This window comes from Kaistella antarctica (assembly GCF_900109615.1).
GTDB classification, from domain to species: Bacteria; Bacteroidota; Bacteroidia; order Flavobacteriales; family Weeksellaceae; genus Kaistella; species Kaistella antarctica.
Map to the genome: position 1 here is coordinate 115343 of NZ_FOIX01000001.1, position 115343 is coordinate 230685.

Annotated in this window: 117 protein-coding genes (2 of these 117 running past the window's edge); 44 read left to right on the forward strand and 73 right to left on the reverse strand. The window is 35.6% G+C overall.

Features of this window, described 5'->3' with window-relative positions; genetic code table 11:
• On the forward strand, nt 1-51 hold the final stretch of the coding sequence (locus tag BMX49_RS00510; RefSeq protein WP_034717686.1) for an aspartate-semialdehyde dehydrogenase. The gene continues 942 nt to the left of window position 1, outside the view; 51 of the gene's 993 nt are visible here — the last part of the coding sequence; its start codon lies off the left edge, out of view; it ends in the stop codon at nt 49-51.
• 78 nt (nt 52-129) lie between these two features.
• Nucleotides 130-1170 carry a cation diffusion facilitator family transporter gene (locus BMX49_RS00515; RefSeq protein ID WP_051803619.1) on the forward strand — a complete coding sequence of 347 codons (1041 nt, stop codon included), beginning with the start codon at nt 130-132 and terminating at the stop codon, nt 1168-1170.
• On the opposite strand, the gene BMX49_RS00520 is transcribed toward BMX49_RS00515, so the two are convergent.
• Both BMX49_RS00520 and xrtF read right to left on the reverse strand, forming a co-directional pair.
• A complete protein-coding gene (locus BMX49_RS00520) occupies nt 1121-1558 on the reverse strand; it encodes an exosortase F system-associated membrane protein (protein ID WP_034717689.1) in 438 nt (145 codons plus the stop codon). The two genes, BMX49_RS00515 and BMX49_RS00520, sit on opposite strands and share 50 nt — an antisense overlap.
• Nucleotides 1545-2087: an exosortase family protein XrtF gene (gene xrtF, locus BMX49_RS00525; RefSeq protein ID WP_034717691.1), complete on the reverse strand. Its 543-nt coding sequence runs from the start codon at nt 2085-2087 to the stop codon at nt 1545-1547. Before xrtF ends, BMX49_RS00520 begins: the two co-directional genes overlap by 14 nt.
• Before the next feature lie 53 nt (nt 2088-2140).
• On the opposite strand from xrtF, the gene BMX49_RS00530 reads away from it, so the two are divergent.
• The 7 genes from BMX49_RS00530 (at nt 2141) to BMX49_RS00555 (ending at nt 6140) form a co-directional block, all read left to right on the forward strand.
• Nucleotides 2141-3175: an aminoglycoside phosphotransferase family protein gene (locus BMX49_RS00530; protein ID WP_034717694.1), complete on the forward strand. Its 1035-nt coding sequence runs from the start codon at nt 2141-2143 to the stop codon at nt 3173-3175.
• 45 nt (nt 3176-3220) lie between these two features.
• On the forward strand, nt 3221-3370 hold the full coding sequence (locus BMX49_RS14825) for a hypothetical protein (protein ID WP_260242600.1): 150 nt from the start codon (nt 3221-3223) through the stop codon (nt 3368-3370).
• A gap of 41 nt (nt 3371-3411) precedes the next feature.
• Nucleotides 3412-3630 carry a GxxExxY protein gene (locus BMX49_RS14830; protein ID WP_246005096.1) on the forward strand — a complete coding sequence of 73 codons (219 nt, stop codon included), beginning with the start codon at nt 3412-3414 and terminating at the stop codon, nt 3628-3630.
• A 46-nt stretch (nt 3631-3676) separates the two neighbouring features.
• On the forward strand, nt 3677-4084 hold the full coding sequence (locus BMX49_RS00540) for a RapZ C-terminal domain-containing protein (protein WP_034717697.1): 408 nt from the start codon (nt 3677-3679) through the stop codon (nt 4082-4084).
• Between the two features lie 68 nt (nt 4085-4152).
• On the forward strand, nt 4153-4866 hold the full coding sequence (locus BMX49_RS00545) for a nucleotidyltransferase family protein (RefSeq protein WP_034717698.1): 714 nt from the start codon (nt 4153-4155) through the stop codon (nt 4864-4866).
• A 4-nt stretch (nt 4867-4870) separates the two neighbouring features.
• Nucleotides 4871-5629 carry an LOG family protein gene (locus BMX49_RS00550; protein WP_081864340.1) on the forward strand — a complete coding sequence of 253 codons (759 nt, stop codon included), beginning with the start codon at nt 4871-4873 and terminating at the stop codon, nt 5627-5629.
• A gap of 40 nt (nt 5630-5669) precedes the next feature.
• Entirely contained in the window at nt 5670-6140 is a 471-nt protein-coding gene (locus BMX49_RS00555) for a DUF6702 family protein (protein WP_034717700.1), read from the forward strand.
• A 99-nt stretch (nt 6141-6239) separates the two neighbouring features.
• On the opposite strand, the gene BMX49_RS00560 is transcribed toward BMX49_RS00555, so the two are convergent.
• The 7 genes from BMX49_RS00560 to BMX49_RS00595 form a co-directional block, all read right to left on the reverse strand.
• Entirely contained in the window at nt 6240-6569 is a 330-nt protein-coding gene (locus BMX49_RS00560) for a metal-sulfur cluster assembly factor (protein WP_034717703.1), read from the reverse strand.
• Nucleotides 6566-7831, reverse strand: a complete 1266-nt coding sequence (locus tag BMX49_RS00565; RefSeq protein ID WP_034717704.1) for a hypothetical protein — start codon at nt 7829-7831, stop codon at nt 6566-6568. Before BMX49_RS00565 ends, BMX49_RS00560 begins: the two co-directional genes overlap by 4 nt.
• Nucleotides 7832-8665, reverse strand: a complete 834-nt coding sequence (locus BMX49_RS00570; protein ID WP_170166242.1) for a DUF2249 domain-containing protein — start codon at nt 8663-8665, stop codon at nt 7832-7834. It lies immediately after the preceding gene.
• Nucleotides 8666-8758: 93 nt separating this feature from the next.
• Nucleotides 8759-9919: a DUF2249 domain-containing protein gene (locus BMX49_RS00575; protein WP_081864341.1), complete on the reverse strand. Its 1161-nt coding sequence runs from the start codon at nt 9917-9919 to the stop codon at nt 8759-8761.
• A 67-nt stretch (nt 9920-9986) separates the two neighbouring features.
• Nucleotides 9987-10421 (reverse strand): RrF2 family transcriptional regulator, encoded by a 435-nt coding sequence (locus tag BMX49_RS00585; RefSeq protein WP_034717708.1) that lies wholly within the window; start codon nt 10419-10421, stop codon nt 9987-9989.
• 199 nt (nt 10422-10620) lie between these two features.
• The gene (locus tag BMX49_RS00590; RefSeq protein ID WP_034717710.1) at nt 10621-12012 is read right to left on the reverse strand and encodes a M949_1556 family lipoprotein; all 1392 of its coding nucleotides are present in this window, start codon (nt 12010-12012) and stop codon (nt 10621-10623) included.
• 30 nt (nt 12013-12042) lie between these two features.
• Complete coding sequence (locus tag BMX49_RS00595; RefSeq protein ID WP_034717711.1) at nt 12043-14907, reverse strand: TonB-dependent receptor; 2865 nt, start codon at nt 14905-14907, stop codon at nt 12043-12045.
• A 202-nt stretch (nt 14908-15109) separates the two neighbouring features.
• Between BMX49_RS00595 and BMX49_RS00600 the strand changes: the two genes are divergently transcribed.
• Both BMX49_RS00600 and BMX49_RS00605 read left to right on the forward strand, forming a co-directional pair.
• Nucleotides 15110-16306: an endonuclease/exonuclease/phosphatase family protein gene (locus BMX49_RS00600; protein ID WP_034717713.1), complete on the forward strand. Its 1197-nt coding sequence runs from the start codon at nt 15110-15112 to the stop codon at nt 16304-16306.
• Nucleotides 16307-16388: 82 nt separating this feature from the next.
• Nucleotides 16389-16808: a DUF6146 family protein gene (locus tag BMX49_RS00605; protein WP_034717715.1), complete on the forward strand. Its 420-nt coding sequence runs from the start codon at nt 16389-16391 to the stop codon at nt 16806-16808.
• Between the two features lie 115 nt (nt 16809-16923).
• On the opposite strand, the gene BMX49_RS00610 is transcribed toward BMX49_RS00605, so the two are convergent.
• Both BMX49_RS00610 and rho read right to left on the reverse strand, forming a co-directional pair.
• Nucleotides 16924-17520, reverse strand: a complete 597-nt coding sequence (locus BMX49_RS00610) for a superoxide dismutase (RefSeq protein ID WP_034717716.1) — start codon at nt 17518-17520, stop codon at nt 16924-16926.
• A gap of 171 nt (nt 17521-17691) precedes the next feature.
• Nucleotides 17692-19674: a transcription termination factor Rho gene (rho, locus tag BMX49_RS00615; RefSeq protein WP_034717717.1), complete on the reverse strand. Its 1983-nt coding sequence runs from the start codon at nt 19672-19674 to the stop codon at nt 17692-17694.
• A gap of 153 nt (nt 19675-19827) precedes the next feature.
• On the opposite strand from rho, the gene BMX49_RS00620 reads away from it, so the two are divergent.
• The 4 genes from BMX49_RS00620 to BMX49_RS00635 all read left to right on the forward strand — a co-directional run bounded on the left by BMX49_RS00620 (nt 19828) and on the right by BMX49_RS00635 (nt 23580).
• Complete coding sequence (locus BMX49_RS00620; protein ID WP_034717719.1) at nt 19828-20217, forward strand: DUF4293 family protein; 390 nt, start codon at nt 19828-19830, stop codon at nt 20215-20217.
• A 101-nt stretch (nt 20218-20318) separates the two neighbouring features.
• Nucleotides 20319-21242, forward strand: coding sequence for a M28 family metallopeptidase (locus tag BMX49_RS00625; RefSeq protein ID WP_051803621.1), 924 nt, complete (start codon nt 20319-20321; stop codon nt 21240-21242).
• A 49-nt stretch (nt 21243-21291) separates the two neighbouring features.
• Nucleotides 21292-23130, forward strand: coding sequence for an ABC transporter ATP-binding protein (locus BMX49_RS00630; RefSeq protein ID WP_034717721.1), 1839 nt, complete (start codon nt 21292-21294; stop codon nt 23128-23130).
• Between the two features lie 9 nt (nt 23131-23139).
• Nucleotides 23140-23580 (forward strand): energy transducer TonB, encoded by a 441-nt coding sequence (locus tag BMX49_RS00635; RefSeq protein ID WP_051803622.1) that lies wholly within the window; start codon nt 23140-23142, stop codon nt 23578-23580.
• Nucleotides 23581-23769: 189 nt separating this feature from the next.
• Here BMX49_RS00635 and mutS read toward each other — a convergent pair whose 3' ends face one another.
• On the reverse strand, nt 23770-26325 hold the full coding sequence (mutS, locus tag BMX49_RS00640) for a DNA mismatch repair protein MutS (RefSeq protein ID WP_034721007.1): 2556 nt from the start codon (nt 26323-26325) through the stop codon (nt 23770-23772).
• A gap of 91 nt (nt 26326-26416) precedes the next feature.
• On the opposite strand from mutS, the gene BMX49_RS00645 reads away from it, so the two are divergent.
• A complete protein-coding gene (locus tag BMX49_RS00645; RefSeq protein WP_034717724.1) occupies nt 26417-26950 on the forward strand; it encodes an RNA methyltransferase in 534 nt (177 codons plus the stop codon).
• Nucleotides 26951-27102: 152 nt separating this feature from the next.
• On the opposite strand, the gene BMX49_RS00650 is transcribed toward BMX49_RS00645, so the two are convergent.
• The 4 genes from BMX49_RS00650 to BMX49_RS00665 are packed head-to-tail and all read right to left on the reverse strand — an operon-like array spanning nt 27103 to nt 33430.
• Nucleotides 27103-28527, reverse strand: coding sequence for an efflux transporter outer membrane subunit (locus BMX49_RS00650; protein ID WP_375600463.1), 1425 nt, complete (start codon nt 28525-28527; stop codon nt 27103-27105).
• A gap of 19 nt (nt 28528-28546) precedes the next feature.
• Nucleotides 28547-31699: an efflux RND transporter permease subunit gene (locus BMX49_RS00655; protein WP_034717725.1), complete on the reverse strand. Its 3153-nt coding sequence runs from the start codon at nt 31697-31699 to the stop codon at nt 28547-28549.
• 3 nt (nt 31700-31702) lie between these two features.
• Nucleotides 31703-32932, reverse strand: a complete 1230-nt coding sequence (locus BMX49_RS00660) for an efflux RND transporter periplasmic adaptor subunit (protein ID WP_034717727.1) — start codon at nt 32930-32932, stop codon at nt 31703-31705.
• Between the two features lie 51 nt (nt 32933-32983).
• The gene (locus BMX49_RS00665) at nt 32984-33430 is read right to left on the reverse strand and encodes a hypothetical protein (RefSeq protein WP_034717728.1); all 447 of its coding nucleotides are present in this window, start codon (nt 33428-33430) and stop codon (nt 32984-32986) included.
• 189 nt (nt 33431-33619) lie between these two features.
• Here BMX49_RS00665 and BMX49_RS00670 point away from each other — a divergent pair, with 189 nt between their 5' ends.
• Both BMX49_RS00670 and BMX49_RS00675 read left to right on the forward strand, forming a co-directional pair.
• Entirely contained in the window at nt 33620-33943 is a 324-nt protein-coding gene (locus BMX49_RS00670) for a translation initiation factor (RefSeq protein WP_034717730.1), read from the forward strand.
• A gap of 180 nt (nt 33944-34123) precedes the next feature.
• A complete protein-coding gene (locus BMX49_RS00675; protein WP_034717732.1) occupies nt 34124-34978 on the forward strand; it encodes a nucleoside phosphorylase in 855 nt (284 codons plus the stop codon).
• Nucleotides 34979-35025: 47 nt separating this feature from the next.
• On the opposite strand, the gene BMX49_RS00680 is transcribed toward BMX49_RS00675, so the two are convergent.
• On the reverse strand, nt 35026-35580 hold the full coding sequence (locus BMX49_RS00680; RefSeq protein WP_034717734.1) for a DNA-3-methyladenine glycosylase I: 555 nt from the start codon (nt 35578-35580) through the stop codon (nt 35026-35028).
• Nucleotides 35581-35760: 180 nt separating this feature from the next.
• Here BMX49_RS00680 and BMX49_RS00685 point away from each other — a divergent pair, with 180 nt between their 5' ends.
• Together BMX49_RS00685 and BMX49_RS00690 are read left to right on the forward strand one after the other, a co-directional pair.
• The gene (locus BMX49_RS00685) at nt 35761-36027 is read left to right on the forward strand and encodes a hypothetical protein (RefSeq protein WP_034717736.1); all 267 of its coding nucleotides are present in this window, start codon (nt 35761-35763) and stop codon (nt 36025-36027) included.
• 96 nt (nt 36028-36123) lie between these two features.
• Nucleotides 36124-36936, forward strand: coding sequence for an enoyl-ACP reductase FabI (locus BMX49_RS00690; RefSeq protein WP_034717737.1), 813 nt, complete (start codon nt 36124-36126; stop codon nt 36934-36936).
• A 55-nt stretch (nt 36937-36991) separates the two neighbouring features.
• Here the strand turns inward: BMX49_RS00690 and BMX49_RS00695 are convergent, their stop codons facing one another.
• Nucleotides 36992-38335, reverse strand: coding sequence for a M20/M25/M40 family metallo-hydrolase (locus BMX49_RS00695; protein WP_034717739.1), 1344 nt, complete (start codon nt 38333-38335; stop codon nt 36992-36994).
• A complete protein-coding gene (locus tag BMX49_RS00700; protein ID WP_034717740.1) occupies nt 38332-39363 on the reverse strand; it encodes a threonine aldolase family protein in 1032 nt (343 codons plus the stop codon). Before BMX49_RS00700 ends, BMX49_RS00695 begins: the two co-directional genes overlap by 4 nt.
• A gap of 270 nt (nt 39364-39633) precedes the next feature.
• Between BMX49_RS00700 and BMX49_RS00705 the strand changes: the two genes are divergently transcribed.
• The 3 genes from BMX49_RS00705 to BMX49_RS00715 all read left to right on the forward strand — a co-directional run bounded on the left by BMX49_RS00705 (nt 39634) and on the right by BMX49_RS00715 (nt 42412).
• Complete coding sequence (locus BMX49_RS00705) at nt 39634-40287, forward strand: metal-dependent transcriptional regulator (RefSeq protein ID WP_034717743.1); 654 nt, start codon at nt 39634-39636, stop codon at nt 40285-40287.
• Between the two features lie 83 nt (nt 40288-40370).
• A complete protein-coding gene (gene pruA / locus BMX49_RS00710; RefSeq protein WP_034717744.1) occupies nt 40371-41996 on the forward strand; it encodes an L-glutamate gamma-semialdehyde dehydrogenase in 1626 nt (541 codons plus the stop codon).
• Nucleotides 41997-42169: 173 nt separating this feature from the next.
• Nucleotides 42170-42412: a YtxH domain-containing protein gene (locus tag BMX49_RS00715; protein WP_034717746.1), complete on the forward strand. Its 243-nt coding sequence runs from the start codon at nt 42170-42172 to the stop codon at nt 42410-42412.
• Between the two features lie 135 nt (nt 42413-42547).
• On the opposite strand, the gene ypfJ is transcribed toward BMX49_RS00715, so the two are convergent.
• The 12 genes from ypfJ to BMX49_RS00775 form a co-directional block, all read right to left on the reverse strand.
• Nucleotides 42548-43402 (reverse strand): KPN_02809 family neutral zinc metallopeptidase, encoded by an 855-nt coding sequence (ypfJ, locus tag BMX49_RS00720; RefSeq protein ID WP_034717747.1) that lies wholly within the window; start codon nt 43400-43402, stop codon nt 42548-42550.
• Between the two features lie 32 nt (nt 43403-43434).
• Entirely contained in the window at nt 43435-45519 is a 2085-nt protein-coding gene (locus BMX49_RS00725) for an LTA synthase family protein (RefSeq protein WP_034717750.1), read from the reverse strand.
• Nucleotides 45520-45574: 55 nt separating this feature from the next.
• Nucleotides 45575-46057: a 6,7-dimethyl-8-ribityllumazine synthase gene (gene ribH, locus BMX49_RS00730; protein ID WP_034717751.1), complete on the reverse strand. Its 483-nt coding sequence runs from the start codon at nt 46055-46057 to the stop codon at nt 45575-45577.
• Between the two features lie 17 nt (nt 46058-46074).
• The gene (locus tag BMX49_RS00735) at nt 46075-46785 is read right to left on the reverse strand and encodes a YfgM family protein (protein ID WP_034717753.1); all 711 of its coding nucleotides are present in this window, start codon (nt 46783-46785) and stop codon (nt 46075-46077) included.
• 121 nt (nt 46786-46906) lie between these two features.
• Complete coding sequence (locus BMX49_RS00740) at nt 46907-47440, reverse strand: adenine phosphoribosyltransferase (protein ID WP_034717755.1); 534 nt, start codon at nt 47438-47440, stop codon at nt 46907-46909.
• A 2-nt stretch (nt 47441-47442) separates the two neighbouring features.
• Nucleotides 47443-48651 carry an NTF2-like N-terminal transpeptidase gene (locus BMX49_RS00745; RefSeq protein WP_074726696.1) on the reverse strand — a complete coding sequence of 403 codons (1209 nt, stop codon included), beginning with the start codon at nt 48649-48651 and terminating at the stop codon, nt 47443-47445.
• 79 nt (nt 48652-48730) lie between these two features.
• Nucleotides 48731-50062: a hypothetical protein gene (locus BMX49_RS00750; protein ID WP_034717756.1), complete on the reverse strand. Its 1332-nt coding sequence runs from the start codon at nt 50060-50062 to the stop codon at nt 48731-48733.
• Nucleotides 50063-50077: 15 nt separating this feature from the next.
• Nucleotides 50078-50797 (reverse strand): c-type cytochrome, encoded by a 720-nt coding sequence (locus BMX49_RS00755; protein ID WP_034717758.1) that lies wholly within the window; start codon nt 50795-50797, stop codon nt 50078-50080.
• Nucleotides 50790-51311 (reverse strand): DUF3341 domain-containing protein, encoded by a 522-nt coding sequence (locus BMX49_RS00760; RefSeq protein WP_034717759.1) that lies wholly within the window; start codon nt 51309-51311, stop codon nt 50790-50792. The genes BMX49_RS00755 and BMX49_RS00760 overlap by 8 nt, the downstream gene beginning before the upstream one ends.
• Nucleotides 51298-52698 carry an NrfD/PsrC family molybdoenzyme membrane anchor subunit gene (gene nrfD / locus BMX49_RS00765; protein WP_034717761.1) on the reverse strand — a complete coding sequence of 467 codons (1401 nt, stop codon included), beginning with the start codon at nt 52696-52698 and terminating at the stop codon, nt 51298-51300. Before nrfD ends, BMX49_RS00760 begins: the two co-directional genes overlap by 14 nt.
• Before the next feature lie 18 nt (nt 52699-52716).
• The gene (locus BMX49_RS00770; RefSeq protein ID WP_034717762.1) at nt 52717-55812 is read right to left on the reverse strand and encodes a TAT-variant-translocated molybdopterin oxidoreductase; all 3096 of its coding nucleotides are present in this window, start codon (nt 55810-55812) and stop codon (nt 52717-52719) included.
• Nucleotides 55813-55833: 21 nt separating this feature from the next.
• A complete protein-coding gene (locus BMX49_RS00775) occupies nt 55834-57195 on the reverse strand; it encodes a c-type cytochrome (RefSeq protein ID WP_034717764.1) in 1362 nt (453 codons plus the stop codon).
• A gap of 185 nt (nt 57196-57380) precedes the next feature.
• Here BMX49_RS00775 and BMX49_RS00780 point away from each other — a divergent pair, with 185 nt between their 5' ends.
• Nucleotides 57381-57929 carry an SPOR domain-containing protein gene (locus BMX49_RS00780; protein ID WP_034717766.1) on the forward strand — a complete coding sequence of 183 codons (549 nt, stop codon included), beginning with the start codon at nt 57381-57383 and terminating at the stop codon, nt 57927-57929.
• Nucleotides 57930-58033: 104 nt separating this feature from the next.
• On the opposite strand, the gene BMX49_RS00785 is transcribed toward BMX49_RS00780, so the two are convergent.
• Both BMX49_RS00785 and BMX49_RS00790 read right to left on the reverse strand, forming a co-directional pair.
• The gene (locus BMX49_RS00785; RefSeq protein ID WP_034717767.1) at nt 58034-58720 is read right to left on the reverse strand and encodes a response regulator transcription factor; all 687 of its coding nucleotides are present in this window, start codon (nt 58718-58720) and stop codon (nt 58034-58036) included.
• An 80-nt stretch (nt 58721-58800) separates the two neighbouring features.
• Nucleotides 58801-60351, reverse strand: a complete 1551-nt coding sequence (locus tag BMX49_RS00790; protein ID WP_034717769.1) for a sensor histidine kinase — start codon at nt 60349-60351, stop codon at nt 58801-58803.
• A 188-nt stretch (nt 60352-60539) separates the two neighbouring features.
• Between BMX49_RS00790 and BMX49_RS00795 the strand changes: the two genes are divergently transcribed.
• Entirely contained in the window at nt 60540-61034 is a 495-nt protein-coding gene (locus BMX49_RS00795; protein WP_034717772.1) for an SRPBCC family protein, read from the forward strand.
• Between the two features lie 24 nt (nt 61035-61058).
• On the opposite strand, the gene BMX49_RS00800 is transcribed toward BMX49_RS00795, so the two are convergent.
• The 4 genes from BMX49_RS00800 to BMX49_RS00815 form a co-directional block, all read right to left on the reverse strand.
• Nucleotides 61059-61409, reverse strand: a complete 351-nt coding sequence (locus BMX49_RS00800) for a hypothetical protein (RefSeq protein ID WP_034717774.1) — start codon at nt 61407-61409, stop codon at nt 61059-61061.
• Nucleotides 61399-63465 carry a S9 family peptidase gene (locus BMX49_RS00805; RefSeq protein ID WP_034721013.1) on the reverse strand — a complete coding sequence of 689 codons (2067 nt, stop codon included), beginning with the start codon at nt 63463-63465 and terminating at the stop codon, nt 61399-61401. The genes BMX49_RS00800 and BMX49_RS00805 overlap by 11 nt, the downstream gene beginning before the upstream one ends.
• An 84-nt stretch (nt 63466-63549) precedes the next feature.
• Nucleotides 63550-64290, reverse strand: a complete 741-nt coding sequence (locus tag BMX49_RS00810) for a uroporphyrinogen-III synthase (RefSeq protein ID WP_034717775.1) — start codon at nt 64288-64290, stop codon at nt 63550-63552.
• A gap of 13 nt (nt 64291-64303) precedes the next feature.
• Nucleotides 64304-64993: a DUF4271 domain-containing protein gene (locus tag BMX49_RS00815; protein WP_051803623.1), complete on the reverse strand. Its 690-nt coding sequence runs from the start codon at nt 64991-64993 to the stop codon at nt 64304-64306.
• A gap of 98 nt (nt 64994-65091) precedes the next feature.
• Here BMX49_RS00815 and BMX49_RS00820 point away from each other — a divergent pair, with 98 nt between their 5' ends.
• The 4 genes from BMX49_RS00820 to BMX49_RS00835 are packed head-to-tail and all read left to right on the forward strand — an operon-like array spanning nt 65092 to nt 68424.
• On the forward strand, nt 65092-65808 hold the full coding sequence (locus tag BMX49_RS00820; RefSeq protein ID WP_034717777.1) for a polyprenol monophosphomannose synthase: 717 nt from the start codon (nt 65092-65094) through the stop codon (nt 65806-65808).
• Nucleotides 65805-66173, forward strand: a complete 369-nt coding sequence (locus BMX49_RS00825; RefSeq protein WP_034717779.1) for a DUF4296 domain-containing protein — start codon at nt 65805-65807, stop codon at nt 66171-66173. Before BMX49_RS00820 ends, BMX49_RS00825 begins: the two co-directional genes overlap by 4 nt.
• A gap of 1 nt (nt 66174) precedes the next feature.
• The gene (gene tgt, locus BMX49_RS00830) at nt 66175-67311 is read left to right on the forward strand and encodes a tRNA guanosine(34) transglycosylase Tgt (protein ID WP_034717781.1); all 1137 of its coding nucleotides are present in this window, start codon (nt 66175-66177) and stop codon (nt 67309-67311) included.
• A gap of 18 nt (nt 67312-67329) precedes the next feature.
• A complete protein-coding gene (locus BMX49_RS00835) occupies nt 67330-68424 on the forward strand; it encodes an LptF/LptG family permease (RefSeq protein ID WP_034717782.1) in 1095 nt (364 codons plus the stop codon).
• Here the strand turns inward: BMX49_RS00835 and BMX49_RS00840 are convergent.
• Nucleotides 68418-69134 (reverse strand): biotin--[acetyl-CoA-carboxylase] ligase, encoded by a 717-nt coding sequence (locus BMX49_RS00840; RefSeq protein WP_034717784.1) that lies wholly within the window; start codon nt 69132-69134, stop codon nt 68418-68420. The two genes, BMX49_RS00835 and BMX49_RS00840, sit on opposite strands and share 7 nt — an antisense overlap.
• An 87-nt stretch (nt 69135-69221) precedes the next feature.
• Here BMX49_RS00840 and rsfS point away from each other — a divergent pair, with 87 nt between their 5' ends.
• The 7 genes from rsfS to BMX49_RS00875 all read left to right on the forward strand — a co-directional run bounded on the left by rsfS (nt 69222) and on the right by BMX49_RS00875 (nt 76692).
• Complete coding sequence (gene rsfS / locus BMX49_RS00845; protein ID WP_034717785.1) at nt 69222-69584, forward strand: ribosome silencing factor; 363 nt, start codon at nt 69222-69224, stop codon at nt 69582-69584.
• A gap of 51 nt (nt 69585-69635) precedes the next feature.
• Nucleotides 69636-71633, forward strand: coding sequence for an ATP-dependent zinc metalloprotease FtsH (ftsH, locus tag BMX49_RS00850; protein WP_034717787.1), 1998 nt, complete (start codon nt 69636-69638; stop codon nt 71631-71633).
• 116 nt (nt 71634-71749) lie between these two features.
• A complete protein-coding gene (locus BMX49_RS00855; protein ID WP_034717788.1) occupies nt 71750-72331 on the forward strand; it encodes an LUD domain-containing protein in 582 nt (193 codons plus the stop codon).
• A 59-nt stretch (nt 72332-72390) separates the two neighbouring features.
• Nucleotides 72391-73266 (forward strand): phosphatidate cytidylyltransferase, encoded by an 876-nt coding sequence (locus BMX49_RS00860; RefSeq protein WP_034717791.1) that lies wholly within the window; start codon nt 72391-72393, stop codon nt 73264-73266.
• Between the two features lie 2 nt (nt 73267-73268).
• The gene (locus tag BMX49_RS00865) at nt 73269-73922 is read left to right on the forward strand and encodes a phosphatidylserine decarboxylase family protein (RefSeq protein WP_034717792.1); all 654 of its coding nucleotides are present in this window, start codon (nt 73269-73271) and stop codon (nt 73920-73922) included.
• Nucleotides 73923-74010: 88 nt separating this feature from the next.
• A complete protein-coding gene (locus BMX49_RS00870; protein WP_051803625.1) occupies nt 74011-74559 on the forward strand; it encodes a hypothetical protein in 549 nt (182 codons plus the stop codon).
• A gap of 3 nt (nt 74560-74562) precedes the next feature.
• Nucleotides 74563-76692: a cation:proton antiporter gene (locus tag BMX49_RS00875; protein ID WP_034717793.1), complete on the forward strand. Its 2130-nt coding sequence runs from the start codon at nt 74563-74565 to the stop codon at nt 76690-76692.
• 50 nt (nt 76693-76742) lie between these two features.
• Here the strand turns inward: BMX49_RS00875 and BMX49_RS00880 are convergent, their stop codons facing one another.
• The 4 genes from BMX49_RS00880 to BMX49_RS00895 all read right to left on the reverse strand — a co-directional run bounded on the left by BMX49_RS00880 (nt 76743) and on the right by BMX49_RS00895 (nt 79717).
• Entirely contained in the window at nt 76743-77009 is a 267-nt protein-coding gene (locus BMX49_RS00880) for a DUF3820 family protein (RefSeq protein ID WP_034717796.1), read from the reverse strand.
• 25 nt (nt 77010-77034) lie between these two features.
• Nucleotides 77035-78117, reverse strand: a complete 1083-nt coding sequence (locus BMX49_RS00885) for an AI-2E family transporter (RefSeq protein WP_034717798.1) — start codon at nt 78115-78117, stop codon at nt 77035-77037.
• Between the two features lie 80 nt (nt 78118-78197).
• Entirely contained in the window at nt 78198-78926 is a 729-nt protein-coding gene (locus BMX49_RS00890; RefSeq protein ID WP_034717799.1) for a hypothetical protein, read from the reverse strand.
• Between the two features lie 68 nt (nt 78927-78994).
• The gene (locus tag BMX49_RS00895; RefSeq protein ID WP_034717801.1) at nt 78995-79717 is read right to left on the reverse strand and encodes a hypothetical protein; all 723 of its coding nucleotides are present in this window, start codon (nt 79715-79717) and stop codon (nt 78995-78997) included.
• An 89-nt stretch (nt 79718-79806) separates the two neighbouring features.
• On the opposite strand from BMX49_RS00895, the gene BMX49_RS00900 reads away from it, so the two are divergent.
• Nucleotides 79807-80751, forward strand: coding sequence for an aminodeoxychorismate synthase component I (locus tag BMX49_RS00900; protein WP_375600464.1), 945 nt, complete (start codon nt 79807-79809; stop codon nt 80749-80751).
• Nucleotides 80735-81361, forward strand: coding sequence for an aminotransferase class IV (locus BMX49_RS00905; RefSeq protein ID WP_034717804.1), 627 nt, complete (start codon nt 80735-80737; stop codon nt 81359-81361). The genes BMX49_RS00900 and BMX49_RS00905 overlap by 17 nt, the downstream gene beginning before the upstream one ends.
• Nucleotides 81362-81370: 9 nt before the next feature.
• On the opposite strand, the gene menD is transcribed toward BMX49_RS00905, so the two are convergent.
• The 26 genes from menD to BMX49_RS01035 form a co-directional block, all read right to left on the reverse strand.
• Complete coding sequence (menD, locus tag BMX49_RS00910; protein ID WP_034717806.1) at nt 81371-83038, reverse strand: 2-succinyl-5-enolpyruvyl-6-hydroxy-3-cyclohexene-1-carboxylic-acid synthase; 1668 nt, start codon at nt 83036-83038, stop codon at nt 81371-81373.
• Between the two features lie 648 nt (nt 83039-83686).
• Entirely contained in the window at nt 83687-83878 is a 192-nt protein-coding gene (locus tag BMX49_RS00915; RefSeq protein ID WP_034717807.1) for a hypothetical protein, read from the reverse strand.
• 411 nt (nt 83879-84289) lie between these two features.
• Nucleotides 84290-85099 (reverse strand): SH3 domain-containing protein, encoded by an 810-nt coding sequence (locus tag BMX49_RS00920; RefSeq protein WP_034717810.1) that lies wholly within the window; start codon nt 85097-85099, stop codon nt 84290-84292.
• Nucleotides 85100-85286: 187 nt separating this feature from the next.
• On the reverse strand, nt 85287-86366 hold the full coding sequence (locus BMX49_RS00925; RefSeq protein WP_034717811.1) for a hypothetical protein: 1080 nt from the start codon (nt 86364-86366) through the stop codon (nt 85287-85289).
• Complete coding sequence (locus BMX49_RS14555) at nt 86341-86583, reverse strand: hypothetical protein (RefSeq protein ID WP_126337165.1); 243 nt, start codon at nt 86581-86583, stop codon at nt 86341-86343. The genes BMX49_RS00925 and BMX49_RS14555 overlap by 26 nt, the downstream gene beginning before the upstream one ends.
• Nucleotides 86555-87265, reverse strand: a complete 711-nt coding sequence (locus BMX49_RS00930; protein ID WP_074726697.1) for a DKNYY domain-containing protein — start codon at nt 87263-87265, stop codon at nt 86555-86557. Before BMX49_RS00930 ends, BMX49_RS14555 begins: the two co-directional genes overlap by 29 nt.
• A 185-nt stretch (nt 87266-87450) precedes the next feature.
• The gene (locus BMX49_RS00935; RefSeq protein WP_074726698.1) at nt 87451-88236 is read right to left on the reverse strand and encodes a GLPGLI family protein; all 786 of its coding nucleotides are present in this window, start codon (nt 88234-88236) and stop codon (nt 87451-87453) included.
• Between the two features lie 401 nt (nt 88237-88637).
• Nucleotides 88638-89369 (reverse strand): hypothetical protein, encoded by a 732-nt coding sequence (locus BMX49_RS00940; protein ID WP_034721624.1) that lies wholly within the window; start codon nt 89367-89369, stop codon nt 88638-88640.
• Between the two features lie 214 nt (nt 89370-89583).
• Nucleotides 89584-90201 carry a hypothetical protein gene (locus tag BMX49_RS00945; protein WP_126337166.1) on the reverse strand — a complete coding sequence of 206 codons (618 nt, stop codon included), beginning with the start codon at nt 90199-90201 and terminating at the stop codon, nt 89584-89586.
• A gap of 155 nt (nt 90202-90356) precedes the next feature.
• Nucleotides 90357-90905: a hypothetical protein gene (locus BMX49_RS00950; RefSeq protein ID WP_126337167.1), complete on the reverse strand. Its 549-nt coding sequence runs from the start codon at nt 90903-90905 to the stop codon at nt 90357-90359.
• A gap of 170 nt (nt 90906-91075) precedes the next feature.
• Nucleotides 91076-91945 carry a hypothetical protein gene (locus BMX49_RS00955; protein WP_034721630.1) on the reverse strand — a complete coding sequence of 290 codons (870 nt, stop codon included), beginning with the start codon at nt 91943-91945 and terminating at the stop codon, nt 91076-91078.
• Between the two features lie 194 nt (nt 91946-92139).
• Nucleotides 92140-92526 carry a hypothetical protein gene (locus BMX49_RS14755; RefSeq protein WP_034721632.1) on the reverse strand — a complete coding sequence of 129 codons (387 nt, stop codon included), beginning with the start codon at nt 92524-92526 and terminating at the stop codon, nt 92140-92142.
• A gap of 168 nt (nt 92527-92694) precedes the next feature.
• Nucleotides 92695-93657: a hypothetical protein gene (locus BMX49_RS00965; RefSeq protein WP_034721633.1), complete on the reverse strand. Its 963-nt coding sequence runs from the start codon at nt 93655-93657 to the stop codon at nt 92695-92697.
• Between the two features lie 411 nt (nt 93658-94068).
• On the reverse strand, nt 94069-94530 hold the full coding sequence (locus tag BMX49_RS00970; RefSeq protein ID WP_034721635.1) for a hypothetical protein: 462 nt from the start codon (nt 94528-94530) through the stop codon (nt 94069-94071).
• A gap of 237 nt (nt 94531-94767) precedes the next feature.
• The gene (locus BMX49_RS00975) at nt 94768-95478 is read right to left on the reverse strand and encodes a DKNYY domain-containing protein (protein ID WP_074726699.1); all 711 of its coding nucleotides are present in this window, start codon (nt 95476-95478) and stop codon (nt 94768-94770) included.
• Between the two features lie 189 nt (nt 95479-95667).
• Nucleotides 95668-95925: a hypothetical protein gene (locus BMX49_RS00980; protein ID WP_034717815.1), complete on the reverse strand. Its 258-nt coding sequence runs from the start codon at nt 95923-95925 to the stop codon at nt 95668-95670.
• The gene (locus BMX49_RS00985) at nt 95925-96233 is read right to left on the reverse strand and encodes a hypothetical protein (RefSeq protein ID WP_034717817.1); all 309 of its coding nucleotides are present in this window, start codon (nt 96231-96233) and stop codon (nt 95925-95927) included. The genes BMX49_RS00980 and BMX49_RS00985 overlap by 1 nt, the downstream gene beginning before the upstream one ends.
• Nucleotides 96234-96395: 162 nt before the next feature.
• Nucleotides 96396-97229, reverse strand: a complete 834-nt coding sequence (locus BMX49_RS00990; RefSeq protein ID WP_051803626.1) for a carboxypeptidase-like regulatory domain-containing protein — start codon at nt 97227-97229, stop codon at nt 96396-96398.
• 171 nt (nt 97230-97400) lie between these two features.
• Complete coding sequence (locus BMX49_RS14560) at nt 97401-97772, reverse strand: hypothetical protein (RefSeq protein ID WP_126337168.1); 372 nt, start codon at nt 97770-97772, stop codon at nt 97401-97403.
• A 417-nt stretch (nt 97773-98189) separates the two neighbouring features.
• Nucleotides 98190-98909, reverse strand: coding sequence for a DUF4240 domain-containing protein (locus tag BMX49_RS01000; RefSeq protein ID WP_083380557.1), 720 nt, complete (start codon nt 98907-98909; stop codon nt 98190-98192).
• Between the two features lie 175 nt (nt 98910-99084).
• Nucleotides 99085-99450, reverse strand: a complete 366-nt coding sequence (locus BMX49_RS01010; protein WP_083380558.1) for a DUF4240 domain-containing protein — start codon at nt 99448-99450, stop codon at nt 99085-99087.
• A gap of 6 nt (nt 99451-99456) precedes the next feature.
• Nucleotides 99457-99804: a WGR domain-containing protein gene (locus BMX49_RS14495; RefSeq protein ID WP_083380559.1), complete on the reverse strand. Its 348-nt coding sequence runs from the start codon at nt 99802-99804 to the stop codon at nt 99457-99459.
• Between the two features lie 223 nt (nt 99805-100027).
• Nucleotides 100028-100507, reverse strand: coding sequence for a tetratricopeptide repeat protein (locus BMX49_RS01020; protein WP_034717822.1), 480 nt, complete (start codon nt 100505-100507; stop codon nt 100028-100030).
• A gap of 757 nt (nt 100508-101264) precedes the next feature.
• On the reverse strand, nt 101265-101495 hold the full coding sequence (locus tag BMX49_RS01025) for a hypothetical protein (protein ID WP_034717823.1): 231 nt from the start codon (nt 101493-101495) through the stop codon (nt 101265-101267).
• A gap of 192 nt (nt 101496-101687) precedes the next feature.
• On the reverse strand, nt 101688-102032 hold the full coding sequence (bamE, locus tag BMX49_RS01030) for an outer membrane protein assembly factor BamE domain-containing protein (RefSeq protein ID WP_034717824.1): 345 nt from the start codon (nt 102030-102032) through the stop codon (nt 101688-101690).
• 177 nt (nt 102033-102209) lie between these two features.
• A complete protein-coding gene (locus BMX49_RS01035; RefSeq protein WP_034717825.1) occupies nt 102210-102779 on the reverse strand; it encodes a hypothetical protein in 570 nt (189 codons plus the stop codon).
• 177 nt (nt 102780-102956) lie between these two features.
• Here BMX49_RS01035 and BMX49_RS01040 point away from each other — a divergent pair, with 177 nt between their 5' ends.
• Nucleotides 102957-104057, forward strand: coding sequence for a tyrosine-type recombinase/integrase (locus tag BMX49_RS01040; protein WP_246005098.1), 1101 nt, complete (start codon nt 102957-102959; stop codon nt 104055-104057).
• Between the two features lie 402 nt (nt 104058-104459).
• Entirely contained in the window at nt 104460-106583 is a 2124-nt protein-coding gene (locus tag BMX49_RS01045) for an elongation factor G (protein ID WP_034717826.1), read from the forward strand.
• Between the two features lie 107 nt (nt 106584-106690).
• Here BMX49_RS01045 and BMX49_RS01050 read toward each other — a convergent pair whose 3' ends face one another.
• Together BMX49_RS01050 and BMX49_RS01055 are read right to left on the reverse strand one after the other, a co-directional pair.
• Complete coding sequence (locus BMX49_RS01050) at nt 106691-107200, reverse strand: DUF6646 family protein (RefSeq protein WP_034717828.1); 510 nt, start codon at nt 107198-107200, stop codon at nt 106691-106693.
• A gap of 52 nt (nt 107201-107252) precedes the next feature.
• A complete protein-coding gene (locus BMX49_RS01055; protein ID WP_034717829.1) occupies nt 107253-108494 on the reverse strand; it encodes a PQQ-dependent sugar dehydrogenase in 1242 nt (413 codons plus the stop codon).
• Between the two features lie 87 nt (nt 108495-108581).
• Here BMX49_RS01055 and BMX49_RS01060 point away from each other — a divergent pair, with 87 nt between their 5' ends.
• Complete coding sequence (locus BMX49_RS01060) at nt 108582-109400, forward strand: GLPGLI family protein (RefSeq protein WP_051803628.1); 819 nt, start codon at nt 108582-108584, stop codon at nt 109398-109400.
• A gap of 87 nt (nt 109401-109487) precedes the next feature.
• Nucleotides 109488-111479, forward strand: coding sequence for an excinuclease ABC subunit UvrB (uvrB, locus tag BMX49_RS01065; protein ID WP_034717831.1), 1992 nt, complete (start codon nt 109488-109490; stop codon nt 111477-111479).
• A 65-nt stretch (nt 111480-111544) separates the two neighbouring features.
• Here the strand turns inward: uvrB and BMX49_RS01070 are convergent, their stop codons facing one another.
• Together BMX49_RS01070 and BMX49_RS01075 are read right to left on the reverse strand one after the other, a co-directional pair.
• On the reverse strand, nt 111545-111862 hold the full coding sequence (locus BMX49_RS01070; protein ID WP_126337169.1) for a bacteriophage spanin2 family protein: 318 nt from the start codon (nt 111860-111862) through the stop codon (nt 111545-111547).
• Nucleotides 111863-111924: 62 nt separating this feature from the next.
• The gene (locus tag BMX49_RS01075; protein WP_034717834.1) at nt 111925-113139 is read right to left on the reverse strand and encodes an aminoacetone oxidase family FAD-binding enzyme; all 1215 of its coding nucleotides are present in this window, start codon (nt 113137-113139) and stop codon (nt 111925-111927) included.
• 237 nt (nt 113140-113376) lie between these two features.
• On the opposite strand from BMX49_RS01075, the gene BMX49_RS01080 reads away from it, so the two are divergent.
• Together BMX49_RS01080 and thiL are read left to right on the forward strand one after the other, a co-directional pair.
• Entirely contained in the window at nt 113377-113916 is a 540-nt protein-coding gene (locus tag BMX49_RS01080; RefSeq protein WP_034717836.1) for an acyl-CoA thioesterase, read from the forward strand.
• Nucleotides 113917-113940: 24 nt separating this feature from the next.
• Nucleotides 113941-115011, forward strand: coding sequence for a thiamine-phosphate kinase (thiL, locus tag BMX49_RS01085; protein WP_034717838.1), 1071 nt, complete (start codon nt 113941-113943; stop codon nt 115009-115011).
• A 218-nt stretch (nt 115012-115229) separates the two neighbouring features.
• Here thiL and BMX49_RS01090 read toward each other — a convergent pair whose 3' ends face one another.
• Nucleotides 115230-115343: the end of a BspA family leucine-rich repeat surface protein gene (locus BMX49_RS01090; RefSeq protein WP_051803629.1), read on the reverse strand. Its footprint extends 1329 nt past the window's final position; the window shows 114 of its 1443 coding nt (coding positions 1330-1443); its start codon lies beyond the right edge, outside the window; the stop codon is at nt 115230-115232.

The following is a 115343-nucleotide window of genomic DNA, read 5'->3' on the forward strand; positions in this document are numbered from 1 at the left end:
ACCAATGCGGTGCAGATTGCAGAATATCTCTACCAAAACAAATTAATCTAAAAAAAATGCTCACCTCAAGTGGGCATTTTTTATGGATTAGATTCATCAAACATATTCTATAAGTTTAATAAAACTCAAATGTCAGACCTTAAAAATAGCCCTAAAACTAATTTCGCTTTTCAAAGAAATGTTGCCCTGGTGGGAATCTTTCTTTTCGTCGCCAAATTATTGGCTTGGCATTTCACCAATTCCGATGCGGTATTTTCTGACGCCATGGAAAGTATTGTGAATATCATCGCAGCTTTCATGGGTTTGTACTCGCTTTATCTCGCTGCAAAACCGAAAGATGTTGAACATCCTTACGGCCACGGAAAAGTGGAGTTTGTAACATCTGGCGTTGAAGGCGCTTTAATTATTTTCGCTGGAATTATAATTATCGTCCAATCTGTTAATTCTCTTCTACTCGGAAATATTCCGAAACAATTGGATTGGGGAATTTGGATTGTCGCGGCTACTGCCGTTATCAATTATTTAATGGGACATATTTCTTATGAGAAAGGACTCAAAGAAAATTCGCTTGTTTTACAAAGTTCCGGCAAACATTTGAAAAGCGACACTTTTACAACAATCGGAGTTGTGGTCAGTTTGGTTTTGGTTCAATGGACAAAGCTATATTGGATCGATGCGGTGGTCGCCCTACTCTTTGGTAGCTACATTATGTTTATCGGATATAAGATCATCAGAAAATCCTTGAGCGGCATTATGGATGAAGCCGATTTGGGAATGTTGAAAAGCTTATCTCAGTTTTTGAATGAACACCGGAAACCCGACTGGGTCGATCTTCACAATATGCGAATCCAGCAACATGGAAGCGGTCTGCATATCGATGCTCATTTCACCTTGCCTTGGTACTATGAATTGAGAAAAGCGCACAATGAAATGGAAGATTTATACAAACTCATTGGTGAAAACACCGACCGCACGATTGAATTTAATTTTCATCTGGATGATTGTAAATCTTTTTCTTGTGAAATCTGTGAATTACAGCAATGTCCGGCCAGACAGAAGCCATTTGTAAAGAAAATAGAATGGAATGAAGAGACAATCGCTCAGGTTGCGAAACATTCCCTTAAAGATTGCCCTTCTGAACGTGTTTTCGATAGTAAAACAAAGGAATAATCAGCAACAAAATCAACGGTTGAATCACGAATCTCCTCATGTAAAAAGAGAAAAGATAGCCAACTTCAAATTGGGTATGAATACAGTAAAGATAGATTGGGAAAGTGATGGCGAAAACAATCACCATTAAAACTACCGCTTGCAAAGTCCATTGTTTATTTTTAAAAATAAAATAAACTACCGCGGCTGATAGCAATAAATTTAAAGTAAACCGAAAGAGATAATTCAGTGTTAAAGGCAGCCAGTTGAAATCTGGAAAGGACGCCTGTTTATTTGCTAAATGAAAAAATTCTTGAAATGGATCGTAAAACAATTCACCTTCCACCATTCTTACAGCGATCAAACCAAAAATAGCGACTGCTACTAAAATCCATCTAAGCGGGTTCATCTTCTACATTCTTTAAGGCATAAAACTTAATCCAGACTAACCAAAGCGCCACCACGGTACCATAAATAATCGCGGGAAAGAGATAATCATGGCCAATTTTAGAGTACTGCGGATATTCAACCAATAAGATATTCAACCCGACAATTCGCAAAACATTCATAATATGAAGAATTACTAAACCAACAGCCGCGAAAACAAAAGTTTTAAAACCTTCATAAAAAGCAAAGATAAACGCTAAGAATAAAATGATTACCGAAATTGCATTGCAACCTTCTACCATTCGGGAAACGTATTTCCCACTTACATAAAACCAAGTGGTTTCATCCTGCGGTTTTCCCGCAACCATTTGCGAGGTATATCCAAACAGATTTTGAATAAAATCTACTTGAGTCATTACCCAAGTTGAAAACGGATCAAGGCCGGCATTTTTAAATCCATTCAGATAAAATTGATAACCTAAAACCATCACTACATATAAAATGATGAAACGAAGAAGTATTTTCAGTACAGGCTTGAAATCATTGAACATAACTGCAAATATACTGTTTTCTAAAATACGTTTTTCGCTATCTTTGTAAAAGTATGATTGACCAAAAAGCAAAAGAATTTTTCGAAAAGTACATCGGAGAAACTGCGCAAGATTTTTTCACCTTGGCTCAAAGTGGTTCTGCCAGAATCAATTTTGTAGGCAAAAGTTCTGAGGACAAATACATCATCACCTACAACGAAAACAGCCGCGAGAACGAAAGCTTTTATTATTTCTCAGCCTTATTTTCTGATTTAAAAGTTAAGGCACCAAAAGTTTTAAATATTTCTGAAGAACGAACTCTGTATATTCAAGAATTTCTGGGAGAGCAAACTTTATCGGAAATTATTGAAGCAGAAGGCTTGACCAATCGAGTAAAAAGTTTAGTTAAAAAAGCCCTTCAACAATTGGCAGCGGTTCAAATCAAAACAGAAAAAAAAATCGATTATTCAAAGACTTTCGAATACGAAAAGTATGACGAGTTGCCCATTACGAGCGATTTGTTTTATTTCAAAAGTTTTATCGCTGATGTTTTAGAAATTCCATATCACAAATCCTCTCTTCTATTAGAATTTAAAAAATTGGTTTCCAAAATAGAAAGCTTGGAGCCAAAAGGAATTATGATGCGCGACTTTCAAGCTCGTAATATTATGGTCAATAAAAAAGAGGAAGTTTTCTTTATCGATTACCAAGCTGCGATGAAAGGACCTTTGATGTACGATGTAATTTCATTTCTCTATCAAGCAAAAGCTAATTTCCCAAAAGACTATAAAGAGGAAATGCTGGATTACTACTTCTCTTTCTGGATGCAAGAAAAGGCAGCGGAATTAAAGAACTCGGTGAAGCCGATTCAGCTAATACGTTTTCTGCAAGTGTTGGGCGCCTACGGTTTCAGAGGATTGATTCAAAGAAAACAACATTTTATTTCGAGCCTTGATAAAGGAATCGAAAACCTTTATGAATTTTCAAATTCGTGGGAAGAAATGGAAGAGTATCCTGAGTTGAAAAATTTAATTAATCAATTAAAAACGGATGATATTAAATGTAAAATTGAAAAAATGATTGCGAAGGATCAGATAAATAAAAATTAATACGTCATCTTTAACCATTAAGAAATTAAGTAAAATTAAGGACGAATGTTAGTAACCAAAAAACAAGTAACCCAATTGTCATATGATATTACAGGTTTTGCAATAAAGTTCACAAGAATCTCGGGCCTGGTTTATTGGAAAGCATCTAAGAAACCTGCCTTAAATTTGAGTTGGAAAGAAACGGTTATTCTGTAAAACAGTAAGTAACGGCAGATGTCGTTTATGACGGTCTATTAATGGCAACAACCTTGAAACTTGATTTATTGGTTAATGATTTAGTTGTTGTAGAATTAAAAACGGTAGAGGAATTAAAACCTGTCCATCAAGCACAATTATTAACGTATATGAAATTGCTACAGAAACCTCAAGGATTATTAATTAATTTTTTCACTGATAATATTATAAAGTCAATGAAGCCTTTTGTAAATGAATACTTTACCTCTCTTCCAGATTAATCTTAATAATTCTTAATACCTTAATGGTTAAATAATGAAATAAATAATGAGTTTAAAAATAGAAATACATAGTTTTTCCTATAAAAAAGGAGGCATCCCAAAGGACAATTCCGGCAATGGTGGCGGTTTTGCTTTTGATTGCCGCGGAATTTTAAATCCAGGCAGAGTTGAAGAATATAAAATTCAAACAGGTTGCGATATCGGCGTACAGGATTATTTAGAAACGAAAACCGAAATGCCTAATTTCCTGGAGTTGGTCAAAAACATCGTCTCCATTAATATTGATAATTATATCGGTCGAGATTTCGATCATCTTCAAATTAATTTTGGCTGTACGGGCGGACAACACCGTTCAGTCTACGCAGCAGAAAAAATAGCTAAGTTTATTCGAGAAAAATATCCTCAAACAATGGTCACCCTTAATCACGACGAACAACCACAACTAAATTCATAATTGATGAATGATCGTTGATGAATCATTGTACTCATCAATTATTAATCATCAATTATCATTGATAAATTATGAAAGCACTTATCTTCGCGGCGGGAAAAGGAACCCGGCTGAAACCTTTTACTGATCATCATCCGAAAGCTTTGGCCTTGGTTAATGAAGTTCCGTTGTTAGAGAGGAACATCAAATATTTACAAAGTTTCGGCATCAATGATTTCGTGATTAATATTCATCATTTTGGTCAGCAGATTTCAGACTTTCTGAAAAAGAATAATAACTTTCATGCTCACATTGAACTTTCAGATGAGAAAGATCAGCTTTTAGAAACTGGTGGCGGATTGGTTTTTGCTAAAAAGTTCTTGGATCACGGGGAAGATTTTTTGATTATGAATGCTGATATTCTGACCGATTTAGATTTGAACTATTTTATAGAATACCATCAGGAAAAAAAAGATTTTGCTACATTAGCAGTATCTGACCGCAAAAGTTCTCGCAAACTTCTTTTCAATCCAGAAATGATTCTGAAAGGTTGGATGAATGTAGAATCTGGCGAACAGCGACTCGCAGAATTTAACAAAGCTTTTAAACCGCTGGCTTTTAGCGGTATTCATTGTGTAAACCCAGAGATTTTTAACAAAATAAAAAGAACCGGAAAGTTTTCCATTATGGAAGAGTATTTGGATTTGATGACCAACGAAAGTATCAGCGGTTACGAACATTCAGCCACAATTATTGATGTGGGCAGACCAGAATCAGTAATAGAAGCAGAAAAATTTTTTAAATAAGAAAATGAGTAAAATAAACAGAGGAAAAGGAACGATTAAAGCAGTACAAGACAATCCGTTTGAGATTGACCAAAAAGTACAGAATTCCTTTAAAGAAAAAACCTGGGATGAGACCATTACCAAAGACAGCTGGATGGTTTTTAAAATCATGGCAGAATTTGTAGATGGCTACGAAAGAATGGCGAAGATTGGCCCTTGCGTTTCCCTCTTCGGGTCCGCTAGAATGAAACCAGAAGATCCTCGCTACGAATTAGCGGTTGATATAGCCGAAAAAATTACAGAGATTGGGTTCGGTGTCATTACCGGCGGCGGTCCTGGAATTATGGAAGCTGGAAACAAAGGCGCGCGTAAAGGAGGTGGAAAATCCATCGGTCTTAATATTGATTTGCCTTTTGAACAACATTTCAATCCCTATATTGATAAAGGTCTCAGCATTGATTTTGATTATTTCTTTATTCGAAAAGTTATTTTTGTAAAATATTCTCAAGGATTTATCGTGATGCCAGGCGGTTTCGGAACGCTGGATGAATTAATGGAAGCCATCACTTTAATTCAAACTCATAAAATTGGCAGATTCCCAATAGTTTTAGTCGGCACCAAATTTTGGGCGGGCTTACTCGACTGGTTCAAAAACACCTTATTAGAAAGCGGAATGATTTCCGAAGAAGATCTCAGTTTATACCGCGTGGTAGATACAGCAGAAGACGCGGTTGCCCATATAAAGGCGTTTTACGATAAATATCAGGTCAACGTAAACTTCTAGTTGGCACTATATTTGAGATTATTTAATATAAAATAGAGAGATGAAAAAATATATACATGTTACCTGGATATTTGCCTTGATGATTTTCATGAGTTTCGCTGACGCAGACTTTTATTCATCAATGACAAAAGTAGATTATCTGGAAGGTAGTAAGACATTGAAATTTACGACGAAACTCAACACCGCTCACATTTCCGACGCTATCAAAATCAATCCGAACACGGCTAGTTTCGAAGCAGAAGTTAAAAAATATGTGAACAATAATTTCGATTTGTATGTGAATGGAAGCACGAAAAATTTAACTTTTACAGGAAGCCAAGTCAACGGAGAATCAGTTTGGGTTTATTTTGAAGCAAGCGGTATAGGTGAAATTAGCACCATCCGCATCAAAAACACAATTTTATTAAGTGCTTTTCCGAAACAATTTAATCTGGTGAATATTGCGTACAAAGGCAATCAGAAAACCATGAATTTCCAACGAGGAAAAGAGGTGAATGAAGTCAGTTTTTAAAAACAAGACAAAATAAGAATAAAATCCGTCTCATCACATGAGGCGGATTTTTCTTTGAAATACAATTAGTATTTCGGTAACAATTATAAAAACTAAGAATTATCTATTATTGAGCTGCTGCATTCCTTCAGACGAAACCATATCGTAATTCCAGGCAGGTTCAAAAACGAGATCGATTTCAACTTCATGTCCGGGAAGTTCTTTTTCTAAAGAATTTTTAACTCCAGTTTGTATGGCTTCACCCATCGGGCAATGTGGAGTTGTTAAAGTCATCGTGACCTTGATAATATTTTCTTCTTTTATTTCAACATCATACACCAAACCTAAATCGACGATGTTCACCATCAGTTCAGGATCGATTACTTCATAGAGCGCCATTTCAGCACGACTTATTTTATCGTAATTTTTATCGGTAGAATCGAGTATCATGATATTTTATTTCTTTTGTGGAACATTAATTTAAAAACATTGATATTGTATAAAACGGCGACTATAACCCATAATATCGCACCTATTCTAATTACGATTACTTGTTGCAGGATTATTCCCAAAGCAAAAACCAAAAAGGCTGCAATAAAAGTTCTGAATTGCCAAATGGTGAGTTTCTCGCTGTATAAATCTTTTGGCAACGGCACTTTTACTTTACCGGAAAGATTTTTATAATGGTCATTCCAGATAATGAAAGGCAGCGTTTTAAAGGTTTTCCCTAAAATAATACTGGTAATCCAACCCATAAATAGAAGTGTTCCGTAAAGCATGGTCCAGCGATAACCACTGCTAAAATATACAGCTGGTAAAAGTAAGATGGAAAGTACTAACGCTAAAAAGGAAAGGAAAGCGTGTTTCATCAACAACTCAATTCTCTTTCTTAAACGGTTTTTAAAAGTATCGTATAAATAAAGCAACCAAAGTATAATTCCCATTAAAACAATCGCGGTGTAAATTAAAACCCGGGAACTCACTCCAATAAAATATCCATCTGCGAGGAAAAGAATCAATCCTACGTTTTGAAAAATAAAAGCCCATTTCAACAAATAGTCTTTGCTTGATTTCCCCAATAAAAACATCGGAACTAATTTGGTGCTTACTCCAGTAATGAGTTGTAAAAACCAACCAGTAAATCCAGCGTGAGCATGGAGTTTTAATATTTCTAAATGACTTTGTTTAAAGAAAGGAAACTTTAAATTAATGGCCAGTAATAAACCAACAATGACGGTAAACAAAAGCCAGATTGCAGAACTCGTTAAAAAGAGTTTTTGAATCGAATATTTCTTACATATCCTACTCGTTTTCAAAACATTAAGCAAATAAAGACTTGCTGAAATCACAATCAACGATCCACCAGAAATCATCACCCAACCCACCGTTAAATTCCAGAAATTGGTGGTCAGTAAAATCATTCCCAAAGTCAAAGTGTACCAAACGAAAGAAGCCATCTTCTCGCTGTACAAGTCTTGTTCGCAAATAACAGGCAACAGCTGATGTGCGGCGCCAAAAATAATCATCGTTCCCCAACCTAAAGCCGCGACATGAACCATAGTGAGCAAATGGGGCGTAAAATAATGTTGTGTAAATGATTGCGGACTAAAAACCATCAAAACGCAAAGCACGAAAAACATCACTGCTCCGGTCGCATAAAACGGAAGGACCGCACTATTTCCTGGAGCTTTTCCTATACTAACTTGTGCCATTTATTTTTTAAAGATGAGCATTTTTACATTTCCTTCTTCTCTATTATTGATGTGAACCTGATAATTTTTATCAGCAAGTTCCTCCAATAAATAAACCGGGACTCGTTTATGATTGATGTACAAAGCATTTCCAGCTGGAAGTTCTTGCAATTCGGAAAGAATCATTTCCATGGGACCCGGCATTTCGAGTTCTCGAACATCGATTTCTTTGGTTTGTTCTTGGATAAACTGGTTGCAAATTGCTGCGAAACTTTCTTCATCATCCATATTCAGTTTTTCTTCTGCAGTTGCTGAAGAAGCAGCTGATTCATTTTCCTTTTTCAAAAAATACGTATTGAACTCCTTATCACTAATAGTTTCTACGAAAGTTGCTTCAGCTTTCTCTTGTTTTAAAAGATGAATTAAAGGCGTGGGCACAAAATTATTAATAATACAAAGAATTTTACCTGGCTCCGTAGTTTTGAAACGTCCAAGAATTTCCTTTAAAGGATCTGCACCATTATCGATAATCGGCCGAACGTCGTAGAAGTCAATATCAGCTTTATTTGCTTGTTGTAGCCACGTTGGTTTCTGTTCTGAAACCGTTTCTTCTTTAGCAGAAGATTCTTGCTCAAAAGTAAAACCCAATGGAAGAAGGACACGTTTGAATTCTTCAACAGTCGTTCCACCCATTTTCGCAGCCTCGCCAATGGTCACTCGGTAAGCCATTATTTTTCTTAAGATTGGATTTTTTAGTTTCTCCAAAGGTTTAGCCAAAGAAGCGATCGCATCTACACTTTTCGGATTGAATTTTATCAATTCAGAAATCTTTGTTTTGGCTGTTATATTTTCCATAGTCCTTATTTCATCAATATTTTTAAAGAGAAAAACTGCAGACGGTGTGTAATTTTCAAATTTAAACATCTAGGTCGTCTGCAGTAATTTCTTTTAATTCAATTTTGCCAATTCTGCATCTAGCTGAATTGCTTTCTGGAAAAGAATATTATTTTCTAGCTGTATGTGCGTTTTTAAATCAGTTTCAAATTCTTTTATTTTTTGAAAAAGATACTGGTAAGAACTGCATGCATCTGCGGGAAGCGTATAATCATTGGTTAATGTTCTAAAAAATGATAAATCCGCAGCCGCGATTTCGTGGTCTTTTTTAAGAAGATCGATTGGTTCTTGCAGAGAGCCAATTTTGTAAGTAATTTCGGTATCGGCATTTCTTTTCTTTGCTACAATCTGCTTTATCACGGGGAATAAAACCTCTTCCTCTCTGGCCGTATTGTCTAACAGGTCCTGTAAGAAATGATACATCAAAGTGGAAAGTCGGTTTAATTCGCCATGACTGTCACCGTGATGTTCTGCAACTTTTATGGTTAAATCATTCAGGTTCTCTGCATTATCTTTGATGTATTGATGATGCGTATTGACAATATAATCAATCAGGAAATCGAGTTCCCATTTATCAGAATCGTACGTTGGTGCTTTTGTTACTTTACCTGCATTCGGATCGTCTGCTAAATTATATTTTTCTGTCCTGCAATTAAATTGAACGCCTTTGTCTTTCAACATTTCTGCCTTTTTAATATCTTTGATAGAGATGGTTCCCGCGACTTCTCCACCATTTTGATTGGTAGGATTTTTAGCAATTTGAACTTCAAATAGTTCAGGACCTTTTAATAAATATTCCCAGGTAAAAATATCGCCACGCTCCGCGATCAATTCATAATACAACGGTTTTGGATCATGGTCATTTTCAATAATAAAACTTTCACCAGCTTTCAATGCATCGAAATATTGAAAAATAGTTGGATGTTTAAACTTCGGTTCAATGGCCGTTACATTTAATCGCTCCACTTCCTTTTGCTCTTCCACAGGATTTTTACAAATTTTCACAATGAACCATTCTGGACCTTTTTCCAGATATTCCCACGTGAAAATATTTCCGCGCTCCCCAATTAATTCATAGTACAATGGTTTTGGATCGTGATCATTTTCGATAACGAATTCTTCACCAGGTTGCAAAGCATCAAAATATTTAAAAATAGTAGGATGTTTCATTCTAGGTTCTAGTTTAGTTACATCCAAAGTTTCTATTGTTGCCATCTTTAATAAGTTTTTTTAGTTAGGTAAGTTGTTGTTTATTGTATCAAATCTATTTTTAAGGACTTAATTATTCTCTTCTTAATTGTAGTTTCTCCATCGAATTTTCTATTCTAAACTGGCTTAAAGTGGTCTTGCCATAAATCTCCTGCAATTGATCTCTTGCTTCCTTATACGTATTGTGAATAGGGCAAGGATTTGTTTCTGAGCAGAAGGCCAAACCAAGTCCACAACCTTGAAACATTTTATCGCCATCGATCGCAGTGATAATATCTGCCAGTGAATGTCTGGCATCGTCATCGGAGATATAAAAGCCTCCGTATCTTCCTTTTGAGGATTGGAGAAATCCTTGTTTGCTTAATCCTTGAAGGATTTTTCCAATAAAAAGCTCGGGTGAATTTATTTTCCCAGCGACTTCTTTAATGTTAATCATACTTCCATCGCGAGACTGCTGTGCGATATAAATCATCGCTCTTAAGGCATATTCACAGGTTTTTGATAACATATTATTTGATTTCGATCAGACAAAGATATAAAATATTATTATATCGGACTAATTTGTCTTATTTAAATTTAGACTGAAATATTTTTCGCCATCAACTTTAAATATGAAAACAATTGGGACGAAATAACCTTTGACGTCAATAAAAAAATCCGCCCCTTTGCAGAGGCGGATTTAGTTTTAGTGATAAGAACGTAAATTCTTATTGAACTTTAATATTATCTAACTGAATTGTTGTAGTAACACCAGAACCATTACCAGCATATTTGAACATTACAAATCCTTTTCCAGTTAACGATGCCGGGATCGTATAGCTTCCTGCCGGACCAAAGTTACCATAATTTTGTGCCGGAGCTTTTGGAATGGTAAAACTAGAAGTAATATCTGTTAGTGTAGCAGAAGTAATATCTCCTAAAGGAACATAGTTAGTAGAGGTAAATACCTTCAAAGCATCACCAGTATAGAAACCAACATTCACATCGAAAGTTATTTTGTTACCAGGTGTAAATGTTACCGGAACAACGAAGAAAGCTTCGAATGGACCTGTACCTGCGTTTGCACCAATCTGGATATAATTGTTTCCACTAAAGTTTCTTAACTGCCAATATCTGTTACCCAAAACTGGATCGTTGATATATGGAGGGAAAACTTCTAACAAGTTTCCTGAGAAACTTTCAAATGTTTCAGCTAAAGTTGTAGGATAAGTAAGAGCAGTACCTCCTTTTGGTGGAGTTGGGTCGAATCTTGTTCCTGTTGGTGGAATTTGAACATCTGCCAAACCTCTGATTAGCATCTGAAAGTTCGCGTTATACTTACTTACTACGAAAGTTAATTTACCACTTCCTTTTGGTAGAAGCGTTGCACCATAAGTTGCAAATCCTGAGCTTCTAAGGTTAGTAGAACCACCTACTGCATCTTCTATTTTACGATCTGTATCAACTGGAGCACCTGCTAAATAATTAACGTAAGCTTTGTTCTCAGGATATAATTCCGCAATATTAAACTGCACATTTGGTACAGTTACCAAAGTATTGATATACTTATCTTGCATTGAAGCAGCAAGACTTGGTAATTCTGTTGGTTTAATAGGAACAATGTCAACATTATTACCATTACAAACTGCAGAAATATATCTACCAAATAAAACTCCCGGAATTCTACCGATAGCGAACGTAGGATCTACCGCACCGATTTTCACCGAACCACGATCTAAACCTAATCTTAATCCTTTAGCATTAATTCTAACGTGAGTTCCTACTGGGAAATCTGCGTAATTATTTGCTCGGTCAAGTTCCATTTGCAGACCCGCAGTTGGGTTCTCTGCCTTGTCTTGAAAAGAAATCGTTTTGTAGAAGTTACTACTTTCATCAGATGAAATGATGTATGCATCGAAAATCTGATCAGTCGTGATTAAGACATACCCAGTTGCAGGAGCTAGTGCTTTAAAGTCAGCCATAGAAATGGTTGGAGCATCAAACTTATTATTGCAATTAATTGGCGGCGTATCCCAATCATCCTTATTTACACAAGAGCTTACTGCAAATGCTGAAATAGCAAGTACAAAAGCGGTTTTAAAATATTGTTTGAAATTCATTTTATTGTTTTTTAAAATTCTGATTACTATTTAAAATCTAACTTGAAGGTTTACGAAATAAGATCTACCCTGCGTGTACCAGTATTTTGGACCGAACAACGGATATTCTCTGCTTTTATCTTCAACATAACCTGGGAAGGTAACTCGTCTGGTTTGTTCAAAACCACCCGTAATATATTTAGTATTATCTAAAATATTATTTACAGATGCAGTCACCAACACATAGTATGCTCCTAATCTCCATGATTTACCAACGTTGGCATTCAAGAAAGAAGATGAAGGAAGTTTATTCGGTTGCAAAGCGCTTCTCAAAGTAGATTCATCAAGACCTGCGTACGGTGTTCCTGTTACTGGATTCTGTACAAATCTTTCTGTTCTTAATAACGGAGAAGGATCTAGATAATTATCATCTAAATAATTCCAGTTAGCTCCAAACCACCAAAACTTGGTAGAGTTATATCTGAACCCTAGGGAATATCCCTGCTGTGGTGTTCCACCTTGTTTTGAATTTTTCAAATAGGCTTTTCCTAAATCTTGGTAAGCTTTACCGTCGGCAAAAGTTCCTGCAGCATCTGATGCGAAATAAACATTCGGATCATTTTTGTAAGTAAACTGACCATAACTTGCTAAACCTTGTACAGATAATGTAGGTAAGATTTTAACATCTACGCCTAATTCAGCACCCATATTTCGTTTATCAACGTTAGACATGATCTGCGTTACGAAAGCACTCTGTACATTAGTAACTTCTCCGTCAGTACTTGCAGATGCTAACTGAATACCATCGGCAAAGAATCTCTGCACATTGGTGTCATGTTGTGTATCTACTAAATAACCAGTCAATCTCATTTTAAAGAATGGGCTATTAATCACGTAACTCAAGTCATTTGCATTGATGATTGTATTATCAATATCTGGTGCAGTCGATGAGTTCACTCTTGGATTGATGAATAAATCTTCTAAGAAAGGCGCTTGATTAAAGTAAGCTCCGTTATATACTAAGAAGTTTCTACCATCAATTCTATAAGTAACCTGTCCTTTTAAACCAAAATTCCAGAAGTCGTAATTAGGACTTTTCCCGAAAGAATCTTTGTATAAGTAATGGTTGTAGTGACCTTCTCTGGAAGAAGTAGAATATCCAGCTAAACCAGAAACAAAAACATCAAAGTTACCTGTTTGGAATTTCAAACCTGGATTTACTTTAACTTCCTGTCTTGCAAAACTGTAATTGTAATTAATTTTATCTCCTACTCTTTTTGCAACATCGGTTTCGCCGTCATTATAAAGACCGCTTTTACCTGGTTGGTTCGTAGCAGAGAATGGATCCCTGTTCAACGCAAAGTCTGCCCCTAAAAGATCTTTTACTTCTCGGTATAATTCAGACTTATAGTTTTCGTAAGATAGATTCAATAAGAACTTGGTGGTATTATTAATGTCATATACATAATGAGTACCTGCGTTGAAAATTTTATCATCGCTTACATCAGCAACTTGAAAATACAAAGCACGTTTCCCAGTTTGACCATAATATTCACCTGCTGCCTGATTCATATTTCTTTTATACAAAGCATCCCAGTTCAATTGAGTGAAAGCTGGATCTCCATTTTGCCATCCGTTCAATGATTCTTGGTAGGCCTGCTGCGCTGTTGTAGCAACACCACCTTCTGGAACTGCAACTGAGGCATTAGGATCTAATGAATCATAGTAACTTGGCAAGTATCGGTAATAAGTTGGCGATGGGTTTTGCACACTTTGCCAATCTAATCTCGCTCCTTTATCTTTTCCAAATTGGTAAGATACGGCGGTACGTAAACTTGATTTATCATTAATCTTCCAGAAGTCTTGAATTTGGAAAATCGGCTGGAAACCAGATTTTACTCTTTCACTTCTTTTCTTACCATCTTGATAACCCCAATAAGAGTTGTAATGAATACCTCTGTAATCATAAACCTCTTGCGTGCTTGGGCTAGAAGTTGATCTTCTATACGGTGCCGCAAATGCATTTACAGTTACAGTATGAGAATCATTGAATTTCTTCTCAATTCCTAAGAATCCACCCCAAGCATCATAGAAAGTTCCTTCTTGGATTCCTTCTTGTGCCCATCGTCTAGCTCCCATGGCAGTAAATGCCCAACCAGACTTGCTCATTCCTGAGGTGTAACGGAGCGATGCTCTGTTTCTGTAATTCCTGTTGGTTAGGGAGTAAGTTGCTTGAAAACCCTTACGGTATTCACTCGCATTGGTATTTTTGTAAATAACAGAACTTGCCCCACCGAACGCATATTCAGAAGGAGCATGATTCGCAGCGATTTCAGGATATCTGGTGATTTCATTTAAACCTCCCCAGTTTCCGTAATCTACGTTTCCGTTATCAGACTTCACCATAGAAACACCATTCATCATGGTTTCTCCGGATCTACCGTCAATACCTCTTGGTCGGAACCAATAAGCCCCCAAATCGTAGGCAGCAATTCTACTGAAGACATCTTGCGATGATTGCAGTAAACCTACTGTTGTACCCTGACTCGAGTTTTCTTCATCACCACTACTTTCAATAATGGCAAGACCTTGATCTACTCCAGTTAAACTGGAATACAGCGTTACCACGCCCAAGTCTTTTTTCTTCTCGTCATTGATGTCGAATTCCATTACTTTCGTCTCGTAATTCGGTTTCGTAATGACAATTTGGTAATGTCCTGTTTTCAGATCGACGAACTGGAAATATCCAATTTTATCGGCCTTCACCTCATTACCTGATCCTTTTAAATCAATCGCTGCATTTTCCACTACTTTACCGTCTGCATCTTTTAAATAAGCATAAACCGTAGTTTGTGCAAAATAAAAGGATGCTGGTAGCAGCGTAAACAGAGAGATTAAAGATAACTTTTTAATCATGTTATAATTTATTTTTCGCTTTTTGAATTAAAAATCAATTCAGTAAATTAATTAGGGCGAATTTAGGCATAATTATATTAATTTAGTTTTAATTAACATATTTTCAACGCAAAAGCTGATACTTATTAGTATAATATGAAAAGATGCACGGTCGAAATTATATTTTACTAACTTTGCGTTATAAATATAATTAAAAATTATAATGAGAAAAATTGTAAGTTTTGTATTCTTAATGACTTTCTGTTTTATTTTTGGTCAGCAGAAGGGTCAACTAAGAAAAGTGGCGACCATAGGATTTATGAATGTAGAAAATCTTTGGGACACTATTGCGTCTGCTGATTACATCGATGGAACTAAGGATGTAAGCAACCCCGCTTTCCACCGAAGTGTTCCCCTAGATTCATTAAAATATTTAGAAACAACTGAAGAGTATTATGGTGAATGGAGAGATGACCTATTAAAAGGAAAAAAAGTAGTGCGCAAGCAAATCCTTGCTGATGATTTTACATACAACAGTCCTAAAAACTGGAACACCAAAAACTACAACATCAAAATCGCCAATCAAGCGAAAGTAATCGCAGAAATGGGTGCGCAATATACTAAGACCGCTCCTGTAATTGTAGGATTAATTGAGGTTGAGAACAGACAGGTAATTGAAGATCTCATCAAGCATCCACTTTTAGTAAAATATGACTATGGAATTATTCATTACAACTCGTATGATGCCAGAGGAATTGATGTAGCAATTATTTACCAGAAAAGAAGATTTACGCCAAGTAACTCTTTGAAGAAAGAAATTAAAATCTACAACGACGATGGTAAAAGAGCTTATACTCGTGACATTATCGTGGCTACCGGATTTTTAGATAATGAAAAAGTAGCTTTCTTCATGAATCACTGGCCAGCGAGAAGTGGTGGTGAAGCCCGTTCATTACCTAGAAGAAATGCAGCAGCCAAAGTTTTGAAACAACAGATGGACAGTGTGCGATTGCAAGATCCAACTGCAAAATTGTTCGCCATGGGTGACTTTAATGATGACCCAGTGAACACCAGTTTGAAAAATATTTTAGGCGCCGTAGCAACTCCAAAAGATCTTAGCGCTGAAAATCCTTACTTGAATTTAATGTATCCTTTGTTTAAAAGAGGGGTAGCTTCTCTTGCTTATCAAGATGCGCCAAACCTCTTTGATCAAATCGTCGTATCTGGAAATTTAATTTCTAATGAAGTAGGAAAAGAATACTCTGTTTATAAAACGGAAGTCTTCGCGCCACCTTACCTTATCAATAGAGAGGGCAACTGGAAGGGTTATCCGCTTCGTTCTTGGAATGGTGACCAATTTACAGGCGGCTACAGTGACCACTTCCCAGCCTTTGTGGTTGTACAGCGAGAAGTTCAATAAGCAAAACATGACCAAATTAAAAACCGTTTTTCGAAGCGGTTTTTTTTGGCTGTAGATTTGATTCATTATTAAAAAGTTCACAATGAAAAAATTACTATTTCTTCTTAGTCTATTTTTACTAACGGTAAACTGCTCCACTCAAAAAACGGCTACCAATCCAACGAAAGATAAGCAGCCGATGCAGGCACAAAAAGACGATGACGGCGAATATGATTTGGTTGTTTTTGATACGGAGTACAATTACTATTTAGCTGCGATCGCCCGACCAATGATGACTTATTCTGAAGAGTATTTAAAATCCAGAAATCGTTTTTTAGCGACAGAATGGAACAACTATTATAGTGCTAACAGATATCCTAATATTATAGAATCTTCGATTGATTACGACCCAAACATTAATTACGGCTTGAAGTACGAGTACAAATTATTTCAAGTGTTTAATTATGTACGATGGAAATACGGTTTGAGAATGAGCGGTATCAGCCAGGCAGATATGAGGTAAAACCGATCAAACCACATAAAACAAGAAAAGTTCAGAATCATCTGAACTTTATTTTTTTTCTAATTTGTCGAGTTGTAAAACTCTTCTCCTCATAATAAGGATTTAGAAGCGATAATTATTTATTAAATTTCTCTTCTACTTTGTCCCAGTTTACAACATCGAAAAATGCTGCTACGTAATCTGGTCTTCTGTTTTGATAATTCAAATAATAAGCGTGTTCCCAAACATCAAGTCCTAATAATGGAGTTCCTTGACAATCTGCAACTGGCATTAATGGGTTATCTTGATTTGGACTTGAGCAAACCGCCACAGATCCATCTTCTTTTTTACATAACCAAGCCCAACCTGAACCGAATCTTGTTTTGGCTGCTTCGGAGAAATCAGTTTTGAATTTATCAAACCCACCATAAGATTCAATGGCTGCTTTTACATTTCCTACTGGCTCTTTGCTTCCTCCTGGAGTTAAAATTTCCCAGAAAAGAGAGTGGTTAAAATGACCACCTCCGTTATTTCTAACAGCCGCTTTATCTGTTCCTGTTTTGCAAACCTCTTCAATCGATTTTCCTTCTAAATCAGTTCCTGCTATTGCTTTATTCAAATTATCTACATAACCTTGATGGTGTTTCGTGTAATGGATTTCCATTGTTTTCGCATCAATAGTTGGTTCCAGTGCGTCGTACGCATATCCTAATTTTGGTAATTCAAATGACATAATGTTATTTTATTAAAGTGTTATTAGTCAAATTTAATCATTATTTAGTCCAATTCCAAAAAGGTCGGATTACTTTAATAAATCTTTAACATTGACGAAAACAAAAAAACCGCTTCGAAAAACGGTTTTATATCTAGGCAAAATTTACTTTAAACGTAAACTTTCAAATGTCTATCTATTCATTGACATCAAAAACTCTTCATTGTTTAAAGTGTTTTTAATGCTTTTGTTTACAAATTCCATTGCTTCAACTGGATTCATATCAGCGAGATACTTTCTTAAAATCCACATTCTTTGTTGAACGGTATCTTCAAGAAGCAAATCATCTCTTCTCGTACTAGACGATGTAAGATCAATCGCTGGGAAAATTCTTTTGTTGGCGATTTTACGGTCGAGTTGTAATTCCATATTTCCAGTTCCTTTGAACTCTTCGAAAATCACTTCGTCCATTTTAGAACCTGTATCAATTAAAGCTGTGGCGATAATTGTTAAAGATCCACCGCCTTCAATATTTCTGGCGGCACCGAAGAATCGTTTGGGTTTGTGTAATGCGTTGGCATCAACTCCACCTGATAAAATTTTGCCAGAAGCTGGCGTTACCGTGTTATAAGCTCTTGCCAAACGCGTAATTGAATCTAAAAGAATAACCACATCATGTCCACATTCGACCATTCTCTGCGCCTTCGATAGAACCAAGTTCGCCACTTTTACGTGCTTTTCAGCTGGCTCATCAAATGTAGAAGCAATTACTTCTGCATTCACGCTCCGTTCCATATCAGTTACCTCTTCCGGTCTTTCATCGATGAGTAAAATCATCATGTACGCTTCTGGATGGTTGGCGGAAATTGAATTCGCAATCTCTTTCAACAACATCGTTTTACCCGTTTTCGGTTGAGCCACAATCATGGCGCGCTGACCTTTACCAATCGGTGTAAATAAATCGACAATTCTGGTGGAAGGTGTTGCGTTTTTTCCCGTCAAATTAAATTTCTCTTCTGGGAAAAGCGGCGTTAAGAATTCGAAGGCTACTCTATCTTTTATAAAATCAAGATCTCTTCCGTTTACTTCTGTTGGCTTCATTAAAGAGAAATACTTTTCTCCTTCTTTTGGCAACCTTACAATTCCTCTTACGGTATCTCCAGTTTTTAAAGCATAATTTCTAATCTGGTTGGTCGAAACGTAAACATCGTCGGGAGAAGAAATATAGGAAAAATCTGACGAACGCAAAAATCCGTAATTATCTGGTAGGATTTCTAAAACGCCTTCAATGGTTACCAGACCGTCAAAATTAAATTCTTTTTTAGCCGGTTCTTCGTGGGAATCACCGCTTTGTTGATTTTTATTTTGGTTCGGGTTTTTATGCTGATTTTGGTTCTTGTGCTGATGTTGCGGCTGTTTATTTTGGTTTCCGTTTTGATTCGGATTATCTTTCCCGCTTTGATTTGGGTTATCCTTTACATCTTGATTTGGATTTTCCCTATTGCTTTGATTAGGATTCTCCCGACCGCTTTGAGTGGGATTTTCCTTTACACCATGATTCGCATTTTCCTTTCCACCTTGATTCGGATTTTGATTTCCGGTTCCTGATTGATTGGGATTGGAATTTTGTTTTCGTGGTTGTTCTGGTTTGGCGTCGGATTGAACTTCAGCTTCCGCAACAACTTCTGTTTCAGTAGTTTCAGCATCAGTTTTTGGCGGAGCAACACGTTGTCTTTTTTTCTTTTGCTGATTCAGCGCCGATGCATTTGAGGGTGCAGTTTCTGAGTTTTCACTAGAAGTTTCGGTTTCAACTTTGGCAGAAATTTCTTTTGTTTCCTCAGATTCGGTTTTCGAAATCTCTTTGGGAGTTTCTTTCACCATTTCTTTTGGAGTTTCCGCAGAATCATCAACCGGCTTTTCCACTTTTTTTCGCGGAGCAGGTTTTTTGGCTACTGGCTTTTTAGCTACGGCAGCTTTCGGTTCTTCTGTATTTGTAGGAGTTTCTGTGGCGTTGTAATAATCTTTTGCTACTTTCGTATTGGATGCTTGAAAATCCAGAATAGCAAAAACTTTATCGTTGTCGGTGCTGTTTTTAGCAAGTTTAACGCCCAGATCGTTTGTGATTTTAGTCAAATCTGTATCGGATTTTGACCTTAATGTTTCAATGTTGAACATAAATGTTACGCAAAAAGTAATTTATAAGTGATTGTATGTAAGAAAGTTAAGTCAGGTGACTTTTCTCTTTTCGGTCGTTTGTATTGCAAATCTACGTTTATTTTTTAATTATGCAAAAAATTATTGGTATTTTTGTAGTCACAATCGAATCATATGTTGCAGAGAATACAGACGGTATGGATATTTTTGGCGATTTTAGGCGCCGTGTTTTTATTTGTTACAGGTCAGGATTTTTCCTTATTTGGACCAGTCCCTTTTATATCGGTAGCCTGTGTGATGCTCGTACTTTTTGGATTCATCAGTATCTTAAGTTATAAAGACCGCAAAAGACAAATCCAGCTGAATAACATCAGTATGATTATAAACGCTTTGTTGCTCGGTTTATTGGCGTATTGGTTACTCACTTTACCCGGAGGAATAGATTTTCCTGAGAAGGGTATTGAGCCTGTTTTCCCGTTATTAGCTATAATATGTTTGCTGATTGCAAATGTTTATATACGGAAAGACGAAAGGCTCGTAAAATCTGTAGACCGTCTCCGATAAGCGTACAACGATTTTTTTTGAGTGAAACAGTTCCAAATTTGGGACTGTTTTTTTCTTAAATCTTTCTGTTTAAATTTTTATCTTTATCAAAATAAGTAGGTATGTCTAAATTTTTCTTTCTGTGGTTATTGGGCAATTCGTCCCTATTATTTTCCCAAGAGGTTTCGAAAAAAAGAGTAGTCGAAGTTTTGTCTCATTTAGCTTCCGACGAAATGAAAGGTCGCGAAATCGGAACTCCTGAAAATGAAACGGCCGCACTTTATATCGCTCAAAAATTTGCGGAGAACAAACTCGATTATTGCGTCGGCCACTCTTACCTAGTTCCGTTTAATTACAGAGGAAAAATAGTGTATAATGTTTGTGCTATTAAAAAAGGAAAGTCCGAAAAAACCTTGGCTTTCTCTGCTCATTTCGATCATATAGGTATAAGTGATAATCCAAGAGATCAAGTTTTTAATGGCGCTGACGATAATGCTAGCGGGGTAACTGCAATGATCGGCTTAGCAGACTATTTCAAAACCAAAGAACCTGATTTCTCCTTAATGTTTATCGCCTTTAATGGAGAAGAAAAAGGAATGAAAGGATCAAAAGCGATTGTAGAGATTCCAGATTTACAGACAAAACACCAGAATATTGCGGCGCTGTTTAATTTTGAAATGGTCGCTACGGTCTCCCAATTCGGACCCAACGCTTTATACATGACTGGTGATGAATTCTCTGACGTTGATGAACTTTTCAACGCTCAATCTATTAACAATTTAAAGATCCAGCCAGATCCTCATATAGGACAGCAGCTTTTTTACCGTTCAGACAATGTAAGCTTCGTGAAAAAGAAAATCATAGCGCACTCCTTATCAACGGTCGATATGACTAAAGCAAAACATTACCATCAATTAAATGACGATTTAGAAATCGTCGATTTCGATAACTTAACTGAGATCATTAATAATTTTGGGAAAACGATTGAAAAATTAAACCCACAAAACTTCGCACCGAAATACACAGATAAGGTTAGTTTCGAGTAACAAAATGCACAATTGAAAATTCCGTAAATTCGCGACTTAATTTCACTTAATGAAACCTTTCCAAAGAATTCTTTTTTTCGCAAAACCTCATCAAAAATATTTGTTCGCCAGCATGTTTTGCAACCTCATGTACTCGGTTTTAAATATTTTCTCCGTGGCGACGATGTTGCCTATTTTAGGATTGATGTTCGGAACCGTCGAAAAAGTAGATACGTCAAAACCACCCATAAACTCTGGAAGACTAGTTGATTTTTTCGGATATGCAAAGGATTGGGCTTACTACACGATTCAAAGTGAGATCGATCAACATGGTGCAGTCAAAGTTCTTGCAATTCTTTGTTCCATTACCGCTGCGGCCTTTTTACTGAGGAATGCTTTCCGCTATTTAGGTTCTTATATCCTCGTCAATTATCGCGTTGGAATTACCAAAGATTTAAGAACGGCGATGTATGATAAATTTTTAAAATTGCCTGTTTCCTTTTTTACGGAGAAACGAAAAGGCGATATGATGTCGAGAATATCCAATGATATTGGTGGCGTAGAAGGTGGCATCATGGGAAGTTTGGTCGATATCATCAACTCACCATTTATGATTATCACTTCACTCATCACTTTATTCATCCTTTCGCCCAAATTGACTCTATTCTCTTTGTTGGTTTTCCCGGTGATGGGTTGGTTAATTTCATGGGTCGGAAAAAGTTTAAAAAAGCAAGCCACCGCCGCACAAGAAGAATTAGGGAATTTATTTTCCTTAGTGGATGAAACCTTGAAATCATCGAAGGTCATTAAAATTTTTAATGCAGATAAAATCCTCAAAAACAGATTCAACACCACCACCGACAATTGGCAAAAATATTCCATCGGAATGAGTCGTCGACGCGAACTTGCTTCGCCAATGAGTGAGTTTTTAGGTTCAGTTACGATTTTAATAATCACGTGGTATGCAGGCGTACAAATCCTTACTGAACAAACCATGGAGCCAGAAACCTTCTTGGTTTTCATCGCTATGTTTTTTCAAATTTTGGATCCAGCCAAGAAGTTATCGAGTGCCATTTCTAATATTCAGGGTGGAATGGCGAGTTTAGATCGTGTTTCAGAAGTTTTAGATTACGATTTGAAAATTGACGAAATTGCTAATCCGGTGCCGATTTCTACATTAAAAAATCAAATTGAATTTAAAAATATTGGTTTCTTTTATGATAAAGACAATGTTATCTTAAAGAATTTTAATCTGATTCTGCCAAAAGGAAAAACCATTGCTTTGGTGGGTCAATCTGGTTCTGGCAAAACGACCATCGCGAATTTGTTAGCTAGATTTTATGATGTTTCGGAAGGTGAAATTTTGGTGGATGGAGAAAATGTGAAAAACTTGAAGGTCACCGATTACCGTAATCTTTTGGGAATGGTTACGCAGGAATCTGTATTATTTAATGATTCCATCTTTAATAATATTTTGATGGGAAAACCCGACGCTACCGAAGAGGAAGTAATAACTGCGGCGAGAATCGCCAACGCTCACGAGTTTATCGATCATCTTCCAGAAAAATATTACACCAATATCGGCGATGATGGAAATAAACTTTCTGGTGGACAAAAACAAAGAGTTTCCATTGCCAGAGCCGTTCTGAAGAATCCGCCGATTATGATTTTGGATGAAGCAACCTCTGCTTTAGATACAGAAAGCGAAAGATTCGTACAAGATGCTTTAGAAAAAATGATGGAAAACCGAACTTCTCTTGTCATCGCTCACCGACTTTCAACCATTCAAAAAGCAGACTGGATTGTCGTCATGGAGCGAGGAATTATTGTTGAACAAGGAACTCATCAGGAATTATTCGACAACAAAGGAATGTATCGTAAATTAGTTGATTTGCAGACTTTTGGTTAGATTTATAGTATGAAAAAAATTATTTTACTCTTTGCCGTATTTTTGGGGTCCTTCTCCTTTGCTCAGGAAAACAGTCCTGAAAAATTTGATATTACAAAATCTGAAGATTATTCTTATTTAAAAACAAAAATCGATTTAACAGATATTCATTCTGAGGCAGATGTGCTACCTCAATACCCAGGCGGTATTGATGCTTTTAGAAAAAATTTTGCAGAAATTTTTGATCCTTCAATTTTGGAAGAAAGAAGCGGCACTACTTTAAAAACAACAGCATATTTCATTATCGAAAAAGATGGTTCAGTGAATAATCTCATCACAGTTGGTGATAAGCAGTATTCCAAACTGGTGGAAAAAGCACTGAAGAAAATAAAAACCACCTGGAAACCAGCCATCATAAATGGCGAACCTGTACGTTATCTTTTCAGATTTCCTTTGACCATGAGTTTTTAAGAACAGGAGAAATTTTTCAGACGTTTCCATTTCTGATGCAAAAGCAATCGGATTCAATGAAAGCTTCAATAAAGAAGCACTTCGCGCAATTTCTAAAATAAAAAGGAATTGGATTCCAGCGAAAATTGATGTTGATAACTTTGATATCGTTTTCTTATTCCTTTAAAGTTAAATTTTAATTAAATATAACTATCTACCAATCATTTTCTTAATCGAATTCAACTTCATCAAGGCTTCAATAGGTGTTAAAGTATTGATATCAATCTTCAATAATTCTTCCCGAATATTTTCTAAAACAGGATCATCCAATTGAAAGAAAGACAGTTGCAGACTTTCATCCGTAATCGCTTTTGCTGAATCTTTAGAACCACTGTGTGAACGGCTTTTTTCTAAAGTTTTCAGAACTTCATTCGCGCGATTGACTACTTTCGCCGGCATTCCTGCCAACTTTGCCACGTGGATTCCGAAACTGTGTTCACTTCCGCCTGATAACAATTTTCTTAGAAAAATGATTGTTCCTTTGTGTTCCTGAATAGAAACGTGGAAGTTTTTAATTCTTTCAAAATTCACGGTCATTTCATTGAGTTCATGATAATGCGTGGCAAATAAAGTTTTCGCTTGCGTCGGATGTTGATGCAGATATTCCGCAATCGCCCACGCAATCGAGACTCCGTCGTAGGTTGAAGTTCCTCGTCCGATTTCATCCAAAAGAATTAAACTTCGTTCAGAAATATTATTCAAAATATTCGCAGCTTCATTCATTTCCACCATGAATGTTGATTCACCAGAAGAGATATTATCGGTCGCTCCAACTCTGGTAAATATTTTATCTAATACACCGATCTCCGCGTGTTTCGCGGGAACGAAACTTCCTATTTGCGCCAGTAAACAGATGATGGCTGTTTGTCTCAGAATCGCAGATTTCCCCGCCATATTCGGACCCGTGACCATAATAATTTGCTGCGAATCTTTGGACAAAAACAAATCATTCGGAATATATTTTTCACCCAAAGGCAAAGCATTTTCGATAATTGGATGTCGGGCTTCTTTTAAATCAATCTCAAAACCATCATTGAGAACCGGTTTCGTATAACTTTCAGAAACAGCCAGTTCTGACAATCCAACACCACAATCCAATTCAGCAATAATTTTTGAGTTATCCTGAATTTGATCAATATAAATCATCACATTTTCACAAACTTTTCGGTACAGCAGATGTTCAATCTTTGAGATTTTTTCTTCCGCACCAAGAATTTGTTCTTCGTATTCCTTCAGTTCTTCAGTAATATAACGTTCCGCATTCACTAAGGTTTGCTTGCGAATCCAATCTTCCGGAACTTTATCTTTGTGAGAATTTCTAACTTCAATGAAATAGCCGAATACGTTATTAAAACTGATTTTCAAACTCGTGATTCCAGTTCGTTTTACTTCACGGTCACACATTTCATCCAAAAAGTTTTTTCCTTTCTTTTGCAGGCCACGCAGATAATCGAGTTCTTCTGAAATACCCGTTTTGATTACATTCCCTTTCGAAATATTTACCGGAAGTTCTTCATTGAGATAATTAGTCAGATAATCAATCAATTCATCCAGCGGAATTAGTGGTGAAATCCACGCTAGAATTTGATCGTGAGCATGAAGCAATTCTTTAATTTCTTTAATATTCACTAAGCTCTGGCGAAGGTAACCAAGCTCTTTCGGTGAAATCTTTTCTGAGGCCAATTTCCCCATCAAACGGTCCAAATCAGAAATCGTTTTTAACAATTGCAAAATCTCATATTTTAGATTTTCTTCTTTATTAAAAAATTCAATTAAATCTAAACGCCTGTTGATTTCACTCACTGATTTTAGAGGCAGAATCAAGCGTCGTCGCAACAATCTTCCTCCCATCGGAGTAGAAGTTTTATCTACAATATCGAGTAACGATTTCCCTTGCGGATGACTTGAATAAACGATTTCTAAATTCCGCAAAGTAAAATGATCCATCATCAGATAATCATCTTTCGGAATTAGTTTTATTTTGGTAATATGCTGTAAAAGCGCATGATGCGTATCTTCGACTAAATAAGCGAAAATTGCTCCGGCTGCAGTAATTCCTAATTTCAGATCTTCAATTCCAAAACCTTTTAATGAATTTGTTTTGAAATGGTTGGTTAGTTTTTCATAACCGTAATTGTATTGAAACGCCCAATCTTCTAATTTAAAAGAATTTCGATTTTTTAACTGAGACGGAAGTTCGGTCGTTCGCTGGTAAATGATTTCACTCGGATCAAAAGTTCCCACGATATGAAGCAATTGCTCCAGATTTCCTTCTGAAGTTAGAAACTCGCCAGTTGAAACATCGACCAAAGCCAATCCGTATTTTTCTTTTTGTTTATGAATAGAAAGTAGAAAGTTATTTTTCTTGGAAGTTAAAACTTGTTCATTAAACGTTACGCCGGGAGTGACTAATTCGGTCACGCCACGTTTTACAATTCCTTTTACGCCTTTCGGATCTTCTAACTGATCGCAAATTGCAACACGAAGTCCAGCTCGCACAAGCTTTGGCAAATAAGTATCAACCGAATGGTGTGGGAATCCAGCCAATTCGATGTGACCTTCGCCATTGGCTCTTTTGGTCAAAACGATTCCTAAAATCTGCGATGTTCGGATCGCATCCGTCCCGAAAGTTTCGTAGAAATCTCCGACTCGAAACAATAAAAGCGCATCAGGATATTTCGCCTTGATGGTATTGTACTGCGTCATTAAGGGAGTTTCTTTTTTAGCCACGGGATTTTTGATTTTGAGGAATTTATAAAAAGGTTTTAAAAACCTTACTTTTGCCAAAAATACGAAAATGTCATCCACAAAGAAACTGAAACTCGAAGAATTAGGGAGAATCGATGTTGAAACCTTTAAACAAACCAAAAAAACACAGTTGGTTGTTGTCTTAGACAATGTTCGAAGCATGCACAATGTGGGCGCGATTTTCAGAACGGCAGACGCTTTCTTAATTGAAAAAGTCGTACTGTGTGGAATTACGCCTCAACCGCCGCATCGGGAAATTCATAAAGCGGCTTTGGGTGCCACGGAAAGTGTGGATTGGATTTATGAAAAAGACATCGCTGAAGCGCTTCAAAATTTAAAGAAAGAGAACTTCAAAATTATTGGCATTGAACAGACAAGCAATTCTGAAGTGATCACCGATTATAGCATTAATAAAGAAGAAAAATACGCTTTGGTTTTAGGAAATGAAGTCGATGGTTTGAGCGATGAAGCACTTTCATTTTATGATACTTTTCTGGAGATTCCGCAATTAGGAACAAAACATTCTTTGAACGTTTCGGTATGTGGTGGGATTGTGATGTGGGAATTTTTTAAATCGCTGTAGATTTAAACATAAATTGCACAAATGTTTTCACAAATTTCACAAATAATTGCGTCACAAATTAGTGTGATTCGTGGTTAAAGAAATCTGATCATAAAAAAATCTCTTCCAATAAATTGAAAGAGATTTTTTTAATGAATATTGGAAGATACTTATTATTTCCAACCGCCACCAAGAGCGCGGTACAATTCAATTCCGGCATCTAACTTAGAATATTCTGCATTAGAGATATTCAACTCAGCATTCAATTGATTGACGCTGGCGTTGATGACTTCTAAGTAGGTTGCCAAACCGTAATTCACCAATTCCTGAGAATATTCAACAGAGTTTTTGTAAGCCTCCATTTCTTTTCTTTTTAAGCCGATGAAACTGTCTTGTGACTGATAGATTTTCAAGGCATCAGAAACTTCTTTTCCAGCCGTTAAAACTGATCTTCTAAAGTTGAGATAAGCGATTTCTTTGTTCGCCAAGCTTACTTCATATTGCGTTTTGATTTGTCTCTTATTTAAAATCGGCTGAGCTAAACCAGCAACCACATTGGCGAAAAGGGAATTCACACTGAATAACTGATCTAAATCTCCAGAGACAATTCCACCGCTTCCAGTCAATCTTAAAGTTGGGTAAAAATTGGCTTTCGCAGCGTTGGTCATTTCGAAAGCATTCATCAAACGGTATTCTGCAACTTTCACATCAGGGCGATTAGCCAATAAATTCGCAGGATAACCGAGATCTAAACTGACTGGCATTTTTTGCGCATCAATCGTCGTGCGCTCAATCGCGTGAGAAGGCTCACCCATCAATAAACTGATGGTATTTTCAAGCAACCCGATTTGAACATCAATACTTATTAATAAAGATTCTGCATTGAAAACCAAGGCTTCACTTTGTTGAACTGCAACTTCGGTCACTGTTCCAGCATCTTTCAAAGCCGATGTCGTTTCCAAATTTTTCTTTCTTAAAGCAATCGTTTCATTAATGATTTTCTTTTGATCATCAAAAGTCAACAACTGATAATAAGCGGACGCAACACTGGCGACCAAATCGCTTTTCACAGCTTGGTGCGCAGAAACTGTTCCTAAATAGTTTGCAAATTCTGCTTTCTCCTGCGCTCTTAATTTTCCCCAGATATCTGCTTCCCAACCAATATTGGCAGAAACATCAAATTGATTTCCATATTTTCTGGCCGACATTAATTGTCCAGACTGCGTATTCAAAGACTGTGTTTGAAACGTATAATTCGGACCTGCAGACAACGTTGGCAAATAGGCCGCTTTACTTTGTTTTAAATAAGAATCTGCTGCACTGATGTTTTGCAGCGCCACTCTTACATCTAAATTATTATCCAAAGCTTTCGCAATGTGTTTTTGTAAAACCGGATCTGTGAAAATTTCCCTCCACGAAATGGTGGCCATACTTGTAGAATCTTTCGGCAACAAATCGGTACGGAAAAGATTTTCATTAATCGCTTCGGTCGGTCTTTCGTACTTTTCGCGCGTCATACATGAAGTAAGAACGAACGCTGAAAAGACAATCGAAAGTATTTTTATATTGAAATATTTATTCATTTTTTTAATTTTCATAAAAGTTTTTAACTTTCAATTATTCAGAAAGATTGATTTCCTTTTCTTTTAAAGGCACTACTTTTTCCTGTAAAAATTGGAAAATAACATACAGAACTGGAATGGCAATCAACCCGAAGAAGGTTCCAATTAACAATCCAGAAGCTGCTCCAGTTGCAATGGAACGGTTACCGACAGATCCAATCCCAGTTGCAAAGACCAACGGAACCATACCGAAGATAAAGGCAAACGAAGTCATCAAAATCGGACGCAACCTCGCTTTCGCAGCATTAATTGCCGACATGGCAATTGATTCCCCATGATGACGCCGCTGAACGGCAAACTCCACAATTAGAATCGCATTCTTGGCGAGTAATCCAATCAACATAATAATCGCAATCTGGAAATAAATATTATTCTCTAATCCAAATATCCGCTGACCGAAAAAGGCTCCGATAACTCCCAGTGGAAGCGAAAGGATTACCGAGAAGGGCAATAAATAACTTTCATACTGTGCCGCCAAAATAAAGTAGATGAAAAGGAAACTTAATAAGAAAACCACGTAGGTTTGAGAACCCGCTTTCATTTCTTCTTTCGTTAAACCTGTAAACTCAACATCGTAGTTGGCTGGTAAATTTTCCGCAGCCACTTCCTGAATTGCTTTAATCGCATCACCCGTCGAAAACCCCGGATTACTCGATCCATTGATTCCCACTGAGGTAAATAAGTTATATCGTTCTAAAGATTGTGGTCCAAAACTTTTCTCCAAGCTCACAAACTGTGAGATCGGCGCCATGGCTCCTGAAGCAGTTTTGACAAATATGGAATTTAAACTTTCTGGCGCTGTTCTGTCTGATGGTAATGCTTGGATCATCACTCGGAACTGCTTTCCATATTTGGTAAAATCTGAAGAATAAATTCCTCCGATATATCCTTGCATGGTGCTCAGAATAGCATTTAACGAAACTCCACTTTCTTTTGCACGAGGCACATTAACCACCATTTCAAACTGTGGATAATTGGTATTAAAGGAGGTTGAAGCAAACTGAATTTCGGGTCTCTGCATTAAAGCTCCAACAAAACTCTGGGTTACTTGATCTAATTTTGCAATGTCTCCGCCTGATTTATCTAATAAAACACTCGAGAATCCATCACTTGATCCAAACCCAGGTACACTCGGTGGCGAGAAGAAAATAATTTTCGCATCTGGATATTTTCCGGTAATTCCGAATAATCTTCCCGTAATCTCATCAATACTTTGTCCATCTGCTTTTCCACGTTCATCGAAAGGTTTTAATTTAATAAAGGCTTGACCAACATTCGATCCTGAACCTGACATAAATCCACGACTCGCCGTATACGTTACGTTTTGAACGCCTGGAATTTTTCGAGCTTCCTTTTGAAGATCATTTAGAACATTATAAGTTCTTTCCAATGACGCTCCCGGTGGAAGTTGGATGTCTGTAAACAAAATTCCACGGTCTTCTTTCGGAATAAATCCGGTCGGCATCGTTGAACTTGCCCACCAGAACGTTACTGCTCCCGCTGCAAAAATGACCAATAAACTCACCCATTTATTTCTTAATATAAAATTGAATGATTGTCCATATTTTTTAGTTCCTGCATTAAATCCTGCATTAAATTTGGCAAAGAATTTCTGCATGAAATTCATGCTTGCAAACTCTTTAGTATGATGCGCGGGAGGTTTCAAGAACATCGCACAAAGCACTGGACTCAGCGTTAACGCATTTACCGCTGAAATTAAAATCGCAATAATTAAGGTAATTCCAAACTGTTGATAGAAAACTCCCGTTGGTCCAGTTAAGAAAGTTACCGGAATAAATACAGCCGCCATTACTAACGTAATCGAGATAATTGCTCCTGTAATTTCGTCCATCGCTTCTACGGTTGCCTTCTTGGCATCAGTGATGCCACCTTCCATTTTAGCGTGAACCGCTTCCACCACAACAATCGCATCATCGACCACAATCCCGATGGCAAGAACCAAAGCAAATAGCGTCAATAAGTTAATAGAATATCCAAATAAATTCAGGAAGAAAAAGGTTCCAATAATCGAAACCGGTACTGCAATCGCAGGAATTAAAGTTGATCTAAAATCCTGAAGGAATATAAATACCACTAAGAATACCAAAACGAAGGCTTCTAATAAAGTAACAATTACTTTAGAAATAGAAGCATCTAAGAATTCATTGGTATCAAAGTTAATATTGTAACCAACTCCTTCGGGCAATGTTTTTTCTGTCTCTTTAAGTAAAGTCTTGATATTGGTAATAATCTCTTGTGCGTTCGATCCTGGAGTTTGGAAAATCCCCATCGAGATGGAACGGTTCCCATTACTCTCACCGATTCCGGCGTAAGATTGAGAATCCAGTTTAATTTCGGCAACATCTTTTAAACGAAGATATTCTCCATTTCCAAGGGCTCGCAGGACAATATTTTCGAATTCATCAACTTCATTATATTTTCCTTTGTAGGTAATAATGTATTGGAAAGAGCTTCCACTATTTTCACCTAAGGCTCCCGCAGCTGCTTCTCTGGACTGTTCATTAATCGCGGCAGAAACTTCTGAAGGTTCTAAACCATAAGCAGCCATTTTCGCAGGATCAACCCAAATTCTCATCGAGTAATTTTTCCCACCAAATACTTGCGCATCACCCACACCATTCACCCTTTTCAATTCCGGGATGATATTAATGTTCATGTAATTCTGCAACCAAACCTCATCTAAATTAGGGTTAGCGGTAAAGAAACTCAAGAACATCAAGGCACTTGTTTGCTGCTTGTTCACCTGAACTCCAGATCTTGTAACCTCCGAAGGCAGCAATGGAATCGCACGCTGAACTTGATTCTGAACGTTTACTGCAGCGATATCTGGATCGACTCCTTGTTTAAAGAAAATCGTAATTGAGGCAGAACCGTTGTTGCCTGCAGAAGAGGAAATATAGTCCATTCCTTCTACTCCATTCACTTGTTCTTCAATCGGAATAATTACACTGTTCATGACCGTTTGCGCATTAGCTCCGGTATAGTTTGCTGAGATACGCACCGTTGGCGGCGCAATATCTGGATACTGGGTGACCGGCAAAGAGATTAATCCCAGGATTCCCAACACCACAATCATGATGGAAATTACCGTAGATAAAACCGGTCTGTTTATAAATTTTTTAATCATCTTTTAGAAAAGTGGTTTTATAGCATTAATGATATCGTCAAACTTCTTAGGTTGTGGCTTCACTGGTGTTCCAGTTTTTAAAGTCCCTACACCTTCTACAACAACGATTTCTCCTTTTGTAGCGCCATCTTTAATAACAACCATATTGTTCACACGGTCGATGACAGTAATTACAGCACTTTTCGCCGTGTCTTGTTTTACTTTATAGATGTACACCAAACCTTGCTGTTCGATCGTAGCACTTTCTGGCACGACCAAAGCATTGTCATAAGTAATCGGAATTCTAACAGTTCCGCTGTTTCCATTGCTCAACAATTTCTTCGGATTCGGGAAAGAAACTCTAAACTGAATACTTCCGGTGGCTGCATCGATTTGACCAGTTACTGCTTTCACATATCCTTTCTCTTCATAAACATCACCGTTTGCCAATACTAATTCGATGGCCGGCATGTTTTTTATTTTTTCTGGAACGGTTGCTCCTGTAGAATTTTTTAGAAAATCTAAATACTCTTTTTCGTTCATTGAGAAATAAGCGTACAACTCACTCGTATCTGACACCGTTGAAATTGGCATTGGATCACCAGGACCAACTAAACTACCTGTTCGGAAATTAATTTTTCCAATCGTTCCAGATATTGGCGCGCGGATCACAGAATAATCGATGTTTGCCTGAACTCCTTGAAAATTTGCTTGGGCTTGTGCAACGCCCGCACTTGCTTGCTGTTTGCCTGCTTGGGCTTGAGCAACTTGTGCCTGAGCTCGCGCTAAATTCGCCTGAGCCGTTTGTAACTGAACATTACTAATAATATTTTTCTCCACTAAAGGACGAAGTTTATTTACTTCAACCTGAGCAGCATTTACAGCGGCCTGAGCTGCTTTTACACTTGCTTCAGACGCAGAAACGTTGGAACGTGCTGCTCCAACTCCAGCTTTTGCGGCGTTGGCTGATTGATTTAAGGAATTAGTCTCTAAGCGGAAAAGCGGTTGACCTTTGCTCACATACTGACCCTCATCTACCAAAACCTGGGTAACATAACCTTGCATTTTTGCACGTACATCATTATTAACACGTCCTTCAATACTCGCTGGAAAAGTGGAATAGCCGATAACATTTCTAGCTTCGATTGCTACAGTTGAAACCGCCTTTGGACCTTGCGGCGGTCTTTGATCTCCTTTTTTGCAGGACAAAACCGACAAAGCAGAAAATGTGAGGAGAATAATTTTATTTTTCATGAATTTAATTTTATAGTTGAGCTTCCTTAAATGAAGTTTATAGGTCTTGTTTTATAACTGATCAAGTGTTTCTTTTATGTTGGAAATGTTTTTATTGAAAAGATCAGTGTAGATATCAAATTTCTGAAGGGCAACTTCACATTTGGTATTCCTGAATTTTTTTAGATTTTCTAAAATCAATAATTCTCGGTCCATTTTTTCAATAATTTCCTGAAAACGAATTTTCATATACTTTTCATTCATGACAAAAAATCGTTTTCTTTCATCGATTTTATTGAAGTCTTTAATAATATTCAGATTTAAAAGTAAATTAAGATTAGAGGAAACAGAACTTTTACTGGCTGCAAAAATATCTACGAACTCATCAAATGAGACGCCTTTCCGATCAAAATCAAATATCAGATAAGCATAAATCTTGGCAGCAAGTGGCGGCAAATGGAAGGCTTCTCCATAAAACTTAACCATTTCGCGAAAGATTTCTTTATCTATTTCAATCATTATTTAAAAAGTAATTTGCAAAAATAGGTTTTAGTTCTGAACTAAACGAACCAAAGTTCGACTTTAAGAATACTTTATGATTTCGGTATTAAATTGAGGGTTGAGATGAATTAGTCTTAAAAACTGATTTTAATCTTAAAATTGATTTGTCTTAAAGCAATTCAAAATTAAATTCATTAATTTTGGTAGATGGATTTAAGAGATCAACTTAAAAATATATTCCCTGAGCATGAAGAGCAGGATTTTGAAATGCCTGTTGAAAAATTTGTGCAGAAAGAACCACTCGTCTGTAAATTTGAAAAAAAGGGAAGACATGGAAAACCCGTTACCTTGGTGGAAGGTTATGAAGGAACAGATGAAGACTTGAAAAAAATCTCAAAGAAAATCAAAACAACGTTGGGTATTGGTGGGTCTGAAAAAGATGGTGTCATCATTATACAAGGAGATAACCGTAACAAGATTATGGTGATTTTGAAAGAGATGGGTTATAAAACGAAGAGAGTTGGCGGTTAAAAAGACCGCTTCGCTAAAAGATGAAAGACTTTTATACGATGACGACAAAAGTTAATTAGACGAATCTGCAGCCCGACTTGAGTGGAGCTCTTTTTTTGACGAGGAACTAGGAAGAAAAAAGCGGGAACGGAAGGCGGATAAAGCTGCCCAAATTAAAATTTAAAAATAAAAAAATATATTATGCTTAACAAATTAGCTGCCTCAGAATTGGTGCTCAATGACGATGGAAGTGTGTATCATTTGAACTTGTTGCCGGAGGATATTGCAGGAAAAATCATGTTGGTTGGTGACCCTGACCGCGTTCCAAAAGTTTCAAAATATTTCGACAAGATTGAAATTAAGAAAAACAAAAGAGAATTTTATACGCACACCGGAACTTTGCGAGGCGAAAGAATTACGGTTATGTCGACTGGAATTGGGACTGAAAACATCGATATCGTGATGAACGAATTGGATGCTTTGGTCAATATCGATTTAAAAAATAAAGAATTTACAAAGGATCACACCGCATTGGAATTGTTTCGAATGGGAACTTGTGGAAGTGTGAATCCCGACGTTGAAGTTGACAATATGTTGGTGACGGAAAATGTGGTTGGCCTTGATGGTTTGATGCATTTCTACCAAGATTATGAGTTTGAAAATGAATTCTCCCGAAACTTCATGGCGAAATTTCCGTACGAGAAAATCAAACCGATGTTGTATTTTTCTGATTGGTCGAAAGAAATGGGCGAATATTATAAGGATGCAAAATACCACGGAAACACCGCAACTTTCCCAGGTTTCTATGCTCCACAGGGTCGCCAGCTTCGTTTGAAAGCACTTGATGATCAATTTTTGGAAACGTTGAATGAATTAGGAGTAACGAATTTCGAGATGGAAACATCTGCGATTTATGGTCTTTCTAAATTGTTAGGACACAAAGCAATCACGGTAAATTCTGTTATTGCGAACCGAAGAAGAGGTGAGTTCTCCGCAGATCACGCGGCTTCTGAAAAGAATATGATCGAATGGGTTTTGGATCGAATTATTAACTAAGAATATAATAGTCCTAAAGAATGCGGTTAAGAAATTGACCGCATTCTTTATTTAAAGGAACAGTCTTCTATATGATCATTCACCATTCCTGTCGCCTGCATGAATGCGTAAATAACGGTTGAACCTAAAAATTTAAATCCTCTTTTTTTCAAATCTTTTGATAAGGCATCTGAAATTTCTGTGATCGCGGGAACGTCATTTAAAGTTGTTGGATTATTTACCATTGGTTTTCCGTCCACAAAATTCCAAATATAGGTAGAGAAACTACCGAATTCTTTTTGTACTTCCTGGAACTTTTGTGCATTATTGATCGTTGCTAAAATTTTCAGTTTATTCCTGACAATTCCAACATCATTCAGCAACTCTTCAATTTTAACTTCAGAATAGCTTGCAATTTTTTTATAATTAAAATTATCAAACGCTTCTGCAAAGTTTTCTCTTTTCTTTAAAACAGTATACCAGGATAATCCTGCTTGAAAACTTTCTAAGACGAGAAATTCAAAAAAGGCTTCATCGTCATAAACTGGTTTTCCCCATTCTTCATCGTGATAGGTTCTATAGAGGTCATCTTTCTCACACCAACCGCAACGTATCATTTCCATTTATTTAAGTTTAATTCAAAATTAATCAACAATAAACTAAAAAAAGTATGGAAAGTGCAGTAAAAATACAATTTTAAGAAAACTTTACAACATGTTTAACATAGCATTGGCTACTTTAGGAATGAACTTTGATGCTAGATATAGTATCAAATTAAATATTAACATTAAAAATTTATCATTATGGACAGACAAGATTATAACAAAGCAGAAGACGCAGTGAACGAAACGAAATGGACGGTAAATGATTATGCTGATAGAGCGAAAGATTACATCCGCGAACAAAGAAACAAAAACACTGAACCAACTGCAGAAGGTTGGATGGAAAGAGCAAAAGATAATATTTCTGATGCTTGGGAAGATACCAAAGATGCCGCTTCAGATGCTTGGGAAAAAACCAAAGACTGGTCGGAAGATGCAAAAGCAGAAGTTAGAAAAGCAACTAACTAAGCGATATTAAATATAAGAAAGAGAGCCGTAGTCACTACGGCTCTTTTTTTATGCTATAACCAATAAATATTTTTAAATTTGTCTAAAATTAAGATTATGTCATACGGATTACTAAAAGGTAAGAAAGGAATTATCTTCGGAGCTTTAAACGATCAGTCGATCGCTTGGAAAGTTGCAGAAAGATGTCATGAAGAAGGTGCAGAATTCATCTTATCAAATGCTCCTATCGCAATGAGAATGGGCGAGATTGATGAATTGGCAAAAAAAACTGGCTCAGATGTTATTGCTGCTGATGCGACTTCTGTTGAAGATTTAGAGAAACTTTTTGCTCACGCTGAAGAAAAATTTGGAAAAATTGATTTCATCCTTCACTCCATTGGTATGTCTGTAAACATTCGAAAAGGTAAAACCTATACCGATCTTAATTACGATTTCTTAGAAAAAGGTTGGGACGTTTCTTCGGTTTCTTTCCATAAAGTGATGAAAGCTGCTTGGGATAGAGATATTATGAACGAATGGGGTTCAATCTTGGCGTTGACTTATATTGCTGCACAACGCGTATTCCCGAATTACGGTGATATGGCAGATAATAAATCGTACCTCGAAAGTATTGCCAGAAGTTTCGGATATTATTGGGGCGACCGAAAAGTGCGTGTGAATACCATTTCGCAATCTCCGGTAATGACTAAGGCTGGTGCTGGGGTGAAAGGAATCAGTGGTTTCTTCAACTTCGCAGATAGCATGTCTCCACTTGGAAATGCTGATGCTTTGGATTGTGCGAACTATTGTGTAAGTATGTTCTCTGATTTAACAAGAAAGGTAACGATGCAGAATCTTTTCCATGATGGTGGTTTCAGCAAGACTGGGGTTTCACAGAAAATTGTAGATAAATTTGAAGATTTGCAATAAGTAAATTTTGCTTAAATATAAGATCCGTCTCATTAATTAATGAGACGGATTTTTTTTATCTAGATACTTTTGGAATGACGGGTAAACTTTGATTTCCTGACACAGAAACACTTTGAACCGCAAATATGAAATTATCTTTTGAAAGCGGAACAATGTATGAAGTTTCAGTGGTGAAAATTTTATGCGTCCAAACCGATTGATCCGTTTCTCGGTATAAAACATTATATCCTTTTACTTTTCCTGATTTAGGTTTCTCCCAGGTCAACTTGGTAGAATTAGAAAGTTCCTTTACATCCATCAAAACATTTTCAGGTTGCGGAGTTGACTTCGCTAAATTTGCAAGTACCGCTACATTCACGGCAGTATTGGTTTTCAGATAGTCAAAATCCATGAACTCGATTAAATCACCATATTTTATATTATTTTCAGTCCGAATATCTTGATGCTGATGATCGTAATTTTCATAATAATCAGTCAGGCGAACCGCAGTGAATCCTTGATTAACAAATGGTGTATGATCGCCACCGCGTAAGAAACGGTCGTTTCTATAAATCAATTTTATATCAATATTGTTGACATATTTTTCACCAATTTCTTTTACATATCGTGCTAATTGTCGTGCGTTGCCATCATTTTCTAATCCCAGACTTCTTATTTTAGCTGCAGACTTGTCTGTTTCAAATGCCGATAATCCTTCACTGAAAACTCTTAGTTTTGGAGTTCCATCATTTTTTGGCGCATCGAATCTGTTGTTGCCTATCATATCATTATTCAAGACCGCTTCAATTTCCCAGTTGTCTGCCTTTGCTTTATCGGAAAGCATTTTTGCTCCTAATAAACCTTGTTCTTCTCCACTTACGGCCACAAATAAGATGCTCATCGGGAATTTTGACTTGCTTAAAACTCTGGCAGATTCAATCACAGCTGCTACTCCACTTCCATCATCATTTGCTCCGGGCGCGTAATCAGTGGAATTCAAAACGTCTGAAACTCTGGAATCCAAATGACCAGAAATGATAATAATTCTTTTATCTAAAGGATCGGTTCCCTTCAGTAAGCCAATCGCGTTACCTAGATTGGTTACTTTATTTATTCTTTTTCCGTCCGGTTGTAAGTCTTCATTTTGTAGATAAACTTCCATTCGTCCCCCAGAATTTTTCGCGTAATTTCTGAATTTGGATAACACCCAACTTCTTGCAGCGCCGATTCCCTTATCTTTATCAATGGTGGAACTCATGGTGTGACGGGTTCCGAAACTGACCAACTTTTCAACATTCGATTTTAAAGAATCTTTAGTAACTGCCTTTACGTAAGCTGAGATTTCAGGATCTTTATCGTATTTCTGAGCAGTTGCAATTACAGAAAGCAAAACGCTTACTAAGAGAATAGTTTTTTTCATTTTAAATTTTTTATTTCATTAATAAACGTCGTTACCACTTCTTCAGTAGTTGCCCAAGAGGTAATGATGCGAATGGCTGACTGTTCGTCATTTAGTTTTTTCCATATATAAAAATCGAAATTCGCAGATAATTGGTCAATCTGACTTTGATTTAAAATTGGAAATATCTGATTGGTAAAGGTTTCACACAAAAAGTTACAATCTGCTTGTTGAAAAGCTTCTTTAATTCTCATCGCTTGCTGATTCGCATGTCTCGCCAAATCGAAATACAGATCATCTTTCAACAATTCTTGAAACTGAATCCCAAGCAAACGACCTTTTGCCAGCATTGCTCCTTTTTGTTTTAGATGAAAGCCGAATTCTTCTTGTAGATTTTCATTGTTAATGATAATTGCTTCCCCAATTAAAGCTCCGTTTTTTGTTCCTCCCAGATAAAAAGCGTCGGTATATTTTCCGAAATCTTCTAAAGTCAAATCATTGGTTTCTGCCGTTAAAGCATGTCCCAATCTTGCTCCGTCAACAAATAGATAAAGATTACTCTCCTGACAGAATTGGTACAAATCCATCAATTCCTTTTTAGAATAAATTGTTCCTAATTCTGTAGAGTTTGAAATGTAAACTAATTTTTGCTTGACTTGATGGGGTTTGTTTTGGTGAACATCGATAAGCTCTTGAATATCTTCTGATGAAATCTTTCCTTCCAAAGTTTCCAAACTGTGTACTTTATGACCCGTTGCTTCGATTGCACCACTTTCATTAGTGAAAATATGTCCCGTGGCAGGAGACACCACACTTTCATGTGGTCGCAAAAAAGCAGAGATCACAATTAAATTGGCTTGTGTTCCACCTGAAACAAAATACACTTTAGATTTAGGATTATTTATTTTTTGTTTAATAATTACTTCTGCATTCATCGAGTATTCATCCAATCCGTAACCATTCTGCTGACTTAAGTTAGACTGCAATAAAGTTTCCAAAATGCGGGGATGCGCACCTTCGGAATAATCATTTTTAAAAGAATATTTCATGTACTAAAATTATAAAAAAAGGGTGATTTAACCGCTAGAATTTGGGTGAAATCACTTATGAATTATAATAATATTCAAACATCTTTGTATTGTCATCACAACTAAAAACTAATAACTCATATTTACATCCGGTTTTAATTAATTTATCCCAATTGCCATTTATTTTGTAATGGATGTAAATTTTCTTCATGTATTTTTATTTAAATGTTAGCGTGTAATTCTTTACACGCTTTTATTTTGTTAGATTTGCGAATCCAACAATCTAACTTTATGATTTCACTGACAGAAGAAAACTACTTAAAAGCAATATTCCATTTAAGAAACGACGATAATACAGTAACGATTAATGAGTTAAGTAAGTTTTTAAATGTAAAGATGCCGAGCGTAAATAATATGATGAAAAAATTTGCGCTTAAAAACTGGGTGATTTACGAGACGTACAAACCGTTAAAGGTGACGTTCGAAGGTAAAAAGCAGGCTGCCTTAATTGTAAGAAAACATCGACTTACCGAAATGTTCTTGGTTGAAAAAATGAATATTGGCTGGGAAAATGTACACGAAATTGCAGAACAGTTAGAGCATGTACATTCTGATTTGTTTTTTGACAAAATGGATGAGATGTTACAACATCCGAAATTCGATCCGCATGGAGAACCAATTCCCGATAAAGAAGGAAATATTATCGCACTAGATTTGCAGAAGTTAAGCTCCTGCAAAGTTGGAGACCAAATCCTTTTCACTTCAGTCACGGTTTCCGATGACGACTTCTTAACTTATCTCAATAGCAAGGAACTTGAATTAGGTAAAAAGCTAGAAATTTTAGAAATCGAAAAATACGATCAATCAATGACCATTTTAAGGGAAGACGGTTGCACAATCACTTTAAGCAAAATGGTTTGCGACAAAATTTTGGTAAAGCTTTAGAATTTGTAGGTAGTCGTTCTTTGGAACATTAATCTAATTCCCTTAACTTTGTAAAATTCAATAAATCAATAAAAAATAATTATATGTCAAAAGCAATTTCACAGGTTCCATTCGCTATTAATGAGCCAGTTATAACTTATGAGCCAGGATCAGATGAGGTAAAATCCCTGATTGCAACTTATAAAAAAATGTGGAAAGAGAAAGTTGAAATCCCAATGGTTATTAACGGGAAAGAAATTACAACTTCGGAAAAAGTGGAAATTAATTCACCACAAGATCATCAACATAATTTAGGTTTCTATTATAAAGGAGACATGACCCATGTGGACGATGCAATCAATACTGCCTTAGCCGCCAGAGAAAAATGGAATAATTTAGGTTGGGAACAACGTGCAGCTATTTTCTTGAAAGCTGCCGACCTATTAGCTGGACCTTACAGAAATCGTTTAAATGCTGCAACAATGATTGCTCAAAGTAAAAATGTTCACCAGGCGGAAATTGATGCAGCTTGTGAGTTCATCGATTTCTTACGTTTCAATGTTGAGTTCATGACAGAAATGTACAGCGAACAACCCGTTTCAGATAGTGGAATTTGGAACAGATCAGAATACCGACCGCTGGAAGGTTTTTGTTTCGCAGTAACTCCATTTAACTTTACAGCCATTGCCGGAAACTTGCCAACATGTATGGCAATGATGGGTAATGTCGTGGTTTGGAAACCGTCTGACAAACAAGTTTATTCAGCTACCGTTATTATGGATGCTTTGATTGAAGCGGGTTTACCTGCGGGAGTAATCAATATGATTTTCACAAGTGGAAAAGATACGGCAGCAAAAGTTTTTGCACATCCAGATTTTGCAGGACTTCATTTTACTGGTTCAACTTCAGTTTTCCAAAATATGTGGAAAACGATCGGCGATAATATTCACAATTATAAAACTTACCCAAGAATCGTAGGAGAAACTGGTGGAAAAGATTTCATCATGGTTCACCCATCTGCAAATGTCGATGCCGTTGCAACGGCAATGGTGCGCGGTGCTTTTGAATACCAAGGTCAGAAATGTTCTGCAGCTTCTAGAGCTTATGTTCCTAAATCTCTGTGGAATGAGGTGAAAGCTGTAATGGAAGCGCAGATGAAAACCATTAAGATGGGAAGTCCCGAAGATCCTTCTAATTTTGTGAACGCGGTTATTGATAAAAATTCTTTCGAAAAATGTAAAGGTTACATCGAGCGTGCTGAAAAATCAAGCGATGCAAAAGTAATTATCGGTGGAAAATGCGACGATTTAAAAGGATGGTTTGTTGAACCAACTGTAATTGAAGCATCTAACCCAAGATATGAATCTGTGTGTGAAGAAATCTTTGGACCAATTCTTTCAGTTTATGTATATGAAGATTTAGACTGGACTGAAACTTTAAAATTAGTTGATGAAACATCTCCTTATTCTTTAACTGGAGCAATTTTCTCTCAAGACCGTTATGCGATCGATGAAGCGTACAAGGCATTAGAAAATGCAGCAGGAAACTTCTACATCAATGACAAACCAACTGGAGCAGTAGTAGGACAGCAACCATTTGGTGGTGCGAGAGCCTCTGGAACCAATGATAAAGCCGGGTCTAAAATGAATTTGATGAGATGGGTTTCGGTAAGAAGTATTAAAGAAACTTTTGTTTCTCCGAAAGATTATAAGTATCCATATTTAGGATAATATCTGAAATTTCTATTCAACAAAGAAAAACCAATCCGTCTTGCTGATATAGTGAGACGGATTTTTTAAATCTTTTAACAAAACTTTAATGATTTGGAAATTATCTTTGGCACAGATTTTACATCACATACCACATATAATTACTTATTCATTAAATTTAAAAACATACTATTATGAGCACTAAAAAGAACGGATTATTAGCATTGCTAGGACTTGGAGCATTAGCGTGGTGGAAATACAAGAATTCTTCAGATGAAGATAAACAAGCTGTAAAAGACACGGTAAATAATGCAAAGGACAATTTCAACAAATGGGGAAATGATTTAAAATCAAAAGCAGGCGACGTTGCTTCGCAAGTGAAAGATAAAGTTAACGATACTAAGACTTCAGTTGAAGATTCAATGAATCAAAACTAAAATCAAACTTTCTATCACATTCATATATTTAAGAAAAATCGCAGTGTAAATTTACACTGCGATTTTTTTTGTTTTATACTCCGAAATTATTTAGAAAGTTTATTTCAGGTGTTCGGATTGAGTAGGAAAATTCTCTTACTTCAATAAGGCATCAAAAGTATCACCCTGACGGATATCTCCCGTGTTGTAGCCTTTCATAAACCAATCACGTCGCTGGGCAGAACTGCCGTGCGTAAATCCTTCTTGGTTAACATAACCTTGCGACCTTTTCTGAATATTGTCATCACCAACTGCTTCCGCTGCAGAAATAGCGGATTCAATATCACCTGGCTCTAAAAATTTCTCTCGGTTATCGGTTTGCTTGGCCCAAAGTCCAGCATAAAAATCTGCTTGCAATTCGGTTGCTACTGAAACGCGATTCATTTCTGCTTCAGAATATCTTCCGCTACTCCGCAACTGATCTACTTTTTGTGTTGTTCCCAAAAGAGTTTGTACATGATGACCCATTTCGTGCGCCATTACATAAGCGATTGAGAATTCAGTTACCGTTGCTCCGAACCGTTGCTCTAATTCTTTGAAGAAACTCATATCCATATAAACCGTTTGATCGGCGGGGCAATAAAAAGGTCCCATCGCTGCTTGCGCCGTTCCGCAACCAGATTGAGTTACTGCTTCAAACATAACGACTTTCGCTGGTTGGTACTGCATTCCGTTCTCACTGAATACTTTTGTCCAAGTTTTTTCATTTTCTGCCGTAATCATTTGAACGAACTCACGAACTTTAAGTTCATTTTCGTTTAGATCACGTTGTTCTGTCTGTGCGCCACTATCCATTCCTGAGGATAAAATTGCAGAAGGATCGCCACCCAGAAAAAATATGATGGCTGCAATAATTAAAGTTCCCAGACCACCGCCTACAAGCATTCCGCCACCGCCACCAGAACCACGTCGGTCGTCTACATTACCGCTTCTACCACTTGTCCATTTCATAATTAAATCTTTTGCTAAAAATACAAAAAAAATTATTTATCGAGTTTATTTTCTTTCAGCCAAAATGAAACGCTTTGATAAGCAGAAACACAATCATCAACCAGACTTTGTTTTATATTCTTTACTGGCGTTTCCTCATAAAAGATTTTAAAATCTTCAGCATTGTTTGATTTTTGTAAACTTAAGGAATACTGCTGTACTTTTTTGGTCGGAGAAATTATGGTTAAATAATTGTCTTTAATGAGGCCTAAATCCTGATAGGTTGCGATGTAGGCTTTGGGTTCAAAATTTTTACTGAAAACATCTTGCCCTAGAAATTTTGATTGGTATTTGAAATTAAGCAGACCCAATACGGTGGGCATCACATCAATTTGAGACATCGTCTGCGTGAATTTTTCTGGTTTGATAAAACCTTCCGAAAAAACCAATCCAGGAATTCGATATTTGTCCATCGGGAGTTCTGTCTTTCCAGCACTTGAGGCACAATGATCCGCGACAATAACAAAGACCGTATTTTTATACCAAGATTGTTTCTTCGCCATCTCGAAAAATTTACGAATTGAATAATCAGTGTATTTCACACCGCCATCGCGGGACTTAGCAGTTCCAGGAATATCAATTCTTCCTTCAGGATAGGTAAATGGTCGATGATTAGAAACCGTCATCCAATGGTGGAAAAATGGTTTCCCCGCTTTTGCTTCAGCATTCATTACTTGAATCGCTTTCTTCGCCATATCTTCATCAGCAACACCCCAAACATTGGCAAATGAAATTTCATTAGGTTTAAAATTATTGCGATCTACTATTTCATACCCATTGCCTTTATAGAATTCTTCCATATTATCGAAGTAACTGTAGCCACCGTACAGAAACTTAACATCATATCCTTTCGATTTAAAAACGCTGCCTGTACTGAACTTATTCTTGTTGTTCTCTCGCTTCACGACACTTTCTCCAGCCGTAGGTGTAATACACAAAGTAAGAGCCTCCAAACCACGAACCGTGCGATTTCCAGTAGCGTAAAGGTTGGTAAACATTAATGATTTATCCGCTAAGCTATCTAAGAAAGGCATAATTTTCTGATCATTCCCATAATGCTCCAAAAATTCTGCGGATAGACTTTCAATAGAAATTAAAACAACGTTTTTTTTAAGTTCAGGATTTTCTGGATTAATGTTTCTTCTTAAAGTCGGTGGATCAAATTGTTTTAAAAAATTATGTTCTGCGACTTGCTGCTCTATAGTCTGGTAAAATTGAAAATAATCGAGTTCGTTTTGTGTAAAAGCATGATAAAATTTAGGAAAACCGTTGGCTTGAATTTCCTGCGCAAATTTATCTTCTGTTTTAATTTTATCGAATTGAGGAATTACGAAAAGACTAAGAGCAAATAAAAAGAGGAAGGATAATAGTAAAACCAACTTTTGCCCAAAATTAGGAAGCTCCAATAATTCTGATTTTGTCTTTTTATAAATAAACCAAGTGACCAATAACGCAACAGATAAAATTGCAGAGAATAAGGGAACTACAGGATAACTTTCCATAATATTTCCGATTACTTCATTGGTGTAGATCAAATAATCAACGGCGATAAAATTATAGCGAACTCCGAATTCATTCCAAAAAAAATATTCGCTGACGCCATTAAAAATAATCAATAAGACGTACAGAAAAAGGATGAGAAAGTAAAGAATATTTCGGATTTTAATTCTGTGAGTCGGCAGAAAAAGCATTAAACCAAACAGCACAGTTTTTAATCCGATGAAGCCCATGGCTATTTCTGGAAAAGAACCGCCATATTGTTTGAAGATATTGCCAGGAACAAAGGCGGTATATAAAAATGCTAGAACAAAAAGCCCGAAGATGATGTATCCATAGGGCTTTTTATATTTCGAATCAGACAGAAACAACGAATATAGCGCGAAAATACTACTGGCTAATATAAAGACGAAAACATCCGTCACGCCGCCAATCAAAATAATTTTTAAGCTTTCAAAAAAGCCAAAACTTACGGTAGTGATTGGATGAAAGATAAATATCAGACGTAAAATTAGTGAGACGATTCCGTAGAAAAGTCCCAAATAGAGATAGGGTTTTAGTTTTGATAAACTAGCAAACATTTTTTAATTAGATTTAAAAAATCAAATTATAATCGGAAAAGGAAAGCAAACCTTGCTAAAGTTTTCGTTTAAAGTCAATCATTTGCAAGGCGGTAGCCGCTGCTTCAACTCCTTTATTGCCTAGCTCACCACCACTTCTTGCGATAGATTGCTCCTTGGTATCATCGGTCAAAAGACAGAAGATCGCAGGAACATCTGTTAGAATATTACAATCCTTAATTCCCTGCGCCACAGCTGAACAAACATAGTCAAAATGCGGGGTTTCGCCACGGATGACGCATCCAATTGCGATGATTGCATCAAAATAGCCGGTCTTGCAAAGCTGCATCGAGGCATAATTGAGTTCGAACGCTCCAGGAACTTTAAAAATTTTAATATTTTCTAAACTTACTCCTTCTTTTGTAAGTACTTCCAGGGCCGCATCACGGAGATTAAAAGTTACGAAATCATTCCATTCTGAAACAACAATGCCAATTCTAAAAGAATCGGCATCGTCAATTTGTAATGGGTGATAATCAGAAAGATTCACAGTTGCCATTATTTTTTATATTTTTATTAGTAATATTTTACCATCTCGATATACGCATCAGACATGCCGTTATCATAGTCTTCATATTTCTCATCAATTGTTGAGAAGTGTTTTTTTGCTTCAACATTTTTCTTTAAAGCCAAAGCCGTGATTCCAGCTTTTCTTGTAAAGTAGTAAGAAGTGTAAGGATCATCTGAAGCAGAAATCGCTTTGTCTAAAAGTGATAACGCATCGTCACTTTTATTAAGGTTTGCCTGGCAATCTGCCATCGCACCATATTTCAACGCCATTAAAATTTTATTGTCAGAAGAAAAGTTGTCGATCAGATCATAAGCTTCTTGGTATTTCCCTTCCTTAAACTTGATTAATCCAGCATTATAAGAAGAAAGCTTACCAACCTTGGTTCCAGAATACTCTTTGTACGTTCCTAAATAACCAGGATTCGCAGCACTTTTTCCACCCAAAGCAAGTTCGTCTTTTCCATCAGCCAGATTTTTCTGAGCAGCAAGATAACTTAAAGTCGCTTCTTCGTTTCTAGGCGCTTCATAAAACTGCTGAAAAGCGAAATAACCCAAAACTGCCACCAATAATGCACCGAAAACGATCATTAAGGTTTTAGCATTTTTTTCGAGAAATTTCTCAGTATCGAGGGCACCTCTGTCTAGGTCTTTGAAAACTTCTACCGTTTCCTTGCCTTCCATTTCTTTTTTGCTGGTGCGAGATTTAAATTTTGCCATAGTTTTAATAAAAATTGAAGTGCAAATTTAACTGTTTTTGAGCGATATACAAAATTATGCTCGAAAAAACATTTTCGCTAAAATTAGACTTCAAAACAAATTTGAAATAGTGAATTTTTCCTTAGTACATTAATAGTTGATGAATTTCTGCGTTAAATTTCTCCAGCCGCTTTTCTCCTTCCAAATCTTTGAGGCCAATCAAAAAACTAAACTGCGAAACGATTCCACCTTGCTTTTGAACAAGAAGAGCTGCTGCTTCAGTTGTTCCGCCGGTTGCTAATAAATCATCGTGAATTAAGATTCTTTGTCCCGGTTTTAATTGTCCGGTTCGCATTTCTATTTCTTCCGACCCGTATTCTAAGTCGTATTTCTGACCAACAAATGGCGGCGGTAATTTTCCTTTTTTCCGAATGAGAATAAAAGGAACATCTAAAGCGACAGCGATTGCGATCCCAAAAAGATAACCACGACTTTCTATACCGCAAACGGCATCAACTTTTCCCCGACTAAACTTCGCTAAGTCAGTAATGACTTCTTCGTAGAGTTTGGGATTGAGAAATATGGGTGTAATATCTTTAAACTCAATACCTGGTTTTGGAAAATCAGGAATATTCTGAATAGTATTTTGTAAATCTTGAATTAGTTGCTGATTCATTTTTAATTAATTTTATAACTTGATATTTTCCAATCTCCGTTTACATTTTTTAAGCCGAAAGTCACCTGTACTGCTGTTGTTCTCCCTTCTTTATCGGTAATGTCATAAGTTGCGTTTACACTTGCAGCATTGGCTGTGGTGGTCTTGGTCGTCATGTTCTTTACACTAATGGTTTTAACTCCGCCAAAACCCGAAGTTGGATTAGAGAACGTTTCATACGAGCCCCAGTTAGGATTATCTGCCACATCATAGGCGCCTCGTAGATTTTGCGCTGATAAGTTGTTTAAGAACTTAGAAACGCTCGCTTTAGGATCTGCAGTCGCAGTTGGAACCTTAGGATCAGGTGTTATACCTGGAGTATCAGGAATGATGACGCTTGGCATTTCACCATCGATATTTGCTGGATTATCTGCTGGATTGCCAGCTGGCATTAATAACGCTTTGGGATTTACAGGTACTCCAATTTTAGACATTTTAAAAGTCTTCTTTGTTGTTTTAATCGAAACTGTAATATCTATTTTTTGATCAATAATTTTCTGAGCTGGCAACGAAGCGAATCTTACATTAAATCCTTTGAATTTATTATCTAACATCAAATTTTTTGAAGTGAGAATTCTATTTCCTCCGCTGAAAACCTCAAGAGTTGCTTCTAAAGCTGCACCTTCAAAAATAATAGGTTCGCCTTTCGGATCTAATAATCTTGGCGTCACTTGTAAAGCTTGTGCCCCTAAAATTTCATCATTTCCAATATTGGTGATATCAAGGTTCAAGGAATTTGCTTGTATATCATTGGCATCAAATTCTTTGGCCGACTGGTTTCCGAAAATATTCATCTCACCTAAAGAAGGTGGCCCTTTGCTTGTCCACTCAACGCCGTTTTTCTGAGCGATTTGATCTGCTAAAGAAAATATTGCGGGAACCTTCATTCCATTTATCAAATTTCCTAAGGCTTTTAGTTCGTTAGTTTCTCCATCTTCATCGACGCCGAATGTTTTCAATATATACAGCGCTTCATTAAATTTCACCTGTTGAAGAGTATTTAAACTTGAAGCCATATCATTAATACTCGACTGCAAAGTTTTGGTTGACGTGGCATCAGCGGTATCTTTCTTACAGTTAATGAGCAACAGCAATAAAGCAAAAACAAAGAAACTACTTGTTTTAAAAAAAGTAGTTTTTGGTAATAAAGATGTATTAAAGATCTGATTCATGTGATGTTTTGGTTTCTAACAAATTTATACAAAAATCCCGACAATTGCCGGGATTAAGTTTTCGAATAAAATTCAACAATTAGAAAGGATATTCGTAAATTTTAGATTCGTGTAGGTAAGGATTTCCTTCAGGAATTAATTTCAGTCTAGATAAAGTTGTCATTACGACAAAAATGAATGAACCTAATCCGAACAACACTGCTCCAAGATTTGTTAACAATCCTGTGATATTTTCCCAGTACGGTCCTACTGATCCTGGCATAACCATGTTGTAATAGACTAACCAATGTCCTGCAATGATTATAATTGCCATGGTCGTCATTACTTTATAATTTCTTTTAATGCTTGAACTTACCATTACTGATAGAGGAATCGCAAAATTCAAAACTAATATTAACCAAAACGCCCAAGAATAATACTCAAATCTACCGTAGAAATAGTTGACTTCTTCAGGGATATTGGCGTACCAATACAACATAAACTGTGCGAACCAAGTATAAGTCCATAACATAGTCGATGCAAAAAGGAAAACTCCTAGATCGTGTAAATGGTTATCATTAAATTGTGGTAAAAAACCAGTTTTCTTTAAGTAAACACTTATTACCATTATGGTGGCGATAGAGGCGGCAAGTGTACTTACCATTGCGTACCAAATGTACATGGTAGAATACCAGTGTGGGTCAATAGACATCAACCAATCCCAAGCCCAAGCCGCAGATGCAAATCCGAAGAATGCGATATAACCAACATTCCAGCTGTAATACTTTGCATATACCGATCTGCTTTTGGTTTCGTCAACTTTCTTAGAAATTGATTTCAACTTCCAAGCGAAGAACGACGCTCCAAGAACATATATTAGTGTTCTAACAATATAGAAAGGGATATTTAAGAATGTTTTCTTTTCGTAAAGAATAGGATCAAAGTGCTCACTTTTCGGATCGGTTAAAGTTCCGTCCATCCAGTGAAAGATATGCCCAAGGTGCGTCACATTCAGCACCATAATAATAATGATTACTGCTCCTGCGAAAGGGATAAATGAGGCCACTGCTTCCATTACTCTCAAAATGATAATTGACCATCCTGCGTGCGAAGCGTTTTGAATAGCGTAGAAAAACAAAGCACAACAGCTTAAAGCAAAAAGAAAAACCGCAACGGTATGAATTGCTGCTAAAGGCTGGTTTTTGAATTGCATTTTTGCGTGTTCTAAATGCGCTGCTTCATCTTGGGGTCCTACCATTTCGGCAGAATTTGAGGGAGCATTATTTCCGCCAGCATGCACTTGTTCCATCATATGTCCAATCTGGGTATCGTCGACGCCATGATTCATAAAGTAACCAGCTCCGAAAAGAACTAATCCTAAAACGACAAATACGATTGAATATAATCTTAATTTAGGTGAAAAACTATACATTTTTTTTACTCTTTTTTATTTTTTAGGACTCGTACTAGAAGCTGCTGGTGCTGCCATATCTGTAGCTGGTGTTGCATTCGCAGCAACTACAGCTGGAGCAGCAGAAAGCCCTCCTTTAAACTCACTCATAATATACAATGACACTCTCCATCGATCGCCAGGTTTCAACTGTCCTGCATATGATCCCATTGAGTTTCTACCGTGGGTCAATACATAATGTACAGAACCAATAGTTAATTCTCGGTCAGCATATTTAGGCACACCTGAATAAGCACCACTTACCACAATTGACCCTTGTCCGTCTCCAGCACTTCCGTGACAAGCTGAACAAGTCTGCTCATATAATAATTTACCTCTGGTAATATCTTTCGCTTGATTTGCTGGATCTAATGGGGAAGCTGTAATTAATTTAGATGCATCATAAAATTCATTATACTCTAAAGGAACCATTGCTTTGTTGGCAGCGGGATCTGCAAGTCCTTCTGGATTTTGCGCTACCGTACCATCAATTGGACCTAAACCAGTAGCTCCGTTATTTTTAACGAAAGCTGGAATTTCATTCTCATGTTTTGAATAAGCATCTTGCGCTTTCGCCAATGGATCATAAGCAACCGGGAAGTACATATCTGGAAAATAAACCAATGGCGGATTTTCGTTGCTGCAAGAACTTAAAGTAATTGCGGCACATCCTACGATCGCTGTAATTTTAAATATAGTCTTTGTCATTTTAAGCATCTTTTACAGTTATTTCTTCAACTCCGGTATCAATCAGAATTTGTTTTACTGCATCTACATTATCGGTAACAAACTCCATCATAAATTTATCATCGGTTGTTCTAGGATCAGGATTCTGAGGAGGACAACCAGGATACATTTTATTTCTTGCTAAGAAAGTAAGGGACATTAAGTGAGCGGCACAGAATACCATTAACTCAAACATTGGAACAACAAACGCCGGCATATTGGTTCCCCAGCTAAATGCTGGTTTACCACCGATATTCATCGGCCAGTCGTGATTCATTGTGTACCAAGTCACCAACGATCCAACCAACAAACCATACACTGCATAAAGAAAAGCAGCATCAGAAAGTCTGGTTTTTCTTAAACCTAAAGCGGTATCAAGACCATGCACCGGAAATGGGGTGTAGACTTCCGCAATAGAGATTCCTTTATCATTGAAGGCTTTTACGCCATCTAATAAATCATCATCATCGGCATAAATACCGTATATTCTTTTAGTGGTGCTCATCTTCTTCTTCTTTTGCTTTATAAGTTTCACCTGATATTTTCAAAATAGTCTTCAATTCCGCTTGTGCAATTACAGGGAACGTTCTTGCATACAATAAGAATAATACTCCAAAGAAACCGATTGTTCCTAAGAACACTCCGACATCAATGATGGAAGGTTTAAACATCGTCCACGAACTTGGTAAGTAATCTCGTGAAATATTCAAAACGATAATATCAAATCTTTCAAACCACATCCCAATATTAATAATCAATGCGATAATAAATGTTGCCATGATGTTTGTTCTTACTTTCTTAAACCAGAATAGTGCAGGAACAATTAAGTTACAAGTAATCAAAGCCCAGAACGCCCACCAGTAAGGACCAGTTGCAGATCCCGGAGAGATGTAAGTAAAGTCTTCATATCTAGATCCAGAATACCATGCGATAAAATACTCAGTAGCATAAGCTACCGTTACCATACCACCTGTTACGATAATTACAATGTTCATAATTTCGATATGATACATGGTAATATAATCTTCTAAATGTGCCACTTTCCTCGCCACAATTAAGAGCGTTTGTACCATTGCAAATCCGGAGAAAATTGCTCCAGCAACAAAGTACGGTGGATAAATTGTAGAGTGCCATCCTTTAATTACTGAAGTAGCAAAGTCAAAGGATACCGTGGTGTGTACAGAGAATACAAGTGGAGTTGCTAAACCTGCTAATACCAAAGATAATTCTTCAAATCGTTGCCAGTGTTTTGCTTTCCCACCCCAACCAAATGAAAGGAAGGTGTAGATTCTTTTAGTCCACGGTGTTTTTGCACGGTCTCTAATCATCGCAAAATCTGGAATCAGTCCCATAAACCAGAATACACTGGATACGGAGAAATACGTTGAAATTGCAAATACGTCCCAAAGTAACGGTGAGTTAAAGTTGGTCCAAAGAGAACCGAATTGGTTTGGTAAAGGGAAAACCCAGTATCCTACCCAAACTCTACCCATGTGAATTACGGGGAAGATGGCTGCTTGAACTACCGCGAAGATGGTCATCGCCTCGGCAGAACGGTTAACAGACATTCTCCATCTTTGTCTAAATAATAAAAGTACTGCAGAAATAAGCGTACCAGCGTGACCGATACCTACCCACCAAACGAAGTTGGTAATATCCCAGCCCCAGTTGTTGGTCCTATTAAGTCCCCAAGCACCAATTCCGGTACCGATGGTGTAAGCGATACAGCCAAATCCATAAATGAATAAAGCCAACGCGATCCAGAAAGAAACCCACCAGAGTTTTCCTGCTCTTTCTTCGATAGGTCTTGCAATATCATTGGAGATATCGTGATAAGTCTTGTGACCAATAATTAAAGGTTCCCTTATCGGAGCTTCGTAGTGTCCTGACATTTTTTACCTATTTATTATTTAAACATTATTTTTTCTATTTCTCACTTTGGTATGATAGAATACGTTTGGTTTAGTACCAATTTCTTCAAGCAAAGTATATCTTCTGTTGGTGCTGAAAAGCGCTCTTACTTCAGAACTCTTATCATTCATGTCACCGAATTTCATCGCACCTGTAGAACATGCATCCACACAAGCGGTAGAGAATTCACCGTCTCTAATCACTCTTCCTTCTTTCTTAGCCTCCAGAATTACGTTTTGTGTCATTTGAATACACATTGAACATTTTTCCATCACCCCTCTTGTTCTTACAACAACATCTGGGTTTAAGACCATTCTTCCGAAATCATTATTTTGATTAAAGTCGAATTTATCATTAAGGTTATAAGTAAACCAGTTGAAACGACGAACTTTATAAGGACAGTTATTTGCACAATATCTTGTACCGATACATCTGTTGTATGCCATTTGATTCTGACCTTGCTTTCCGTGCGAAGTCGCTGCCACAGGACAAACAGTTTCACATGGCGCATGGTTACAGTGCTGACACATAACAGGCTGGAAAATCACATCTGGATTCGTAGCAGGATGATTTAAAATCCCAGCTTTCTTATCTAAGAAATGACCATACATTCCTGGTACATTAAGATCTGCGGTAACGGCTTCTTCCTGAGAAAGCATACCATCTTTATTTAAGTCAATATCTGCAGGGATGTCTGTCGTATAGTAACGGTCAATTCTTAACCAGAACATATCTCTCGACATTCTTACTTCTTCTTTACCAACAACAGGAACGTTGTTTTCTGCCTGACAAGCGATGATACAAGCACCACATCCAGTACAAGAGTTTAAGTCAACTGATAAATTAAAGTGAGGTCCATCAACATCATCAAATGCATCCCAAAGGTCAATTTTACCTGCTGGTAACGCTCCTCCGATGGTGTGATATTCCAATGGTTTGTTCCATCCTAATTTTTCATCGTCAAATTTCACATTTAAGAAAGTATCTAAAGTAACTTCTCTTGCGATTTCATAACGACCCATCAAGGTATTCTGAAGTTGCATTCCTGCAAATTCATGTTCTTTTCCAGTTTTCTCAATTTTTACATTAGATAAAACTAAGTTAGAACCATCAAATAAAGGATAAGCATTAACACCGCTTTCGGCTACTTTTCCTGAATTCTTTTTACCATAACCTAAAGCTAAACCTACCGCTCCATCAGCTTGACCTGGTTGAACGTAAACTGGAACATCTTTAATAGTTACTCCATTTACCGTAAGGTTTACTACCGAACCGTCTAACTGCATTCTAGCATTAAGATCGTTATCAATTCCTAATCTTTCAGCATCTTTGGGTGACATGGTTAAATAATTATCCCAAGTCATTCTGGTAATTGGATCGGGCATTTCTTGCAACCAAGGATTGTTTGCTTGAGTTCCGTCTCCTATCGATGTTTTTGTATATAAAACTAATTCTAAATCTGAAGCTTTGAAACCCGCTAATTCAGAAATGGCTTTCGCTGAATCACCTCCTGCGTAAGAAAGCATTCCCATATTACCACCATCAATAAATCCGCTATAAAGCGCTTTATTGAATGTAGTACCACCAATCATAGTAGCAGCATTTGCTTTCAGATAGTCGTAATAATTATTATCTGTGCTGTCTTTTCCGTTCATCCAAACCAAAAGAGATTCCTCAATCTGTCTTGATTTAAAAATTTTCTGAATGGTTGGCTGCATTAAGGTGTAAGCACCTGTTTGCGGCGCCATATCTCCCCAGCTTTCTAACCAGTTTGCTACAGGAATAACAGCTTTCGCTGCTTTGTACATTTCGTTTTTCTTATCTGCAATCGCAATAACGTAAGGTACTCTTCCTAACGCTGTTTTGAACGCTTCTCCTTTGTTGCTAGAATAAATCGGGTTTACATTATTGGCAATCAAAACACCAATTTCACCCGTATCTAACCATCTTAAGAATTCCTGATATCTTACAGCATCAAACTCTTTCAAGAAGTTTGCCTTCCCTGTAAAAGCATTTGAGGCTAATTTTTGATTAATTAAATTGGCTAAAACGTGAGCAGCCTTAGAACCATCAGCGAAAACAACAGCGTTGCTGCCTTTTGACTGTAATTCTTTAACCAATTCTCCTGCTTCTTTGCTTACGCTTCCACCATTAAGACCATTGTATACTTCAACTAGAACATTATTGACCGCACTTGGTTTCAATCTAATTCTGCTGTCGGCATTGGCTCCAGTTAAAGTCATATTGGACTCAATCTGAATATGTCTCATCATATTTGGACCTGGCTTTCTTGCTAGAGCATAAGAAGTTTCTAAAGAACCACCGTTAAACTCACCTAAGAAATCTGCCTGAAAAGAAACCACCAATTGTGTTTTCGATAAGTCATATACTGGCAAAGCTCGTTGACCGAAGACTTCCTGCGCTGCATCTAAAGCTGCATTGTGCGGCAGAGCATCATAAATTACTAACTCTGCTGTTGGATATTTTGTTTTGAAATCACCAAACAATTTCTTGAATGTTGGTGAACGGAATGAATGCGATAAAACAACGATTTTCTTACCAAAGGATTGAGCTTCCTCTAAACCTTTTAAAACGAAACTATCAACTTTGTCGAAAGTTTCATCTTTACCTTCTAATTTTGGCTGTTTTACTTTGTCGTTATCATACAAAGAAAGAACTGAGGCCTGAGTTCGTGCACTTGTTTTACCTAAATCTTTAGCAATCGGATTCGGTTCAATTTTAATTGGTCGCCCTTCTCTTGTTTTTACTAAAACACTGGCAAAATCATAACCATCAAAATAAGTTGAGGCGTAGTAATTCGGAACCCCTGGAATAATTTCATGCGGCTTTACCACATAAGGAATCGATTTAATTACTGGCGCTTCACACGCTGCTAAAGTAACTGCCGCTGTAGAAAAACCTAAAAGCTTTAAGAAATCCCTTCTTGAAGGACTGCCCGATTCAGTTATCTGTTTCCCCGTAGATATTTCATCCACAGGAATCTCAGTCTGAAATTCTTTTAGAGCCAACTTATGGTTTAAGCTCGGATCTTTCAGTTCTTGAATACTTCTGAATTGTATTTTATTTGAAGCCATTGATACTTCTAATTTTTGTTATTAATAATGACATTTACCACACTCAAGACCTCCAATTGCATCTACGGTGATTTTCGCACCTGACCCATACTGTTTTTTCAGTTTGTCATGTAGATTTTTGAAGTACTCTTTATTATAACCATTGTTCATATCGATCTCAGTAGTTCTGTGACATTCTATACACCAGCCCATCGTGAAATCATTAGCCATATGCACCACATTCATGGTATCGACCTGTCCGTGACAAGCTTTACATACGATATCAATTTTCGCATTTGGATTTTTCTGATTATAAGAGCTAATGATTGCCTGCTCCCCAGCTACAACGTGTTGTGCGTGGTTAAAGTAAACAAAGTCTGGCATATTGTGAATTCTGGTCCATTCTACCGGCGCTGTCTTTCCTGTATATTGCTGCGAGGCTGGATCCCAACCTGTAGCAGCGTAAATCTTTTGGATTTCTCCGTCGTAGAAAGCTTTATCTTTTCCTGGTTCCATGTAGGCTCCATTGTATTCAGAAATGGTACGGTGACAGTTCATACAAACATTCATTGAAGGAATTTCTGAAACTTTACCATATTTCGCTGAAGAGTGACAAAGCTGACAGTCAATTTTGTTCTCGCCGGAGTGAATCTTGTGAGAGAAATAAATTGGTTGTTCAGGTTTATAACCTTTATACACGCCAATCCACATCAACATATTCCACAATCCGTAAGCTGCAAATACTCCTAAAACTACCAGTACTCCTTTTCCGATATAATCGTATTTTCTGTACACGTCTGCAAACGAAGTTGCTCTTGTAGCATTAAGACCAGTTAGTTCTTCAGTTTGTTGCAATTTCACCAATTGCTTCAGTTTTAAAAGCAACCAAACTAAAAGTCCACCGATTGACAATAGCGAAAGCAAAATAATTTTTGAATTCATTGATTGCATTTTCTCAGCTTCTAACGCGGCAACCGAATTGGTATCAACTGCGCCGGTAGCTTCTGCTACGGGCTCTGGTGCTGGAGGATTTGTGGTATACTCTAAAATATCGTCGATTTCCTGATCGGTTAGATTAGGAAATGCAGTCATTTCAGTTTTGTTAAATTTTTCGAAAACCTCAATCGCGTACTTGTCGCCAGATTCTCTTAAACTTTTATTATCTTTAATCCACTTATGGAGCCAAACTGTATCTAAATTTTGCTCCGTTTTAAGTCTGTCTACAACGCCACCTAAAGCAGGACCAACAAGTTGTTTGTCTAATGCGTGACAGGCGGTACAATCTTGCTTGAAAAGTTTTTCACCGTTCTTAGCATCTCCTTGGGCGTAAATAGAAGCACTGGTCAACAGCAATAGACCTATTGCAATGAGACCTCTTTTGTAATGCTTTCTCCAACTAATCATTTATAAAATCTTGGGTTAGTAAATTATATTGAGTTTACTTTCAATCTGGCAAAAATAACACTTTTAAGAGAAATTTAACAACCGTTCTAATTGCCATTCTGTCATTCGTCTTAATTTATAACGCTTCTAAATAACAAATGTTGGTATAATTTTTATTTGTTTTAAATTTGTAAAAATCTTTTTTAATGAAAAACCTTTTTAAAATAATCGCTGTGTTTGCTTTGTTTTCTACAAACATCTTTGAAGCACAACAAGTTGTAACCAAAGACACCCTCGCTGGAACACCCCTTTCAATGATGATGGACCAAAAAATAAGCGATTTATTAAGTACCGTGGAAGATAAATGCGCGACGAAAATCGGTGCTTCTGGCTCCAATGCCGGAAATGATTATTACGATAATACACCAAAAACCACTACTCCGAGAATCTCTGTTCCCGAAAAAGAACTGAGCAACTCTGAAATTTGCCGCAAAAACCCCCGAATCATGGGTTACAAAATTCAGCTCGCCGTAGTTAAAAGCAATAAAGAAGCAGATGAAGTGGGTTTATATTTTCGCAGAAGATTTCCTTACATTAAAGTAGAAAAGGATGTATCACTAAGACCCAACTACAAAGTGATGGCCGGAAGTTATTTCTCTAAACAAAGTGCAGCAGCAGATTTAGGAAAAATAAAGCAGCATTTTAAAGATGCGATCGCCGTTCAATATCGGGTATTCTGTGTAGAAGCAAAATAAATAGTATTTACATAAAAAAGGAAGCCGTTTTCAACTTGAAAACGGCTTCCTTTTTTTATAGGATTTAAGGTTTTTTAATGGTCTTTCAAATTCTAAATCTTCACTTAGTTCTTCACCAACAAACGGAATCCTTCACCATGTACGTTGATGATTTCTAAACCATCATCATCACGTAAAAGTTTTCTCAACTTCGCGATATAAACGTCCATACTTCTGGCGGTGAAATAATTTTCTTTCTTCCAAATTTTTCTTAAAGCCAAATCTCTCGGCATAAAATCATTTCTATGCTGACAAAGCAACTTCAGCAATTCGTTCTCTTTTGGAGAAAGCTTATATTCAATTTCACCAACTCGTAACTGGCGCAACATCGAATCGAAGAAAATATTACTGATCTTAAATTGTTCTTGCTCATCGTTTTCAGCCGTGGCACTCCTTTGCAAAATTGCTTTGATTTTATATAACAAAAGCTCCGTATCAAACGGTTTGGTAATATAGTCATCAGCGCCCAACTGGTAACCTTTCAATATATCTTCGCGCATATTTCTGGCGGTTAAGAAGATGATTGGAATATTTTTATCAATTCTCTTTACATCTTCCGCTAAACTAAATCCGTCTTTTTTCGGCATCATCACATCGAAAATACAAATGTCAAATTCGTTTTCCGTAAATTCTTTTAAACCTTGTTCACCATCGACTGCTAAGGTTACTTCAAAATTATTTATCGATAAATAATCTTTTAAAACTGCACCAAAACTTTGGTCGTCTTCTACTAATAAGATTCTGTTGCTCATAATTTTTGTATTTAAAGTTGCAAAGTTTTCACCTCTGTCTTTTATTATTATTAAAGTATACTTTTTTAAGTATCAATTTTTCAGGCGTTCATCGGTAATTTAATCGTAAACGTACTGCCTTTATCTTTTTGAGAGTCTACGATAATTAGCCCATTATGTAACTCTACTATTTTTTTTACATAAGATAAACCAAGACCCTGCCCTTTCACATTGTGAATATTTCCTGTTTCTTCCCGAAAGAATTTTTCGAAAATCCGCAGCTTATTGTCGGTTTCCATTCCCATTCCTTTATCAGAAATTTCAATAACATACCAGTTTCCCTCATTTCTAGTTGCTACCTTGATCTCAGGAGTTTCTGGAGAATATTTATTGGCATTATCTAATAAGTTGACTAACGCATTTGAAATGTGAAATTCATCAATTTTGAATTGATACTTTTCCGTATTGAATTCTTGAGTTAAAGTTCCGTTTCGTTGCGCGACAATCAATCCAAATGATTCGGTCGTTCTTTTGATTAAATCTCTAACATTGGTTTCCTTTAAAAATAAATTGACTTCATTCCGTTCCAACTTCGACATGTTCAGGATATTCTCCACCTGCTTTTTCATCCGGAGATTTTCCTGTTTAATTAAAGCTGAGTAATACTTTACCTTTTCGGGATTGGTTGCAATTTTATCATTTGCTAACGAATCGGTCGCTACAGAAATTGTTGCCAAAGGTGTTTTAAATTCATGCGACATATTATTGATAAAGTCGGTTTTCACATCTGCTATTTTTTTCTGTCGCATCATATAATTAATAGATATCACGTAAATCCCCAAAATAGTCAGCAAGGACATGAACGTTCCCAAAAGCATGGGCAAATTCGTTTTTGCTAAGGAGTAATCTTTCCGTGGAAAAACCAATGCTAAAGTATAAAGTGTACGGTCTTTGCTATCGGTAAACAGTGGATAAGTATAATTGATTTTATCTTTTTCATCTGCATATATGCTGTTCGCGACCTTAGTTACACCATTTTTTTTGTCCATCACGGCAAAGCCGAATTTGGTATCTAAGCCACTTAACTTTAATTCTTTGGACAATACAGAATCCAACGTTTTTACATCTACTCTTTTTTCAATCGGCAGATTAGTTGCGGTGAGTTTTGCGAATTCTCGCAACGCATAAGTATTATTGCTAATATCTTTGCTCATCTGAGTCGTTAGTGGTTCTGATGTATTAGGTGCTTTCTTAATATTCAAAATTCCTTCATCAGTGTAGAGTTTAGTCAACTTCAAACTATCGCCTTTCTGGGAAATCGGGAAATTTTGATTTTCAATAATGCTCTTCTGAAAAATCATGGTAGATTTATTCGCAGAGTCAGAATTTTGCTGAATGTACGTTTGTGTTGGCTGCGTGCTACCATCAATAACACTTTTACCAAAATTTTTGAAATCCTGATTCAAATATTTATCAACTTCCAATTGAGAAACTTTCATCGCTGAAGATTCCATCGACGAATATACTTTATTCGAGAAATCCTGATTTAGCGCGCTGTATAATTCCTTAATCCAATACAGTTGTAGGGTGACAAAGACAATCATCGAGATTGTCATTAAAACTGATATAAATGGAATAAACTTATTGTTCATTAGGTCAATTTAAAAATGAATTGTTAAAATTAGTCATTTTAAGAATATTATAACAAAAGAAAGACCAAAATATTGTATAAACTTTCTTAAAACTCTTTTATTTAACAAATTATATGGAATCTATAATTTTAAGGTAGATTTCTGAAGGCGTCCGCTAAAAATTATATAAATTTGTGAAAATCCCTATAATGAGTTCAGAAATAAAATTTAACAAAGATGAAGACGCCGCAACTATTTACGGCATGAAAGTTTTCAAAAACATACCTAGTGAAATTTGGACCTATTTTACCCAGAGAGAATTACTTGATCTATGGTGGGCGCCAGAACCATGGAAATGCGAAACAGCGGAATTACATTTTGAGCCCAACGGTCGCTGGACGTATGCCATGATTAGCCCAGAGAATGATAAATATTTCGGCAATGTTCGGTATCATGAAATAAACCAAGGTCGCAGTTTTGACTGGACTAAATCTTTTACCGATGAACAAGGCAATTTAAATATCAACTTACCAAGTTCGAACTGGCTCCTCGGTTTCACCGGTGTAGACGAAGGAACAAAACTCACCATCAATATTCATTTTAAGTCTCCTCAAGAAATGAAACAGCTTTGCGAAATGGGCTTTGAAGAGGAATTTAAAACCAGATTAAATCAACTCGAAACTCTTCTAAACAAAAAAGACTGATTTTAAAATCAGTCTTTTTTTTATCTAAAAAAGCTCTTCATCCATAAAATACTGAATAATTGCTTTCTTCATTAGAATCTGTTGTTCGTTTGGCTTTAACTCCGGAAGTGGCGTCACCTCATCAAAATGAGGATAACCATCATCATCATATTCTTTGAATTTATAATATCCAAACGGTTCCAATAAGCGACAAACTGCGATATGCAGAATATTCAATTTATCATCTTTAGTATATTTCTGTTGACCACTGCCCAATTCCTGCACGCCAATTAAGAATAACATGGTGTCAATTTGCGGATGTTTTTCGGTATCAAAAGTCTTAACAAAAAACGACTCTACTTCGTCCCAAAGCTGGCTTTCTGATTTATTTTCCATCGATTTTGTTTTCTAGTTTCATTAAAAATGCATATTCCAAAGAATCTTCTTTTAAAGATTCAAATCTTCCACTCGCTCCACCGTGACCGGAAGTCATGTCGGTTTTAAACACCAATAAATTTTGATCCGTTTTCATTTCCCGAAGTCTGGCCGTCCATTTTGCTGGTTCCCAATATTGAACTTGAGAATCATGCAACCCAGTCGTGATCAAAATGTGCGGGTAATTTTTGGCTTCGATATTGTCATAAGGCGAATATGATTTAATATAATCGTAATATTCTTTGTCTTTGGGATTTCCCCATTCATCAAATTCTCCCGTTGTTAAAGGAATGGTTTCATCTAACATAGTAGTCACAACATCAACAAATGGAACTTGCGCAACAATTCCGTTGAATAATCCTGGTTCATAGTTGATAACGGCGCCCATCAAAAGTCCGCCTGCGCTGCCGCCCATACCATAAAGATGTTTTTCTGAGGTGTAATTTTCCTTCACCAAAAACTTAGCAGCATCGATGAAATCGTAAAAAGTATTTTTCTTGAAGAGCATTTTTCCGTCTTCATACCATTCACGACCCATATATTCGCCACCACGAATGTGGGCAATAGCGTAAATAAAACCACGGTTCAACAATGATAGTCGAACATTAGAAAAACTTGCATCGACCGTATGGCCGTAACTTCCGTAGCCGTATAGTAACAGAGGAGTTTCCGCAGATTTATCGGTGTCTTTATGATAGACCAAAGAGACTGGAACTTTTTGTCCATCTCTAGCCGTAGCCCAAATTCTTTCTGAAATATAATTTTCTAATAAAAATTCCTCGCCCAAAACCTCCTGTTGTTTCAAAAGTTTAGTCGTTCTTTCCTTCATGTCATATTCGAAAGTCGAATTCGGTTGCGTCAGAGAAGTGTAGCCAAATCTTAATTTTTCGGTGTTGAATTCTAAGTTCAACCCAATATAAGTGGTGTAAGTCGGATCCGAAAAAGGGAGATAATGAACGGTGTTGTTTTCAGTATCAATAATTTTTAATTGCAAAAGGCCTTCTGTCCTTTCTTCGAGGACTAAATAGTCTTTGAAAATCTCGAAACCTTCCAGCAAAACTTCTTCACGATGCGGAATGACTTCAATCCAATTTTCGATACCTGGATTCGCAACTTTGGTTTTTACAATTTTAAAGTTGGTCGCCTCGTCTGCATTAGTGATGATGTAAAATTCATCTTTATAATGCTCGACGGCATATTCCAAATCATCAATTCTAGGTTGAATAATTTTCCAGTCTGCCATGACTTCATCCGAAGGAATAAATCGTTGTTCATCTGAAATCGTACTCGAACTTGAAATAAAAATATACTCTAAAGATTTGGTTTTGTAAACATTCACATCGAAAGTATCATCCTCTTCGTGAAAGATTAAAACATCTTGTGATGAATCGGTTCCCAACTGATGCAGAAAAACTTGAAACGCGCGCAAACTGTCATCTTTTCTGATGTAGAAAATATGTTCGTTATCATTAGCCCAAACTGCTTTCCCAGTCGTGTTCGGAATTTGATCCTGAAGAATTTCGCCTGTTTCTAAGTTTTGAAAATTAATATTATAAATTCTCCGTCCAATATTATCCGATGAATAGCTCATCAATTTATTGTTCGGAGAAACGGCAACACTTCCAACTTCGAAAAACTTCTGACCTTCTGCTAAAACATTAACATCTAACAAAAGCTCTTCTTCATTTTCTAAAGTTTGAAATTTCCGAGTAAATAAGGGATGTTCTTTTCCCTCTTCAAAACGGACGATATACCAATACTCATTAAAGTAGTAAGGCAGCGACTCGTCATCTTTTTTATAACGTGCTTTCATTTCATCAAAGAGAAGTTGCTGGAACTCTTCAGTATCTTTCATCACCGCTTCAGCGTAGGCATTTTCTTCTTCTAAATACTGAAGAACCTCAGGATTTTCTTTCTCCTTGAGCCAATAATATGGATCATTTCTTTGGTCACCATGAATTTCCAGAATTTTTGGAATCTGCTTCGCTTTTGGTGGTATACTATTTTTATAGCTCATTACGAGTTTATCTTTAAAACAAAAAACCGACTTCATCTGCGAAGAAGGCGGTTTCTTTTAATTATGTTCAATGATTTGAAGAAATTATTTCTCCAAATTTCTGATATATTTTTCTATGGCCATAGTCATTGACGGCGATTCTTTACTTGGCGCCATTACGTCAATTCTTAATCCCGCATCTTTTGCGGCTTGCTCGGTTGTTGAACCGAAAACTGCAATTTTCACTTTGTCTTGTTTAAAGGATTCAAAGTTTTCTCCCAATGATTTAATTCCCTGACGCGTAAAGAACACCAACATGTCATAATCGTCAATGTTAATTTCACTAAGATCACTGCTTACCGTTTTATACATGGTCGCTTTCGTCCAGTCAATTCCAGCGGCATCGAGCACGGTTTGGATATCTGAACTCAGAATATCTGAAGCAGGTAAAATATATTTTTCTGAGGGAAATTTTTTGAAAAGCGGCAATAAATCGGCAAATGTTCTTTCGCCAAAAGAAATTTTTCTTTTACGGTAAACAATATGTTTTTGCAAATAGTTAGCAATCGCTTCCGACTGACAAATATAGCGCATAGAATCAGGCACTGCGAAACGCATTTCTTCAGCGAGACGGAAATAATGATCGATCGCATTTTTACTTGTAAAAATAATACCCGTATAATGCGTCAAATCAATTTTTTGAGTCCGAAGATCTTTCGCTTCTACTCCTTCAACATGGATAAAGGGCTTAAAGTCTATTCTGATTTTTTCCTTTCTCGCCATTTCGAGATAAGGCGAAGATTCGTTTGGAGCAGGCTGTGAAACGAGGATAGATTTAATTTTCATTATCAATTTTTTCTTAAATAAATAATACCGTCCATATCACCATTAGAGGTGCTAATTGGAGGGTGCAAAGATACAATAATTTATAATACCATTTTTCGGGCAATATATCGTTTGGCGACAATAGGTAGAAGAAGATTTTAAATAAAAAAATGGCCACAAATCCGATAAAATAAAAGTCGAATACGAGTAGTCCATCTACTTCAAAATAATACTGATAGACGCACAAAAACATCAAAACCAAAGAGAAAACAAAGTAAAATTTTGAGGCTGCAAATTGAAAGAGTCTCCATCTTTTAAGACTTCCCGTGCCAGCAAAAAACAAGTAAGATAACCCACTTTTTAAACTATAAAAAACAACTAAGGAAAGCATAGTAAAACCAAATTTATTCAGCTCATATCCGAACAACTGAACATCGGTGATTTCTTTTGGAACGACAGGAATAGACTGCGAAATAAAGACGGCAAGCAAGACTGCAAAAACAGCGCTCACGATCAACCAACTCAAATAATTATTGGAAGAATCGGCAAACTTTTGCATCAAAAAAACCCTTACCGTGGAATCACGATGAAGATAGATAAGCATAAATACATAAAGTAAAATACAACCGACGATGATAAATACCACCCAATCGTTTTGCTGAACAATTCTAGTCAATAATAAACTTTTTGCAAAAATAGAGATATTATAGGAATATATTCCCATTTATTATCTCAATTTGAAATTGCATTACTATTTTTGCGCTAAATCCTTCCGTAAAAATAAACGACATAAAAGTTTATCTTTGCACCTTAATTTCTAAGATGAAAAAACTCGTCATTATTCCGACTTATAATGAAAAAGAAAATATTGAAAACATCATTTCAACGGTTTTCGCGTTGAAAGAAGATTTTCATATTTTGGTTGTTGACGATTCTTCACCAGACGGAACTTCAGAAATTGTAAAAAATCTGCAGGCAACTTATCCCAATCATCTAAATTTAATCGTCAGAAAGGTGAAAGACGGTCTAGGCAAAGCTTATATCCATGGATTTAAATGGGCTTTGGAAAATAATTACGATTACATCTTCGAGATGGACGCCGATTTCTCCCATAATCCTGCCGATTTAAATAAACTTTTCGAAGCTTGCCAAAAGGCTGATATGAGCATTGGCTCCAGATATTGCAAAGGAGTAAATGTGGTGAACTGGCCGATGGGAAGAGTTTTACTATCTTACTTCGCCTCTAAATATGTACGGACTATTTTAGGAATTCCGATTCACGATACCACGGCTGGATTCGTTTGTTTTTCTCGAAAAGTTTTAGAAGAAATTGGCTTAGATAAAATTAAATTGAAAGGCTACGGTTTTCAGATTGAAATGAAATTCCGGGCGATAAAAAAAGGATTTAAAGTAGTAGAGGTTCCCATTATTTTCACCAATCGAGAATTAGGTGAAAGTAAAATGAACGGTGGAATTATTCACGAAGCTGTCTTCGGAGTTTTAAATTTAAAATGGAAATGCATCATCGGTCAATTATGAGAAAAATATCATTCTTACTTTTTTCATTATTGATGATGGCTTGTTCTGAACTCATCAACGAACCCAAAAACCTTGTTCCGAAAGATAGGATGGCAGAAGTGCTGGCTGAATTTGCAATGAACGAGCAATTAAATCTGGTGGTTGAAAACATAAATTTAGATAACGCTACCCGATATACGCTGCAACAAAATAAAATAAAAGGAAATGATTTTGTTGAGAGTTATAAATTTTACACCGCTTCTGGTGATATAGAAAAAATCATAGAGAATGCACAAGAAATAGTGTTGACTAAAGATCCCGCCTCGAAAATCTATATCGAGAAAAAATTAAAAGAAAATAAAAATTTACCTGCATTTGCAAAATAATATGAAGTCTAACTTTTTCGAAATTAATCAAACTACGACCGGTAAAGCAAGAGCCGGCACCATTACCACAGATCACGGCACCATTCAAACGCCGATTTTTATGCCAGTAGGCACGGTGGCATCTGTGAAAACCGTACATCAAAGAGAGCTGAAAGATGACATTAAGGCTCAGATTATTTTAGGCAACACCTATCATTTAAATCTTCGTCCGAAAATGGAAATTATGCAGGCAGCTGGAGGTTTACACAAATTCATGAACTGGGATTTACCAATTCTAACAGATTCTGGTGGTTATCAGGTTTTTTCTTTGTCTAAGTCGAGAAAATTAAATGAAGCAGGCGTAAAGTTCAAATCTCATATTGACGGAAGCACCCATTTTATTTCTCCTGAAATTTCCATGGAAATCCAAAGACAGATTGGCGCCGATATCTTTATGGCATTTGATGAATGTACGCCTTACCCATGTGAATATAATTTGGCAAAAAAATCAATGGAAATGACGCACCGTTGGTTAAAAAGATGCATTAAATGGACAGAAGAAAATCCTGAAATGTACGGCTATCAACAAAAACTCTTCCCTATCGTACAAGGTTCCACTTATTCTGATCTAAGAAAAAAATCAGCTGAGTTTATCTCTGAGCAAAATGCGGCTGGGAATGCAATTGGTGGACTTTCGGTTGGTGAACCCGAAGATGAAATGTACCGAATCACCGACGAAGTAACCGACATTTTACCAAAAGATAAGCCCCGTTATTTAATGGGCGTTGGAACTCCCTGGAATATTTTGGAAACCATTGGTTTAGGAATCGACATGATGGATTGCGTCATGCCGACGCGTAACGCCAGAAATGCAATGCTTTTCACCTGGCAAGGCGTTATGAATATGAAAAATAAAAAGTGGGAAAGTGATTTTTCACCGTTAGATGAATTTGGAACGAGCTATGTAGATTCAGATTATTCGAAAGCATACGTGCGCCATTTGTTTGTGGCCAAAGAATATTTAGGAAAGCAAATTGCATCTGTTCATAATTTGGCATTTTATTTAGATTTGGTTCGCGTTGCCCGACAACATATTCTCGCTGGCGACTTTTACGAATGGAAAGAATCAATCGTTCCAACTTTGAAACAACGACTTTAAAATATTTCAAAAGAATCTATGAAAATAATCGACCTCTATATTATCAAAAAATACCTGGGAACTTTTGGGTTCATGCTGGCGTTATTGACGATTATTGTATTGGTCATTGATGTTCAGGCAAAAGCTCCACGAATAGAGAGCAACGGCTTTACAGTAACCGAATTTTTAATTGATTTCTATCCTTATTGGATGGTGAATTTGATCATTACATTTATGTCAATTTTGGTTTTCATTTCGGTAATTTTCTTCACTTCTAAAATTGCTAACAACACAGAAATTGTAGCAATCATTAGTTCGGGCGCAAGTTTTCACCGATTTGCGCGTCCCTATTTTATAACCTCGGGGATTATTGCAATTGCTGCCTTGTTAATCAATCATTTTATTTTACCGCTGGCAAACATTAAAAAAAACGAGTTAGAACCTTATACTTATAATGCAAAAAGTCGTGAGGAATTTACGGGAAATGTAGAAGTTGCTACCCAACTTTCAAAAACGGAATATATCTTTATAAAAAGCTATAATAAAAAAGAGAAACGTGGTTCGGGTTTCTTCTATCAAAAATTCGATAAAGACCGAAGATTAATTTATCACTTAAATGCGGCAGATTTTTACTGGCAAAAAGATAAAAATCATTTTCTAATGAGCAATTATCTTGAAAAAACTATTGCAAAAAACGACACCGAAAAATTGGGTCACGGAGACACGATGATCAAAAGTTTCGGACATCCACCAGAAGAGCTGTTTCCAGATGTATTATTAGGTCAAAATAAAACAACTCCCGAACTCATTAAATTTATTAATCGGGAAAAGGAAAAAGGTAACGCCAATCTTAACAGTTATCTGAATGAGCTGCATCAGCGTACTTCAATGCCATTTTCAGTGATCATATTGACCGTTTTAGGATTAGCGCTTGCTTCCCAAAAAAAACGCGGTGGCTTAGGGATGAACCTTGCCATCGGAATCTCGCTGGCCTTTGTATTTGTCTTTTCCTTTGAAGTTTTAAAAGTGGTTTCTGCCAATAAAACACTAACACCATTTGTAGCGATGTGGATGCCCAACTTTATTTTTGGCCCACTCGCTCTGTATCTTTATTTCAGAAGAGCCAATCAATAAAGAAGAGCAATCTCTTTGTGAAAAAACTTATGTAAACCATCATTTTCTAACTCGACCCACAGGAAACCCTCTTCATCAACATTTTTAATGATGCCATTTTGTCTTGATTGATTAATCTCAAAAACAGAGATGATATCCTTTCGGAATAAACGCTGATTAAGCTTTGCCAGCACCGATATTTCAGAAACGTCTTTCAATAAATTTTCCACTAGATAGTCGTGAAGAGAGTGAGTTAAACGTTCTAGGTCAAATTTAATTCCGGTTTGGGTAAGCAAAGAGCCTGCTTTTGGGAGATGTTTGAAGTTTTCTTCTAGTACATTTAAACCGATTCCGATTAAGAAATAAGACTTTTTATGGATCACTTTCTTTTCGATTAAAATCCCGCACACCTTTTTCCCATTAAGAATAATATCGTTAGGCCATTTCAACTCTGGCAAGAGCTTTGTCAGAATGGCAAGAAAATCAGCCAATACTTCAGCGGTATGAAAATTGAACAAATGATTGGGTAATTTAACGAGTTCATCGGGTACTGCAACAGAATAAGCTAAGCTTAAGTTGCCTGTAGATTCCCACGAATTCCCATACTGACCTTTACCTTTGGTTTGATTAAAGGTGTAAACAGTTAGTAAATCAAGCGTATCTAAAGACATCAATTTTTCAATTTCATCTTGAGTTGAAGAACATTCTTGAAGATAGACCAAGCGCATCATTTATGAAAACTTTAAGAGTTAGAATGGGTAAATTTGAGACTATTTAAATAAAAAAACAATAAATTTGCAGATTATACAAAATTTTTAATGAACAAAATCACAGACAAGCAACTACTTATTGACAAAGTTGTAGAAGCAATACAAGATACAAAGGGAGAAGACATCATGATCTTCGACTTATCAAAAATCGAAAATTCGGTAGCACAAACATTCGTAATCTGCACCGGAAACTCCAACACGCAAGTTTCAGCAATTTCCGGCAACATCCAAAAAAAGGTTAGAAATGATTTACAAGACCGCCCGTGGCATGTGGAAGGAAGTGAAAATTCACTTTGGGTCTTATTAGATTATGTCTCCGTAGTGGTACACGTTTTCCAAAGAGAAACACGTGAATACTATGACATTGAGGAACTATGGGGCGATGCACACATTACCAAAATCGAAAATTAATTACAGATCGTTGACGGAAACCATTTTTCGTCAAAATTTTTATAAAAAGATATGAATAACAACAAAGGATTTAATTGGTTCTTCCCGATTGCAATCGGAGCCATTTTGCTCTTTTTCTTTTCAAATATGGGTGGAGACTCTTCTTCTAATCAAATTGATGAGGAAGCCTTTTATAAATTGATGGAGCAGGGAAAAGTGGAGGACGTCCTCATCTATAAAGATACTGAGAAAGCAGATGTTTTTTTGAACCAAGCCGCAAAAACAGAATTGGCAAAAAAAGAAGCAAAAAAAGAAAGAAGTCCTTTCGCGGCTTTTGACTTTTCACCCAAACCAGATTACACTTTAAGTTTCGGTGACTTACAACTCTTCTTAGAAAAGTTTGACAAAATCAAAGCTGAGTATCCGACAGTTGCGACTAAAAAAGATTACGGCATTGGTAAAAATCCGATGACCGAACTATTATTCACGGCAATTTTCTGGATCGCAATCATGGCGCTATTTTATTTTGTGATTTTCCGCAAAATGATGGGCGGAGGTGGCGGTGGCGGCGGAGGCCAAATTTTCTCCATCGGTAAATCCAAAGCAAAACTCTTTGACGAAAAAGATAAAGTTCAGGTCTCATTTAAAGATGTAGCCGGTTTAGAAGGAGCCAAAGAAGAAGTTCAGGAAGTAGTAGATTTCCTAAAGAACTCAGAAAAATATACAAAATTGGGAGGTAAAATTCCGAAAGGAGTTTTATTAGTTGGTCCTCCGGGAACAGGAAAAACGCTTTTGGCGAAAGCTGTTGCAGGTGAAGCTAAGGTTCCTTTCTTTTCCCTATCAGGTTCTGATTTCGTCGAAATGTTTGTCGGAGTTGGAGCATCTCGAGTAAGGGATTTATTTGTTCAGGCAAAAGCAAAATCACCAGCGATTATTTTCATTGATGAGATTGATGCTATTGGTAGAGCCAGAGGAAAAGGAAATATGACCGGTGGAAATGACGAAAGAGAAAACACTCTAAATCAGTTATTAACAGAAATGGATGGTTTTGGTACCGACACTAATGTGATCATTATGGCGGCAACCAACCGAGCAGATATTTTAGATAAAGCTTTAATGAGAGCTGGTCGATTTGACCGTTCGATTTATGTTGACTTACCAGAATTACACGAAAGAAGAGAAATTTTTGATGTGCATTTGGCGAAAATAAAAATGGAACCCAATATAGACCGAGAATTTTTGGCCAAACAGACTCCAGGATTTAGTGGTGCTGATATTGCAAACCTTTGTAATGAAGCAGCTTTAATCGCAGCCAGAAATTCGCACGAATCAGTAACCACTCAAGATTTCTTGGATGCTGTGGATCGTATCATCGGTGGATTAGAAAAGAAAAACAAAGCTATTAAACCTTCAGAAAAAAGAAGAGTTGCGTATCACGAAGCGGGACATGCAACCATATCTTGGTTGGTAGAACACGCCGCACCATTGTTAAAAGTGACAATTGTACCAAGAGGACGCTCGTTAGGAGCAGCCTGGTATCTTCCGGACGAAAGACAATTGACGACGACCGAACAAATGCTAGATGAATTGTGTGCAACCTTAGGTGGTAGAGCTGCTGAACAAACCATATTTGGAAATATTTCTACGGGAGCACTTTCTGATCTTGAGAGAGTAACCAAACAAGCGCAGGCGATGGTGACCATTTACGGTTTAAACGACAAAGTTGGTAACGTTTCTTACTATGACAGTACGGGTCAGTCGGAATACAGTTTCGGTAAACCTTACTCTGAGGCGACTGCGAAAATGATTGACGAAGAAATTTCAAAACTCATTGAATCACAGTACCAACGTGCTTTGCAAATTTTAGGGGATAATAAAGATAAGTTAGATGCTCTTGCTGCAAAACTTTTGGAGAAAGAAGTCATCTTCCGAGAAGACCTAGAAGTGGTGTTTGGCAAAAGAGCTTGGGATCCGGAGTTGACAGAACATCCAGTTTCAAGCACTCAAAAGAATAATGAGCCGACACAAGAAGCAGAAGTTATAGCGCCAGAATCTGGTACGCAACTTTAGTAAATTTTAATCCTGATTATTTATATTTACGTAAATAATTAGGATTTTTGTATTTAATTGATTGTTTAAGCAAATATTTTCTATTTTTGTATAACAATCGTATAAAGGAAAGGGAGTTGAGTTTATTTAAAAAATTGGTCGGGAAATTACTAAATCAACCTGACGAAGATGAAGAACAGGATTTGATTAAACTTGGGGATCAGTTGAAAAATGCTGATCTTGATTACAAGTTTGCCCAATTATTCACCTATTCTGGCGGATTTTTTAATTACTGTGCAGATGAAGCGGAAGCTTTGCAAACTTTAAATCATATCTTGAAAATAGAAGATGTAAAATCGATTTTCTGCTGGGATCATGATTTGAAAAACTTTTTAAATGTAGTTAAGATACCTTACACTACGGACCTGGAACTTTTTAATGATTGCGCTTTTATCACTTGCGAATACTTAATCGCTTATGATGGTCGAATCATGCTGTCTCATAACAGCATCCTCCATTATCATTCTTCTCGTTTGCCGGAGAAAATTATTATCATGGCTAATGTTTCTCAAATCGTGACCAACTTAAATGATGCCATGAGCAAAATCAAGCGCAACGGAAACATTAGAAATCTGACCTCGATCAGTGGAAGCAATTCTAAATTAGACACTCCAAATAAGGATAACACAAAACTTTTCTTACTTTTGCTCGAAGATTAAAAATCTTGCGACAAGTAATCTAAAAGACTCTATTTTCTTAAATATTTAATGATATAATTTTGGATAAAAATTTAGTGCTGCGGCTTTTCGGTGGCGTTCTATACGGTTCAGTTGTTATTCTTTGCACCACTTCCTGGGGTAGCCAAGTCATCAATTCTATTTCACCAGGTCTCGTACAACAGCATACTCTTTACTACGGCTTAATCACCTTTTTCCTTTTCATGGGAGCATGGGAATGCGTGAAGATGATGAAGTTCGATCCCAAAGGTTGGGAAAAATGGGTCGTATTTCCTTTAATTGTTTTCGTTTTCTATCGATTTTCAAAAAGATATTTTAGTAATGGATTTTATTTCGATTTTAATATCTCCGAAATATTAGCGCTGTTGCTTATTGTAATTGCGGTCGTTACTTTATTCCGATTTTCGAAAGAACTTTACTACGACAATGGTAAATTAATATTCACCGTCATTTATACCGCACTCCCTTTTGGGTTTGCTTTAGGTTTACCTAAATTCTCAACGGCTGACAATACTTTTACTTTAGAAGTTTTCTTCTTGTTCGTCTTAATTTGGAGCAGTGATTCTTTTGCCTACTTCACTGGGAAATTTTTCGGGAAGCATAAGATGGCACCAAAGATTTCTCCCAAAAAAACATGGGAAGGATTTGCGGGCGGCGTTTTCTTCACTATCATTCTTGGTTACTTTATCGAACTGTATTATCCCGATTTACGGGGAAACTACATGATCGTCGGATTGTTGGTTTCGGTTTTTGGACCTTTAGGTGATTTGGTGGAGAGTCAACTGAAAAGAAATTTTGGGGTTAAAGACTCAGGCAATGTTATTCCGGGACATGGCGGCATTTTAGATCGGCTAGATAGCTTTATTATCTGCGTGCCTGTCGTATATTTGTACTTTATTTTAGAAAAATTAATATAAACATGAAGCTTCATAAAGAGTCAAAAGGAACCATTATCGTTGCAACGATTTTGTTTGCAATTATCAGTTTCGTGTCCGTTCATTTCCTAGAAATGTGGGCGCTGCTGATCATTATTCCTTTGTTAATCATTTTCGGACTGGTATTTTGGTTTTTCCGAGTTCCTAATCGGGATATTTTAGATCATAAAGAAAACGTAATTGCCCCGGTAGACGGTAAAGTAGTGATGATTAAAGAAGTTGATGAAGATGAATTTATTAAAGGAAAAGCCATTCAGATTTCAATTTTCATGTCTCCTTTAAATGTTCATATTTGTCGCTATCCTGTTTCTGGTAATGTGATTTATAAGAAATACCATCCAGGGAAATACTTGGTCGCTTGGCATGAAAAGTCTTCTACAGAAAACGAAAGAACCACAGTTGCAATCGATAGTTTAACGCATCATAAAGTGGTATTTCGCCAGATTGCGGGATATGTTGCCAGACGGATTGTTTTTAAATGTAATGAAGGCGATATCGCAAAAGCCGGGCACGAATTCGGTTTCATAAAATTCGGTTCACGGATGGATATTTTCTTACCTCTTGATACGGAAATCAATTGTAAAATTGGTGATAAAACCAAAGGTGGAATTGATATTATCGCCAAAATGATTGAATAATTACGAAAGAATCATCATATTTTAATCCCGAGATTTTTAATTCCGGGATTTTTTTTATATTTTTAAAGTCAATCCTAAATTTCCCTACATGAAATCCCTACTAATATTCTTTTCCAGTATCCTTTTAATCCTAACTTCTTGCACGCAAACTGAAAACACCGACGTGCTGAAAGAAAGGGAAACTGCGCTTTTGACCAAGGAAAGAGCGTTTGCCGAAAAAGAACTTGAATTCGAATCTCTGAAAGCGATGCGAGATAGTTTAGAACTTCCGACAGATACCGTTATCGCGCTGAAAATACCCGAAAACATTATCGGAAAATGGACGGGGAAAATGATTTGTACAGAGTCAAATTGCTCCGAGCATGTTATTGGCGATTTAAGAAATGATAGCTGGGAATTCTTTGATGACCAAGTTAGAATTACTAATAAAAGCGGCAGCGAAAAAATTTACTTTGCGAAAGTCAGCGATTCAGAAATTAAACTAACCTCAGAAAACAGCTCGCCCTCGACTACTCAGTCGATCATAACGCTGCAACTTACAGAAGAGAACAAAGGCAGAATCAAAGGTAGCCGTGAATTTACGGGCAACAATTGTCTATCGAAATTCTCGGTAGATTTAGAAAAAATCAAAAACTAAATTATGCTCACGCTATTAAAAGTGTCACAGTTCGATCTTCCCCTAGAAGATCCGGTTCTTAAGTTTTTGGTCGTTTTAATTATCATTCTTTCTGCACCTTTATTACTCAACAAAATTAAGGTTCCACACCTCTTGGGTTTAATTATCGCTGGAGCAGTTGTTGGTCCAAACGGTTTCAACATTCTCACGCGAGACAGCAGTATTGTGGTCACAGGCACCACAGGGTTACTCTATATTATGTTCCTTGCCGGTCTGGAGATTGATCTGGCTGAGTTCAAAAAAAACAAATATAAAAGTCTGGGCTTTGGCGCATATACGTTCGTTATTCCCTTCATATTTGGGATTGCCGCGGCGCATTTTGTTTTAGAATATAACTGGCTGACCTCTTTCTTATTTGCCAGTATATTTTCGTCACATACTTTAATATCTTATCCTTTAGTTAGCAAATTAGGAGTCGTAAAAAACCGGGCGGTTAATGTAACGGTTGGTGGAACGGTAATTACCGATATTCTTGCCTTGTTAGTCTTAGCAATCGTTGTTGGTATGACAACAGGAGAAGTCAATGCAGCTTTCTGGACCCAGCTTTCCGTCGGCATCATCGTTTTTGCGGCTATTGTGTTAATTGGATTTCCAATTGTCGGCAGATGGTTTTTCAAAAAAGTAAGCGATAAAATTTCTCAGTACATCTTTGTTCTGGTGATGATTTATCTCGCCGCACTTCTGGCAGAGTTGGCCGGGATTGAAGCGATTATCGGAGCGTTTCTCGCCGGACTGGCTTTAAATAAATTAATTCCGCGCACTTCTTCTTTAATGAATCGCGTAGAGTTTGTCGGGAATGCGATTTTCATCCCTTTCTTCCTGATCAGTGTCGGAATGTTGATTGACGTTACCGTATTTTTTAAAGATTTTGATACCATCAAAGTGGCCTTAATCATGATTACGATTTCGATTGGTGGAAAATATCTAGCCTCAGTCGCAACTCAGAAAACATTTAAATATACCAAGCCAGAAGGCGGAATTATTTTCGGATTAAGTTCAGCTTCTGCAGCGGCGACTTTAGCAACAGTAACTGTGGGTTATAACATCATTATTGGCGAGACGGATTTAGGGGAACCGATCAGGTTATTAGATGAAAGCGTTCTAAACGGAAGTATTCTGCTGATTCTTATTTCTTGTACCATCTCCTCTTTTGTGACACAGAAGAACGCAGAATTATTGGTGAAAGCTGATAATGAAAACACTATTTCGGACAGTAACCCCGAAAAAGAAAATATCTTATTAGCAGTAAATCATGTCAAGACGGTTGATCCAATGACCAATCTAGCGTTATTAATTAAATCTAAAAATACCACCGAAAATCTTTTCGCGGTAAATATTATCAATGAAGAAAAAAACGATTCTTCAAAGAAAAATGCGGAGACTTTATTAGACCAAGTTGTTGAGATTGGGGCCTCGGCTGATGTCAAAATAACACCCGTAACTCGTTACGACACCGACATCATTGAAGGAATAAACAATGTCATTAAAGAATATGCGATCACTGATCTCATGATCGGTATTGATGAAGAGAAAAGATTCTCACCTAATTTTATCTATAACTTATACAGCGGCTATCTGAATAACAACGCGGCAAATATCTTGGTCTATCACGCAGTTCAACCAGCTTCTACGGTTCAGAAATATTTAGTTATTCTTCCGACAAATGCCGAAAAAGAACCACGGTTTTTCCATTCGTTATTAAAGGTGTGGAATATGGCTCGAAATTCTGGTTCTAAAATAGAATTCTACGGAAGTGATGCTACAATTGCAATGATTGAGAGCATCCGCAAAAAAGTAAATATCGACGCCAGTTTTATTATTTTCAATAACTGGAGTGAGCTTAAGAAAGTCTTTAGTAAAATGAAAGATAACGACGCGTTAATCCTTTTCATGGCAAGTCGCTCAATGATTTCCTATTTGCCACAAATGCAGAATGTTCCCGATTATCTAAATGAACATTTCAAAGAGAAAAATTTCTTGCTGCTCTTCCCAGCACATCAAGATCAAGTAGAATATAGAAAAGACACCCGCGACATTGGTAACGCAAGAGATTTCGTGGAAATTGGTAAAATAGTGGGGAAATTATTTAAATAAGAGGATATTTATTTCGAAATAAAATCATCGAAATAAATATCCTTTAAATTCTAAAACTTGTAAACTGTTTTCTTGGGTATCGTGGTTGGACGAACATTACCCCGTAAAGGAGTTAGCAGATCCATTAGACCATTCATCTTTATTTCGTAGATGGTTGAGAGTTGCATGCCTAATTTGCCTGGAGGCATACCCTGACGCTGAAACCACTCCAGATAAGTAATCGGTAAATCTACGACAAGTGTGCCTTTGTATTTGCCAAAAGGCATTTCGGTTTTACAGATTTCTTCTAATATTTCAGGACGAAGTTCAGGAATCATTGTATGTTATATTTTATGGAAATCTTTAGATACTTAAATCAATTTTTTGTTCAATCTCTTTGGGTTCAGGCATGATGATCTCGCGGTCGTCCTCAAAAAATTCATCCCGATAAACCTGGATTAGCATAATTGTAATTGAAATTAAAATCGGCCCAAAAATTAAACCCATAAAGCCAAAAAGATTAATCCCCATAATAATTCCGAAAACGGTGTTAAGCGGATGGATGTTCTCCAGTTTCTTCAATAAAGTAAAACGCAGCAGATTATCAGTTAATCCAACGACCACGACACAATAAGTTGCCAACCCTAAACCTGGTCCCACATTTCCTTCTGCGATCATAAAAATACAAACAGGAATGTAAATGATTGCCGCGCCCACAATAGGAAGCATCGATCCCACGCAGGTTAAAGCAAATAATAAGATTGCACTTGGCGCCCCAAATATTAAATATCCAATCAAGGCAATTACACCTTGACCAATCGCAACAACTGGAATTCCGATTGCGTTTGCCATAACCATCTTGCGAATTTTTTCACCTAGTAAATTGACATTTGCTTTTTTCAAAGGTGCCGAACTTTGCATCAATCGCTCAAAAAATCTCGGCTTTTCCAGCATGAAATACAAGATGAAATACATTGAAGCCACGACCGTTAGAGTATTGAACGTCCCGCTGAGCGCAGAAGTAGAAAACTTACCGACATTATCTTTCAGCTTGGTCAAATTATCTTTGCTTAAAATATCAATATTGGTTTTAGTATAAATATAATCGTGAATCTTGTCGATGAACACATTAAACTTCTGCATATACGCAGAGGCGTTACCCAATTTCTCAATAAGTAAATCAACGATAAAATAAATCGGTAAAATCAACACAATCAAAGTCCCGAAAATAATGACCAAGGAAGCAACCCAAGGTTTCCAATGCTTTTGTTCCTGTAAATAAAGATTGTATTTTCTGGTAATCACGTAGAGCGTAATGGCACCCAGAAGCGCCGGCACAAAAAGTGACAAATGATATCCTACCAAAGAGGCAAGGATAATAATCAGGAGCAGCAAAAATACCTGCTTGATTTTCACTTCACTGACTTGATGTTTTTTATTTGGCATAACTCATTATTAAAAAAAGCAACAGTATAAAACCATTGCTTTCAAATGTACAGATATTCTTGAAAATATCAGCGTTTAATTTAATTTTTAGGAATGATTGCGCGCGGTCTTCCACAGTAGGCGCAATAAGCAGAATACATAACGACAAAGTAAAAGCAGAAAGTAAATATAATTCCGATTCCGCATAAAAACACACCTGCAATACTAATTAAGAATCCAAGTAATGCGGTCCCTAAAAAGGTTCCATAATTATCTTTAGCAATAGAAAATGACTTGCTTAAAGCCTCCGAAAAACTTGCGTTCTCAAATAGTAAAATTGGATAACCCAGCAATAACAGAGGAATCACAAAAAACACTGGCAATACGCACAAGGCTGCCGAGATCGTAATAATAACACTTGATATTAAAGCGTAAATGATAATATTTACAAAATTTTGTTTAAATCCAATAAAGAGGTCTGAAAAACTTATTTTCTCCTGGAGATTATATTTGTTGGCGATGTAGATAATCCCAACATAAATCGGTGTCAATAATAAACTTACTAATCCTGAAAGTCCGGCATAGAAAATAAATCCAGGAACTTGCCATAAGCCTGGGAAAGTGTTGCCACCATCTTTCATCTCTTCCATCAGATCTGCCGAATTGAAACCTGAAATCGGTTGCACTACGAGCGATACTAAAGACGTAATTAATACTGCTGCAATCCCATACAGGAAAACTCCCTTGTAAATTTCAAAAGCGTGAGCGATAATTGCTCCCGCAGACTTTTCTGGTCCGAGTGGTTGATCAAATTCTTCAAAAGTATCCATAGTTTAATTTTTAATGTTTTCAAATTTATCATTAAAAATTAAGATATTCAAAATTATAAGTTGAATTTTTAATCATTTTCTTTAAAATTATGCTGATATAATGTATAAATCATCGCATGCCAAAAAGGAAAAGTAAATAGAAATCCAACCCCAAAAAGTAAAAGCCCAGATAAACTGAAAAGCGTTGCTACGAGAACTGAAAGAACAATCGTTGAAAAGTCCTGCTTCAGACCTTTCACGGTTAGCTTTATTCCTTCAATGGTGTTGACATTCATAAAGAACATCAGTGGGACGGAAAACAAGGTAAGAATGATCCAGACTACGCCGAGTAATAACAAGGAGTTGGCGTAAGAAAATATAATCATCCAAAAAAGGTAGAAGCCGAAAAACTTGAAGAAATCAAACCCAAGATAACCTGCGAATAAATCATTCATGGTTACTTTCTCGTTGAGATCTAACTTTCTATAAATTTTATAAAAGCCAACATTCAACGGATTTAAGAAGGCAAACAAAAAGAAAATGCCAAGCAGAAAACTTTGGGTCTGCGGCAATAGAGCAACCTCTTCCATCTTTTTATTAAATGCTGGGAAGTCAGTTTTGAGCAGCTCGCTGTGCTGACTCATTTCATCCCACAAGCCAAAATATTTGAAGAGATAGAAATATCCAAGAAAAAACAGTGAAAAATATAATAAACTGAAAGCGACCTGATAAAATAAAGTTCTATTCCAATAAGAAAATGCAGTTTTTAAAATCTCCTGCATGCCAACCTTTTGAGGGTAATTTTTTTCCATGCTGCAAAAATAGGTAAAACCTAAAGATTAACTCCTAAAAAGAGTATTTTTGCCCAATGCTAAATACCAATCATCCGAACTTTAATAAAATGGATGAACTCTCTGAAAAGAAAGTTCCCTTCTTTTTTATGGTTGATTTTTTAGTAGAAAAAGTAGAAGTTTATACAGAAGACAATTTGAAGGAAAATGGCTTATCCATTCATTTTCAAAACTATACGAACACAATTGAACGACGAGCTGAACCGAAAAATGTTCAGTTACGAGCTTATCTAGAAAGTAAAGAAAGTTATAGAAAAGGATATGATGAAGTTCAGCATCACTTACAATTAGGAAATTCCTATCTCACCAATTATACGCGCAAAACTGAAATTGAAATTAATCTCAGTTTAGAAGAAATTTACCATTTATCAAAAGCCAAATATAAAGTTCTTTATCAAGATCAGTTTGTATTCTTTTCTCCAGAAACTTTTGTCGAAATCATTAATAACGAAATCTTCACGCATCCCATGAAAGGAACCATCGATGCGGCCAAGGAAAATGCGATTGAAATTTTAAAGAATGATGTGAAAGAAAAGGCCGAACATTATACCGTCGTTGATTTGCTTCGAAATGATTTAAGCATGGTTGCTGACGATGTGAAAGTAAATGAATTTCAACGGATCGATTTCCTCAAAACCAATAAGAAAAATCTTTACGCCATGAGCTCTGAAATTTCAGGGAAATTAAAACCTGAATTTCAACGCAAAATCGGAAGCATTATGCGGCAATTACTTCCAGCAGGTTCCATTCTCGGGGCACCCAAATCAAAAACTTTAGAAATCATTTTGAAAGCAGAAAATTATGACAGAGGCTTTTACACGGGAGTTTGCGGTTGGTTCGATGGAAAGAATTTAGATTCGTGCGTGATGATTCGGTTCATCGAAAAAGAAAATGAAAAACTTTATTTCAAAAGTGGTGGTGGAATCACGCATTTGAGTAATTTTGCCGACGAGTATCAAGAAATGAAAAACAAAATTTATGTCCCAATTCATTGAAAGCATTAAGGTAGAAGACAAGCAAGTATTTCTGCTGGATCAACATCAGAAACGCGTCAATGAAACGTTTTCTTATTTTGGTAAAGAAACACCCCTCAACTTAGACGAGATTTTTAAAAGTTTGGAACATGATGAAGATGGTCTGTACAAGCTGAAAATCACCTACGATCTGACGGGAAAATACCGAACGCAAATGATTCCGTATGCCATTTCCGAGATTGCAGATTTTCAATTGGTCGAGAATAATATTTATGATTATTCCTTCAAGTTTGAAGATCGAAAAGAACTGGAGAAAATGAAAATTCTTTCAAAAGCCGCTGAGATCATCATCGTAAAAAACAACCACATCACCGACTCTTCTTACTCTAATGTTCTATTCAAAAAAGGGAAAGATTGGTTTACGCCAAAAACGTATTTACTCAATGGCGTTCAAAGACAGCATTTACTTCAATCAAAGAAAATTAAGGAAACCGAAATTACTTTACAAAACTTAAGGGAGTACACTCATTTTCAACTCATCAATGCGATGAATGAATTCGATGATTCCTATAGTTATCCAATTGACAGGATTAAAAATCTGCCTAAAAAATCTGAACCATTACAAATGTAAGTCGTGACCCTAAGATTTCAAAAACTCAAAATATCCTTTTAAAACTTCAGCATTTTCGATCGCTGTCGTATCGACCTCCAATATTTTTGCTTTTTCATCAGGCTTAAAGAAATTATCTAAAATCCGGAAAAGCGTATCCTCATCATCAACTTTGGTGTAGGCAAAGCCGAAATGCTTCGCTAAATGTTCCGCATTTTTGTGATGCTTGGTTAAGATAAACTCATCCATAGCATTGGTGGAACTCGGTCCCGGAATAATTTTAAAAATATCGCCGCCGCCATTATTAAAGACAATGATCCTAGTGTAAGGCGGAATATAATTATTCCACAAACCATTGATATCATAAAAGAAACTCATATCACCCGTTACCAAGACCGTTTGATTTTCATCTTTCATGGCAAAGCCCATAGCGGTTGAAGTGGATCCATCGATACCACTTGTTCCGCGGTTGCAATACACGTTATTTTTCTGGAAATCAAAGAGCTGCGCATACCGAATCGCGGAGGAATTGCTGATATGTAAATTAATATTATCGGGTAATTTATCAGCCAGCAATTCAAACAGTTTAAAATCGGAAAACCGAGTCTGCACGCAGTATTCAGTGTGTTTCAAATCTCTTTTATCTCGCAACACATCCCAGAGATTAAAATAAGGACTTGGCTCCAATGAAATGAAATTCAATAATTTCGCAAAGAATTTTTCAGGCGTGGCTTTTACCTTTTGCGTTAGAGAAAAGAAGGTATCAGGATGCCAAACCTCATCGATATGCCAGTGATTTTTAGGCGCGGCCTTTCTTAGAAATTGTTTTACTTTTTTAGAAACTACATTTTGCCCTACCGTAATTAGTAAATCTGGAGCGTAGGTTTTATAATCCTCGTCGCTGAAATTAAAAATATAACGGTCGATATGTCCAAAAAACTTTTCGTGTCTGAGGTTAGAATTGGCTTCCTTTAAAACAACGACACTGTGATTTTTAACCAATTGAGAAAGTTGCATTTCCAGTTCTTCACTGTAATCACGGGTTCCAATTAAAATCAAAATTCGTTTTGACGTGTTCCAATCTGCAACCAAACTTGGTGGCAAATCATAGGAAATTTCCCGAATCGTTTTCTCTACTGACGGAAAGTTTGGAAGTTCCGAAACCATCTTGTAAAGCGGTTCTTCCAAGGGAATATTGATGTGAACCGGTCCTTGCTTTTCAAAACAAACTTCAATGGCTTTTTTAATAATGTCAAAATTTTCATCGTCGGCATTTTCCACTGAATCCTCCAACACCTGGAAATCTCCGTAGGAATGTTGCTGATAAAGATCTTTCTGACGAATCGTTTGACCATCAAAAATATCTACAAAATCAGTTGGCCGATCGGCAGTAAAAATCAGCAAAGGCGTATTTTGATAAAAAGCTTCCGTGATTGCAGGGTAGTAATTCGCCGAGGCAGAACCACTTGTACAAGTTAAAGCCACCGGTTTTTTAATGCTCTTCGCCATGCCCATTCCCACAAAAGCAGCACTTCTTTCATCCACAATGCTGTAACAATTAAAATCGTCGGTTTCTGAAAAGTGAATTGCCAAGGGTGCATTTCGCGAGCCTGGGGAAATTACGATATCGTAGATTCCATATTCTTTCAATAAATGTGCGAGTATTTGAATGCTTCGTTTAGAAGAGAATTGTTTCATTTTGAAAATTGATTGCTGCAAATTTACAGATAATAAAAATTTAAAAAAGGAAACCTCTAAAAATGATTTCTGATTTCAGGAGCAACCAGATTTTAGCTTCTTTCAACACCTGTCCCGCTGTCCGCTACAATTCCTCGCTCGGCGCTCACCGCCCGAGGCGGCGTGCGCCTCATTCCGGGATTTCCACTGCCATCTGGGCTACGTTTGAGACCTTTCTTCTTTTTAAGATTTAAACCAATTCCTAAATCCTTCAATGCGATAGTGAGGGTTTACAATATAAGGATGGAGTTTTATTCGTTGCAAATATCAGCTGATTAGTTGTGCTGGAAGAGCCTATTTCTAAAGTCTTGAAAAAATAAAATATTTACGAAAAGAAGTTCTTATTCAGAAAGTAACAGCATGAATGACTAAAATTAAATTGCTTTTCATGAAAAATGTTCATGCCTGGAATGTTTTTATTAAATGAAGAACGTTTTGCAGATTTGCGATGTGGCGGCTTAAATTGCAAAAACTTTCTATTATAAACTAAATTTTACAAAACATAAAATCATTCAACTTGGCGAAAACTCCACACTATTGCAAAATCGCTGTAGGCATTTCATTGTTTTGATTTTGATTGAAGGATTACTTTCTCGAATTCCGTATTGATTACTTTTCATTTTTCTTTAGTTTCAAATAATTAGCAAAATTTGAAAGTGATATTATTAACCAAGCAATTCTAATAATCCAAATGTTTATTGAATATCCAAACATAGAATGAGGTCCAGGTTCTGAAAGATATCCGATGAATACTATAAATGTTATAATTCCTACAACTAAAAATAAAGTTTTATTTTTCATATTTTGTAATTTTCTTATATTTTTTAATTTTTAAATTCCGGAAGATTTTTGTGGAGATATTTTTAGAAATTTTGTTATTCGTATCATTAAAACTTTGCTTTTTTACACAAGTTTTAATTTCTATTGCTAATCAGAAAAGCTGTCTTTATGAAGTTTTAAGCAATATGTAATTTCCAATTTATAGGTTTATTTTTTTATTTTCCATCGTAACCTATTTGAATTAAGTCATAATGTTCATTTTTGGATATTTTTACAATGAATGCTAACGGTTGGGTATTGACGATGGGCGGGCTTTTTTGCGATAATCTTCAAACGAAAAAATAATCTCCAAAATTGCATAAATTTTCTTTCGAAGACGAAACCCCGCCATATTGCCAAACCGATGTTGTGCGATGTGCTTGTTTATATTTATTAGAACGGAATCTCAACTTGACGACCTAAATATTCTCCATTTTTTATTTCAAGCAATGCAACATATGATCCTGCACCATCTGAATTTGATAAATGTAAATACAAAGAATTATCAATTTTGTCAAAATAACATTCTGCATAATTATTGTTAGGATTAAAAAGGTCATCTATTTCTTTTTCGAGAATTTTTGTTGTTGTTTTTCCAATTGTTATTGTAATTGATTTATAATAGGTTTTAGGGACTGTACCATCAGTTCCCCACATTTTTTCACCTTTATACTTTTGAACAACAAAGTCTTCTCTCTGCATTTCTGAAAAATATTTTTTATTTTGTTCGTAATTAAATTTGTCCGTTTTTATTTCTACAACAATATCTCGTAGAATAAAATTAACACCATTTTCGTCATCAATTACTGAAGGAATATTTTCTAAAGTATTAATGTATTTAATCCTAGAACGATGTATATATCCGTTAAATTCTCTGTTGTTTTCGTCTTTAAAATCCACATTCAGCCATTCTGTTTGCAAATCTTCAAAAATATAAACTACATCTCCAGATTTTATTTTCCCGATTACATTACTACTAACATTTCCTTTTTCTCTTACATTTACATAACCATCTTTATCAACAATTTTAGCAAAATTGCAAAATGACATAATACAGTTTTCTGAAATTTCATTTGAATCAATAGTCTTTTTTGCTTCTCTTTTTTGCCTTTCAGTAATTATATTTTCTGAAACCTTTTTCGTTTTGTTTTCACAAGAAATAAAGAAAAAAGAAAGAACTAAAATTAATAATAATTTTTTCATTATTTAGTTAATATTTCATTATTCACGAGGGTTTTTTAGCATGTCGCGCAACGGTTTGCGGTTTGGCGTTCGGGCGGGAAATCGAAGCACAAAACCCGATATTATTACTAAAATTCAATTGGAAAACTGCTGTTGAATTTTGCACTTCAGCCCGCCTGACGCAAAACCCTTGTTGTGCGTTCGTTTTTTAGTTCAGTTCATAATCGTACAGCCATTTATTTAACTCACTTTTTATATCCACATTAGTTTTTTTGGAAAGAATAAAATACCAATAGGTTATTAATTCTTTTTCTTTTTTGTCGCGTTCTTCAATTTTTATTTTGTTTAGACTTGATACCAGTTGCTCTTTTATTTGTGCTGTGTCTTTGTTTTTTTCGCAATACTCAACATCTTTAATGATTATTTGAGTGTAATTCTCAAATTCTGGTTGGGTTATCAATTTATCTTCTAACAGTATTTTGAATAGTCCGGTAACTTGCTTTTTAATTTCCGAGTAATCTATTTCTTCAGGTTTTATCTTGCTTCGGTTAAAAATGGCAGAAAGTTTATCGTTAATTCCAAGTTTCTTGATGGTGTCTACTGATGCGTAAAAATCTAAGATAGAGAGATTACTATTCACACTGCCATTGCAGTATTTCAACATTCCGTCAATTAATATTTTCTTCAGTTCATTGTCAGAAACCGTAGTGTCATTTCGTATTTTGGTAACCGTAGCAATAATACCATCATATTCTGAAGCAGAAATATCTTTGAAAGCATCCAATTCCTTTTCTTTATTAATTTGAGCGATTAAATCTGTTAATTTTTCGCTTTCGGTTTGATAATTTTCAAACCAAATTTTCATTACATTTTCTAGTTTAGTTTGTATCCCATAAATTTCCTGCATTCGTGGAATATTATGGATTTCGATTTCACTTGCTATGTTTTCATAAGTCGAAAAAATAATTGAAAATATTGGTTGATTAATTTTTATATTTTCTAAACTTTCGATGGTCTTCAAAAACATCTTTTTTAATCTTGGCAAATCAATGTCTTTATGTTTTAAGTAATAATCAAAATCTGAATTAAGTCTGTCGTTGATTTGTTTAAATTCATTTTGAGTGATTATTTTTTCATCTTCCAGTTTTTTTAAATCCTCATAGAGCGATTTTCTGTTTAAATTAATTGCATCATCTGTTTGACTTTTGATGTCGCTACAAGAAGTAAAAAAAGCAAGTAGTAAAAATAGAATGGTCTTTAGTTTAGATTTTAATTGATGTTTTTTCATCTTGAATTTGTATATGTTTTGTTCCGACAATACTGTTCTTATAAAATGCCGAATAACGGTTCTCGGCTTGGCAATGTGGTGGATAAAGAAGCTGGAAATTTCTATTATTACTGAACTTCAAAGGAAGTAAAATTCCTCGATTTAGCACTAAACCCGCGATATTGCCAAACCGATGTTGTGTGCCGTTTTTATTCAACTCTTTGTCCACAGCATTCATATTTATAATTTTTATCTTCAGCTCTCCATTTTTGTCCAGCTACTAATTTAAAAGTTTTTGCATCTGCTCCTTTCACAGTATCACCATCATAAAAAACAACTTTATCATCTTTTATATAGTCAATAAAAAAATCGGTTGTGTCTAATGAATAAAGAATTTCGTGTTTTTCAAAATTTAAACCTTCAATCTTTTTACCTCGATAAAAAATATTTTTGCTGTCAATTCCGTATAAATAGTCCGATAATGGTTTAAACGTCTTTGGGTTTGCTCCACTTACAATCAATCTAAAGGCACCGCTTGAGCTTGCATTTGAATAATAAATATTGTTTATATCTTTTGAGTACATCGTTCCTTCGTCGAATTCTGCATACGTTTTAATGTCTATTGCTTCTGATAGTGATTTTTCAATTACCGTATCATCCAAATTTATATACACCAAACTGTCAAAATATATTTGGGAATTAATAGTTTCTTCTTTACCTGCAATTGCATATACTTTTTGTTCAAAAAGCTTTCCGTATTTGTCTGTATAAAATTTCCCCTTTAAATGTTTGTACTTCCAACTATCCTTTGCTTGAAGTGTTAATGACTTCTCAACCTCTGTATTTTTATCGGTATTGCAACTCGATAATAATATAACAAGAATCGCTAAAACTACTTTAATTGAGATTTGGTTTATCATTAATTATATTCTCATTTTCTTTAGGCAACAGTCGGTCTAAAATGGCACACAACGGTTGGGTATTTATGCAGGCGGGCCTTTTATAACAAGTCTTTGTAAATATAACAAAAAGAACAATTAGGGAAAATCTTGATGATAGGGCCTTCCGACCCGCTAATAGAAATACTTTGTTAGCAGAAGTTTTATTAATAAGAAATTTTGTGATTAAGTTCTATAGGATTGTCATTTGCTTTAATATCTATTTGTCTTGTTTTGATGAATTGATTTAAATCCATTTTTCCACCATTTGTATCTGTTAATGAAAAATACTTTCCCAATGAAGAATTTAGATCCATAGGGTCATTATAATAAGATTTTGCTAATTTTTCATACTGTTCCCAATCAATATTTTTTGTTTTACTTCTAACGTCAAATAATTCTCCTAACTTTTTAATTTCTTCTAAATTAAAAGAGTAATCTTTCTTTTCATCTTCAATCGATATGATCAAACCAGGTAATCCATGAAAAATATAGGGGCCATCGCTAAATCTAAGTTCTGTCGAAAACCATGCAGTCCACTTTCTACCTCCGTAATTTACTTCTGCGTTCTGGCATTTATATTTTCCAATCAATTTTTGGTCAGATAAAATTTTCCAATTCAGAATTTCGGTAATTGGAAGGGTATAATCGTTTTTCAAATAGGTTATTAATTTTATAACATAATTATCACTAACATTCTTTTTTACATAGAATTGATTTTCAACGCCCATATTTAACAAACCATTCTTATTTATTTGTGCTAAAGAATCTGTTTTTTTATCAATTGATTGTCTAAAAATCGAATTACTATTTTCGATGTCCAAAACCATTTTCTCAGAAATGGGTTTTGTAGATTCCTGTGATCTAACTTTATAACTGACGTCATATATAAAACTAATTTTTTGGCTAGAGCAAAAAGTAGATAATAAAAGTAAAAGTACTGTATACTTCACGTAATTTTTGATTTGTGGATGTTTTAAAATTTCTGCTAACGTCCGGGTATTTGTGCAGGCGGGATAAAAATACGAAAATTATATACTTGCAATAAATTTGAAAAATGGCGAAAATCTTCAACTGAAAACTTCCTACCCGCTTGTATAAATACCATGTTGCGCGATGTTTTTATTTGCAGTTTTTTTGTTTTTCGATTCTCAGACATTTTCTTTAAAACACGGATTGATAATCTTCCACGAAGTTTGGACAAAATAGCGCGCAACGTTTGCGGCTTTGCGATGGTGCGGCTTAAAATGCCAAATCTTTCTAATATAAACTAAACTTCGAGAAATCTAAAATCTTTAAACTTGGCGAAAATCTCGCACTATTGCAAAACCGCTGTTGTGGGAAGGCATATTGTTTACTGATATTCATCGTTTCCACATATTTCAACTTCTTTCTTCATAACACTTTGCTTTAATAGTTTACCGTTTTTTGCATCATATATTAAAAAAATTAAACTCTTACTATCTTTGGGATTATCATAAATAACTTCCCAACTTGGAATAGTAAAGTTTTGATTCTCATCCATTTGATTTTGCTTTCCAATTCGTATTGAATAAGTTCTCCAAAAATAATCATCAATTATTTTAGATTTATTTGCATCTATATTTTTCTCTTTTTTTAATTTCTGTTTTAGCATTTCAAATGTAAACGGATATTCTTTATCAGAGTTTAAAGAATCTATTTGTCCATCTTCTTTAAAATTATAGTTGTTTCCAATAGAAAATCCTAAATCATTATGTAGGGATTTATCTTTTATTTTTCCGTTTTTGTAAAACGTTTTATAAATTGAAATTTTACTCAATGTATCAGTACTTATATACTGTTTAATTCCATAATCATCACTAACAATTGCCATTTTTACGGTGCTATCTGGATAAAATTCTTGATATAAACGAACATTAAATACCTTATTTAAACTGTCTAAATGAGATATTTCTTCGAAATTCTTTATATCCAGATATTCAACACTATTTGAAAAAATTTCTTTTTTTGAAATTTCGTTATTTTTGTTTGGCTTATTTTCACAACTGATTAGAAAAGCAATTTGCGCAAAAACTATAGTAAATTTATTCTTTATGGAAATCATCTTCAAGTTTTTTTTTATTATTTATATAAACCTGGTATTTTAATTTCATAATGTCATTTTGTAAATGCTTGCCCACAACGATTCTCGGCTTGGCGATGTGGCGGATAAGAAAGCCGAAACTTTCTCTTATCGTTGAACTTCGAACGAAGCATCAACGTTCGATTTAGCACTAAACCCGCCATATTGCCAAACCGATGTTAGCAGCAGTTTTTTTTTAATTTTGCAAATCTAAATTCATCCATTCACCACGATGAGTTTTCCCTATTAATTTTTCTTGAAAATCTTTTTTAACAATGAATAATTCAGTCCTTAAAGATATTTTATCTTTTAATTCATTCGTTAATTTTAAATAGTACAGTTTAGAATTAAAAACAGAATTGACGATAATCATTCTATCTGATAATTGCCAATAGCAACTCGTATAATCAGAATCTATATTTTTACGATTCACAATTTCAGGATTCCCATATTTTGTAGTTAATTCCCCAATAAATTGTGTTAGAGGAACTATATTGTTGTCATGTCTAAAAGAAGTTTTTATTGCCATTAGTTGTTTATTTTCATCCTGAATTATTACAATTCCATTAAAAAATGTTTCTCCGTAAAAACTTAAACTGTCACCAAATGTCATGTAAGTATTTACAATTTTTGTAGAATCATAATCAAGTTCAAGAGTGTCTTTTTGCAGGAATTTTTCTTTAGAAAAGTAGTCATCCATTTTTTTGTCGAAATTAAAAGTTTCAAGGTTAAGTTTTTTATATCCCAATTTTTCATTTTGAGCGCAGGATAAAACACAGAACATGATTAGGGGTATAAAAATTATTTTTTTCATATTTTTTGTGTTAAAATTACCGCTAACGGTTGAGTATTTATGCAGGCGGGATAAAAATACGAAAACTTTGTACTTGCTAAAATCTTAATTAATCGCTAAAATCTTCGATGAAAACTTCAGACCCGCTTGTATAAATACTTTGTTATCTGACGTTTTTATTTATATGTTATTTTATTGCCTCGAACCGTTTCTTCTATCTTATAAATTTTATAATCTTTATCGTAATAATATTTTCCGAAGTCTAAAACATAACGCGTTGGATTCGTAAAAAATAAATGTCTGGAATAAATTCCATTCCCCTCCATTTTATAAATCTCCGTTCCTTTTTTCCAGTAGTTTATTCCGGTAGTGTCAATTATGTTTTCTATTATTTGCGGATCTTTACTGAGAAAAACAAAGGAGTTTTCGTCGATGCTATCTTTTTTGTCTAGATTAAAATAATTGTAGTATTTATCTTTAACTTTCAGAAGAACACAGTCAACTTCGAATTTCTTCATATTGTCGTTGAAACGCGAAATAATTAAAAACTTCGGTTTAGAATAATTAAGTCTATATGGCTCTGTCTTAATTTTTATAGAATCTCCATTTTCTTTTAACAGATAATAATATTCTTTATCTGGCTTTAAATCGTAAATATTTTTTTTACTTTTTTCACAGTTGTAAAGCAAAACAAATAATAATAAAAAACCTAGACTTCTATTCATAAACGCTTTTTTAAAATGGCAGATAACGTTTTTTGGCTTGGCGATGTGGCGGATTAGGAAGCCGAACTTTCTATTATCATTGAACTTCAAAGGATGCAAAAATCTTCGATTTAGCACTAAACCCGCCATATTGCCAAACCGATGTTGTGCGTTCGCTTTTTTGTTTCAATTTATCTGTAAACAATTTTCCTTTCGTAGTAAACTCCTGGTTCTTTTTCATTTTTCATACTTTTTTTCGTTACCCAACTTCCCTCTTTATCATAAGAATAATCGTAGGTGTATTCGTAAGAATATTTTTTACCGTCTTTGTATATTGTTTCTGTATTCTGTTTTACAACATCTCCATTTTTATTATAGGAATAGGTTTCATTACTAATATTTTCAGCCACATCATCTTTTAATTGGCTTTCTACTATTTTATTTTTAGAGTTGAATTTATAATTTTCTTCTCTGTAATTTTCTTTTTTTGCTGGGTCGTAATACAATTGTTGTAAAACATTATCCTTGTTATCTACTTTGAAATATTGAATATTATTAAGTTCAAATTCTTTATTTTCCTCATTCTGAACATAACGAGAACATTCGTAATCTTTAGTAGAAGTATTATATTTATAGGTTTCGATGGTATTTACAAATCCGACCGTATTTGGTTCAGTGATGAATTTTTCTTCTGAAATTCTATTTTGATTTTCATACATATAGAAAGTTGTAGATGACAATTTCTTTGTACCTACAGAATAACTTGCCATTTTTACCAGCAAGTCTTGATTGTTGTATTCATATGTTGCTCGTAAAATAGGTTCTGTATCAACAAATAGACGATATGTAGCAATCACTTTTCCTGTTTTGTTATATTCTTCAAGATAATCATCAACATATTCTGTTATACCAAGTCTTTGACCTTTTACAAATTCTGAACCTTTTTTGATGAGTTCAAATTCCAAAACTTCAATTGATTTTATATTTGAAGAAACAACATCTTGGGAATAGGATTTGGTGAATAAAATAATTAGTAATAGAGATGAAAGTATTTTTGTCATTTATATTTTTTATCGTTAATTAATTTTATGGGTCTATGTCAGTTAAAGTGACGCACAACGGTTGGGTATTTCTGTTGGCGGGGACTTTTTATAAATGGTCTTTGTAAATATAACAAATTGAACAATTAGCGAAAGTCTTTATGATAGGAACTTCCGACCCGCTAATAGAAATACCTTGTTGTGTGGCGTTTTTATTAAGATCGTAGGTTTATTATCTGCGATTTGAAATTTTCAAGTTTGACTAAATAATACCCTGAAAACAATACAATCCAAAAGATTAAAACTAAATAAAACGGAATTAAGTTAAATTCTGAATTTTCAACTTTAATATTTATGAATAAAATTCCAATAATTACGGCAACAACGAAATTATAAATTATTGCGTGTTTAAGACTCATCGGAATTAAACCCGTTAAAAAATTCCAACCTGTTAATCTATCATTAATCTTAATTTTGTCAGGTTGTGAAAAGTCAAGAATAACATTTTGTGCAAAATCTAGATTAACAATAATAATTTCAGTATTTACTGAATATTTAAAATTATACTTATTCAGAAAATTTAATATTTGGATTTTGTCCATAATTTTATGCAGTGGTTTTATTAAAATGTCACACAACGTTTTTCGGCTTGGCGATGTGGCGGATAAGGTAGCCGAAACGTTCTATTATCACTGAAATTCAAAGTAAGCAAAAATCTTCGATTTAACACTAAACCCGCCATATTGCCAAACCGATGTTAGCGGTAGTTTTTATTGGGCCTTAATTGTTGGGTACTGTATTGGGTTATGTTCATCATTATAAACTTGAGTTTCCAATGAAATTTTATTTCCATCATCTTCAATTTGAAAAGTTCTATTAAAGAAAAATTCAAAGTATTTTTTTGTATTTTTTAATTTATTTAATTCAATAATTTTTAGATAGTTTGCATTTATTTCTTGAACGTTTGGCATTCCGTTTTGACCTTTTCTTATTTCATAATCTATGCTAAATACAATATTTGAGTTATTGTAATATTTGCCATTTATTTGTTCGCTTATATTTTTTACATTGTTAAAAATAATAATGAAATTTATATCGTCTAAAAACATAATTTTATAGTTTGATTTGTCTTTTTTAAGAATTATTTTGATTATGTTTTCCTCAGAATTAGACTTTGATATTTTATAATCAAGGTCAAAATACCAAGTTGTATTTTGAAAAGGATAAATTGTTTTTAACGGAAAAATATATCTATTGTCTCTTGGCTTTTCGTAAATGATGGTAGTTTTTATGAGATAAAAAGGTTTACTTTTAACTTCTAAATTCTTTATAATTTCAATTTTTGTTTCATATTTTTCATATTTAATTTCATAAAGATTTTCATTAATTTTAGTTAAGTTTAACTCTGGGTCTTGAAGTCTTTTTTTTAAGTTTAATAAACTGTTACGAAATGTTAAATAATTAATTGTTAAATGAATTAAGTTATCTTTTTCTGTTGTAGATAATGTGATCTTTTCTAATGTATTTTTATTTACAGAAATAGAGTCATTTACAAATTCAAACCCTTTTTTAAAAAGATAAGACTTATTTAATTTTGCCAACTGCTTATCTAAAAGATTTTCATCTGTAATAATTGAAGAAATATTAGTCGGATAAAATTCTTGTGAAAAGGATTTTTGACATATTCCTAAAAATAGAATAATCAAAAATTTTATATAAATTAATTTTGTCATTATTTGAATTTTATGATTTTAGGTCGGTTCTGTAAAATTACCGCTAACGTCCGGGTATTTTTGCAGGCGGGATAAAAATACGAAAATCATATACTTGCTATAAATTTGAAAAATAGCGAAAATCTTCAACTGAAAACTTCCTTCCCGCTTGTATAAATACCTTGTTGCGCGATATTTTTATTTGCAGCTTTTTTGTCTTTCGATCTTCAGATATTTTCTTTAAAAGACGCATTTATAATCTTCCACGAAGTTTGGATAAAATAGCGCGCAACGGTTGGGTATTTCTGTTGGCGGGGACTTATTATAACAAGTCTTTGTAAATATCCAAATTGAACAATTAGCGAAAATCTTGATGATAGGAACTTCTACACCGCTAATAGAAATAACGTGTTATAGGGCGTTTTTCTGACGTTAATCATTATCTTCTGTTGTATCTTTTTTTCTTTGAATTGTTTTAATTCTACCGTTTTTAAACTCAACTCTTATATCAATATTTTTGGTAAAAAAAAAGAATCTCTTTAAGGTTTTACCACAGACCAATACTAAATCGTACTTGGAATTGTCAAAAGTGACTTGAATAACATCTAATATTAATTCTTTTTTTCTGATTTCTTCTTTTATACTTATTTCCGAGTTTTTCAAAGAACTCAAAATATACTTTTCAATTTCAGGAATGAAATCTCTAAAAGTCTCTTTAAACTTATTGTAAGTATCGATTTGTTCTTGTTTTATCTTCTTATCTTTTGCCTTAAAATACAAATCACAAAAATCTCCATATCCATTAAAAATAGGTGAATCGTGATAGGATTCCGAGTTACCAATCAAAGACTGTATGTATGAAAAATCTGTTTTTATTTTTTCGATTGTCAACATATTATAATTCTTATATGAGATATATCCAAACATAAAGATGTTCAAATCTCTTTCTAATTTTTTGTTTGTTATTAATTTCGGTATCGTCTTTTAAAATGACCTATAACGTTTTTCGGCTTGGCGATGTGGCGGATAAAGAAGCTGGAAATTTCTATTATTACTGAACTTCAAAGGAAGTAAATTCTTCGATTTAGCACTAAACCCGCCATATTGCCAAACCGATGTTGTGTGCCGTTTTTATTCAACTCTTTGTCCACAGCATTCATATTTATAATTTTTATCTTCAGCTCTCCATTTTTGTCCAGCTACTAATTTAAAAGTTTTTGCATCTGCTCCTTTCACAGTATCACCATCATAAAAAACAACTTTATCATCTTTTATATAGTCAATAAAAAAATCGGTTGTATCTAATGAATAAAGAATTTCGTGTTTTTCAAAATTTAAACCTTCAATCTTTTTACCTCGATAAAAAATATTTTTGCTGTCAATTCCGTATAAATAGTCCGATAATGGTTTAAATATCTTTGGGTTTGCTCCACTTACAAGCAATCTAAAGGCACCGCTTGAGCTTGCATTTGAATAATAAATATTGTTTATATCTTTTGAGTACATCGTTCCTTCGTCGAATTCTGCATAAGTTTTAATGTCTATTGCTTCTGATAGTGATTTTTCAATTACCGTATCATCCAAATTTATATACACCAAACTGTCAAAATATATTTGGGAATTAATAGTTTCTCCTTTACCTGCAATTGCATATACTTTTTGTTCAAACAGCTTTCCGTATTTGTCTGTGTAAAATTTCCCCTTTAAATGTTTGTACTTCCAACTATCCTTTGCTTGAAGTGTTAATGACTTCTCAACCTCTGTATTTTTATCGGTATTGCAACTCGATAATAATATAACAAGAATCGCTAAAACTACTTTAATTGAGATTTGGTTTATCATTAATTATATTCTCATTTTCTTTAGGCAACAGTCGGTCTAAAATGGCACACAACGGTTGGGTATTTATGTTGGCGGGGACTTTTTATAACAAGTCTTTGTAAATATAACAAATTGAACAATTAGCGAAAACCTTGATGATAGGAACTTCCGACCCGCTAATAGAAATACCTTGTTACCAGCAGGTTTTGATTACAGTATATCATTAATATTAATATACATTTTCAGCATTTTTTTATTGATACTGATCTGGGGACATTTTTCGTAATAATATTTAGGTGCGTAATAAATATAGGAATTCTGCTTGTTGTTTTGAATAAAGGTCAGTTTAATAGTACTAAGGTCAGATGTAATACAAGGTGGTGCCAAATTTTCATCTACTTTCAATTTAAAATCTTCTTGATTTAGTTTTAAAAATTCAGAAAGTTTCATCGAATTAATAAGGCTCATTATTTTGTTTTTTTGTCTTCAGTTAACACAAAGGTTTTAAAAGTCCTTTTTAGTTCTTTATTTTTAAGATAGGATTTTGGTCTTTCTTCCAAATAAGAATTTATATTTCCATTTTTATTAATAAAATAATACTGTAAATAATCATAGGCTTCCCAACCGCCAGTAAATTCACGAACGATTGCAATATCATCTTTTTGCAGTTTCTGTGGAAGTTTTAAATCTCCGTCCATTGTTCCTCTCAAATTTAGATTCTGTGCGAAAGTTAAGAGACAAAAATTTAGAACTATAAAATTTAAAATTTTTTTCATTGGTGCGGTGTTTTGGATAAACTTGCTGGTAACGTTTTGCGTATTTATGCAGGCGGGATAAAAATACGAAAACTTTCTACTTGCTAAAAACTTAATTAATCGCTAAAATCTTCGATGAAAACTTCAGACCCGCTTGTATAAATACCTTGTTGTCTGACGTTTTTATTTTTCAATAAGTACGTCCACATTGATTGATAGTTCACCAACTGAATATTTATTCCACACTCCAAAATAGTTCCGATAATATGTGTTTTTTGAGAAGGCAAAGATATTTCCACCGAAATATAATTTCCCTTTAAAATCTTCATTTACACGAACTGTTACAAAAAAATCTTGATTTGTCCATATGTTTTTGTCGGAAACATCTAAAGTCAATTTGTTGTTAACGATATCCTTTTCTGTAAATGTTAGCGCTAATTTTTCATTAGTTAAACTTTGCGAATCATCTGGGAAACCTTTTTTAGAATTTTGAATGTCAAAAAATATTGTTGCAGTGCCGTCAAATTTGAAAGATAAAATATTAACATTAATATTTTTTATTTTTAAGCGTTTTTTATTCTCAACTTTTATGGCGTATTCTCTTAATATTTTATTTTTATTTTCGGAATCATACCCTGAATAAACTCTTTTACTATTTGAAGTTCCATAATTTTTAAGTTTATATTTTTTTGGATTAATTACAACCGGTTCGATTTCTATAATTTTTTCCTTTAAAATAATGGTTTTATTAGATTTGAGAAAATTTGAAATTTTATTTTCATATAGGTGAAATCCACTTTCGTAAACTTTTAAATTTTCATTTTGATTAATATTTGTAAAATCCAAAGAAAATTCTCCATTTTCGTCGGAATAATCTCCATTATCATTATTTTCAATTCCAACTCGAACACCATAAATAGGTTTTCCACTCTCATTTAAAACTATTCCAGAAGTTTTTTGAGAATAATAAAATGAACTTAGCATTAAAAACAAGAAGCAATATTTAATTTTATTCATATTTTTTGGCGCAATTTTTTTAAAATGGCAGACAACGGTTGGGTATTTCTGTTGGCGGGACTTTTTATAAATGGTATTTGTAAATATAACAAATTGAACAATTAGCGAAAATCTTCATGATAGGAACTTCCGGCCCGCTAATAGAAATACCTTGTTGTACACAGTTTTTTTTTACATTTTGGTTATAAGTTCACATAGTTCAGCGTATTTTTTTCCATTGTAAACGTCAGGACTATTTCTTGTAACGAGATGATATTTTCCGTCAATTAAAACTTCCAGAATCCACTCGGCGCCGTCATTTATTCTGTTAGGATCTTGCGTTTGAATATTCCAAAAATCAACTTCATCTAGTTTAGAAATTAAATGATTCCATTTTTTATTGTTGACTTTTTTCGTGTAGTTTTTAATTAATTTACCTGTTTGATAACCTCCTAATCCATCTGTTTGGCGATATGTTACATTTATTTTATCAGCGAATTTTTCAACTCTGTATGTATAAGGATGATCCCATGTTCCTAAATTAGTGAACCGGATAATTTGCAAATTTTTGTCTTTTTTGTCAAAAATTATTGGTTCGTTAAGTGAATTTAAGTGTTGAGAATACCATTTGTTTGTGAACGTAGACAGTGAATCGTTTGGACCTCTATTAATCGTATCCCTCGGATATTTATTACTATCGTATGAAGAAAAATACAAATCTCCAGTGTAATCGTTCACAGAATTTTTTGGAATAATTATTTTGGTGCTAGTACAACTGATTATCACAAGTAAATATAAATATGGTAGAATTTTTCTCAAAGTTTTATTTTTGTGCGAAAATCTTGTTTAAAATTGTGTACAACGTTTTGCGGCTTTGCGATGGTGCGGATTAATATGACAACTCTTTCTATTATAAACTAAATTTCGAAATACCTAAAATATTTAAACATGCGAAAATCCCGCACTATTGCAAAACCGCTGTTAGCGGTTCGGGCTTTTTCTTTTCCAATTTTCTTTGTTACTAAAAGTTTCAAAGGAAAGTCGGGTTTCAATAAACTCTTCGTCAGTTTTAAGTTTTTTATTATATGCTTCTTCGGGTAAATATAGTATTGCTTCAAAATCCATTTCTTCCGGCATTTGAGTTGGGTCATTTAAAACACTTTCATAGTAATCCTTTCCATTTGCTATAACGCAGCATCTTACATAAAGAAAATAATCTGTAGAAAAAAATTCTTTTTCATTTTTGTATGAATCAGGTCCAATATTAGAAGCATAAATTAAACCGTCTAAATTGTATAATTTTTCTGCCATAATTTCAGCGAATTCTTGAATATCTTCAATGGTCATAGAAACTAACCTTTTTAATGCAGGTTTTAAAACAGCATCATCATCACCCGTTTTTTTCCAATTAAATGTTGAAATTATTTCCCAAAATATGTTTTCGTCCATTGGCTTATATTCTAAAATAGTTTTCTGTGGTACAATATTCAAGTCTTTAATTTCTAAATAACCTTTCCTAGTTTTTTCTTTTATTAGTTTTTCTATTTCTTTATAACATTCATCTTTTGAGCCCAATTCTTTTTCATTACTTCTTCCTTCTGTCCCTAACCTTCCCCATTGAACAAAATATTTTTCTTCAAATTGTTCAATTGTCCAAAATTTATTTGAATCTCCAGTTTGATTGATAAAATTCCGTTTCATTTATTTACTTAAATTTCTTATAATCGTCGGTTCTGTTTTTTTAGCCTGACCGCTAACGTTTTGCGGCTTTGCGATGGTGCGGATTAATATGACAACTCTTTCTATTATAAACTAAATTTCGAAATACCTAAAATATTTAAACATGCGAAAATCCCGCACTATTGCAAAACCGCTGTTAGCGGTTCGGGCTTTTTCTTTTCCAATTTTCTTTGTTACTAAAAGTTTCAAAGGAAAGTCGGGTTTCAATAAACTCTTCGTCAGTTTTAAGTTTTTTATTATATGCTTCTTCGGGTAAATATAGTATTGCTTCAAAATCCATTTCTTCCGGCATTTGAGTTGGGTCATTTAAAACACTTTCATAGTAATCCTTTCCATTTGCTATAACGCAGCATCTTACATAAAGAAAATAATCTGTAGAAAAAAATTCTTTTTCATTTTTGTATGAATCAGGTCCAATATTAGAAGCATAAATTAAACCGTCTAAATTGTATAATTTTTCTGCCATAATTTCAGCGAATTCTTGAATATCTTCAATGGTCATAGAAACTTACCTTTTTAATGCAGGTTTTAAAACAGCATCATCATCACCCGTTTTTTTCCAATTAAATGTTGAAATTATTTCCCAAAATATGTTTTCGTCCATTGGCTTATATTCTAAAATAGTTTTCTGTGGTACAATATTCAAGTCTTTAATTTCTAAATAACCTTTCCTAGTTTTTTCTTTTATTAGTTTTTCTATTTCTTTATAACATTCATCTTTTGAGCCCAATTCTTTTTCATTACTTCTTCCTTCTGTCCCTAACTTTCCCCATTGAACAAAATATTTTTCTTCAAATTGTTCAATTGTCCAAAATTTATTTGAATCTCCAGTTTGATTGATAAAATTCCGTTTCATTTATTTACTTAAATTTCTTATAATCGTCGGTTCTGTTTTTTTAGCCTGACCGCTAACGGTTAGGTATTTCTGTTGGCGGGGACTTTTTATAACAAATCTTTGTAAATATAACAAATTGAACAACTAGCAAAAATCTTGATGATAGGAACTTCCGACCCGCTGATAGAAATACCATGTTGTGCGTTCGCTCTTATTTTGCGGATTTTACTTTTCATTTAAGATTTTAGTTTCGAGTTGAATTCAGCATGTTCAATCCAGCAATTGCTAAACCATTTTTGGGAAATTCTTTCAATGTCAGTTCGTAATATTCTTTGGCTTTCTGTCCATTGTTTATTTGACTATAACAGAAAGCAATATTGCAAAGACCCATTTCTTTATAGGTTAGTTTTGAAGAACTTAAAAGTGTCAAAAATCTGTATTTATCAATCCACGAATTGCGTGTGAAATATTCAACACTTTTTCTAAAGAAAAAAATTGCTTCTTCATATTTTTTTTGATTAACTAATTTCATTCCTTGTCTATGATCTTTTGCAACGAAATTTCTTAATCCAAATGATAAAATTAAATATGTCAATGCTCCAAATATAAGAGGTTCTTTACTTCCAAATAGAAAATATAAATACACTAAAATTCCCACCAATATAAGTTGAGGAACTACAGAAATCCAAGCGATTTGTTTAATTGTAGGAACATGTGAAGCCATATTTTTGTGTCAGTTTTTCTTTTAGAAATGTTATTTTAGAGTGACGCACAACGTCCGGGTATTTGTGCAGGCGGGATAAAAATACGAAAATTACATACGTGCTATAAATTTGAAAAATAGCGAAAATCTTCAACTGAAAACATCCTACCCGCTTGTATAAATACCTTGTTGCGCGATGTTTTTATTTGCAGTTTTTTTGTTTTTCGATTCTCAGATATTTTCTTTAAAAAACGCATTGATAATCTTCCACTAAGTTTGGATAAAATAGCGCGCAACGGTTGGGTATTTGTGCAGGCGGGATAAAAATACGAAAATTAACTACTTGCTATAAATTTAATTAATCGCTAAAATCTTCGACTGAAAATTTCCTACCCGCTTGTATAAATACCTTGTTACCAGAAGCGCCTGTTTCCATCTTCCAAATAATTCTTTTGAATTTGATCATTTAGATGTTAAAACTCAAAATTTTTTTATTTATTCAAGCAGTTTTGCGCCATGATTTTGCAGTTTTTTGGTTTGTCTTTTTGCGAGAACTGTTTTTTTAGTTCAGTTTTTATTCACAAAGTTGGTTCGCAAAGTTTGGTTTGATATGTTACCAGAAGCGCCTGTTTCCATCTTCCAAATAATTCTTTTGAATTTGATCATTTAGATGTTAAAACTCAAATTTTTTTTATTTATTCAAGCAGTTTTGCGCCATGATTTTGCAGTTTTTTGGTTTGTCTTTTTGCGAGAACTGTTTTTTTAGTTCAGTTTTTATTCACAAAGTTGGTTCGCAAAGTTTGGTTTGATATTTAATTCCAGCGCAATTTCTTGTCAAAAATAGAGTAGAAGTAGCTTGGAACGTTACCAAGTAAACGTCGTTGATAATTTTGTCTAAATCAACGCTTTCGGAATATTTGGCGGAGTTTTCAGAGTCAATAATAGAAACAGAATTTAGACCTTGTGCGCAAAGAAAGTTTGGTCTGAATTCAGTTTCTTTAAAGTTCAAATTTTGATAATTTCCGACCCTTTAATTTGATGCGAAATTTTCAATGGCGTTGCTGGTAACGGTTGGGTATTTATGCAGGCGGGATAAAAATACGAAAACTTTATACATGCTAAAAACTTAATTAATTGCTAAAATCTTCGATGAAAACTTCAGACCCGCTTGTATAAATACCGTGTTGTAGGCAGTTTTTATTTATCCGTGATGAACATAAATTTTGGTTACTTTATTGTTTTTATCAAATGTCAAAGTTAAATTTCCAGTATTAATTCCGCGTTTTGAATAACCAAGATAATAAGAGTATTCAGTATCAGTTTTAGATTCTGGATTTCCGAGCAATTTTATGACTTCAGTTTTATTCATGCCAATAATTTCATATTGATTTCTTAGATCATTCATCATGTCCCATCTTAAACTCCAATTTTCTTCGGCATTTAATTCAGAGTTTTTCCAATTTTCCGAATTGAATTTTTCATGACTAACTTTCCCGCAACTTAAAGCGATAAATAGAATTACGATATATAAGAATGAAGTTTTCAAAACCTGTTATTTTTGAGACGATACTTTGATTAAAATTGACTACAACGGTTGGGTATTTATGCAGGCGGGATAAAAATACGAAAACTTTATACTTGCTAAAAACTTAATTAATCGCTAAAATCTTCGATGAAAACTTCATACCCGCTTGTATAAATACTTTGTTATGCGGCGTTTTTTTTATGAAATTCCTATTTTTTGTACTTTTTTTATTTTCCATTTATTTTCATCTTTTAAGATGTAGACCAAATATGTTACAGAACATCTGATGTTACAAGAATATGTAACTGTTAAGACTCCGTTGTTAAGATTTCCGTCAAAATATATGTGAGAAAATTCTAGAACACCAGAGAAAGTTTTATATTTATTTGCCCAATTGTCAAACGATTCCTCAAAAGGCAATGTCGATAAATCTTTGAATTTATATTTTTGCGAATTATATTTTTCAGCGTTAATTCTTGATATTAAATCGTCTGAAATTTTAAATTTTGTAGGAATTTCTTTTAAATCATATTCATGAATTCCAGTCATTTCATTTCTTATTGCAACAATTCTGCTTATGGTGTCCTTTCTAATTGAGTCTATTTGTTTTTTTGAATAATCGAAACCTATATAAGTTCGTCTGTCAATTAAGGTTGAATCAACAATATTTAAGAAGGTATCATCAATTCCTTTTTGTTCAATATTTTTAGTCTGTCTGTTACAGGAAAAAATTGAAAGAAGCAATATTAAATAAAATAAGATTTTCATATTCAGGCGCGATGGTGGATAAAATGTCGCATAACTCCCAAATATACGCAACTTTCACAAACTAAAAAAAAATATTATTTAGGGTGAAATCCACGCTGTCAAATGATTACCTATGATATAACTTTACAGTTATACAAAATACGCAAGTTTAACTATTTTAAATACGCAGCTTGAACTATGGAAAATATGCAGTCCTCTTTTGATAGAAAATTCTTCACCCCAGAAGAAGCAACCCATCGCGACAAGAAAATAATCTGGATTAAATTTCCGAAAGATTTTACCTTATTAAAAATGCTGAAAACTGTTGCAAAATGCAAATGGTCTCATAGCCAAAAATCATGGTACGTCACCGATAATAATTTTAACCGAGACCTTTTTGGCTTAGAAAAAAGAATCGTTGGCAAAGACGTCTTGCTAAAAATACATGGCAATAATTTAGCCCAGTTTCAAAAATATCAAAATCAACTTATTCTCAAAGGATTTAGTCCGAACACCATCCGCGTTTACTCCCTAGAATTTGCTCAATTGCTCTACACCCTCAAATCTTTTTCGGTCCAAAACCTCACCAAAGAAAAATTACAAAGCTATTTTCTCTATTGTCACAAAGAATTAAATATCTCCGAAAACCAGATCCACAGCCGCATGAATGCCGTGAAATTCTATTTCGAAAAAGTATTGCATCAAGACAAAATGTTTTTTGATATTCCCCGGCCCAAAAAACCTCTGCTCCTGCCAAAAGCCCTCAACACCGCCGAAATCACCAAACTCATCAGCGTTACCCATAATCCAAAACACAAACTGATCCTTCAATTATGCTACGGCATGGGCTTACGCGTCAGTGAAATCGTCAACATCAAAATAGAACACGTGGACTCGAAAACCATGAAGGTCCTCATCGCCCACGGAAAAGGAAAAAAAGACCGCTACGTCAATTTACCCCAAAGTATTTTACTCGATTTACGGCTTTATTACAAAGCCTTTGCTCCCAAAGTCTATCTCTTCGAAGGACAGGCTGGCGGCCAATACGCCCTCAGAAGCGCCCAATCTGTTTTTAAAATATCCATGAACAAAGCCCGCATTAAAAAGACAGTCGGCATTCACAGTTTGCGCCACTCTTACGCCACTCATCTCTTAGAATTTGGCACAGACATCAGCTTAATTCAGAAATTATTGGGACACAATGATATTAAAACAACCTTGCAATACACCCAGGTTTCAGACCGCACCATTTCTAACGTGAAGTCTCCACTTGATCACCTCCAAAGTCCAAAATCCTAGCCTTGCGCGTGGCTGTTTTCCAAATCCTCTTTCTTCATTATCAAAAAAGACAACCGCCTCTTTAAAACTTATCATCTGTAAAATGATTTCTCAGGTCAGGAGCAACCAGATTTTCGCTTCTTACAAAACCCGTCCCGCTGTCCGTTACAATTCCTCGCTCGGCGCTCACCGCCCGAGGCGGCTCGCACCTCACTCCGGGATTTTCACTTCCATCGCGGCTAGGTTGAAGCGCAGTTACTATCTTAAAAAAATACGAAGCTCACCCTAACAATGTTATATATCATCTCCTTCCGCGCACCCATTTTAGCAATTCAATCTAAATCTTTTGTAACTTTATCTGGCTAAAAATCAAGTCCTAAACATTTTTTTATCATTACCATTAAATAATTAAAATCATATATTATGAGTGCTAATACCAAAAATTTACGAAACGTGGTTTTGCTCGGACATTCCGATAGTGGCAAAACCACGTTAATAGAAACCATGTTGTACGAAGGCGGGGCGATTAAGCGCCGTGGCAGTGTAGAAGGTCAAAACACGGTGAGCGATAATACCGATTTGGAACATGAAAAAGGGAAAACACTATTCTCGCATCAAATGTTCGTGAACTGGCGAAATAATAAAATCAATATGATTGATACGCCAGGCTTCGATGATTTTATTGGCGAAGTAGTTTCTTCCTTAAAAGTGGCCGACACCGCCATCATCGTACTGAACGCAGCCAACGGCGTAGAAGTTGGCACCGAACTCGTTTGGGAATACGTCGAAAAATATCAGACACCTGCGATTTTCGTCATCAACCAAATGGATCATCCCAAAGCCGATTACGATAAAACTTTAGAACAGGCCAAAGAAAGATTTGGCACCAAACTTCTGCCGATACAATATCCTTACAATTCCGGACCGAATTTCAATTCCATTATTGATGCCTTAAGAATGGTCATGTATGAATTCCCTGCAAATGGTGGAAAACCTGAGAAAAAACCTATTCCCGATAGCGAAATCGACCGAGTAAACGCCATGCATAATGCCTTGGTTGAAATTGCCGCTGAGAACGAAGAAGGTTTAATGGAAAAATATTTCGAAGAAGATTATCTTTCAGAAGAAGAACTTGCACAAGGATTAACCCTCGCTTTAGCCAAACAACAATTCTTCCCCGTATTTATTACGAGCGGTTTAAAAGATATGGGAAGCGGCCGCCTCATGGGCTTCCTCGATGATATTGCTCCCTCACCCGCTGAAAGACCAGCCCGAAAATTAGAAAATGGTGACGAAGTTTCTTACAACTCCGATGATAAAACAACCATCTTTATTTACAAGACTATTTCTGAACCTCAAGTTGGAATGATCTCTTATTTCAAAGTTCTGAGTGGAACTTTAAAACCCGGCGACGAATTAGTCAACGCTGAAAATGGCGAGACCGAACGGATTTCTCAATTATTTGTCGCGGTCGGCAAAGACCGAATTCCAGTTACCGAATTGGTGGCGGGCGATTTAGGCGTCACCGTGAAATTAAAATTTGCGCGTTCAAACCACACTTTAAACACCAGAGGTCTCGACCGAAAAGTTCGCCCGATGGAATTCCCAGAAAGCCGTATTAGAAAAGCCATCTACACCGATGCCGCCGCCGATATGGAAAAACTGGTGACTGCTTTGCATAAAATTCAGGAGGAAGATCCAACTTTAAAAGTTGAACAGTCTGCCGAATTAAACCAAACCATTCTTCATGGTCAAGGTCAACTGCATCTCGACTTGGTGAAAGAAAGACTAGCCGATGACTTTGGCGTTAAAATGAATTTCGCAGATCCAAAAATTTCTTATCGCGAAACTATTACCGGCACCGCCGATGCCGACTACCGCCACAAAAAACAATCCGGTGGTAATGGTCAGTTTGGAGAAATCCACCTCCGCGTCGAAAATTTCTACGAGGGTATGGACGAACCGACTGGTTTCAACATCCGACAAAAAGAAATTGAAGAATTACCGTGGGGCGGAAAACTAGCGTTCTATTGGTGCATCGTTGGTGGAGCCATTGATAACCGATATATTGGCGCCATCAAAAAAGGAATTATGCAACAAATGAATGACGGTCCATTGACGGGTTCTCGTTGCCAAAACATCCGAGTAATCATCTACGATGGAAAAATGCACAGCGTAGATTCCAATGATATCTCGTTCCAGCTTGCAGCGGCGGGGGCTTTTAAAGAAGCCTTCCATCAAGCGACACCTCAGCTTTTAGAACCGATGTTTGCCGTAGAAATTCTTTGTCCAGATGAAGATACTGGCGATGTGATGGGAGATTTACAAACCCGACGCGCTCTTATTTCAGGCATGGATTCGGAAAGTCATTATCAGAAAATATTGGCAGATGTTCCTTTGGCAGAATTACATGATTACGGTTCTACCCTACGCTCTATCACGGGTGGCCGCGCGAAATTCAATATGAAGTTTGCAGATTATCAATTGGTTCCCGCAAATGTGCAACAAGCTTTAATTAAAAAACATGCGCAGCTGGAAGAAGCTTAATTAAATGAGAGCCAAGGTCTGAAAGTGACCGGTGAATTTTTTAAAACTTTTCTACAGAAAAACCTCGATTATGATCGAGGTTTTTTTATATCAGATTGGTGAAATAATTATTTTGAAAGATCAAATGAAACTCCCACATTCATTTGGAACTGATTATTCAAGTTTTTGTAAGCCTTATCATCGTCACTATACTTAGCAAACGGAAGTTGCGCTTCTGCAAAAAGTCCAAATCCTTTGGCAAAGAAAACCCTCGCTCCCAAATGACCACCAAAATTTTTAAGACCTAAATTAAGACCTGGATAAATATCGATATTTTCTGGTAGTCCCAAAACACTTCCTAAGTTGGCGTTGAATCTTGCTTTAAGATCAAAACGGTCACCAAATGAGGGTTTTTGGAAACCATCAATTTCATCTGCACCTAATAAATAGCCTGCCTGAGCACCCAGTGAAAAACTTTCTCCCAGACCAAAATCTAAAGAAGTCATAATTCCTGTTGCCCCCTTTTGCAAGTTCACCCCAATTTGGTAACGCACGTCACCAGCTCCTTTGAAAGCGTCAGATTGAGCATTTGCAAATCCGAAAACTGCCATCGTTGCAGCTAAAAATATTTTTCTCATAGTCTTTATATTAATTTTTACGGGTGCAAAGGTAAACATTCTGACTCGTGATTTATTTCTTTGAAATTTTATACAACTTTCCACTGTCTGTGATTCCGTACAGATTCCCATCTTGTCCGCTGAGCACATCACGGAAACGTTCGTTTTTATCTTCGAGCAACCATTCTTCACCTACGACCTTATTGTCTTTAATAACCAAACGAATAATTTTCTCACCGCTCAAACAGCCTAACATCAAATCATTTTTCCATTCATCGATATTTCCCGTGTAGAAAGTAATGCCACTCATCGAAATAGAAGGATCCCAATAATAAACGGGCTGTTCAGTTCCAACTTTTTGCGTGGTTCCTTCATTGATTTTTTTCCCGCTGTATTCGATTCCGTAAGTCACGTCGCCCCAACCGTAATTTTTTCCAGGCTGAATCAAATTGACTTCATCGCCACCTTTTGGACCCATTTCAGCTTCCCATAATTGTCCCTTCCCATCCATTGCCAACCCTTGGGGATTGCGATGACCGTAAGAATAAATCTCCGGTTTATATTTTGAATTTCCGAGGAAGGGATTTCCTACAGCTGGTTTACCATCTTTGGTAATCTTTAAAACTTTTCCCAAATACGCCATCGTATTTTGCGCTAAAGGTCTGGTCTCCATATCAGAACGTTCACCCGTGCTGACAAAAAGGTTTCCGTCTTTATCGAAAACCAAACGACTTCCATAATGCAATTTTCCATCATAAGTTGGCGTGGCTCTAAAAATAACCTGTGGATTTTCTATTATCTTTTCATCAGCAGAAAGTTTTCCTTTACCGACCGAAGTGTGATTTCCGCCTGAAACAGGTTCAGAGAAAGTCCAGTAGAGCATTCTGTTATTTTGAAAATCAGGATCAAGCGCCACGTCTAGCAATCCGCCTTGTGCTTTGGCATCTACCGTCGGAAAGCCTTCAATTTTAGAAATCGTTTTTCCATCTTTAGAAACAATTTGCATAAAACCCGATTTCTCAGTAATTAAAAATCGCCCATCAGGTAAATTGGTAATTCCCCACGGTTTTCCTAAATCAGAATTAATGACTTCTACAGTGTAAGGTGTTTTAGTTTTAACTCCTGCAACTCTGGTCTGTCCTTCAAAAGCTGATTTAAAAGTCGGCGAATTTTTCTTCGCCGTTTCTGGATTTGAAGTTGCTTCGTTTGCGGACGCAGATTTTTCTGAAGACGAAGAGGTTTGCGAGTTTCCTGTGCAAGATGCTATAAACAGCAAAGCAAAAAGAGAGGAAATTTTAAAAATTTTAGTTTTCATAATAAGAGAATTTAGTTAATCATGAGGATTTTAAAAATACAAAGATTATTCCGTCAAAAATTTTATATTTGATTAAATTTAGAAAGAATGATTAAACAATTCGTTATAATACTTACACTATTTGCTTTTAGTTTCATTTCCTCTCAAAATAAAAGTTTTGTGTACGAATTGAAATTTAAGACAAATCCTACCAAAGACAGTCTTGCCACTGGAAAATTTGTGCTGGATATTAGTGAAGGCAAATCCATGTTTAGACCATTAAAGGAGAAAGAATCAGATTCTACATTTCACGCGACGAAAAGAATAAGTTTCATGTCCACTTCGTTTAAAGATTCTAAAAGTGTTTTCAAAGATTTGAAGACAAAAGAAACCAAGAAATTTATTAGCAATTTTCAAAAACTATTCAGCATCAAAATTGATGAACATTTGATTTGGCAAATTCAGAATGAAACCAAAATAATCTTGGGAATGAAAGCTCAAAAAGCCACCACAACTTACGGCGGTCGAAATTGGGACGCTTGGTTTACTAATGAAATTCCTTTGCAAGAAGGACCGTATATTTTCCACGGTTTACCGGGTTTGATAACTGAAATTCACGATATCCAAAACAATTATACTTTTTCATTAATTCAAATTAAAAACTCCGACGGAAAATTATATGAGAAGGAAAAAGCCTTAGCAATTTCCTGGAAACAATATGCAAAATTAGCCTTGGATTATTATTCTGATCCGACCAGAGAGATCAATGGGAAAAACGCGGGAAGCACTATCATGATTACGAAATGGCAGGACGAAAAAGGAAATGAGTTTACGCCGAATTTTAAAGAAATGAATGAAAAAGAGCAAAAGCAAATACGGGAAAACAATAATCCGATTGAGTTGAAGCAGAAGATCAATTACTTGTAAATAACTTATTGATTTTCCCTATTTCAGCTCATCTAATTTTAAATAAGCAAACCAAATTCACTCTTTTCTTTTCCGTATTTTTGCACCATGAAATTCGAACTTCAATCAGAATATAAACCAACCGGCGATCAGCCAAATGCTATAAAAAAGTTAACCCAAGGACTTGAGATCGGCGAGAAATACCAAACGCTCCTTGGAGTCACTGGTTCGGGGAAAACTTTTACGGTGGCGAATGTGGTGAATAACAGCCAGAAGCCGACTTTGGTTTTAGCCCACAACAAAACTTTGGCAGCCCAACTATTCATGGAATTCAAAGAGTATTTTCCAGATAATGCCGTGGAATATTTTGTCTCTTATTACGATTATTACCAGCCCGAGGCATTCATCGCTTCAACCAATACTTATATTGAAAAAGATTTATCCATCAACTCCGAAGTTGAGAAATTAAGGCTCTCGGCCATCGCGAGTTTGCTTTCCGGTCGTAGAGATATTTTAATTGTCGCATCTGTCTCGTGTATTTATGGTGTGGGAAATCCTCAAGAATTTCAAAAGTCACTTATTTCCATTGAGAAAAATCAAAAAATAACCAGAACCAGTTTGCTTCATTCTTTGGTTAATGCCTTATATTCTAGAACTTTGAACGAATTTACGCGCGGAACATTCAGAGTGAAAGGAGATGTTGTTGACGTGTTCCCAGCTTATGCGGACAATGCAATTCGATTTCAGTTTTTCGGTGACGAGATAGAGACCATTCAAAGTTTTGATCCCGTATCTGGGAATGTTATGGATAATTTTCATGAGATTAAAATTTATCCAGCAAACCTTTTTGTAACGTCCAAAGAAACGCAGGTAAGCGCCATTCGTGAAATTCAGGATGACATGGTGAAACAGGTTGATTTCTTTCAAGATATAGAAAAACCTTACGAAGCAAAGCGTTTGCAAGAACGGACCGAACTGGATTTAGAAATGATGAAAGAACTCGGTTACTGCAGTGGAATTGAAAATTACTCCCGTTATTTCGACGGACGATTACCAGGCTCCCGACCTTTCTGTTTATTAGACTATTTTCCGGAAGATTATTTAATGGTGATCGATGAAAGCCACGCGATGATTCCACAAGTTCATGCCATGTACGGTGGCGACAGAAGTCGGAAAGAAGTTTTGGTCGAACATGGTTTCCGTCTTCCCGCAGCGATGGACAACCGTCCCTTAAAATTTCCGGAATTTGAAGCCATTCAAAATCAGGTTATTTACGTGTCTGCAACGCCTGCCGATTATGAACTTGAAAAATCGGGCGGTGAATATATCGAACAACTGATTCGTCCGACTGGGTTGCTCGATCCGATCATTGAGGTGCGGCCTTCCCTCAATCAAATTGATGATTTAATTGAAGAGATTCAAAAGAGAGCGGAAGTTGACGAGCGAGTTTTGGTGACGACTTTAACCAAAAAAATGGCAGAAGAGCTGACCAAATATTTCACCAAGTTCGGCATTAGAACGCGTTATATTCACTCCGATGTAGAGACTCTGGACCGTATTCAAATTATGCAAGATTTACGAGTTGGGTTGTTTGATGTTTTAGTCGGCGTTAATTTACTGAGAGAAGGGTTGGATTTACCTGAAGTTTCTTTGGTCGCCATTTTAGATGCGGATAAAGAAGGAATGCTTCGTTCTCGAAGATCGATGACCCAAACGGTTGGAAGAGCAGCGAGAAACCTCAACGGAATGGCCATTCTTTATGCGGATAAGATGACGACTTCCATGCAGTCTACCATCGATGAAACGCTTTACAGAAGACAAAAACAAATGGAATACAATGAGAAGCACGGCCAAGTTCCGATGGCTTTGAATAAAAAAATATCAGAAATATTAGTCGGCAGAAGCAAAGATTTCCCCGATGAAAAATATACTCAAAAGCAAATTTTGCAGGAAGTTGCCGAACAAAAAGCGAAGTACGGTAGTGAAGATATCCAGCAATTAATTGCTGAAAAACAGAAATCTATGGAGAACGCAGCAAAAAATCTTGATTTTATTAAAGCAGCTAAATTCAGAGATGAGATCAACGCCCTGAAAGCGTAAAAATTTAAACTAAAAAGGAGTGACCGTTAAAAGTCACTCCTTTTTTATATTCATAGAGGGCTTGTTTAAATCGGCACAAAAATAACTGCAGCAATCGCAGCTAGAGCAATCGCTACGGAAGAGAAAACATCTACTTTTTTCGCTTCACGCACATCGCTTTTGTTAATAACAATCGTTTCTCCCGATTTTAATTTTCCGTAAATTTTTTCGTCATCTAATTTTACCACTTCTACTTTTAGAATTTTTGCGTCCGTAGTTTGGATGGTATATTTCTTATACAATTCTAACGAATTATTTTGCATCGGCTTGTTCATGCTTACTACTCGTGTTTGGCAAGAAGTTAAGAGCATCAAAAATAAGAATATAGCGAAGATATTTTTCATTCAATTTTTTATTTGGTCAAATTTAATAAAATTAATGGTGATGAGCCTGATTTTATCTACTTTTAAAATCGGCTGGCATTTAAATCCTGCGCAATCAACCAGGCTTCACTCCAACACGCTTGAAAATTAAATCCACCGGTGACGGCATCAATATTTAAAACTTCGCCTGCAACATAAAAGTTGGAAAGTAATTTAGATCTCATATTCTTAAAATCAATTTCCTTTAAATCTATTCCACCCGCACTTACGAATTCATCTTTGTAAGTGGACTTTCCGTTAACTTTCATTTTATTTTGACAAAGATGTTGAAGGATTTTTAAAAGTTCCGGTCCGGAAATATTAGAAATATTTTTATCCAGATCTACTTTTGACAACCACAGAATTCGATGCCAGAAACGAGTCGTAACCTCAAATATTTTCGAACTACCGATGGTTTTCTTTGGATGCTCTCGTCTAAAGGTTTGAAAAGTTTCTTCGGCTGACTCTAAATCAATTCCTAAAAAATTAACTACGATTTCAAATTGATATTTCAAAGCTGCCAATTCCCGCGCTTTCCAGGCAGAAAGTTTTAAAATTGCCGGGCCAGAAAGTCCCCAATGGGTGATAAGCATCGGTCCAGATTCGTCCATTTTTAACTGTGGAATAGAAACTTTCGCGTAAGGGAAACTGGTTCCCATTAAATCTTTTAACGTATCATTTTTAATATTAAAAGTAAAAAGGGACGGAACGGGTTCGATTATTTTATGTCCGAGTTCCTGAATCATTTTTAAAGATTTGGGAGAGCTTCCGGTGGTGTAAATTACATAATCAGCTAAATAATTATTCGTGCTTGTTGTTATTAAATATTGGTTCTCTTTTGAAGCGATTTCTAAAACAACCGATTTAGTGTGCGTTTGAAAATTCTTATTGGAAACTTCTTCTTGCAAAATATTAATGATTGTTTGCGAAGAGTTGCTTTCTGGGAAGATTCGATTGTCGTTCTCAATCTTCAACGGGACTTTTCGTTTCTCAAACCAGTCCATCGTATCGCCAGGTTGAAATTTATGAAAGACGCTTAATAATTCCTTATTTCCTCTGGGATAAAATTGCACCAACTCTTTCGGATCAAAACTAGCATGCGCCACATTACATCTGCCGCCACCCGAAATCTTTACCTTTTGCAAGACATCTGAGTTTTGCTCTAGAATAGTTACCTCGAATTTACTTTCATCTAGGTTTGCTGCACAGAAGAATCCTGCTGCACCACCGCCGATGATAATGATTTTCTTTTTTGTCATAATTTATTGAAATAAGCCAACTGTCCTGAAGCGCTACACCTAATTGATTGGCTTTTAGAAATGAGCTGCAAAAATACAATTTTTCTAAACCATCATTAATGCTTATTTTTGCAAATTATCAATAAGCTTAAATCGATGCGAACGCTGCGCCCCGACTTGAGTGGAGCTCTCCGCCGTTCGACGGGGGAAGCGGGAACGGAAGGCGGATGAAGGCGCCCAAACTACAAAAACAAAAAAATGTCTGATTATCATTATAAATTCGAGGTGCGTTGGAGCGATATTGACGCCAACAAGCATTTGGCGAATTCGTCTTATGTGATGTATTGTGCGCAAACCCGAATGGCCTTTATGAACACCCATAAAATGGGTCTTAAAGAGTTAAGTTATTGGGGAATTGGACCCGTAATTTTGCATGAAAGATATTCTTTTTTCAAAGAAATCTACGCGGATCAAACCGTTTTTGTGTCGCTTGAAATTGCGGGAATGTCGGAAGATGCAAGCATCTACCAGTTTGTTCACAAATTTTATTTGCCAGACGGAACGCATTGTGCGACCGCCGAAGCAACGGGAGTTTGGATTGATACCATGTTGAGAAAATCGACCACGCCACCCGATGATGTTTTGGAGGTGATGACTGAATTTAAGAGTGAAAACGTGAAGGTTCTGACCAGACAAGATCTAAAAGACTTGCCCTTTAAACCGGAGAACAAAGAAGCATTTCACAAGAAAAACACCTTTACCTGGAAGAAAGATAAAGAAGAAAAAACAGAGGATTAAACTCCTAAATTTAAAAATAAGAATATGTTAGAAGATAAAAATCCTGAGTTAACTCCCATTTCCGCCTATGGTGAATTTGGTTTAATTAAACACCTTACCGATAGCTTTAGTTTTGAGAATACTTCGACGGAAGTTTCGATTGGCGATGACTGTGCAGTTATCAATCCAGAAGGTCAAAAGGTAGTTGTAACGACAGATGTTTTGGCAGAAGGTGTTCATTTCAATTTGGGCTACGTTCCTTTGAAACATTTGGGTTATAAAGCAGTTGTGGTGAACCTCAGCGATGTGGCTGCGATGAATGCAATGCCTACTCAAATACTTGTCTCGCTCGCGATTTCGAGCCGTTTTCCAGTGGAAGCTTTAGAAGAAATTTACGCTGGGATTTCTATGGCCTGTAAACATTACAAGGTCGATTTGGTGGGTGGAGATACAACCAGTTCTACCTCTGGATTGGTGATTACGATCACTGCTATTGGGTTGGAACATTCTGAGAATTTAATCAAAAGAAACGGCGCTAAAGCTAATGACTTGTTAGTAGTAACTGGCGATTTAGGCGGAGCTTACCTGGGTCTACAAATTTTGGAAAGAGAACATTCTGTATTTCTGGCCAATCCGAATATGCAACCAGAAATGGAAGGCTATGATTATATCCTGGAACGACAATTAAAACCTGAAGCACGGACTGACGTTAAGAAAATGTTGAAGGAATTAGATATTAAACCGACTTCGATGATTGATCTTTCTGATGGATTATCTTCAGAGACTCTTCATTTGTCAGATCAAAGCAAAGTCGGCTTTAGAATTTACGAAGAAAAAATTCCGATGGATTCTTTGACAATTTCGACAGCTGAAGAATTAAATTTAAATCCAATGATGTGCGCTTTAAGTGGCGGCGAAGATTACGAACTGCTATTTACCATTGCACCTGCAGATTTTGAAAAAATTAAAAATCATCCAGACTTTACCATTATCGGTCATGCTGTAGATTTGGATCAAGGAAATTATTTAGTGGCAAGAGGAAGCAGCGAATTGATTCCACTTAATGCGCAAGGTTGGGATGCTTTCCTGAATAAAGATAGTAATGAAAGACAGTAAATCTTCACCATTAAGTTTTTGGTTAAGGAATTGAGAACATTAAGATTTCCCATGGAAATTGAAGGATGGAAATTATAAATCATTAAAAGGCCTATTTGTTTAAATACAAGTAGGCTTTTTTAAGGTCTGTTGTTGACGAGATTTGATCTCTAGTAATAGTCCACAAAAAAGTCCCGATCTTACGATTGGGACTTTTAGTATTTCAGATTAAAGAGTTACTATTTCTTAATCAATTTATGCGTGCTTTGTGAACCATCCATCATTGTTACTTTGATAATGTATATGCCTGAAGCTACATTCTGAACATTAATTTTGGTAGAACCAGCTACATT

Bases quoted from the DNA above. Each gene is read 5' to 3' on its own strand.
- BMX49_RS00515 (WP_051803619.1), top strand. From the start codon at position 130: ATGTCAGACCTTAAAAATAGCCCTAAAACTAATTTCGCTTTTCAAAGA.
- BMX49_RS00520 (WP_034717689.1), bottom strand. From the start codon at position 1,558: ATGAACCCGCTTAGATGGATTTTAGTAGCAGTCGCTATTTTTGGTTTG.
- xrtF (WP_034717691.1), bottom strand. From the start codon at position 2,087: ATGTTCAATGATTTCAAGCCTGTACTGAAAATACTTCTTCGTTTCATC.
- BMX49_RS00530 (WP_034717694.1), top strand. From the start codon at position 2,141: ATGATTGACCAAAAAGCAAAAGAATTTTTCGAAAAGTACATCGGAGAA.
- BMX49_RS14825 (WP_260242600.1), top strand. From the start codon at position 3,221: ATGTTAGTAACCAAAAAACAAGTAACCCAATTGTCATATGATATTACA.
- BMX49_RS14830 (WP_246005096.1), top strand. From the start codon at position 3,412: ATGGCAACAACCTTGAAACTTGATTTATTGGTTAATGATTTAGTTGTT.
- BMX49_RS00540 (WP_034717697.1), top strand. From the start codon at position 3,677: ATGAGTTTAAAAATAGAAATACATAGTTTTTCCTATAAAAAAGGAGGC.
- BMX49_RS00545 (WP_034717698.1), top strand. From the start codon at position 4,153: ATGAAAGCACTTATCTTCGCGGCGGGAAAAGGAACCCGGCTGAAACCT.
- BMX49_RS00550 (WP_081864340.1), top strand. From the start codon at position 4,871: ATGAGTAAAATAAACAGAGGAAAAGGAACGATTAAAGCAGTACAAGAC.
- BMX49_RS00555 (WP_034717700.1), top strand. From the start codon at position 5,670: ATGAAAAAATATATACATGTTACCTGGATATTTGCCTTGATGATTTTC.
- BMX49_RS00560 (WP_034717703.1), bottom strand. From the start codon at position 6,569: ATGATACTCGATTCTACCGATAAAAATTACGATAAAATAAGTCGTGCT.
- BMX49_RS00565 (WP_034717704.1), bottom strand. From the start codon at position 7,831: ATGGCACAAGTTAGTATAGGAAAAGCTCCAGGAAATAGTGCGGTCCTT.
- BMX49_RS00570 (WP_170166242.1), bottom strand. From the start codon at position 8,665: ATGGAAAATATAACAGCCAAAACAAAGATTTCTGAATTGATAAAATTC.
- BMX49_RS00575 (WP_081864341.1), bottom strand. From the start codon at position 9,919: ATGGCAACAATAGAAACTTTGGATGTAACTAAACTAGAACCTAGAATG.
- BMX49_RS00585 (WP_034717708.1), bottom strand. From the start codon at position 10,421: ATGTTATCAAAAACCTGTGAATATGCCTTAAGAGCGATGATTTATATC.
- BMX49_RS00590 (WP_034717710.1), bottom strand. From the start codon at position 12,012: ATGAATTTCAAACAATATTTTAAAACCGCTTTTGTACTTGCTATTTCA.
- BMX49_RS00595 (WP_034717711.1), bottom strand. From the start codon at position 14,907: ATGATTAAAAAGTTATCTTTAATCTCTCTGTTTACGCTGCTACCAGCA.
- BMX49_RS00600 (WP_034717713.1), top strand. From the start codon at position 15,110: ATGAGAAAAATTGTAAGTTTTGTATTCTTAATGACTTTCTGTTTTATT.
- BMX49_RS00605 (WP_034717715.1), top strand. From the start codon at position 16,389: ATGAAAAAATTACTATTTCTTCTTAGTCTATTTTTACTAACGGTAAAC.
- BMX49_RS00610 (WP_034717716.1), bottom strand. From the start codon at position 17,520: ATGTCATTTGAATTACCAAAATTAGGATATGCGTACGACGCACTGGAA.
- rho (WP_034717717.1), bottom strand. From the start codon at position 19,674: ATGTTCAACATTGAAACATTAAGGTCAAAATCCGATACAGATTTGACT.
- BMX49_RS00620 (WP_034717719.1), top strand. From the start codon at position 19,828: ATGTTGCAGAGAATACAGACGGTATGGATATTTTTGGCGATTTTAGGC.
- BMX49_RS00625 (WP_051803621.1), top strand. From the start codon at position 20,319: ATGTCTAAATTTTTCTTTCTGTGGTTATTGGGCAATTCGTCCCTATTA.
- BMX49_RS00630 (WP_034717721.1), top strand. From the start codon at position 21,292: ATGAAACCTTTCCAAAGAATTCTTTTTTTCGCAAAACCTCATCAAAAA.
- BMX49_RS00635 (WP_051803622.1), top strand. From the start codon at position 23,140: ATGAAAAAAATTATTTTACTCTTTGCCGTATTTTTGGGGTCCTTCTCC.
- mutS (WP_034721007.1), bottom strand. From the start codon at position 26,325: ATGACGCAGTACAATACCATCAAGGCGAAATATCCTGATGCGCTTTTA.
- BMX49_RS00645 (WP_034717724.1), top strand. From the start codon at position 26,417: ATGTCATCCACAAAGAAACTGAAACTCGAAGAATTAGGGAGAATCGAT.
- BMX49_RS00650 (WP_375600463.1), bottom strand. From the start codon at position 28,527: ATGAAAATTAAAAAAATGAATAAATATTTCAATATAAAAATACTTTCG.
- BMX49_RS00655 (WP_034717725.1), bottom strand. From the start codon at position 31,699: ATGATTAAAAAATTTATAAACAGACCGGTTTTATCTACGGTAATTTCC.
- BMX49_RS00660 (WP_034717727.1), bottom strand. From the start codon at position 32,932: ATGAAAAATAAAATTATTCTCCTCACATTTTCTGCTTTGTCGGTTTTG.
- BMX49_RS00665 (WP_034717728.1), bottom strand. From the start codon at position 33,430: ATGATTGAAATAGATAAAGAAATCTTTCGCGAAATGGTTAAGTTTTAT.
- BMX49_RS00670 (WP_034717730.1), top strand. From the start codon at position 33,620: ATGGATTTAAGAGATCAACTTAAAAATATATTCCCTGAGCATGAAGAG.
- BMX49_RS00675 (WP_034717732.1), top strand. From the start codon at position 34,124: ATGCTTAACAAATTAGCTGCCTCAGAATTGGTGCTCAATGACGATGGA.
- BMX49_RS00680 (WP_034717734.1), bottom strand. From the start codon at position 35,580: ATGGAAATGATACGTTGCGGTTGGTGTGAGAAAGATGACCTCTATAGA.
- BMX49_RS00685 (WP_034717736.1), top strand. From the start codon at position 35,761: ATGGACAGACAAGATTATAACAAAGCAGAAGACGCAGTGAACGAAACG.
- BMX49_RS00690 (WP_034717737.1), top strand. From the start codon at position 36,124: ATGTCATACGGATTACTAAAAGGTAAGAAAGGAATTATCTTCGGAGCT.
- BMX49_RS00695 (WP_034717739.1), bottom strand. From the start codon at position 38,335: ATGAAAAAAACTATTCTCTTAGTAAGCGTTTTGCTTTCTGTAATTGCA.
- BMX49_RS00700 (WP_034717740.1), bottom strand. From the start codon at position 39,363: ATGAAATATTCTTTTAAAAATGATTATTCCGAAGGTGCGCATCCCCGC.
- BMX49_RS00705 (WP_034717743.1), top strand. From the start codon at position 39,634: ATGATTTCACTGACAGAAGAAAACTACTTAAAAGCAATATTCCATTTA.
- pruA (WP_034717744.1), top strand. From the start codon at position 40,371: ATGTCAAAAGCAATTTCACAGGTTCCATTCGCTATTAATGAGCCAGTT.
- BMX49_RS00715 (WP_034717746.1), top strand. From the start codon at position 42,170: ATGAGCACTAAAAAGAACGGATTATTAGCATTGCTAGGACTTGGAGCA.
- ypfJ (WP_034717747.1), bottom strand. From the start codon at position 43,402: ATGAAATGGACAAGTGGTAGAAGCGGTAATGTAGACGACCGACGTGGT.
- BMX49_RS00725 (WP_034717750.1), bottom strand. From the start codon at position 45,519: ATGTTTGCTAGTTTATCAAAACTAAAACCCTATCTCTATTTGGGACTT.
- ribH (WP_034717751.1), bottom strand. From the start codon at position 46,057: ATGGCAACTGTGAATCTTTCTGATTATCACCCATTACAAATTGACGAT.
- BMX49_RS00735 (WP_034717753.1), bottom strand. From the start codon at position 46,785: ATGGCAAAATTTAAATCTCGCACCAGCAAAAAAGAAATGGAAGGCAAG.
- BMX49_RS00740 (WP_034717755.1), bottom strand. From the start codon at position 47,440: ATGAATCAGCAACTAATTCAAGATTTACAAAATACTATTCAGAATATT.
- BMX49_RS00745 (WP_074726696.1), bottom strand. From the start codon at position 48,651: ATGAATCAGATCTTTAATACATCTTTATTACCAAAAACTACTTTTTTT.
- BMX49_RS00750 (WP_034717756.1), bottom strand. From the start codon at position 50,062: ATGTATAGTTTTTCACCTAAATTAAGATTATATTCAATCGTATTTGTC.
- BMX49_RS00755 (WP_034717758.1), bottom strand. From the start codon at position 50,797: ATGCTTAAAATGACAAAGACTATATTTAAAATTACAGCGATCGTAGGA.
- BMX49_RS00760 (WP_034717759.1), bottom strand. From the start codon at position 51,311: ATGAGCACCACTAAAAGAATATACGGTATTTATGCCGATGATGATGAT.
- nrfD (WP_034717761.1), bottom strand. From the start codon at position 52,698: ATGTCAGGACACTACGAAGCTCCGATAAGGGAACCTTTAATTATTGGT.
- BMX49_RS00770 (WP_034717762.1), bottom strand. From the start codon at position 55,812: ATGGCTTCAAATAAAATACAATTCAGAAGTATTCAAGAACTGAAAGAT.
- BMX49_RS00775 (WP_034717764.1), bottom strand. From the start codon at position 57,195: ATGATTAGTTGGAGAAAGCATTACAAAAGAGGTCTCATTGCAATAGGT.
- BMX49_RS00780 (WP_034717766.1), top strand. From the start codon at position 57,381: ATGAAAAACCTTTTTAAAATAATCGCTGTGTTTGCTTTGTTTTCTACA.
- BMX49_RS00785 (WP_034717767.1), bottom strand. From the start codon at position 58,720: ATGAGCAACAGAATCTTATTAGTAGAAGACGACCAAAGTTTTGGTGCA.
- BMX49_RS00790 (WP_034717769.1), bottom strand. From the start codon at position 60,351: ATGAACAATAAGTTTATTCCATTTATATCAGTTTTAATGACAATCTCG.
- BMX49_RS00795 (WP_034717772.1), top strand. From the start codon at position 60,540: ATGAGTTCAGAAATAAAATTTAACAAAGATGAAGACGCCGCAACTATT.
- BMX49_RS00800 (WP_034717774.1), bottom strand. From the start codon at position 61,409: ATGGAAAATAAATCAGAAAGCCAGCTTTGGGACGAAGTAGAGTCGTTT.
- BMX49_RS00805 (WP_034721013.1), bottom strand. From the start codon at position 63,465: ATGAGCTATAAAAATAGTATACCACCAAAAGCGAAGCAGATTCCAAAA.
- BMX49_RS00810 (WP_034717775.1), bottom strand. From the start codon at position 64,290: ATGAAAATTAAATCTATCCTCGTTTCACAGCCTGCTCCAAACGAATCT.
- BMX49_RS00815 (WP_051803623.1), bottom strand. From the start codon at position 64,993: ATGGGAATATATTCCTATAATATCTCTATTTTTGCAAAAAGTTTATTA.
- BMX49_RS00820 (WP_034717777.1), top strand. From the start codon at position 65,092: ATGAAAAAACTCGTCATTATTCCGACTTATAATGAAAAAGAAAATATT.
- BMX49_RS00825 (WP_034717779.1), top strand. From the start codon at position 65,805: ATGAGAAAAATATCATTCTTACTTTTTTCATTATTGATGATGGCTTGT.
- tgt (WP_034717781.1), top strand. From the start codon at position 66,175: ATGAAGTCTAACTTTTTCGAAATTAATCAAACTACGACCGGTAAAGCA.
- BMX49_RS00835 (WP_034717782.1), top strand. From the start codon at position 67,330: ATGAAAATAATCGACCTCTATATTATCAAAAAATACCTGGGAACTTTT.
- BMX49_RS00840 (WP_034717784.1), bottom strand. From the start codon at position 69,134: ATGATGCGCTTGGTCTATCTTCAAGAATGTTCTTCAACTCAAGATGAA.
- rsfS (WP_034717785.1), top strand. From the start codon at position 69,222: ATGAACAAAATCACAGACAAGCAACTACTTATTGACAAAGTTGTAGAA.
- ftsH (WP_034717787.1), top strand. From the start codon at position 69,636: ATGAATAACAACAAAGGATTTAATTGGTTCTTCCCGATTGCAATCGGA.
- BMX49_RS00865 (WP_034717792.1), top strand. From the start codon at position 73,269: ATGAAGCTTCATAAAGAGTCAAAAGGAACCATTATCGTTGCAACGATT.
- BMX49_RS00870 (WP_051803625.1), top strand. From the start codon at position 74,011: ATGAAATCCCTACTAATATTCTTTTCCAGTATCCTTTTAATCCTAACT.
- BMX49_RS00875 (WP_034717793.1), top strand. From the start codon at position 74,563: ATGCTCACGCTATTAAAAGTGTCACAGTTCGATCTTCCCCTAGAAGAT.
- BMX49_RS00880 (WP_034717796.1), bottom strand. From the start codon at position 77,009: ATGATTCCTGAACTTCGTCCTGAAATATTAGAAGAAATCTGTAAAACC.
- BMX49_RS00885 (WP_034717798.1), bottom strand. From the start codon at position 78,117: ATGCCAAATAAAAAACATCAAGTCAGTGAAGTGAAAATCAAGCAGGTA.
- BMX49_RS00890 (WP_034717799.1), bottom strand. From the start codon at position 78,926: ATGGATACTTTTGAAGAATTTGATCAACCACTCGGACCAGAAAAGTCT.
- BMX49_RS00895 (WP_034717801.1), bottom strand. From the start codon at position 79,717: ATGGAAAAAAATTACCCTCAAAAGGTTGGCATGCAGGAGATTTTAAAA.
- BMX49_RS00900 (WP_375600464.1), top strand. From the start codon at position 79,807: ATGGATGAACTCTCTGAAAAGAAAGTTCCCTTCTTTTTTATGGTTGAT.
- BMX49_RS00905 (WP_034717804.1), top strand. From the start codon at position 80,735: ATGTCCCAATTCATTGAAAGCATTAAGGTAGAAGACAAGCAAGTATTT.
- menD (WP_034717806.1), bottom strand. From the start codon at position 83,038: ATGAAACAATTCTCTTCTAAACGAAGCATTCAAATACTCGCACATTTA.
- BMX49_RS00915 (WP_034717807.1), bottom strand. From the start codon at position 83,878: ATGAAAAATAAAACTTTATTTTTAGTTGTAGGAATTATAACATTTATA.
- BMX49_RS00920 (WP_034717810.1), bottom strand. From the start codon at position 85,099: ATGAAAAAATTATTATTAATTTTAGTTCTTTCTTTTTTCTTTATTTCT.
- BMX49_RS00925 (WP_034717811.1), bottom strand. From the start codon at position 86,366: ATGAAAAAACATCAATTAAAATCTAAACTAAAGACCATTCTATTTTTA.
- BMX49_RS14555 (WP_126337165.1), bottom strand. From the start codon at position 86,583: ATGAATGCTGTGGACAAAGAGTTGAATAAAAACGGCACACAACATCGG.
- BMX49_RS00930 (WP_074726697.1), bottom strand. From the start codon at position 87,265: ATGATAAACCAAATCTCAATTAAAGTAGTTTTAGCGATTCTTGTTATA.
- BMX49_RS00940 (WP_034721624.1), bottom strand. From the start codon at position 89,369: ATGATTTCCATAAAGAATAAATTTACTATAGTTTTTGCGCAAATTGCT.
- BMX49_RS00945 (WP_126337166.1), bottom strand. From the start codon at position 90,201: ATGAAAAAAATAATTTTTATACCCCTAATCATGTTCTGTGTTTTATCC.
- BMX49_RS00950 (WP_126337167.1), bottom strand. From the start codon at position 90,905: ATGAATAGAAGTCTAGGTTTTTTATTATTATTTGTTTTGCTTTACAAC.
- BMX49_RS00955 (WP_034721630.1), bottom strand. From the start codon at position 91,945: ATGACAAAAATACTTTCATCTCTATTACTAATTATTTTATTCACCAAA.
- BMX49_RS14755 (WP_034721632.1), bottom strand. From the start codon at position 92,526: ATGGACAAAATCCAAATATTAAATTTTCTGAATAAGTATAATTTTAAA.
- BMX49_RS00965 (WP_034721633.1), bottom strand. From the start codon at position 93,657: ATGACAAAATTAATTTATATAAAATTTTTGATTATTCTATTTTTAGGA.
- BMX49_RS00970 (WP_034721635.1), bottom strand. From the start codon at position 94,530: ATGTTGACAATCGAAAAAATAAAAACAGATTTTTCATACATACAGTCT.
- BMX49_RS00975 (WP_074726699.1), bottom strand. From the start codon at position 95,478: ATGATAAACCAAATCTCAATTAAAGTAGTTTTAGCGATTCTTGTTATA.
- BMX49_RS00980 (WP_034717815.1), bottom strand. From the start codon at position 95,925: ATGAGCCTTATTAATTCGATGAAACTTTCTGAATTTTTAAAACTAAAT.
- BMX49_RS00985 (WP_034717817.1), bottom strand. From the start codon at position 96,233: ATGAAAAAAATTTTAAATTTTATAGTTCTAAATTTTTGTCTCTTAACT.
- BMX49_RS00990 (WP_051803626.1), bottom strand. From the start codon at position 97,229: ATGAATAAAATTAAATATTGCTTCTTGTTTTTAATGCTAAGTTCATTT.
- BMX49_RS01000 (WP_083380557.1), bottom strand. From the start codon at position 98,909: ATGAAACGGAATTTTATCAATCAAACTGGAGATTCAAATAAATTTTGG.
- BMX49_RS01010 (WP_083380558.1), bottom strand. From the start codon at position 99,450: ATGACCATTGAAGATATTCAAGAATTCGCTGAAATTATGGCAGAAAAA.
- BMX49_RS14495 (WP_083380559.1), bottom strand. From the start codon at position 99,804: ATGAAACGGAATTTTATCAATCAAACTGGAGATTCAAATAAATTTTGG.
- BMX49_RS01020 (WP_034717822.1), bottom strand. From the start codon at position 100,507: ATGGCTTCACATGTTCCTACAATTAAACAAATCGCTTGGATTTCTGTA.
- BMX49_RS01035 (WP_034717825.1), bottom strand. From the start codon at position 102,779: ATGAAAATCTTATTTTATTTAATATTGCTTCTTTCAATTTTTTCCTGT.
- BMX49_RS01040 (WP_246005098.1), top strand. From the start codon at position 102,957: ATGGAAAATATGCAGTCCTCTTTTGATAGAAAATTCTTCACCCCAGAA.
- BMX49_RS01045 (WP_034717826.1), top strand. From the start codon at position 104,460: ATGAGTGCTAATACCAAAAATTTACGAAACGTGGTTTTGCTCGGACAT.
- BMX49_RS01050 (WP_034717828.1), bottom strand. From the start codon at position 107,200: ATGAGAAAAATATTTTTAGCTGCAACGATGGCAGTTTTCGGATTTGCA.
- BMX49_RS01055 (WP_034717829.1), bottom strand. From the start codon at position 108,494: ATGAAAACTAAAATTTTTAAAATTTCCTCTCTTTTTGCTTTGCTGTTT.
- BMX49_RS01060 (WP_051803628.1), top strand. From the start codon at position 108,582: ATGATTAAACAATTCGTTATAATACTTACACTATTTGCTTTTAGTTTC.
- uvrB (WP_034717831.1), top strand. From the start codon at position 109,488: ATGAAATTCGAACTTCAATCAGAATATAAACCAACCGGCGATCAGCCA.
- BMX49_RS01070 (WP_126337169.1), bottom strand. From the start codon at position 111,862: ATGAAAAATATCTTCGCTATATTCTTATTTTTGATGCTCTTAACTTCT.
- BMX49_RS01075 (WP_034717834.1), bottom strand. From the start codon at position 113,139: ATGACAAAAAAGAAAATCATTATCATCGGCGGTGGTGCAGCAGGATTC.
- BMX49_RS01080 (WP_034717836.1), top strand. From the start codon at position 113,377: ATGTCTGATTATCATTATAAATTCGAGGTGCGTTGGAGCGATATTGAC.
- thiL (WP_034717838.1), top strand. From the start codon at position 113,941: ATGTTAGAAGATAAAAATCCTGAGTTAACTCCCATTTCCGCCTATGGT.